We start from the raw sequence: 115,343 nt of genomic DNA on the forward strand, positions 1-115,343 counted from the left end.
GGATTACAAAATCGGACACTATGAATAGAGAATTAAACAAATTTATATATATATTTATACATTCGTATAGATTTTTATAGAATTTTGGCAACTGGTTTAAGACTCATTGAAGATATATATGGTAATATATTGGAAACATATAAATAAATATAAGTTATAGTTATATTAAATATGCTGACTAGAAAACTAGAGGTTGTATCTTAATTAAGATTCAGCCTTTTTATTTTTGTAAAATAAACTAATTAACTTCAAAGTATAATAAATTAGCCGTTTATATGGTGATTTGTTTAATAGAAAATATGATATAATTCTAATGTACTTTAAGTACACAACTATATAACATGGAGTTAACAAAGCTATGAATAAAAATTATTTTACCAATGCAGTTGCCATTGCTAAAGATATATGTATAAAGAAACTGAAAGAAGGAGACATTGCAGTAGATGCTACTATGGGAAATGGAAATGATACTGTATTTTTAGCGGAAATTGTGGGACAATCAGGAAAGGTATATGCTTTTGATATACAACAAGATGCTGTTAAAAATACACAAAAAAAGATAGCTTACAAAAATCTTTTTAAATATGTAAAGCTTATAAATGACGGACATGAAAATATGGACAATTATATAAGTGAAAAAGTGAAGCTTGTTATTTTTAACCTTGGATATTTACCCAAAGGAGAACATTCCATTACAACTAAGGCAGATACTACACTTGCAGCACTTAAAAAGGCGTTGAATTTAATTGATGAAAATGGGGTGGTAATTTTGGTAGTATATTATGGCCATGAGCAGGGGAAATTTGAAAAAATGTCTTTGGAAAGGTATGTAAAAACATTAGACCAAAAGAAATATAATGTGGTTAAAATGAATTTTATCAATCAAATTAATAGCCCACCTATGCTTATTATAATTGAGAAAAGGTAGAGGGATTTTCAGCAGCAAGGAGATGCTCGTAAAGAAATCCTTGCTATTTTAAGTTTTTAATGGTTATGGTGCAACTGAAAGGAATGAACATTATTGTGAATAAATATGATAAAAAAATATTTATAGTAGATGATGAAGTAAAGATTACAGAGGTTATAAAATCCTATCTTGAAAATAGTGGATATTTTGTATATGTGGCATATAATGGTGTAGATGCCATGAATCTATTTAATAAGATAAATCCTGATCTTATAATTTTAGATTTGGTGCTTCCTGATATTTGTGGAGAAGATATTTGTGAAATGTTAAGAAAAAGATCAAAAGTTCCTATTATAATGCTTACGGGAAAAACAGATGAAGAAGATATACTTAATGGACTTGATATAGGGGCAGATGATTACATGACAAAACCCTTTAGTCCAAGGCAACTTGTAGCTCGGGTGAAAGCTTTGCTTAGAAGAACTGAGGATGAACTTGGAGAAAAGAATTCTTTATTTTCACTTAATGATAATGATTTAATAATTAATGATTTAAATTATGAAGTTAAAAAAGCAGGTAATATAGTTAACCTTACACCTATTGAATACAATATATTAATAACTATGGTCAGATATCCTGGGAAAATTTTTACCAGGGAAGAGTTAATCATTGTTGCATTGGGACAGAATTTTAAAGGTTATGATAGGACTATTGATTCTCATATAAAAAATTTAAGATACAAAATAGAAGATAATCCTAAAGAACCAGAATATATTTTAACTATGAGGGGCATAGGTTATAAATTTGGAAGTGTTTAGGGGGCATTTTATATGAGAGATAGTTTAAGAAGTAGATTGACCCTATCCTATATACTTATTTCTCTTGTATGTATATTGACTATAAGCATTCTCACAAATGTGTTTCTTGAAAAACAATTCAGAGAATACACTATTCGTAACCAGGAACGTAAAAATGAAGAAATAGCTGACTTGATAGGCAAGCAATATGGTGATAATGGAGTGTGGAATTATACTGCCATCGAGAATATAGGAGTTAATGTTATTGAACAGGGAATGATTATAAAAGTAATAGATAATTATGGCAGGGTAGTATGGGATGCAGCTGTCCATAATAATGGGCTGTGTAAGCAGATGCTAGATAACATGGTTAACAAAATGAGCAGACATTATAATAATTGGGATGGAAAATACCGGGTTAAGGAATATTCAATTTATCATAATAAAAATAAAATAGGAAATGTAGTAGTAGGTTATTATGGTCCATTTTACTATAATGATAATGATTTTGCTTTTATTCATGCACTAAATAAGCTCCTTATAGGTACGGGTGTATTTTCTCTATTTTTTGCACTAATATTAGGGGGATTTATGGCTAAATGGCTGAGCAATCCTATTACAAGAGTCATTAGAACCGCAGAAAATATTTCTAAAGGTTATTTTAAAAATAGAGTTAAGGAAAAATCTAAGACAAAAGAAATTAAATTATTGATTTCCACAATTAATAATTTAGCTGAAACTCTAGAAAGGCAGGAATTATTGAGAAAAAGGATGTCAGCTGATGTTGCACATGAACTGAGAACTCCCCTTGCAACCATTCAGAGTTATATAGAAGCAATGATAGATGGCATATGGAAGCCAGATAGGGAAAGATTAATGAGCTGTCATGAAGAAATAATGCGGATAACTAGATTGGTTGGAGATCTAGAAAAATTGGCAAAGTATGAAAGTGAAAACCATAGATTAAATAAAACTGAATATGATATCTATGAACAGATACAAGGTATAATATATAATTTCGAGACTAATTTTAAAAATAAAGGTGTAGAACTGCATTTTTATGGAAAAAGTGAAAATATAGTTGCCGAAAGAGATAAAATAAGTCAGGTTATAATAAATTTGATATCCAATGCATTAAAGTATACTCCAAAGCATGGGTTGGTAGAAATAAGAGTTGGAAGAAGAGAAGACATGGTAAAAATAAGTGTAAAAGATACTGGAATTGGAATTTCTCCAGAGGATTTACCCTTTGTTTTTGAAAGATTTTATCGTGCAGATAAATCCAGAAATAAATTAACAGGCGGTTCTGGAATAGGATTAACAATAGCTAAAACTATTGTAGATTTACATAAAGGGAGAATAACAGTACAGAATAATCTTGATAAGGGCACAGAATTTATAGTTTTATTACCTAAGGAATCTTCTAATAAATAGGCAGCTAGCAAATATGTTTGTATGCAGTTAAAAAAATATTAACAATTTCTCCATGAAATCTCCATAGTATTTTTATAAAATATAAATTTTATATTGACAAACGTATTAAATTGTATTAATATAGTAAGAAAATAATAATGCTAGTATATTACTTGAGCTAACTAGAAAGCTAGAGGCTAACAGTTCCTTTTAATTAAAGGGAGTTGTTAGCCTTTTTTAGTTAGTTTTAGTTGATGATTTTAAGGAGGTAAAGTTGTGAATAAGAGAAGAGTATTATCCATAGTACTTGCATTTGCATTGGCAATAGCAACTCTAAGTACTAATATAAGTTTATCCACTGCTAGAGCAGCATCTGGAGCTGGAGAAGTAACGAGAACAAGTGGCTCTGACAGGTACCAGACAGCATCTCAAGTTGCTGTGACGAATTGGACAACCTCAGATAATGTAGTATTGGTGTCAGGTGAAGGTTATGCAGATGCAATAAGTGCTTCTGTACTGGCTAAAAAATTGGATGCACCTATACTTTTAACTACTCCAAAAGTTTTAAATTCATACACGAAAACAGCACTGGATACATTAAAACCAAAGAATGTATATGTTATTGGAGGTAATGCCTCTGTTTCTAAAGAAGTTAGAGATTTTTTAAAAAATTCCTATAATATTATTGAGCTTGGCGGTGCTAATAGATATGAAACCAATGTGGCTGTAGCAAAAAAACTTGTGGAACTGGGAGTAGATCCATCTAATGCAATTTTGGCCAGCGCAGAAGGATTTTCAGATGCTTTGACAGTTGCTTCAATTGCAGCTGTAAAAGAACAAATATTATTACTTGGTACTAATGATTTAAATTATATAAAATCTGTTAAAGATTTTATAGATGGGCATAAATCAAGTATTACCGTGGTAGGAACTGATTTTGTCATTAATGATAATACTTATAAAGCAGTTAATGGAGTAAAAAGAATAAGTGGAGGTACAGACAGATTTGATACAAATCTTAAAGTTCTAGATGCTTTTAAGGGCGATATAAAAACATCTAAATTTTATGTAGCAAATGCAAGTGGCAATGGCTATGCAGATGCTCTAGTTGCCTCAGTGCTAGCAGGTAAAAATGAGGCACCGTTGGTGTTGTTAGGTAGTGAAACATCTAAATCTACTGCCAATGCCATTGAGTATATAAAGACAAATTTAACTGATTCATCAAGAGTTGAAGTTTTAGGTGGAGCTGGTGTTATTCCAGAAAACATTGTTACTAAAATAAAGGGTTACATATCATCAGCTGGTAATGAAACCAATTCGGGGACTTCAACTACCGTACAGACTTTTACAGGGTATATTCAAGATCAGGATTGTTTTATTAGCTATGCTCCAAATTATGGTGATGATACAAAAACGTGTTTATCAATGAAGCCCTGTGTAGCAAGTGGATATGGAATAACAGCCCTTGAAAGTGATGGCAGTTATAAATTCTACTATTTTGATGGGGATTTTGCAACTTTTCCTGATAGAAAAACCTTTGATGGTACTGGTTCACAGCTATCTGCATGGAATTTAATACAAAATACTATAAAGAAAAATAATATAACTATAACCGTGAAGGGTAAGTTGAATGGAGAAATAAAAACTGCCTCAGATGGTAATACTTATCCGGTAATTACAGTAACATCCTTAGCTGAAAATTAGTTTCTGATTCAAAATCTGGGTATTAAGAAAATACAGGTTGAATATCTTTTCTTAATACCTTTTTTAAAAATAGAATATGAGGGGGAAAATAATGGACAATCATCTACTACTTTTTTTAAAAAATCTTTTTTATTTAAAGTATCTTCCGAAACTTGGAAATAATGCCAGCTTTAGTTTGATTTTTTTATTTGGAATACTAACTTCAATCCACTGCATTGGTATGTGCGGAGGAATTGTTCTTACACAATGTATAAATAAATATGAAGTTAAAGCAGTTGATAAAAAACTTAATAAAAGTACATTTTTCCCTATTGCAATCTATAATATGGGCAGAGTAATATCCTATACTATCATTGGAGGTGTAGTTGGCGGGATTGGACAGGTTTTGACTCTATCAGGGACTTTTAAAGGTATTATTCCAATTATTGGTGGAATGTTTATGATTATTATGGCTATAAATCTTCTTGGCATATTTCCTGTGCTAAGATATTTAAATATTTCAATGCCCAAATTTGTTGTAAATAGAATTGTGGGAAAAAACAGTAGTACAAGCCCTTTGATTGTAGGATTATTAACGGGTTTAATGCCCTGTGGACCTTTGCAGATGATACAACTTTATGCTCTCAGCACCAGAAGTGCCATCTATGGAGCAGTTTCTGCCTTTATATTTACATTAGGTACTATTCCAGGTATATTTGCATTTGGTACATTTAGTGCAATAATCAATAAGAAGTTTTCAAGATATATTTTAAAGTTCAGTGCTGCTTTAGTAATTATTCTTGGTATTGTAATGATTGGGAGAGGTCTTGCACTCACAGGTGTTGTATTTCCATCATTTGTAGATTCTAACAATAAGACAGGTGACTATGAAGTCTCTGTTGTCCATGGAAATATACAGACAGTGACTACGAGCATTGGACAGGATTATTTTCCGCCAATTCAAGTTGCAAAAGGAATTAAAGTTAGATGGACTATAAAGGTTGATAAGTCGGTCTATTCTGATTGTAATAATGCAATACAAATACCTGTTTATAATATAGAAAAGAAATTTGTTGTAGGAAACAATATAGTAGAATTTATGCCAGATAAAGAAGGAGAGTTTGTTTATACTTGCTGGATGGGCATGATTAAAAGCAAAATCAAAGTAGTATCAAATGAAACATTAACACAAGCAGCTAATTCTAATAGTTCAACTAGTTCAACAAAACAAGTGACTAATTTTAGTACTCAAGTTTCAAGAAGTACATCACAAAAGGAGAATTCAGCGGTATCATCAAGTAAAAATGAAAACAATATTTCAATGTCAAATACTGTTAGTGACGTTGAAAATTCAGATAATAAACCTCAATCCATACTTGAATGGCTTAGAGATAAATTAACACCAGGAGGTAATGAAAGTACTAAAAGACAGCAAAAAACTCAAACTTGGATTGGATGGATTTTTGATAGGGATTGTATTGGCATTAATCCTGTAAAACATACAAAAGCATGCAATATTATGGGATCTTGTTACGCCAGTGGTCTTGGAATTATTCCATATGTTGAAGGCAAGTCTTTTGATACCTATAAGGCAATGAAAGATTTTGTAGTTTTTGATGGTGAAAGTAAAATAGTAGCAAAATCATTTATAGAAAGTTTACCGGAAAATTGGAGGACGAATATAACTATTAAAGTAACTGGATATCCTGTAAATAATATACCTACAAATAAGGATGAGACTAACGTACCTGAACAGGATTCATCCAAAGTAGATCATTACTTAGGCGGTATTCATATTACATCTATAGAGGCATATTACATTGAGGGAATATCAACAAATAAGCTGCCGTCACCAAATATAATTTTTCCTAAAAAATAATTATTGTAGATAGCAATATTAAAATATGTATACCTTAAAATAAAATAGCGTAAAGGAGGGGATAAGGTGATAGAAGTAATAAATCTCACCAAAAACTATGGAAATATAAAAGCTGTAAACAATTTGAATTTTGAAGTTAAAAAAGGAGAGATAGTAGGTTTTTTGGGACCAAATGGTGCAGGCAAATCTACTACAATGAATATAATAACAGGGTATATGTCTTCAACAGGGGGAACTGCTAAAGTATGTGGTTTTGACATTTTAGAAGAACCTATAGAGGTAAAAAAACGTATAGGATATCTGCCAGAACAAACACCTCTCTATACAAACATGACTGTAATAGAATTTTTAAATTTCATAAGTGATTTAAAATTAGTTGAAAAGAAGCAAAAAAAGAAGCATTTAGAGGAAATTATAAAAAAAGTTAATCTGATACAGGTGAAAGATAGGTTAATTGGGAATCTTTCCAATGGATATAAGCATAGAGTGGGTTTGGCACAAGCACTTATAGGAGATCCAGAGATACTTATTTTGGACGAACCCACAACGGGGCTTGATCCAGCACAAATAATAGAAATAAGAAAACTTATAGTAGATTTGGGAAAAGAACATACAGTTATATTGAGTTCACATATTCTTCCAGAAGTAAGTGCTGTATGTCAGAAAGTGATTATAATAAATAAAGGAGAGATTGTTGCAGTAGATACCCTTGATAACTTGTCAAAAAGATTTATCAACTATTCAAAGTTTCATATTACAATGGTTGGAGATAAAAAACTTATAGAAGAAAAACTTTCAGGTATTGATGATATAAAATCAATACAGGTAGATAAGGAAAAAGAAGATAATGTTATAAGTTATATTATTGAAACAAGTAAAGATAAGGATGTGAGGAAAACTCTTTTTTATGTCATGGCTAATGCAGGGTTACCTATACTTGAATCCAAATCATTAGATACTTCCTTAGAGGATATATTTGTTCAACTTGTAACAGACGAAAAGGAGGTAAAATAAAATGAAGGCAATTTTAAAAAATGAGATTAAATATAATTTTAATTCCCCTATGTATTATATTGTAATTGGATTGTTTATATTAGTAACTTCCATATATTATTTTATTGGAAATGTTTATAATCAATCTGTGGATTTAAGCAGTTTGCTTGGGACTATGAGTATTATTTTATTATTTATAGTACCTATTCTTACAGCTAAAACTATAGCTGAGGATAAAAGAAATGGTATGGAAATACTGTTAATTACTTCTCCTACTAAATTATCACATATTATTTTAGTAAAATTTTTTTCTGTTTTATTTGTATTTTTTACAATTGTTTGGATTTCATTTATTTATCCCATAATATTATTTATTTTTTCTGATTTATCAATTACTACAGTTGTTGGACAGTATTTAGGCTTTATTCTTCTTGGGATAGCCATGATAGCTTTTGGAATATTCATTTCTTCGCTGACGGAAAGTGTGGTGACAGCATCTGCTATAAGTTTTATAGGGCTTTTAATTATGATGCTTATAGAGCCTATAAGTAATTCTTTTGGTGGCAGTATATCTAAAGTGTTGAACTGGTTTTCAATATTTTCAAGATATGATGATATAACTAAAGGAATTTTTTCACTAAATACTGTTATTTACTATTTAAGTTTTGCCGCTGTATTTATATTCTTAACTATTAGGATAATAGAAAAAAGGCGGTGGCACAACAATGTAAAATATAGTTTTAATTCTTTAACGCTTGTTATATTAGTAATAGTAATTGCTATAATTGTAAATCTTCTGGCAGGGCAAAACCCTATAAAATTTGACTTATCCTCAAATAGACTATACTCCATAGGTGATACTACTCAGGCTATTATTGGAAGATTAAATAAAAATGTAGTAATATATGGACTTTTTGATGATGGAAAAATTAATAGTGATTATAAGAGAGTGGATGAGTTACTGAGTAAATACGAAAATAAATCTAAAAATCATATAACTGTAAAATATGTGGATCCTGATAAAAATACAAGAATAATTAAACAGCTTGATCCTGATGGAAATCTTGAATTAAAAAAAAATGATTTTGTTGTAATTAGCGGTAATAGGCTTAAAAAGCTGTCTTATGAGGATCTCTTTCAAATTAAAGTAGATCAGTCTTTTTCACAATACGCTGCAGCTTCCCAGGCAGAACAGGGTTTTACAGGTGCAATTAAGTATGTAACTTCTGATATAACTAATGTTGTTTATTTTGCTGAAGATAATGGCGAAGATAACTTACAGAGTAGCTATAAAACTTTTAAAAGCAGTTTGGAAAAAAATAATTTTGTTATTAAGTCTGTAAATCTTAATGCAGTAAAGGAAATACCCAAGGATACAAGTGTTTTAGTGTTTTTATCTCCAGAAAGAGATTTAACAATAGGTGAAAAAGATAAAGTGAGTAAATTCCTTAATAATGGAGGAAAAGCAGTATTTTTATTTAACTCTATTAGTTCTGATCCTGCCTTTACTCAATTTGATGCAATCATTAAAGAATATAATTTATCACTAAATTATGATAGGGTGAAAGAAAATGATGAAACAAAACATTTACCAGATGATCCTTATTCTTTAATACTTGATGTGGGAAGTAATGAAACAATACCCCTTGAACTTTCAGGAATGCTTATGGATAACGCCAGGAGTATAAATATTTTAAAAAATGAAAAAAAAGAAATCAAAGCTGCTTCACTAATAAAGACAAGCAATACTTCCATTGGAGAACAAATGGATAAAACTAAGGGTAAGGATAATGAAGGACCATTAAATTTGGCAGTGGCTGCTGAAAGTAAGGCTACATTAAAACCTTCACAGATAATTGTTTTAGGAAGTTCCGTATTTCTTAATGAAAGTACTAAGCAGAAATATTTTTCCTATTTTAGCACTGGAAATTATTTTTTCATAAGTGCATTAAATTGGACACAGGATAAAAGTAGTGATGTGATTATAGGTGCAAAATCATTAAACAGCGGAAAAATTTCTATTAGTCAGTTTAGTGCAAATATAATAGGTTTTTTTGTTATAGGTGTGATACCTGTAAGTATATTAGGGTATGGTTTGGCTGTCTGGTTAAAAAGGAGGAACCTATGAAGTTTTATAAAAATGTAATTATACTGGGTATAATAGTTGTACTACTTTCAGCTGCTTATTTTATAACTGAAAGAAAAAATGCACAAAGTGCCATAGAAACAAGTACAGCTAATAAAATAAAAATCTTAAACTTGAAGCTAGATGATATTTCTAAAATTGAAATAAATAATAAAAGGGAAAAATTATTATTTGAAAAAAAACAGGGCAAATGGGTGTTAGTAGAACCAGCAGACATAAAATATGACCAAGCGGTTGCTAATGGTCTGCCATTAAGTATATTCTATATTACAGCTAATAAGTTAATAGCTGAAAAAAGTACTGATTTTACCCAGTATGGGTTAGATAATCCTGCAATAATATCTATTAGTACACCGGGTGGTAAAAATAGTACATTAGAAATAGGAAATCTAACTTCCTCTAAAGACAGTTATTATGCAAAATTGAATGAGAGCAGCAGTATTTATACTATTGATAAAAATAAAGTTGAGTCCATTTTACTTACACAAAATGCAGTAAAGGATAAAAATGTATTATCCCTTAGTCGGGAACTCCGTCCTAGAATGTTAGCAGAAGATATTACTAGGGTAACTTTGAAAAAAATAGTACACTAGTTTTTTCAGCTAAAAAAATACTGACGGTGACAATTGGTCAATTATTGCACCAGTTGAAGAAAAGGCAGATAAAAATAAAATAGCACCGGTACTAGATGCTGTATCTAAAGTTCTTGCTCTAGAATTTATAGATGATAATCCTGCAAATTTTGATAAGTATGGTTTAAAAAATCCTCTTTATAGTTTAGAGTTTGAAAATTCAAAAGGTATAAAAAAATTATATATAGGAAATGAAAAAGAGGGTAGTGAATATTATGCTAGAGTTGAGGGATCAAATGATGTTTTTTCTTTAAGTGAAGAAGGATTTACTTTTCTTGATGAACCATTAAAAGAATTTGTTGAGGAACAAAAATAGTTTATCCCAATGCCGCAATTAGCAAACACCTATCCAGGATTGAAAATAGTAAATTGTGAATCGTGAACTGTGAATTGAATATACAGGAGGAGTGAAAATGAAAAATAAGAAATATTTATACATATTTTTAATATTATTTTTGATAGCATTAAGTATAGGGTGTTTTAAAGTTGAAAATAAAAAAACTAGCAGTAATACTGACAAGCAAAAAACTGCTGTAGTAAAAAACGACAAGTCAAATACTAAAAATACCAGTAGTACCAAAAGTACGGCAAGTGATGAAGGCAATTCATCTAAAACATCAAATATAAAAGATAGTACTATTGATAATTCAAATAATGAGTCATCGGAAAGCAATTTAAAAACTGGACAATCAAAATCAGAAGCTTCTAATACTGTGCCAGCACAGGTACAAACACCAGCACCAGCACAAACTACAACAGTTACTTTAACAGGCTTTATTCAAGATGAAGATTGTTTTGTTCAGTATGTGGATTCAGACACTGGCAAAGCAAAGCAAAATCCGGGTAATGATACAAAAGATTGTTTGTTAATGCAGGCTTGTGCAAACAGCGGATATGGAATAACAGTACTTCAAAGTGATGGAACTTATAAGTTCTATTATTTTGATGGAAAATTTGCAACTGGAAAGGGAGAAAGTTTTATATCAGGGACTGGTACCCAGGCGTTAGCATGGGAACTAATTAATAAGACAAATAAACAAGATCATATTGCTGTTACTGTTACAGGAACTTTAAATGGAGACACAAGAACAAATACAAACGCTGCTTTTCCAGCTAATGCAGATGGGAAATATTATCCGATTATAACTGTGTCACAATTGTACGAGAATTAAAGTACCTGAAAATCAAGTAATTCTAAAGTTCAGATGGAGAAAGAATTTCTTATGAGCAAACTCCACCTGAAGCTCTGAATCACTTGATTATCTGTTGAACTTCATTTTATTAATATTAAATTCACCACTTATTTCATCTTGTTCATATTCTATATGTGATATTTCCAGGTTATTATTGGATATCTTATAATTTGAGGAAACGCATCCTGAGTTATTGTATATATTTCTAAATTGCTTTAATTGTTTATTAGACTTTAAATTCATCTTATATTCTCCTCCAGGCTTGATTGACAATATTTACATTTGAATATCCGTTAATGTTATTCTCTCCCATGTTGTGAATTGCTCCATCAAAGATGTATCCATAACTCATGCCAGCTGTTTCAATAATTCCTGAACATACAGAAAAATTACCTAAGGAATCCACTACTTCTTCAGGAGAGAATGGGATATTGAAAGAAAAATCTTTTTCATAGGTTTCATAAAGATTCCATATTTTTTTCTCTAATTCATCTGAACAGTTTTTTATAGGAAGTTTAATTATATTTTTGGCTTCCCGCCTTGTTATCATGTAGCTGTGTGATTGAAGTTTTTCTGTTAAAATATTTACAATTTCATTTATCTTATATTCATCCTGATAATTCATATGCATAAGCAGCAATTCTTTTGCAACAGTCCTTATTAACGCATGACTTCTGAATATACTTCCTACAGCCAAAGGATGAATATGTTCTGTTAAATTGGTAAAAACTTTAATTAAAGTTTCATCGGTCTTAAGACCTATAACATCTTTAGCAATAGAAAAGAAAGAATATACATCCTCTACATTAATGGGAAGCTTCATATTATTACCATCTTCAGGATTAAAAACGCTGGTTATGTTAGGGTCTACAGGACTGAGTTCTCCCATTTTAGTCATGATTATTTCAGAAGCTCCAAGGCATATTAAGGTACCTGCACTATAGGCTTTATAAGGTATTAACACCGAAAATTTACTGCAATATTCGTATATAAGTTCAACCAGACGGAGAGATGTTAGTACGTCTCCTCCTTTAGTAAAAATGAATAGATCTATTTTATCTGTTTTTCCTGTATGTTCAAGTAGTTTATGAAAAACTGGAATAATATCAGGAGCCACTCTTATGTTGACATTTTGCCTATCCCCACAGAAATAGCATATTACTTTGGAATTACGTTCTTCTGATATATCTTCAATTAATTTATATCTGGTTTCATTCATTATTAATCACATCCCAAAATTGAAAATTAGAATTTAGTTAAGATTATTGTTTGAAATTCCCCTTATATATATTCAAAGTAATAAATTTTTATTTTTAAATGTTTTTTATGATTTCCGAATAATTTTTCCTTTAATATACAATAATAAGTACTGTAAAAAATAAAAATTTAGGAGGTACATTATTATGCAAATTAATACTAATAATTTAGAACAACAAGGAGCCAATATACAACAGTTAAGATTTGTCCCAATATCTTCCAATGTTTCGTGCATGGGTACTACTGTTAACTATGGAATTGGTACACATTCAGGAGTGGCAATGAATGCTTTTTCCAATAATTCTCAACCTATGACTAGCTGGACTGTTAGTCCACAGGTGGGATATATTAATGCTTCTCAAATGACTAATACTACACCTTGCATTTCAGCATCTCAATTTGGTCAAATGGGAAGTGGAACTTTTAATGGTATAACTTATAATACTCAAATTCCTATGGGAAGAAGTCTTATGATCCAGCCTACTGTAGATATTTCAGAAACATCCAGTGATATTATGGTGTCTGCTTATGTATCGAATTCTGCAATAAATGATTTGAAACTTAATGTTACTGATGATTCATTAACGATATCTGGTACTTTATTAAATGGTTCTAATCAATTTGTATTAAATAGAACAATTCCGCTTTCAACAAGTGTAAGGGCAGAGGCTGTGGAAGCTACGCTGCAAAGTGGAGTTGTTGAAATTAGATTGCCAAAAACAGAAAAATTTAATAGATCAGCTCATACTTTAAGTAAAGATACAGGCAGTGTAATGATAAGTAAATAATATCATTATTATTATAATTAAATCACTTTTATATTAAATAAAAGGGTACCCTTGAACTGTTGACAAATATATTTTGTCAACAGTTTTTTATATAAATATAAATAGTTAGAGTTTTATATGATGTTTGAGTAAATATTTTTTGCAGATTAGGGGGAATATATTTATTGTATAGATTGAGGTGGTGTAAATGGATAATAAGGAATATAACATAAATCACAATGTTGAAAATATAAAGAATCTATTGGGAGAACAAAGTGAAGTAATAGTAAGGAACTTGCTTATAGGAAAAAATAATTGTATAGAAGCTGCAATTATTTATTTAAATGGTCTTATAAATAAAGATGTGATAGATAGAGATATATTAAATCCATTAATGTTACATGTTAAAGAGGATTTTACAGGGAAAAAGGATATAGAAGACTACATACGAAAGAGATATATCGCTGCTAGTGATTCTTGTATTGAAAAAGATATAAATAATGTTATAAACAGTATTAAAAGAGGAAAAACTGTGTTGATAATTGAAAATTGTTGTAACTTTATTGTGATAAATACTACAGGTGGAAATTATAGAACCATATCTGAACCGGAAAATGACCTTTCTTTAAGAGGGCCAAGAGAAGGTTTTGTAGAGAATTTAGAAACCAATATAAGTATATTACGGCGGAGAATAAAAGATAGAAATTTAATAATGGAAAAGTTTACATTAGGAAGAAGATCTCAAACAGATTTGGTAATTATGTATATAGATGACGTAGCAGATAAGGAGTTCCTTAAGAGGATGAAAGATAAAATAAATAAGATAGATATAGACTTCATCCCAGCAAATAGTGTTATGGAACAATGTATAGAAGAACATCCTTATAGTGTTTTACCTCAAACCGGCGGCTCTGAAAGACCTGATGTAATAGAAGCAGGTTTAATGGAAGGTAAAATAGCTTTTTTGCTAGAGGGCACACCTTATGTTACAACTTATCCTTCCATATTTGTAGAATTTTTTCAAACTGCAGAAGATTATTATGGCAGGACATTACAAGCATGGTTTATCAGATTTGTAAGACTTATAGCTGTATTTATAGTGATATCTCTTCCTGGAATATACATAACATTCATTAAATTTAATCCAGAACTTATTCCTGTTGAATATATTAAGTCTCTTATAGAATCAAGACAGGGTATAGTGTTGACTCCTTTTATGTCTTTGCTGGTTATGCAGTTAACTATAGAATTTTTAAGGGAGGGTGGACTTAGGATGCCGCGAAAAATAGGGCAGACAATTAGTGTAGTAGGAGGTATTATAATTGGCGATGCTGCAATTCAGTCAAAAGTTATAAGTTCACCTACCTTGCTTGTGGCAGGAATTACTATAATAGCTTCTTTTGTAATATCTAATTATCAAATGTCTATTGGCATAAGAATTTTAACTTATCCCATGCTTATATTGGCAAATTGGCTTGGAGTGCTTGGTATAGTTATAGGATGGTTTTCCATATTGGCTTATCTCTGTTGCTTGGAGAATTTTGGAGTACCATATATGGCATTTTACAAAAGTGACATGAAAGATATATTTATAAGGACACCTATATGGAAGATGAATAGAAGACCCAGAGCCATCCCCAACAACGATTCTACTAGACAAGGCAATTTTGGAAATAAGAAAAATGTATAAGGGCAAAGATACATTTTTAACCCCCAGCCAATTTACATTTACATTAAAATCAGCTATGGTAGGTATTGAAATAATGTATATACCTAACAGTATTATAAAATTTGCAAAACAAGATAGCTGGATTAGCTGTATATTAGGAGCGGTATATCCTTTATATATATTGTTCATAGCAAACTATTTATGTAAAAAATCTTATAAGGAGGATATATTGATATTAAGCAAAAAATGCTTTGGAAATATTTTTGGCAGTATTTTGAACTTTATTTTTATATCTTACTTTTTATTCATGCTTACATCAGAATTTTCAGGATATATTCAGGTGTTTGAAATATATGCCACTGGATTTTTAAAAAACTATCAGATGTTATTTACTACTTTGATTCCTGTAACCTATATTGTTTATAATGGCATAAAACCTTTAGGCAGATTAAATGAAGTAGGGTTCTATTTAACTATAATTTTACTTGTTATTCCCATAGGGATTTTAGCTTATGGAACTTTTTTGAATTTAATGCCTGTATTTGATAATAGTATAAGTAATATATTAAAAGGTTCTATACACACGGTTTTCCCTTTTTCAGGTATGGAAGTTATACTTCTTATTTATCCTTTTTTGAAAGATAACAAAAATTTATTAAAATGTGGTTTAGAAGCAGTTGCTATTGTAACATTTATTTATACATGGACAGTTTTTGCAACTATTTACTATTTAGGTATTGAAATTTCTCCCAAATATTTATGGCCTGTTTTAACATTGGCTGATAGTGTACATATTCCCATTGTAAATAGCTTTAGATTTGTATTTATAGCCCTGTGGTCTTTAGTGCAGTTTAAATGCATGGCTACTTATTATTTTTCAGTTTCTTATAGCTTGAATCAATCTATAAAAAAGATATCCCCTCAGACATTTACATTGTTATTATATCCTTTAATAATTATTATAACTAGTTTATATGGAAATCCTACAACAAGGAGAATTTATACAGATAGAATAATCAATGTATATGCAGTATTTAATATGATATATATTTCTACAATAGCAATTTTAATTCATTTTAAAAAGGATAAAGTAGTAAGAAAAGCTTAAGTGTAGAATTGTAAAAACTCCCGATGTACATTTATTTGCATTCGGGAGTTCTGATATTATCAAATTATTTAATTCCTGCTAAATTTTTATGATCTATTACTTGAGGCGGCTGTTCAAATAACTTCTTACTTATCATGATATCCAAAATGTCTTTAGGATATTTTATAAGTTCTTCTGTGAATTTAATGTAAATATTTTTTTAAAATCAAATTATGTTATTAAAATGCCTACATAGCAATTTTAAAAATATTAAATACATCTTCTACAGTTGCCTGTCTTGGATTTGTAAAAATAGCTATATCTTTTACTGCATTATTTGAAAGAAATCGTAAATCCTGTTCTTTTACCCCTATATCTTTTAAACTTATAGGAATACCTAGCTCTCTAGATAAAGTTTGAATTTTATTTTTAATCTTACAGAGAGCTTCATCTTGATTTGATGCATCTTCTCCCATAGTACTGCACAGCTTAAGAATTCTTTTATCAGGTATGGATGGAGAATTAAATTCAATCACGTAGGGTAAAAGCACTGTATTACAAACTCCATGAATTTGTTGATAAAAACCATCTATTTGATGAGTCATTGCATGAACAAGACCTAAACCTGCATTATTAAATGCGAGTCCTGCCATTATATTGGCATACATCATCTGTTCTCTGGCTTCTAAATCATTTCCATTATCACAAGCTCTTTTTATATAGGTAAATACTAGTTTTAGAGCACCTAGGGCTAAAGCATCTGTAGCAGGGAAGGCTTCGGTGGAAACGAATGATTCTATAGCATGGGTAGCTGCATCCATCCCTGAACTAACAGTTACATCAGGAGGCATAGATGGCATAAAAATAGGATCATTTACAGATATTATAGGTGTCATTTTGGGATCACCTATATCTATCTTTAACTTTCTGCTTTCATCCGTTAAAATTACAAAATTTGATATTTCTGATGCAGAGCCAGAAGTGGTATTAATTGTTATAAGCGGTAAACAAGGTTTTGTCATTTTTTTATAGCCTTCATAATCTGTTATTGATCCTCCGTTGGTTGCAATTATTGCTATACCTTTTGCACAATCATGACAAGTACCACCACCTATGGATATAATAAAATGGTAACCTCTCTTTAATGGATTTAAACCTTTTTTAAAATATGTTAGACCATCTTCTACAAATGAAATTGTAGAATTAGGATGTAATATACCATCAAATATGTCATAAGAAATAAATAAACTTTTCAATATTTTTTCAATCATTTCAACGTAACCAAGACTTATTATGTTTTTATCTGTAACGATTAAAGCCTTACTTAATTTGTGGGGCATTAAATAGTTTGGTAAATTTTTTAGTGCACCAGTACCTATAAGATTGATTGATGGACATAAAAAATTATGAGTATTTTCCAAGATTTATCCCTCCCATACTCAAGTATATTTAAGCGGATAGACAATTATAGTTAAATATCTTAAAATATAAGATGAATTCTATCCTAAGGTTGAAATTGGTTAATACTCCAGTTTCTTGAAAGTGGGGATAAGCATTGCTTACGTCCCTGGATAAGTTCTTTCCCTAAAGGATAACGTATTCTAAGTGCTAAAGGCACTAAGAATACTGTTAATAAGGTTCATATGGAGAAAAGTGTTTTTATGAATAAGATCCACCTGAACCTCTAAATCACTTGGTAAATTAAATATGTATGTAGTATTTACTATAGCTAATATAATTATTCCCGGAGGATGACGTAAATAAATATTTAAGTGTAAAGTGTATGTGGTATACTATGTTTAAAAAGTATTTTAATATATTTGTAGGGGGATATAATTATAAAATTGATATATCAATACTATAAATTCAATGGGAATGAAAGGAAATAAATATGAGTAAAATATTAGTATTGGCCGAAAAACCATCTGTAGGAAGAGATTTGGCAAAAGTACTTCATTGTAACAAAAAAAATGGAGGGTATATAGAAGGCGATAGATATGTTGTAACCTGGGCATTAGGTCACCTGGTAACTTTAGCAGATCCTGAAGTTTATGATAAAAGATATAAGAGCTGGGTATTAGAAGATCTGCCAATGCTTCCTGATAAATTAAAACTTGTAGTTATAAAACAAAGTGGCAAGCAGTTTAATATAGTGAAATCTCAGATGAATAGAAAAGATATAGGAGAGATAATAATTGCTACAGATTCAGGGAGAGAAGGAGAGTTGGTAGCCAGGTGGATAATAGAAAAGGCTAGAGTAAAAAAAACAATTAAAAGATTGTGGATATCTTCTCAAACAGATAAAGCCATAAAAGAGGGATTTGCAAATTTAAAAAATTCTTCAAAATATGATAATCTTTATAAAGCCGCTAGATGTAGAGCAGAAGCGGATTGGGTAGTGGGATTGAATATTACACGTGCCCTAACTTGCAAATATAATGCACAACTTACTGCAGGTAGAGTTCAATCGGCTACTCTAGCTATGATAGTTAATCGTGAAGAAGAAATAAAAAATTTTAGACCTAGAGATTATTTTGTGATCAATGCAAAGACAAAGAAATTTACATTGATGTGGAAGGATAAAAATAATAACAGTAATATTTATGAAGAAGATAAGGTGAATAAAATTTTATTCCTTACTAAAGGAAAATCAGCCAATATAATTGATGTTAGAGAAAGCTATAAAAAACAGTATGCTCCTGCACTTTATGATTTGACAGAATTACAAAGAGATGCCAATAGAATTTTTGGATATTCCGCTAAGCATACACTTTCTATAATGCAGAGATTATATGAAAATTACAAAATTTTAACTTATCCTAGAACAGATTCCAGATATATTTCCACAGATATAGTAGCCACATTACCAGAACGCTTAAAAGCAATTTCTGTGGGCAATTATAAAATGTATGCAAATGAGTTATTAAAAATTAAGATAAATGGACATAAAGGATTTGTAGATAATAGCAAGGTAAGTGATCACCATGCTATAATTCCTACGGAAGAAGTAGTAAAATTGTCACTTTTAAGCAGTGAAGAAAAAAATATTTATGATTTGGTAGTAAAAAGATTTCTGGCTGTTATGTTACCTCCTTTTGAATATGTGCAAACTAGTATAATTGCTGACATTAATGGAGAAAAGTTTATAGCAAGAGGTAAAGTTATAAAGTCAAAGGGCTGGAAAAAAGTATATGATATTGGAAGCCAGGTAATGGAAGATGATGAAAGTGAAAACCAAATGTTACCTGAACTAAAAAAAGGGGATATTATAGACATAATATCAATTGAATCCAGTAAATTAAAAACTAAGCCACCAGCAAGATTTAATGAAGGAACTTTGTTGTCAGCTATGGAAAAACCACAGAAATATATATCTATAGACAAATTACATGCAAAAACTCTTGGTGAAACAGGAGGTATAGGAACGGTAGCTACAAGGGCAGATATTATAGAAAAACTTTTTAATATGTTCTATATAGAGAAAGATGGTAAAGATATAATTCCAACTTCAAAAGGAAAACAACTTATAGAATTAGTACCGAAAGATCTTAAATCTCCTCTTTTAACAGCACAATGGGAAATGGAGCTGGAACTTATTAGCAAAGGTAAAGAAGATCCTGAAGTCTTTATAAAGAAGATGAGGGAATATGCCGGAACATTAGTGGAAGATGTTAAGAAAAGCAGTAATAAATTTAAACATGATAATATTACAGGAAAAAAATGTCCTCTTTGTGGAAAGTATATGCTCGAAGTTAAAAGTAAACAGGGAAGGATGTTAGTATGTCAGGATAGAGAATGTGGGCACAGAGAAAATTTAGCCAGATTAACCAATGTCAGATGTCCTGAGTGTCATAAAAAACTTGAACTTAAAGGAGAGGGAGAAGGACGAATCTATGTATGCTCACACTGCAGCTTTAGAGAAAAATTTTCTTCATTTAACAAAAGATTTAAAGAAAATGAAGGTAAGTTGAATAAAAAAGATGTGTCAAGATATATGAAAAAAATGAAGCAAGAGAACAAAACTAATATAAATTCATCATTAGCTGAAGCACTAGCTGATATAAAATTTAAATCAAATGATTCTTAGGTTCAGGTTAAATTTTTAAAAATTATAAGCAAGAGGTGAGGTGTTAACTATGAAAAATTTTGTTTTTAAAAATGCTACAGAAATTATTTTTGGTAAGAATTCTGAAAGATTTGTAGGCAGTAAGGTTAAAGAATATGCAGATAAAGTATTGTTCTGCTATGGAGGGGGAAGTATAAAGAAATCTGGACTTTATGATAGAGTAGTTAAGTCATTAAAAGAAAATGGAATAGAGTTTATAGAACTTTCAGGCATTAAACCTAATCCCAGGTTACAACCTGTTAGAGAAGGAATAAAATTATGCAGGGAAAATGATATAAAATTTGTGTTATCTGTGGGAGGAGGAAGTACGGCAGATACTGCAAAAGCCATTGCAGTAGGGGTACCTTATGATGGGGATGTATGGGATTTTTATTTAGGAAAAGCAAAGGTTAAAGAAGCTCTGACCATAGGAGTGATAATAACACTTCCTGCTACAGGAACAGAATCCAGTAATAGTTCTGTTATTATGAAGGAAGAAGGATGGTTTAAAAAAGGAATCAATACAGAGTATATTAGACCAACCTTTTCAATTATGAATCCAGAACTTACTTTTACACTACCTGCCTATCAAACTGCTTGTGGTGCTGCTGATATTATGGCACACATAATGGAGAGATATTTTACTAATGTAAAGAATGTAGATCTTACGGATAGACTTTGTGAAGCTGCAATGAAAACTATTATAAACAATATTGAAATAGTGCTTAAAGATCCTGAAAATTATGATGCCAGGGCAGAAATTATGTGGACCGGTACCATAGCCCATAATGATATATTGAGTACTGGAAGAATAGGAGATTGGGCTTCTCACAAAATTGAACATGAATTAAGTGGACAAAATGATATTGCCCATGGAGCAGGGCTTGCCATTGTATTTCCAGCATGGATGGAATATGTGTATAAACATGATATTAACAGATTTATTCAGTTTGCTGTAAGAGTATGGAATGTAGAATTATCTTACACTTCTTGTGAAGATATAGCATTAGAAGGTATAAGGAGGGTAAGGGAATTTTTTAAAAAACTTGGATTGCCTATAACATTAAAAGAAGGAAATATAGACGAGGGTAAAATTGAAGAAATGGCAGATAAATGTACAGATAATGGAAGGCAAACAGTTGGACAGTTCGTAAAATTAAATAAGGAGGATATTATAAATATACTAAATTTAGCCAAATAGTATATAGTAAAAATATAAAAGCACAAAAACTAAATATAAATTTCTTTAGTTTTTGTGCCTCATAGTTAATTATACTTTACTATAACTGCTTACCTTGAATTTATAAGGTGATAAATGTTCATTTTTAAAAAATACTTTACTAAAATAAGCAGCATCTACATAGCCTACTTCTAAAGCTATTTGTGTTATGGATTTATCCGTATTGATTAATAACTTTTTTGCTTTTTCAAGTCTCAATTTTGTAATATACTGGGTAAATGTAATACCCATTTTTTGTTTGAAATATCTACTTAAATATTGTGGGTTCAAATGAACATAATTAGCTACTGAATTAAGATTTATCTTGCGGTTAAAATTACTATCTATATATTTTAAAATAATTTTTATAGTATCTTCATATATATTTTTAGAGTTTATGTCAGTCATTTTTAAGTTATCATGTTTTTCTGTAGTTTCTATAGATTGTATAACCTTGTTTAGAGCAGTTTTTAAATCATTAGTTCTCACAGGTTTTACCATATAGTTAACCACGCCATATTTTATGGCTTCCTGGGCATAATCAAATTTTTCATACGCCGTTAAAATAATGGTTTTTACATTGGGTAAAAATTGTATTATTTCCCTTTGAGCTTCCAGACCATTTTTCTCTGGCATCTTTATATCCATGAGAATTATATCTGGCTTGTAGATTTTTGCATTAAGTACCACCTCATGTCCATTTTTGCAATCTTTCTTTATATCAATATTATAAAAATCTCTTTGTAAGATTATTCTTAAAGCTTTTCTCTCTAAAGGTTCATCATCTGCTATAAGAAGTTTATACATAGTTAATTTTCCTCCTTAACTAGTTAAAGTATGGTACGAATATTTGGAATTTACTATATTCTGCAATTATCTAAGGTGCCATAATTCTAGGAAGACGTATGTCTACTTTTGTACCCGAGTTAGGTTTACTTTTTATTCTTAGACCATAGTTATTTCCAAAGTAATTACACAGTCTATCATTAGTATTTTTTATACCTATTCCAAATTGTTCTGGTATATTATCTGAATTATTAAGTAAATTTAATATGCTCGGATTAATTCCCTTGCCGTTATCAGATACTTCAATTATAATATCTTCTGAAGGGGTTAAACTGCCTTTAATAGAAACTTCTCCCCCCTCTAGTTTCTCTTCTAAACCATGTATTAATGCATTTTCTACTATGGGTTGAATAGTCATAGAGGGAATTCTACACTCAAGAATTTTTTCATCCATTTCAATATGATATTTAATTCTATCGCTGTATCTTAAAGCTTGAATATACAAATATCTTTCTATATATTCCATTTCAGTTTTTAGTTTAGGAAATTCTTCAGAATTTCGCAGACTATATCTTAAAAGATCGGAAAGAGTATATATCAGATCTTCTGTTTTAGGAGCATTTTCTATTAATGCTATTCTAGCTATTGTATTTAAAGTGTTAAATAAAAAGTGAGGATTAGTTTGGGCTTGTATAGTTTTTAGTTTCATTTTTTTAGCTTGTTGTTCCAGCTTTATTTTTTCTTCACTTTCTTTTAATAGTTTCTTCTGAGTTATTTTATGCATTCCAATTTCGGCTATATAGCTTGCCAGAAAATTATAAAACTCCACGCAGTTATGAAGGTAATCGCTTTCAACTAGTTGAATGGAATCAGTTGCTTCTTCTAATTTTTTTATAGGTATTTTATAATCCTCAGATAATTTTTTTAAATTTATGGAATCCTTTGTCTGTTGATCCTTTATTAACACTTGTCCACCTAAAACTGCACCTAAATAATAGTCATCTACAATAATAGGGGTTGCCGAATCCATAAGACCAGTATGGCATGTATATACTTTAGGATTTTTATCTTTCATAGCTAAGAACCCAGCTTGAGAATGACATAATTTACAATTTTTATTCCCTTCTGGAAAAGAACCCATAAGAGAACAAAAAGGAGTAAAATTGGTTTCTTTACAGACAGGAATACCATTAGTATCTACTATAATTGTAGGAAATTTGACTAACTTTGTCAATTTATTCTGTATTTCCTGTATATTTTCTACATCAATAATATCTTTTAAATCAATGCTTTGTAATGAACTCATCTTATGCTTTTTCCCTCCTACATTTTTAGTGTTGTATATATTCCAAAATTTTAGTATAATTAATTTGTCATAAATTAATAATTTGGTTTGATATTTACTTTTTTATATCAAAAAAATACAATAATTATATATATATATAATACAAAAGTCAGTCGAATTTGTCAAAAATTTTTTATGGATTTAGTAATAAAATTTAGACAAAATAAAAAATAAAACTAATAAAAAAATAAAAATTATGGAGGTACTATTTTATGGGACAGGAAGCATTAGGAATGATCGAAACAAAAGGACTAGTGGGAGCTATTGAAGCTGCTGACTCAATGGTAAAGGCAGCAAATGTTGCACTTATCGGATATGAGAAGATAGGTTCAGGACTTGTAACCGTTATGGTAAGAGGAGACGTAGGAGCAGTAAAGGCTGCAACAGATGCAGGAGCTGCTTCAGCTAAAAGAGTAGGAGAAGTTATATCAGTACATGTTATTCCAAGACCTCATACAGATGTAGAAAAAATATTGCCTAACATTGGCTAATTAAAGCTTTAATGAGGGGAGTTATTTATGGATAATGAGTTAATAGAAAAGGTTTTAGGTGAAGTTAGAAAAAGTTTAGATTTGAAAAATCTTGACCAGGAAAAGTTAAATAAGGTCGTAGAATCAAGTGCTGAAAAGTTGGCAGATTCAAAAAAAGAAGAAGTTAAAAAAGAAGCTGAACCAGATGTAAAAGTACCAGAAGGAAGTAAACAAACAGCAGTAGAACAAAAGGCGGAGAATGTAAAAAAAGTTCCGTCGATGACAGAGTTTGTAGGAACAGCTTCAGGGGATACAGTAGGTCTGGTTATAGCTAATGTAGACAGCCTGTTGCATAAGCATCTAGGCTTAGATAATACATGCCGTTCAATAGGCATAATAAGTGCCAGAGTAGGGGCACCTGCCCAAATGATGGCTGCAGATGACGCAGTTAAAGGTACAAATACAGAAGTGGCAACTATTGAACTGCCAAGAGATACAAAAGGCGGAGCAGGACATGGTGTATTTATTGTTTTGAAAGCGGTAGATGTATCTGATGCTAGAAGGGCAGTGGAAATTGCACTTAAACAAACAGATAAATATTTGGGCAATGTTTATCTTTGCGATGCCGGTCATCTGGAAGTTCAATATACTGCAAGGGCAAGTTTAATATTTGAAAAGGCTTTTGGAGCTCCATCAGGGCAGGCCTTTGGTATCATGCATGCAGCTCCTGCAGGGGTTGGAATGGTAATAGCAGATACGGCTTTAAAAACAGCAGATGTAGAACTAATTACTTATGGCAGTCCTACTAATGGCGTACTGTCATATACAAATGAAATTCTTATCACTATAAGTGGAGATTCAGGTGCTGTCTTGCAATCTTTAACTGCTGCTAGAAAAGCTGGATTATCCATTTTAAGATCAATGGGACAAGATCCTGTTTCTATGTCTAAACCTACTTTTTAAAAATGACATGAAATTATAGATGAAATATCTTTAGCATAGTGAATTACCAGTGCATGTAAAAGATGTTTTGTGTATTCTTTTTGAAGAGGGTTTATTTTAAAGGCACTTGGGATTATTAGTTATTTCAAGACCACTTACAGACATGGAATCAACAATTGGCCCTGGGAAAGTTGCAAATAAAGAGATATAAAACAGGAGAAGACAGTAGATAAGGTAAAAGTAACTATAGCTGAAGAAATAGATGATTCTGAAGGAATTGAAGTTAACGACCTAGAAAAAATATTTTGTTAATTTGAAAAACTCCCCAGATTTTCTAAAATAGTAATTTGAATAAAATTATTAAAACAAAACAGAAAAATACAGTTGCAACTTGAACACAATTGATTTAATATTAATTATGTTGTATTTAATAGTGAAGTCCATATAAAGGATTACACCAGAATATTTTTAATCCGAACTAAATTTAAAATAGGTATTTGGAAAGGGAGAATGAAATATGGAGATAATGGATAAGGACTTACAGTCAATACAGGAAGTAAGAACTCTTATAGCAAAAGCAAAGAAAGCTCAGGCAGAATTCAAGAATTTTTCTCAGGAAGCTATAGACAAAGTAATAACAAATATAGCTAAAGCTACAGAAGCACAGGCTGTAAAACTTGCAAAAATGGCATATGAAGATACAGGATATGGAAAATGGGAAGATAAAGTAATAAAGAATAAGTTTTCAAGTATAGTAGTTTATAATTATATTAAAGACATGAAAACGGTTGGAATTTTAAAAGAAGATAAAGAAAAGAAATTAATAGATATAGCAGTTCCACTTGGAGTTATAGCAGGACTTATACCTTCAACTAACCCAACTTCAACAGCTATATTTAAGTCATTAATAGCATTAAAGGCAGGAAATGCAATAGTATTCTCACCACATCCAACAGCAGTAAGAAGTATCAGTGAAACTATAAAGATAATGCAGAAAGCAGCAGTAGAAGCAGGAGCACCAGATGGATTAATAGGATGTATGTCAATATTAACAGTAGAAGGTACTGCTGAATTAATGAAGAATAAGGATACTGCACTTATCCTTGCAACAGGTGGAGAAGGAATGGTAAGAGCAGCTTACAGTTCAGGAACACCAGCAATAGGAGTTGGACCAGGAAACGGACCATGCTTTATTGAAAGATCAGCAGATATCCCAACAGCAGTAAAGAAAGTAATAGGCAGTGATACATTTGACAATGGAGTAATATGTGCTTCAGAACAGTCAATAATAGTAGAGACAGTAAGCAAGGCACAGGTAATTGAAGAATTCAAGAAACAAAAGGGATATTTCTTAAATGCAGAAGAATCAGAAAAGATAGGCAAGATCTTATTAAGAGCTAATGGAACACCAAACCCAGCAATAGTAGGAAAAGATGTTCAAGCTTTAGCAAAATTAGCAGGAATAAGCATACCAAGTGATGCAGTAATATTACTTTCAGAGCAGACAGATGTAAGTCCAAAGAACCCTTATGCAAAAGAAAAGTTGGCTCCAGTACTTGCATTCTATACAGTAGAAGACTGGCATGAAGCATGTGAAAAATCCTTAGCACTTCTTCATAACCAGGGAAGTGGACATACATTATTAATTCACTCAACTAATGAAGAAATCATAAGAGAATTTGCATTGAAGAAACCAGTATCAAGAATACTTGTAAATGCACCGGGATCACTTGGAGGAATAGGTGGAGCTACAAATCTAGTACCATCACTTACATTAGGCTGTGGAGCAGTAGGTGGAAGTGCAACTTCAGACAACGTAGGACCAGAAAACTTATTCAATATAAGAAGAGTAGCTTATGGAACTACAACAGTAGAGGAAATAAGGGCAACATTTGGAGTATCAGCAGCAGCTTCATCAAGTGCACCAGCAGAACCAGAGGACAACGAAGATGTACAGGCTATAGTAAAAGCTATAATGGCTAAATTAAATCTTTAATATATAAGAATATATTAATATGTTATAGATAAAAAAGTACTCGCATTGCACGGCTGAATAGAAAAAGTAAATAAAAATATAACTGAATAATTAGGAAAGAAGGGTTTTTATGAGTACATTTAGCATTAAACCTACTGTATGCTTTGATGAAGGTTCAGTAGAATACCTTAATAATATGAAGGAACAAAACGAGGGGCTTATCATATGTTGTGATTCAGGTTCCATAGATTACCTTAATAATTTAGCTGGAAAAAAAGCTCTTATAGTAACAGATCCTTTTATGGTTAAATCAGGAGCTGTAAATAAGATAACAGACATATTCAAGAGAATAAATGTAGACTATGAAATATTTGCAGAAATAGTGCCAGATCCACCAGTTGACATAGTTGCAGATGGAGTAGGCCGTATGATGGCTTTGAGACCAGATGCATTAATTGCACTAGGCGGAGGTTCTTCAATTGATGCAACAAAGAGTATAATGGCATTTTGTTTGAAGATATTAAAGAACAAAGGAGATGCCTCAGGATATAAGAAACCATTGTTCATAGCAGTACCAACTACAAGTGGTACAGGATCAGAAGTTACATCTTTCTCAATAATCACAACAGGAAAGAAAAAAGTAGCTTTAATTGACCAGGCCTTAATACCGGATGTAGCAATATTGGATGCAGATTTTGTTAAGACAGTACCTAGCAGGATAACAGCAGATACTGCAATAGATGTTATAACTCATGGAGTAGAAGCATATGTTTCAAATAATGCTTCAGATTTTAGTGATGCGCTTGCAGAAAAAGCTATAAAAATGGTATTCCAGTATTTATTAAAGGCATATGCAAATGGCGGAGACATGGAAGCAAGAGAAAAATTACACAATGCATCCTGTATGGCAGGTATGGCATTTACAAATGCAGGACTTGGAATCAACCACAGTATGGCCCATATATTAGGGGCAACTTTCCACATACCACATGGTAGAGCAAATGCAATAGTTATGCCTTATGTTATAAAATATAATGCAAACTTGGAAAGCGGAGTAGATACAAAAGCAGCTTTAAGATATAGAGAAGTAGCTGAATTCTTAGGATTACCTGCTTCTACAGCAAAAGAAGGAGTAACAAGTCTTATATGTGCAATAAATGTGCTTAAGAAAGAAACTAATACTCCTATGAATATAAGTGAAACTGGGGTAAGCAAGGAAGATTTCTTGGCTAAGATAGATTTTATGGGAGAAACTGCATTGGCAGACAGATGTACACCTACAAATCCAAGAGTTCCAACTAAAGAAGATTTAATTGCAGTATTTAAAGAAGCTTATGGACTATAGAATGTAATTTTTAATAATGAATGGGTATAAGGAGCATAGAACAGGAGAGGCTTGTATGGCTATATAGAGCGGAGAAATTTAAAAGGCATAAAAATTATAAGTTTTGAATATTTGAATATGAGTTATTAATTATTTGACTGCATGTTTAAACAGTCTTTGATAAAAGAGTAAAAAGAGCAATATGAATACACTTAAAAATATAAAAGTTTTAAATTAGAGTTATTGAAAATAATTATGTGGTATATTAGCCATCCTCCTGTTTTTATTACTAAACCTTATGTTTATTATACATACATTATGGGATAGTTATTGTATAATGAAACATCCTTTTATAGATAACTATGGTTATCAGATCTTTAAAAGGATGTTTTATGTAGGTGAGGTTTAGTATGTAATTTTATATAAATGACACAGTTAAAAGATGGCTAAAATTTAAATTGTTATTTTACACTAAATATTATTCGAAAGGGAGAATGAAAATGGAGATAATGGATAAGGACTTACAATCAATACAGGAAGTAAGAACTCTTATAGCAAAAGCAAAGAAAGCTCAGGCAGAATTCAAGAATTTTTCTCAGGAAGCTATAGACAAAGTAATAACAAATATAGCTAAAGCTACAGAAGCACAGGCTGTAAAACTTGCAAAAATGGCATATGAAGATACAGGATATGGAAAATGGGAAGATAAAGTAATAAAGAATAAGTTTTCAAGTATAGTAGTTTATAATTATATTAAAGACATGAAAACGGTTGGAATTTTAAAAGAAGATAAAGAAAAGAAATTAATAGATATAGCAGTTCCACTTGGAGTTATAGCAGGACTTATACCTTCAACTAACCCAACTTCAACAGCTATATTTAAGTCATTAATAGCATTAAAGGCAGGAAATGCAATAGTATTCTCACCACATCCAACAGCAGTAAGAAGTATCAGTGAAACTATAAAGATAATGCAGAAAGCAGCAGTAGAAGCAGGAGCACCAGATGGATTAATAGGATGTATGTCAATATTAACAGTAGAAGGTACTGCTGAATTAATGAAGAATAAGGATACTGCACTTATCCTTGCAACAGGTGGAGAAGGAATGGTAAGAGCAGCTTACAGTTCAGGAACACCAGCAATAGGAGTTGGACCAGGAAACGGACCATGCTTTATTGAAAGATCAGCAGATATCCCAACAGCAGTAAAGAAAGTAATAGGCAGTGATACATTTGACAATGGAGTAATATGTGCTTCAGAACAGTCAATAATAGTAGAGACAGTAAGCAAGGCACAGGTAATTGAAGAATTCAAGAAACAAAAGGGATATTTCTTAAATGCAGAAGAATCAGAAAAGATAGGCAAGATCTTACTAAGAGCTAATGGAACACCAAACCCAGCAATAGTAGGAAAAGATGTTCAAGCTTTAGCAAAATTAGCAGGAATAAGCATACCAAGTGATGCAGTAATATTACTTTCAGAGCAGACAGATGTAAGTCCAAAGAACCCTTATGCAAAAGAAAAGTTGGCTCCAGTACTTGCATTCTATACAGTAGAAGACTGGCATGAAGCATGTGAAAAATCCTTAGCACTTCTTCATAACCAGGGAAGTGGACATACATTATTAATTCACTCAACTAATGAAGAAATCATAAGAGAATTTGCATTGAAGAAACCAGTATCAAGAATACTTGTAAATGCACCGGGATCACTTGGAGGAATAGGTGGAGCTACAAATCTAGTACCATCACTTACATTAGGCTGTGGAGCAGTAGGTGGAAGTGCAACTTCAGACAACGTAGGACCAGAAAACTTATTCAATATAAGAAGAGTAGCTTATGGAACTACAACAGTAGAGGAAATAAGGGCAACATTTGGAGTATCAGCAGCAGCTTCATCAAGTGCACCAGCAGAACCAGAGGACAACGAAGATGTACAGGCTATAGTAAAAGCTATAATGGCTAAATTAAATCTTTAATATATAAGAATATATTAATATGTTATAGATAAAAAAGTACTCGCATTGCACGGCTGAATAGAAAAAGTAAATAAAAATATAACTGAATAATTAGGAAAGAAGGGTTTTTATGAGTACATTTAGCATTAAACCTACTGTATGCTTTGATGAAGGTTCAGTAGAATACCTTAATAATATGAAGGAACAAAACGAGGGGCTTATCATATGTTGTGATTCAGGTTCCATAGATTACCTTAATAATTTAGCTGGAAAAAAAGCTCTTATAGTAACAGATCCTTTTATGGTTAAATCAGGAGCTGTAAATAAGATAACAGACATATTCAAGAGAATAAATGTAGACTATGAAATATTTGCAGAAATAGTGCCAGATCCACCAGTTGACATAGTTGCAGATGGAGTAGGCCGTATGATGGCTTTGAGACCAGATGCATTAATTGCACTAGGCGGAGGTTCTTCAATTGATGCAACAAAGAGTATAATGGCATTTTGTTTGAAGATATTAAAGAACAAAGGAGATGCCTCAGGATATAAGAAACCATTGTTCATAGCAGTACCAACTACAAGTGGTACAGGATCAGAAGTTACATCTTTCTCAATAATCACAACAGGAAAGAAAAAAGTAGCTTTAATTGACCAGGCCTTAATACCGGATGTAGCAATATTGGATGCAGATTTTGTTAAGACAGTACCTAGCAGGATAACAGCAGATACTGCAATAGATGTTATAACTCATGGAGTAGAAGCATATGTTTCAAATAATGCTTCAGATTTTAGTGATGCGCTTGCAGAAAAAGCTATAAAAATGGTATTCCAGTATTTATTAAAGGCATATGCAAATGGCGGAGACATGGAAGCAAGAGAAAAATTACACAATGCATCCTGTATGGCAGGTATGGCATTTACAAATGCAGGACTTGGAATCAACCACAGTATGGCCCATATATTAGGGGCAACTTTCCACATACCACATGGTAGAGCAAATGCAATAGTTATGCCTTATGTTATAAAATATAATGCAAACTTGGAAAGCGGAGTAGATACAAAAGCAGCTTTAAGATATAGAGAAGTAGCTGAATTCTTAGGATTACCTGCTTCTACAGCAAAAGAAGGAGTAACAAGTCTTATATGTGCAATAAATGTGCTTAAGAAAGAAACTAATACTCCTATGAATATAAGTGAAACTGGGGTAAGCAAGGAAGATTTCTTGGCTAAGATAGATTTTATGGGAGAAACTGCATTGGCAGACAGATGTACACCTACAAATCCAAGAGTTCCAACTAAAGAAGATTTAATTGCAGTATTTAAAGAAGCTTATGGACTATAGAATGTAATTTTTAATAATGAATTTTACAATATACGAGATCTTTGTATAAATTATAATATATTTAATTAATAAAGCCGTGGTAGATTTGTTTTCAAATTTTTTATCACGGCTTTTGGTATTTATTCCAATATTATAGTTACTAACAGTTCAGTTTTTATGGAGTATGATGAATTCATAATAATTTTTTTAATTCATATTTTGTTATATGTGATAAAAGTGAAATAAAAAGACAGTAAAAAGAATATATCATATTATAGATATATTATATGATGTAAAACATTGCATATATTTTAATATACTGAATAATCTGATAAAAGATAATTTCACAATTACTCTTCCTATATAAAATGTATTCAGATATTATTTTATAAATTTTATAATTTTTATATATTTAAATGAATGTTTTATATTAAAATTTCAGTAAATAATTTCAATTAATTAATTTTATAGTAATTTAACGAATTAAATTATTGAATTAGTGTAAGGGTAAAAATATTAAAAAAGATGGCAAAAATTCTTGAAATCGTATTGAATTGTATGAAAAATGGTGGTATTATAATTAGGGTATTCATTATGTAAAAGTAATATTATTTTATATTTATTTTTAAGGAGGCAATAATGTATGAAAAACATTTTTAGGACGAAACCCATTGAAAGTCTTTTAGAAGAGGCCAGTGGAAAAGAGTCCTTGCAAAAAGTACTGGGTTCCTTTGAACTTACCATGTTAGGTATAGGTGCAATTATAGGTACAGGTATATTTGTATTAACTGGACTGGCAGCAGCTAATTATTCTGGCCCTGCACTTGTAATTTCCTTTATACTAGCAGGACTTGCTTGTGGTTTTGCAGCACTATGTTATGCAGAAGTTGCGGCTATGGTGCCTGTAGCAGGAAGTGCATATACCTATGGTTATGCTGCATTAGGAGAATTTTGGGCATGGATTATAGGCTGGGATTTAATTCTTGAATATGCTTTTGCTGTTGGTACAGTGGCAATTGGATGGAGCGGTTATTTTACTAATATTCTCTTGGACTTAGGTATAGAACTTCCAAAGGCTATTACAAAAGCGCCTTTTGAAGGCGGAATAATAAATTTACCTGCAGCTTTAATACTTGTAGTTATAACAGGTATACTGATAGTTGGAGTAAAGGAAAGTGCTACAGCCAATAATGTAATTGTTGGAATTAAATTGGCAGTAATAATTCTATTTATAATCTTAGGTGTAGGTCATGTAAATCCTGCAAATTGGCATCCATTTATGCCTTATGGCTGGAAAGGTGTTTTTTCAGGGGCATCTATAATATTCTTTGCTTATATAGGATTTGATGCCGTTTCCACAGCAGCAGAAGAAGTAAAAAATCCTCAAAAGGATTTACCAAGAGGCATTATAGCATCTCTAATTATTTGTACAGTATTATATATTGTAGTATCAGCGATTTTGACAGGTATGGTTCCATATTTGAAGTTTAAAGAAACAGCAGCTCCTGTAGCTTTTGCACTTCAGCAAGTGGGAATAACCTGGGGTTCTGCTTTGGTAGCAGTAGGTGCAATTTGTGGTTTGACTTCAGTTTTACTTGTTATGATGTTTGGACAAACTCGTGTAATGTTTGCGATGGCAAGAGATGGACTTCTTCCGAAGGTATTTGGTCACGTTGATTCAAAATTTCATACACCTTTAAGAAGTACATTACTTGTTGGAGCTGTAACTATTGTTATAGCTGGATTTACTCCAATTGCAGTGGTTTCAGAGCTTACTAATATAGGTACACTGGCAGCTTTTGTTATAGTATCTGCATCAGTTATAGTTTTGAGAAAGAGGGAACCAGACAGGCCTAGATCTTTTAAAGTGCCATTTTCACCTGTTACTCCTATTATTTCTATGGCAGCTTGTATCTTTTTAATAGTAAATCTTCAAGGGATAACTTTAATGAGATTTTTAGTATGGCTTATTTTGGGTCTAATACTTTACTTTGTGTATGGATATAAACATAGTACTGTTAATGAAGAATAAAAAGGTAACATTAATTTAATAACTAAACAGTATAATACTTAACATAATAATAAAAAATAGCTGGATAAAAAATTTTAGTGGTAAAATTAAAAAAAGTATTGACATTTGAAACATAAGGTATTATTATCGTCACATATACTAAATATTAATTAACTCTAAATAAATAGAAATTTCTATAATATGGTATTAAAATATAAAAACTATGATAGGGAAGAGTAAGTAGTAAAATATTTTAAAGAGAGTGGGAATAGGTGAAAGCCCACAAATTATATACTATTGAAAATCACCCTGGAGTTGTTAAACTGAACTTATAGTAAGTTTTGCCGGCAAAGCCGTTAATTAAGTTAAGTAAAAAAATTGGGTGGTACCGCGGACCAAACTTCTCGCCCCATACAGGGAGAAAGTTTGGTCTTTTTATATGCATATTTTTAGATTAAAAAAGTAAATAAATTTAACGTGAATATAAGATAAATAACGATGTAGGGGGAAATGGTAATGGAAAGCTTAAAAATTTATTATGATGAAGATAGTAATTTGGATTTATTGAGGGATAAAACAGTGGCAGTTTTAGGCTATGGAAGCCAAGGTCACGCTCACGCACAAAACCTAAAAGACAGTGGAATTAATGTGGTAGTTGGCTTATATAAAGGCAGCAAGTCCTGGAGAAGGGCAGAAGAAGATGGTTTTGAAGTGGTGGAAGCTGCAGGTGCTGTAAAAAAAGCAGATTTAGTTATGATACTGATTCCAGATGAAAAGCAAAAGGGTTTATATATTGACAGTGTTAAAGATAATTTGACAGAGGGAAAAGTACTTATGTTTGCCCATGGATTCAACATACATTTCAATCAGATAACCCCTCCAGAAAATGTGGATGTAATTATGGTTGCACCTAAAGGACCGGGACATATTGTAAGAAGAGAGTATACAGAAGGAAAGGGAGTTCCATGCCTGTATGCAGTATATCAGGACTATAGTGGAAAAGCTAAGGATTATGCACTGGCTTATGCCAAAGGAATTGGCGGCACAAGGGGAGGAGTACTTGAAACTACATTTAAAGATGAGACAGAAACAGATTTATTTGGAGAACAGGTAGTACTTTGTGGAGGAGTATCCGAGCTTATAAAAGCAGGATTTGAAACTCTGGTTGAAGCAGGATATGCACCTGAAAATGCATATTTTGAGTGCATGCATGAGATGAAATTAATTGTAGATTTAATGAATGAAGGCGGATTAAGCTATATGAGATACTCCATAAGTGATACTGCTGAATATGGAGATTACAGCATAGGCAAGAGAATAATAACAGAGGATACAAGAAAGGAAATGAAAAAGGTATTGGGAGAAATTCAAGACGGTACTTTTGCTAAGAACTGGATATTGGAAAACCAGACAGGAAGACCTTCATTTATTGCAAAGAGAAAAAAAGAACAGAACCATCCTATTGAAGTAGTGGGGAAAAAACTTAGATCTATGATGTCCTGGATAAATAGTAAATAATTATAGATTGGCAAAGATATATAAAGAGATATATAAATTAAAGGGGGATATTATTATGAAGATGAAAGGAGCTGAAGTACTATTAAAATGTATGATAGAACAAGGTGTGGATACCATATTTGGTTATCCAGGAGGAACCGTGATACCTATTTATGATGCATTATATAGTACAAAAGAAATAAAGCATATATTGACTGCCCATGAGCAAGGGGCTACTCATGCAGCAGATGGATATGCAAGATCAACGGGAAAGGTTGGGGTAGCAATTGTAACTTCTGGTCCAGGAACAACTAATACCATAACAGGAATTGCCACAGCTTATGCAGATTCTATTCCCATAGTGGTATTTACCGGACAGGTACCTTTAAATCTTTTAGGAAAAAATTCTTTTCAGGAAGTAAATACTAAAAGTATTACAGATTCTATAACTAAGAAAAATTATATTGTAGATAAACCAGAGAATTTACCAACTATAGTAAGAGAAGCTTTTAAGGTAGCAGCTAGTGGAAGACCAGGACCTGTAGTGGTAGATATACCTAAAGATATGCAGACAGCAGAAATTGATTATGAAGTACAGGAAAAGTTACCTTTAGAAGTCAATTTACAACAAAAATCCTATGAAAATGATTTAAATAAAGTGGCAGATATGATAAACAGTAGTGAGAGGCCTGTAGTATATTCTGGTGGAGGAACAATAATAGCTGGAGCACAAGAAGAGCTTATGGAGTTTATCCAAAAAATAGATTCACCTATTACCTGTTCTCTTATGGGAATAGGAGCTTTTCCAGGAGATAGTGAGTACTATATGGGTATGGTAGGTATGCACGGTACGCCATGTTCTAATCGTGCTGTAAGTAATTGTGATTTACTTATAGCTGTGGGAGCTCGTTTTAGTGATAGAGTTACAAGTAAAGTTTCATCTTTTGCACCAAAGGCAAAGATTATTCATATAGATATAGATCCAAAGGAATTCGGAAAGATTGTGAATGTGAATATGCCTGTAACTGGAGATATAAAAGATATACTTCAAAAGTTGAATAAAAAATTAGATAAATTGAATCATACTACATGGATGAACGAAATAAGACATTGGAAACAAAGTCAAAGAGATCCTTTTAAAGATAGGTGTGAATTAAGTCCTAAGTTTATAATGGAAACACTATATAGTCTTACCAAAGGAGATTGTATAGTGACCACAGAAGTAGGACAGCACCAGATGTGGGCTGCACAATACTTTACGTTCTTAAAACCTAGAACTTTTATATCATCCGGTGGACTTGGAACCATGGGATACGGACTTGGAGCTTCCATAGGCGCATTTATGGGTAATCCTAATAAGAAAGTAATAAATGTAGCAGGAGATGGAAGTTTTAAAATGAATTCCACTGAGCTGGTTACTATATCCAGGTACAGATTACCAATAGTTCAATTGCTTTTAAATAATCATGCTCTAGGTATGGTTCACCAGTGGCAGGATATGTTTTATGATAGAAGATTTTCACAGACAGAATTTGGTCCAGAAGTAGACTTTATGAAGCTGGGGGCGGCTTATGGAATAAAGACGTTTAAGATACAATCTAACAGTGAAGTAGAGGAATGTCTGAAAGAAGCTTTAAGTTTAAATGAACCTGTTATTATAGAATGTGTCATTGATACTAAGGTAAAGGTACATCCTATGGTTCCACCAGGTGCAGCCATATCAGAATTTATAGAATAAAAACGCAAGGCTAAATTAAGAAAATATTTTTGAGGAAATTTGTATAGTGTAATGCTATGCTGATTTCCTTTTTATTTTGGTTATTTTTAAACTACTCTATTGTTGTATTTTCAATTGGAATATTTTAAAGAATTAGTTATAATTAATTAAAAGAGATTAAGTGCTAGGAAGTGATTGGATGAAAGTTCAAGAATCAGCAGAAAATTATTTGGAAACTATATTGGTGTTAAGTAAACGAAATGATACTGTGAGGTCAATTGATATTGTAAGAGAATTAGGCTTTTCAAAGCCCAGCATAAGTGTGGCTATGAAAAATTTGAGGCAGAATAATTACATAGTTATGGATGATGAAGGATATATTGAACTCACTTCAGAAGGATTTGAAATAGCTGCTAAAATGTATGAACGTCATACTATTATTTCGAAGTTGTTAGTTAAACTAGGAGTGGATGAAAAAAAAGCGGTAGAGGATGCATGTAGGATTGAACATGTAATCAGTGAGGAAAGTTTCGAAGCTATAAAAAAAGCAGCAGGTAAGATGAACAGGTGATTTTCAGTGGGGACTGGCAGGAGACCATAAGGCTCAGTACCTGTCCTAACCCTTTTCCCAAAGATGGTAATTTCCCTTATGCGATTTTACATAAATTTTAACATTTATCGTCAATAAAAAATTTAAAGACTATTTGGATTAAAAAAAGTCTAAACAGAGTAGTAATAAAAAATAATTTTTTATATAATGGTATTAGTTAGTCATATCTAACTAATACCATTATTGTATTTAATGTGCCCAAATATCAAATTCCTTTTAGGCTCACTCTAATATATGTTTTTCTCAATATTTTAAGAAAACATTTAACCATTAAATCAAGATTTGGTAAGTTATGAAGGTAAATGATAATGAGTAACATTCGATATGCATTTTCATTCAAAAACAAGTATGGTTTTGAATGAAAATTTCATATTGACAAATTGTATTCAAATAAAATATTAAGGGGGAATCTATTTGAGATTAAGAAAAATCTTAGGATTAATAGTGGGTGTGGTAATGTTATTTTCAACCACTGTTCTTGCAGAATCTTCATATTCTTTGAACCAGAAAAGAATTTTTGGAAAAGATAGATATGAGACTTCATCACTTATAAGCAAAAATGGCTGGGAAAGTGCTTCTAGTGTAGTAATATGCAATGGGAAAAATTTTCCAGATGCACTTTGCGCTGCACCTCTTGCAAAAAAGTATAATGCACCAATTTTACTTACCAGTAAATCAGGTTTAAGTGAAAGTATAAAGGAAGAATTATCAAGGCTAAATCCTGACAAAGTGACAGTCATAGGCGGAAGTGGAGTTATATCAGACAAGGTAATATCTGAAATAAAAGCTGCAGCACCTAAGGCCAGTGATATAACAAGACTGGGGGGAGCTACAAGATACGACACTTCAGAAATGATTGCCGATAAAGTTGGAAAAAGTTCTTCAATAGTGTTGGTTTCAGGAAAGGCCCCATCAGATGCACTCTCCATAAGTTATATAGCCGCCAACAAGGGCATGCCTATTTTATTAGCAGATAGAAAGGAAGATGTATCAGAGTATTCAAAAAATAACAGTGTAGAAAAGGCCTATATAATAGGGGGAGAATCCTTGGTATCAAAAGACATAGAAAGCATATTTAAAAATACCGAAAGAATATACGGGAAGGACAGATATGAAAGCAACCAAAAAATACTTGATAAATTTAAAGATGATATAAATTTTGGCAGTATATATCTGGCATCTGCCCAGTATAACGGAGTGGATCAATTTGCAGATGCATTATCCGTTTCAGCTCTGGCATCTAAAGATTGTAATCCTATAATATTAGTAAGCGGTACTATGAATAAGGATACAGTTAGTATAATAAAATCCAAAGTTGATAAAAGCAGCAAAGTAATAGCAATAGGTGGGACTCAACTTGTATCTGAAAATATAGTAACTACTTTGGTTAATGTAAACTCCTCTAATGATAATGATAATCAAGGGAATTCAGGAAGTTCTGGCGGTGGTGGAGGTGGAGGCTCTTCTAGCAGTAATCCATTTGCAGGAGGAAATGGTACTGTATCTTCTCCATATAAAATTGCCACTGCAGCACAGCTCAATAAAGTGCGAAGTTATTTAAACAAAAACTTTATTCTTACAGCAGATATTGATTTATCCAGCTATGCAAATTGGGAACCTATTGGTACTTTCAAACCTCTATCTGACAAAGAAGAGGATGCAGAAACACCAGATCCTGCTGTGGCCTTTAGTGGTACCTTTGACGGTAGAGGACATACTATTTCCAATTTAAAAGTAAATCGTTCTGAAAGTTTTGCATCGGGTTTGTTTGGATGCACTGTTGGAACTGGGGAAAAACCAAGTTCTATTTGTAATTTGAAGGTGCAAAATGCAGATGTGACTGGATTCTATTTGGTCGGCGGCGTAATTGGTCTTCAATATAAGGGCTGCACTGTAGAAAATATAACTCTGACTGGCAATAATAAAATTCAAGGTTCACAGGGTGTGGGCGGTATTGTAGGCACCAGTTTTGAGTGTATAAAGGGTTGTAATGCTATAGCAGATATCATAGTTTTAGGTAGTGATGGTGGTTGGGCAGGAGTTCTAGTTGGTGGAATGGAAGGCAGTTCTCTAATTGACTGTACGTCAACAGGGGGTTCAGTTACTGCAGAAGGTGATAATTGTAATGCTTTAGGTGGATTATCTGGAGGAATATATGCGGGAGTCCAAATTACAAATTGTCATGTTAATAATGTAATTATTACATCTTCAGGTCAAAATGATCGTCTTGTTGGTGGACTTATTGGCTTCACAGGAACTTATGGTCAGGATACACCTACTATGATAATAAACTGTTCAGCCAGCACTACTATCAGCACATCAGATAATACAACTTGCGTCGGAGGGCTAGTAGGAGGTAGTAAAGAGAGTGACACTCAGGCAATTCCTTCTTCTTTTGCCATTAAAAATTGTACAACTGCAGGTACCATTGTTGGTGGTTCTGAGTCAGTGGGAAGCATCACAGGATATGCCTATAATTCTACAGTGGAAAACTGCACAAGTACCATGACCGTTAATGGAAATGCAAATGTACCACAGATTGGGAAGTCAGAAACAACAGAACCTTCATTATTTGCAGGGGGAAGTGGTACAGAAGCTGATCCATATCAAATTGCTACTGCTAGTCAGCTAAATAATGTAAGAAAATATTTAGACAAGCATTATATACTAACAGCAGATATAGATTTATCAAGTTATGAAAATTGGGAATCTATTGGTACATTTAATTCACAGGCTGAGGATGATTCAGGATATTTTGCAAATGCATTTACTGGCAGCTTTGATGGAGACAATCATATTATTTCTAATTTGACTACCAATAGAAAAGATTCTGTAGGAGTAGGTTTAATAGGCGTTTCCACAAGTTCTTCTGTAGTAAAAAATCTTAAAATGGAAAATGTAAAAGCTGAAGGTACAATGGCAGTTGGTGCTGTGGTGGGTTATAACCAAGGTACAGTTGAAAACCTTATATTATCTGGAGACAATAACATAAGCGGTTATAACTGCATTGGTGGTATTTTAGGCGGCAATGAAGGCGGAGCCATTAAAAATTGTACTTCTGCTGCAACAATAAATATATTAGGTGACAATGTATTTGAAAATGGCAGATATATTTTACCTGACAATGCAGAATGCGGTGGTATCATCGTAGGAGGATCTTTTGGAGGAACAATTGATGGTTGCTCGGCTGAAGGTACAGTAAACTCAAAAGGAAGTAATGCCATGGGTCTTGGTGGTGTAGGTGGCTGCCTTGAAAATATGGAAAGTATTATAAATTGTAATGCAAAGGTGACTATCAATGCTGGAGAATCAGCTCATGGTGTAGGTGGACTTTGCGGATTTTCCGGAACATTTGATAAAGAAAATCCAGCTAAAATTTCTAATTGCAAAGTTACTGTAGCTATAAATGGCAAAGATGCTACACATACTGGTGGACTTGTTGGTACAGGCTTGTACATGAACAAGTACAATATGGAGAGTGTATTTATAATTTCTGGTTGTGAAGTTAATGCCACTATCAATGATACTGTTACTCCAGGAACAGTGGCTGGACGGGCTGAGGGAAGTATTATTGAAAGTTGTATAGCAAATGTAACTATAGATGGTGTATCTGATGGGCCGGAAATTGGAATTACAGATAGGCTTTTTGAAAGTGCAGAATAGAGCTAGCATTTTATATGAAAAATATAAATCTAAGATACTTCTTTAATAACAACAAAAAACGCTTTCTTAGCGGTGAATAATGATTTTTTAAACAACGGCTTTGAAATAAACATTAAAGCCGTTGTATTGTTTGGTATAGACTAATTGTATTCAAAAAAATAAACAAAATCTCCATTAATTTGATAAAGGTTCTTTATGTCTATTTATGAAAATGTACTTAAATTTTGTATAGAAAACTAAGTAGTGTTTACTTAAAGGAAGAAACAGTGTCTGGAGTTTATTTATATGATGGAGAATTAAAGAAGAAGGTATTTGTTTGCATTTCTGAACTGGATAAAAATTATAGGGTAGGGTTGTTATATTTTGATAGTAATAGGGGGTGAGAATATGAATACTATTTTAAGAAATAAATTAGATGATTTTTATGTAGACGATAATGCATATATTTTAATAGAAATATTGGATTACTCATCTTTAATGGATGATAGAGGGAGGATGTTTCATGTAATTCAAGATGGAAATAAGCAGTTGGAAATATATGCACAAAGAGTTCATAAAGGGAAAAATGATGGAATTGATAATTGGAAGTTTTATTATAGAATATATAATAATGGTAAAGTCTTAAAGGAGTTTGAAACAAGTATGATTTGGGAAAGATCAGAATTGAGAGATATATCAGAAGAATTAAAAGAGGTGGGGTTAATTTCTAAAAAGATACAGAGAAACATGATAATTTCTTATAAAAAGGAGTAATGGAAGAGAAAGGAGTAAGGTGGATTGAGACAAAACTCTAATTTAATGAAATTATATAATACTATTTTATCTTTAAATAGGGAACATGTGAAAGTGAGTTTTCCTGCTGAAATAGGAAAAGGTTTAGTATTACAATGGAGAATAAAGCAAGGTATTACAATTACTGATTGGAAAATGAATTATAATAGAGAAACATTAGTAAGAGAAAATTCTAGTCTCTATTTTGTCAATTTATGTTTTTGTGTAAAGGGAGAAATGTGTTGGGAACGTGAAAAGGATAGAAATGAAATAGAAGAAGGGGATATGTATTTATATCGGAGTAAAGGAGAATTAGAAGTTGGATATTATGAGAAAGAAAAAAACTATGAATTTATAAGTATAAAAATACCTGAATCCATTTTTATGGAAATTATAATGCAATATTTAGATGAAAGAGAATTTAAAAACGTGATTTATCACATAAATAAAGGTTTGAAATTTTCTGCAAATCACCATATAAATAGAATTTTATATTCTCTAAGAGAAATTCCTAAAAACAAAGGATTAGCAAGCATGTATTTAGAGGGTAAGCTTTATGAATTAATAGCAGTTTATTTATCCAATATAATAGAAAAGAATAGGGAATGTTATTATTCCATTAAGTTAACTTCAGAAGACGTTGATGCTATAAATAAAGCAAAAAATATTATAGACAATAATTTAACCAATTTACCTACTGTAAATGAATTGACAAAACTGGTTAATATTAATACATCTAAGTTGTCCCAAGGATTTCGAATGATATTTGGTGTACCAGTATATACTTATGGAATAAACCAAAGACTAGAATATGCTGCTTATTTATTAGACACAACGAATAAAAATATTGGAGAAATAGCCACTTTATTGGGGTATACCAATATGAGTCATTTTTCTTACGCCTTTAAAAAACAGTTTGGGCTACTTCCTAAAGAGTATAGAAAAAAATAAAATGAAAATTGATAAAATAAAAATGAAAATTGGTAGAAAAAGATTTTTATAGGGTTTATCATTTATACTGTAAAAGTTAGACAAAACTAACTAAACGGGTTAAGAATTTAAAAAGCATATTTTTTAATAGGTAAAAATATTTGGAGGTGAAATGAATGTTTGATAAGGTTTTTCAGTATGCAGGACCTCATAAAAAAGGAATGATTCAGGCAACGATTCTTGTTTTATTCAGTGTTATATCCGGTGTGTTTCCTTTCTTTATGGCATATCAGATTATTGCTCCTCTTGTTAGTGGAGAAAAGCTGAGTGTTTTTTATGTAAGTGTTCGGGTGTTTATGATTTTAATACTTTTAATTTTACAAGCGCTATTTTATGGATGGGGACTATCTATATCACATAAAGCGGCTTATGGAACACTATACCGTTTAAGAGTTTTACTGCAGGAAAAGTTGGAAAGCTTACCTTTGGGTGTAATTCAAGAAAAAGGAACTGAGCTTCTGAAAAAACTGTTTGTAGATGATGTAGACGGTTTGGAGATTTTGTTAGCCCATACATTACCGGAGGGAATTGCAAATCTTATGGTTCCTGTTGTGATTTATATTATGATGTTCATTGTGGATTGGAAATTAGCCTTTCTGTCTTTGGCATCTGTACCTTTCAGTGTTATTGCTATGAAGACTATGTATTCTATTGGAATGAAAAAAATGGGATCCTATTATCAAGCTGGTCAAATTATGAATAATACCATTATTGAGTACATTAATGGTATGGAAGTTATTAAAGTCTTTAATAAAGCAGGACAATCCTATGAACGCTTTGAAAGAGATGTAAAAAACTATAGGAATTTGACTTTGGGTTGGTATAAGGCTTGTTGGCCGTGGATGGCTATTTATAATAGTCTTCTGCCTTGTACTATTATTTTAACATTACCATTAGGCTCATGGCTTGTGTTAAGAGGTCATTCTATATTGCCTGATTTAATCTTAATTTTATGTTTATCTTTAAGTATAGGAATTCCGCTTTTGAGGGCATTAGGATTTTTACCAACAATGCCTCAGATAAATTACAAAATTATGGCGATAGAAGGGGTTTTGGAGAGTGAACCTTTAAAACATACAGGTAATGAATTTATTGGTAAAGATTATACCATTGAATATAAGAATGTAACCTTTGGATATGATGAAAAAGATGTTATTTCCAATATATCTTTTATTATTCATCCCAATAATACTGTTGCATTGGTTGGTAAATCCGGTTCCGGGAAAAGTACCTTAGCAAAACTGGTGCTAGTATAAAAATGTAGACACAAAAATTCGAACAATATAGAATAAAAGAAAAGGAGTGTCTATAAAGATGTCAAATAAATCCAAAAGATATACAGAAGATTTTAAAAATACAGTAGTAGAACTTTATAAATCAGGTAAATCTTTAAGTGAGTTAAACAGCGAATATGGCGCATCTAAATCAACAATAAAATCATGGGTTAAAAAATCAACACCTATACAGATAGATAATAACAAAACTATTACGACAGCTGATTATCAGGTATTGATGAAAAAAATGGCCAGGTTGGAGGAAGAAAATGAGATATTAAAAAAAGCTATGGCCATATTTGCAAAGAAAAATTAAATGTATTATACAAGTTTATTAAAGATAACAAAAATAATTATAGTATTAAGTTAATGTGTGAGGTTTTTAATGTACCAAGAAGTTCTTTTTATAAAAATTCCAGGTGCAGCCAGAGTACACGAAGTATTCAAAATGAACAGATTAAATCCTCTATTCTAGATATTTATAGAGATAGTAAGGAACGTTATGGTGCAATAAAAATAAATCATAAGCTTAGGCAGCTCAATATACTACTTGTAGCTTGTCTAACTTCAAGCTCAATCTTTGAATTTTCGATATTCCGAAGGAGACATACTGGTCATTTTCTTAAATGCGGCTGCAAATTTGCTTTGATTTTCATATCCAACCTTTCCTGATATCACCGCAATGCTGTCATATGAGTTTTGCAGCATAAATGCGGCGGTTTTGATTCTGTAATGGTGCATATAATTTCGGATTGTTGTTCCATAAATGCCTTTGAAGCAACTTTTCAATGTGGTTACGCCAATTCCATATTTTTTTGATATTTCTTCAATTGTAATGCGTTTATTCATATGTGTAATTAAATGGTCTCTTATTTGTCTTGTAATGGTTACTTGTTTTCTTGAATAATAGGGTCTTTCTTGATTTTGTTCTGAAATATTGTTACTGCTCAAAAAAAGTAATAGTTCAATCACTTTTATTTGATGATATGTGCGGCAGAGTTCTTCCTTTACTGGATAAGGTTGTGAAAAAATATGTTTTATTTCATTTCTGGCCCTCAGGATAAAGCAGTGATCCTGTACACATAGTTTTTTCATAAGTTTATATAAATCAATAGAATCTGGCAATTTCATTTTTTTGATGGATATCACTGCCTCATCTAAATAAATGATAATAGATATACCCTTAAAATATCCTAATGGGAAACTAGATGAAATCTTCTTACATGAAAAATTACTAATAGATAAATCACCCTTATTTAAATATATATAATCATTTTTTTAAACTCGCATTCATATCTGCCCTCTAGGCAATGATTGATTTCTATAATATTTGTATTTGTTATATTATTATTTGGGTTTATATTTAGTTGGAACAAATTATATGTCAATTGAATTCCTGGAAGTACTTCATACTTTATAAGTTTTCCTGTACCGCTCTGATTTTCGATATAGTATTCTGTACAATAGCGGTGCTGTTTTATAGCTTTTAAATCTGAACCAAATATATTCTGCCACTTTATTGTTTGCATTAGTTTTTCTCCTTTCTATTGATATAGTATCTCATTGTAAGTCTATATCTTACAGTGTTAGCTAATTCTAACGTTGGAATAAAATATAGAAAAGAAAAAGTAAGTATATGAGTACAATTTTACTCCTTATAGATAATTTAACCATTATAATTTATTATGCTTTAATTGATATTGATTATCAATATCTTTGCGGTTTGACTATAGAAAAATCTATAGCAGCAAAATAGTAACTTTAAGATTTATCTTGATTATTCAAGCAGTTCTTTTACATCCTTATAAATTAATATATTCGATATACCTGCATAGTATCTTATTATTCCATCAATCACAGTTATTGGAGGGGTGAATCCCTTATGGATAATATTATTTACTTCAGTTCCTTCTTTATCTGATAAATTTATTTTATCAAGTTCTATAAAATTTAATATTATATTTTGTGATACGTCACTATTATTAAGGAAATCTCTTAAATCATTATAGAGTTCCTCTGTTTCTATAAGTGTTACATTTGATTCAGATGAAATAGAATTTTTACAGTTGTTTCTGCAGTTTGTACAGCTGCTGCATTTTGTTTTATTTTGGCAGCTATTAGAAGTGGAATCATGACTGCTATTGCAGCAGCTTTTTAAAGATAGCACAGCATTCTTATTTCCATTCTCTAATAATAACAATTATATTATCATAAAGAGATAATTTTATGCAATTCAAAATGTGTTATATTGACAAAAAGTATATTTAAAAATAAAATTAGTATAATAATTATTAGTTGTTTAAAGATGATTTGTACAGGAGATGTAATCAATGAATAGAGAAATTTATATGGACTATGCAGCTACAACTTTTGTAAAACCAGAAGTTATAGAAGAGATGAAATTATATTTTCATGAGTATTTTGGTAATCCTTCTTCCGTCTATCATATATCGAGAAGTACAAAAATGGCCATAACAAGGGATAGAGAAAAGATAGCATCAGCTATAAATGCAAATAGAGATGAAATATTTTTTACAAGTGGAGGATCAGAATCAGATAATTGGGCCATAAAAGGAGTAGCTTTTGCAAATAAGGAAAAAGGAAAGCATATAATAACTACAGGCATTGAACATCCTGCGGTAATAAACACCTGCAAATATATGGAAAAACAAGGCTTTAAAGTTACTTATCTTCCTGTGGATGAATTTGGAACAGTAGATATAAAAAAACTTGAAGAAGCTATAAGAGAAGATACATTACTTGTATCTATAATGTTTGCAAATAATGAAATAGGAACTATACAGCCTATAAAAGAAATAGGAAATGTGTGCAAAAAAAGAGGGGTTTTACTACATACAGATGCAGTTCAAGCAGTAGGTAATGTTCCCATTGACGTTAAGGATATGAATATAGATCTTTTGTCTATGTCATCTCATAAATTTTATGGACCTAAAGGTATAGGTGCTCTCTATATAAAAAAAGGAGTAAAAATAGATAGTTTTGTTCATGGAGGTTCCCAAGAAAGAGGTAGACGAGCTGGAACGGAGAATATTGCAGGTATAGTTGGTATGGGAAAAGCACTTGAAATCGCAGTTGAAAATATGGATAGGGAAAATGAAAGACTAAGTTACATTAGGGATAAAATGATAGAAAAACTTTTAAAAATACCTCATACCAGATTAAATGGACATAAAAGCAATAGACTTCCAGGCAACATAAATATTTCTTTTGATTTTGCGGAGGGAGAAATTCTGGTTATGGCTTTAGATAATAAAGGGATATACGTATCTGCAGGAAGTGCGTGTTCTGCAGGAGCCATGGAACCATCCTATGTGCTGAAGTCCATAGGGCTTTCCGACAGTAGGGCAAAATCCTCTATTAGACTTAGCTTGGGAGCTAATACTACAGAGGAAGATAGTAGCTATGTTACGGGTATTATAAAAGATACAGTGTTTAAATTAAGAGAAAATAATGCAAAATGGGATTCTAAAAAATTTTAGATTAGAATAGGTGATAAAATGGCAAAAAAAGTAGTAGTAGGTATGAGTGGTGGAGTAGACAGTTCCGTTGCAGCGCATCTTTTGAAAGAACAAGGATATGAAGTTATTGGAGTAACAATGCAAGTTTGGCAGGAAGATGACTACTATAAGGGTATGGAAGGGGGATGCTGTTCTTTAAGTACTGTAGAAGATGCCAGGATGGTAGCATATCATCTTAATATACCTCATTATGTTATGAATTTTAAAGATGTATTTAAAAGGAATGTAATAGACTATTTTATACAGGAATATATGGAAGGAAGGACACCCAATCCATGTATAGCTTGTAATAAATATATAAAATTTGATGAACTTTTAAAGAGAGCCATGGATTTAGGTGCAGATTATGTGGCTACAGGACATTATGCCACTGTAGAAAAAATCAAAGACAGATATACGCTGAAGAAATCAAAAGATTATAATAAGGATCAAACTTATGCTCTTTACAATCTTACTCAGTTTCAGCTGGCGCATACTTTAATGCCTTGTGGAATATATAAAAAAGAAGAAATAAGAGAAATAGCAAGAAAAATAGGACTTAATGTCTATTCTAAAAGAGATAGCGAAGAAATATGTTTCATTCCAGATAATGATCATGGAGCTTATATAAGGAGAATCATGAAAGACAAAGTAAAAGAAGGAAATTTTATAGATAAACAGGGGAATGTACTGGGAAAACATAAGGGGATAGTTTACTATACATTGGGTCAGAGAAAAGGACTGGGCTTATCCTTTGGCGTGCCTATGTATGTTATAGATATAAAGCCTCATACCAATGAAGTTGTACTTGGCAGCGAAGAAGATATATTTAAAACGGATTTGGTGGCAAAAGATGTGAATTTTCTTCCCTTTGAGAATTTGACCTCACCAATGAAGGTAAAAGCTAAAATAAGATATTCCTCAAAGCCTGCAGAGGCAGTAGTAAGTTCCATAGACAAAGAAAAAGTAAAAGTAAAATTTACTGACAAACAAAGGGCAATTACAAAAGGGCAGTCTGTAGTATTCTACAAAGATAACATTTTAATTGGTGGAGGAATTATTGACAGTTAATATTATAAGTGCTAGAATTAAAAGAAATAAATTTTTTGAAGGTTTATTAACATATTGACATAAAATGAGATGTGTAGTAGACTATGAAAATAACATTAAAAACTAAGACAGGGATCAAGTAAATGTGACTAACATTTTAAAGAGAGTGGTTGAAGCTGGAAATCCATAAATGTTACATGTTGAAACTCCCCCTGGAGTTGTAAGCTGAACTTATAGTAGGCTGTGCCGGTAGAAGCCGTTATAAAGTATGAGTAAGAAATTTGGGTGGTACCGCGGTAGACTTTCGCCCCAGGCAGAAGGTCTATTTTTTTATGCTATTTTTAAGAAATAAACAATATAGGAGGAAATAATAATGGAAAGCTTAAAAATTTATTATGATGAAGATGGTAATCTGGATTTATTGAGGGATAAAACAGTGGCAGTTTTAGGCTATGGAAGCCAGGGTCACGCTCACGCACAAAACCTAAAAGACAGTGGAATTAATGTGGTAGTTGGCTTATATAAAGGCAGCAAGTCCTGGAGAAGGGCAGAAGAAGATGGTTTTGAAGTGGTGGAAGCTGCAGATGCTGTAAAAAAAGCAGATTTAGTTATGATACTGATTCCAGATGAAAAGCAAAAGGGTCTATATATTGACAGTGTTAAAGATAATTTGACAGAGGGAAAAGTACTTATGTTTGCCCATGGATTCAACATACATTTCAATCAGATAACCCCTCCAGAAAATGTGGATGTAATTATGGTTGCACCTAAAGGACCGGGACATATTGTAAGAAGAGAGTATACAGAAGGAAAGGGAGTTCCATGCCTTTATGCAGTATACCAGGATTACAGTGGAAAAGCCAAGGATTATGCACTGGCTTATGCCAAGGGGATAGGAGGTACAAGAGGAGGAGTTCTTGAAACCACGTTTAAAGATGAAACAGAAACAGATTTATTTGGAGAACAGGTAGTACTTTGTGGAGGAGTATCAGAACTTATAAAAGCAGGGTTTGAAACTCTGGTTGAAGCAGGATATGCACCTGAAAATGCATATTTTGAGTGCATGCATGAGATGAAATTAATTGTAGATTTAATGAATGAAGGCGGATTAAGCTATATGAGATACTCCATAAGTGATACTGCAGAATATGGAGATTACAGCATAGGCAAGAGAATAATAACAGAGGATACAAGAAAAGAAATGAAAAAGGTATTGGGAGAAATACAAGACGGTACTTTTGCCAAGAACTGGATATTGGAAAACCAGACAGGAAGACCTTCATTTATTGCAAAGAGGAAAAAAGAACAGAATCATCCTATTGAAGTAGTGGGGAAAAAACTTAGATCTATGATGTCCTGGATAAATAGTAAATAATTATAGAATTAAAATATTAAATTTGGAGGTTTTGGCAATGCCAAAGCCTCCAAATTTTTGTTCTAAACTTCTGATTTGTATAAAAATAAATGAGGATAAATATGGTATAATAATATACAGATTATAATTAAATTTTAGTATTAGTTAAAAATTAAGGGTGTCAAATGATTAATAATGTTAACACTATTTATATATATTAAGAAGGAGGCGAGCTTATGTTAGCTTATGATAAAACAAACAGGGGAATTGATGATGGTATATTGTTAAAAAAAGTAAATATCACAGGTAACTTATGTGCAGGATATGGCGAAGTATTTGTAAATCAAATTTATGAAAATTGCAGTAATGAAGATATAGAAGGGGTATATATTTTTCCTATTCCAGTTACAGCAGTAATATCTGGATTTGAAGCAGAAATAGGTGGAAGAACTTTAAAAGCAATAGTGGAAGAAAAAGATAAGGCCCTGCAAGTTTATGAAAATGCAAGAATTCGAGGAGATAGTATCTTTTCACTGGAGGAATTCAGCCCTCATTTTTTCAAAATAAGCATAGGCAAAATAATTTCCGGCGAGACTGTCAAAATAAAGCTTTCCTATATAGATGAATTAGACTATAAAGATAGTACTTTTAAGCTTACAATACCTGCAATTTCAGAACCTAAGATAATAAAGAGCAAATCCAAAATTGAAGAATTAAAGAGTAATTTAGTTAATAGATTTGGAATAAGAAAGGTTAAGGATGAAGATTTTGAATTTAAGGTAAATATAATAGTAGAATCTTTAAGCAGAGTTGATTTTAGATGTCCTTACCATAAAATAAAAGTGGAAAGGGAAGGAGATACAGTAGCTAAAATAACTTTAGAAGAGGATTATTATTTAATAGATAAAGAATTTACATTGTTTATAAAAGAAAGAGAAACTCTTGAAGCAGATGGAATGATATATGAATATAAAGAAAATGACAAGCAAAAAGGAATAGTATATATAAGGATGATTCCAAAGCTTGATCCTTATGAGGAAGAAATTAAGGAAAATTATATATTTTTAATTGACATTTCAGATACCATGAAAGGCGAAAAGTTAGAACAGGCAAAAAATGCACTTCAGCTTTGTATAAGAAATTTATCTAAAGGAGATACTTTCGATATAGTAGCTATGGGAGTAAATTTAATAGATTTTTCAAAAGATGGAATGATAGAGTTTAATCAGGATTCTTTAAGAAAGGCTTCCAAATGGATAGATAATTTGAATATTGAAGAAGATGCAGATATATTTGGAGCAATAAGATATAGTCTGGAAAAAGAAGGGGATAAAAATACAATTCTCTTATTTACTGATGATTTAGTAGATGATGAAGAAAATATACTTGCCTATGTTAGAGAGAATATAGGAAACAATAGAATATTTACTTTTGGAATAGATTCATCTGCCAATAACTATTTTTTAAATAAATTAGCTCACGAAAGTTGTGGAAAAGCAGAGTTTATAGATATAGGTGAGAGAATTGAAGATATAGTCTTAAGACAATTTAATAGAATACAAAATCCTCAGGTTCATAATATAGAAATTGACTGGGGTGAACTCAAGGTAAAAAATTCTTACCCTAGAACTATAGAATATATGTATGATAGAGAACCTTTTTCAATATTTGCAAATGTACTGGGAGAAGTAGGAGGACAGATAATATTAAAGGGAAATGTAGGTGAAAAGGAATATATACAAAAGGTAGATATAGATAATTTTAATACAGAAGAAAATGCTAATCTATTAAAAAAAATATGGGCTAAAAAAAGAATAAAATCACTGGAAATAAATATGAGAGCTGAAAGAGGCATAATAAGGGAAAATATGAGAAAGAAAATAATAGAACTTTCAAAGGACAATAAACTTATAAGTCGTGAAACAACATTCATATTAATGGAGCTCAGGGAGGAGCCGGTACTTGGAATTCAGCTTAGAGATATAATTCCTATAAAAGTAAAGGAAAATACTTTAAATCATAAAATGGATGAAGATGAAGAAACGGGATTTTTGTATAGAAGTTTTATATATGAAGATGATCTAGAAATAAATCTTAGTGATAATAAGTATTTGGATAAAAAATATCCCAGAGAAAAACTTCTTAGGATAATTGCTAAAAATCAATTTGCAGATGGAGCTTTTGTGGATTATGAAGACAGTAGTATAGAGGATAAGATAGAAACTACAGCTATGGTTATGCTTGCTTTTATTATAGGAAAAGAGAATATAGATATATACACAAATCAATTGAATAAAGCAGTAAATTTCATATGCCAAAGTTATGATAAAGTAGAATTTAACGTAAGATGTGATATTTTAAAATTATCAATTTTAGTATTAAATAAGATAAAGAAAAAGAAATTATTAAAAGATAAGTATATTCCAAAAGTTGACTCTACAATAGAAGAGCTATGTGAGAAACTTCACAGTAGGGAAGAAACTAGGCATATACTTAAAAGTCTAATGAGTAACTCTTTTAATAAAAATGTGGCTTCGTTATTTACATTAAGTGAGGATAAGAAATATATACAAGAAAATATAACTATAATTGAGGAGAGAAATTCTATATTTGACATGTCAAAATTAGCTGTTTTGAAAGGATTAAAAAGTTAAAGCTCTGCTGGCATAAAGTTCAGTATGCCAGCTAATGGTTTAAATATTACTGTGGATAAAGCTGGTTATTTTATCAATAGGAATATCCACAAAGGTGCTTATGTCATCATTTTTGCAATTTTGTTCTGAATTACAGTTGTCAAAAGGTAAAATATCATTATAAGAATTTAAGTCATCGTTACAGTTATTTTCTGGTTCATAAACTGGAGTTTCACCTATCTTAATTACAAGTCTTATAAAACAATGATTTACCCCTATTAATATTCCTGTAAAGTTACATCTACAAGAATCTCCGCCAGATGTATATATGGTTGTCTTTTTTCCGGTATGTTTTTTTAAATTATCTATAAAGCTCATGGAACCAATGTTATTACAATCTGTAGAGGTTTGAGCACAGCATGAAGGGATGGTTTCAACAATGGAAGAGTCGTTATAGTTATTAATAGGTAAATTTTCTGGTGAATCCTGTTCATTGCAGATACCGAAACTGTCAGCACACTCTAATTTATTTTCATCCAACTCATTTATACAGGCTGTATTTTCCCATAGTGTATTATCTGTCTTACGATTTGCGTTTATGTCTATATAATTAGAATCTATAGGTGATTTTTCATTAGAAATAAAATAGTTTTTATCTTTATGATTTGAACGGTGTCTTCTAGAATGTCTTCTATGATGATGTCTGCTCAATGTATTCAACTCCTTTCTATGAAAATAATGAAAAACTGGTGTGATTTATATTTAAGCACTACCTTATTGATGATGGTGCCAGTTGTTTAAATAAAATTTAGATAGAATTATGAATAAAGGACGTTATAGCACATATAGGAATATCAATTATACATCCAGAATTATTTATATTGTTCTTATCGAAATTTTCGGTCATGTTTGAATAAGAATCCCGAGAGGTGAAAGGAGGCATACAGTTGTTTCCTGGTAAACAATCAGGGGCAGCACCTGCTCTAGTTATCAATCTTATATAACCATTATTTGAATATAATAAAATTCCTGTAAAAGATCCGTATTTCCCTCCGCCAGTGGTACATATAGTTATAGTTTTGCCTATAAATTTTGCTAAATGATTTTCAAGGCTGCATGTGCTAGTCAATTTGTTCCTCCCCTTTTTAATTAAATGTAAATTACAGTACTTTACTCCTAATCTATAATATGAATCAAAATTAATTTGTGACATCAATTTAAGTTTTTAAGTAGAAAGCAAAAGACGTAGATTTTTAGAATCTACGTCTCTTACTTTCTAAGTTAAAATTTATTTTAAAATTTTAACTTTATCACCATCATTTAAAAAGGTTTGACCTTCTGGTACTATATTATCCCCTGCACGTATTTTTGAAGATATTATCTGGGTAATTTTATCATTTGAAAGTCCTGTATTTACAGATACTTTCTTTATTTTATTGTTTTCCACCTTGTATAGATAGGAAACTCCATTTTCTACTTTTACGGCCTGGTTGGCTACAGTAAGTATATTATCCTGGGTTTCATCAGGTAAGGATATTTTAACAAACATACCTGGCTTTAATTCCCCTTCTGGATTAGATATCTTTATTTTAATCAAATATTCTTTAGTTGTACTGTCTGCATCAGGATTTATAGTTTCTATAGAACCGGTTATTTCTTTATTGGATAGAGAAGGAATAACTACAGGTATAGATTGATTTACTTTAATTTTTGAAAGCATGTTTCCCGGTACAGTTGCTTCAACTATAAGTGAACTTAAATCTATTATAGTTATAGATGCTGTTGCAGTAGGAGAAATTTCTCCTTCATGTATGTTTACAGCAGATACAATACCAGAAATAGGAGCTTTAATTATGGTATCATTAATTTGGGACTGTATTGAATCCACAGCGGCTTCAGCCTGGGTTACCTGAGCTTGGGCTACATCTACAGATTCAGGGCCAATTTTCTGTTGAATTAAGCTTAGATTTTGTTGTGCAGAAGATAGAGCTACAGATGCACTGTCAAGTTTAGTTTTAGCCGTATCCAATTCCTGCTTTGATGCAGCACCGGAAGAGTATAATGATTCTGTTCTATTATAACTGCTTTGGGCATCATCATAGGATATTTTAGCACTATCTACTGCCTGCTGGGCTTGTACAACCTGTTGTTCTACTCCTGAACTCTTTGTTTTATTTAAATTAGCTTTGGCAGAGTCTATACTTGCCTGCTGTTGTTTCAACTGGGCCTGCAGAGAGTCTGAATCAAGAGTAAATAATGTTTCTCCACTTTTTACTGTACTGCCCACTTTTACATTTAAAGTCTTAACTTTTCCAGGCGATTTAGGAGATACTGAAACTTCCTCCTTAGCAGTTAATTTTCCCGAATAATTTACATCTGTAGATAAAGAAGAAAGTTCTACTTTAATTACTTTTACATTTTTGATGGAATTTGTAGTTTCTGTACTTTTATTTTTTATTATATTATGTACTATACTAAAGATGATTAAAACTGCCAGTGCAATTAATACTATTTTACCTATATTATTTTTCAACTTTAAAACAATACTTTTCATAACATTCCTCATGATCACACCTCCTGAATTTCTGGATGTTTCTTTATTTTTCTAAGCACATAATTTTTTAAGTCATCCAACAATGTATAGACTATAGGTAATATTATAGGAGTAAGAATAGTAGAAGCTATCATTCCACCTATAACTACAAGAGCCATGCTGGATTTTATTTCACTGCCTTCTCCTAGAGATAGGGCAGAAGGAAGCATACCTACAATCATAGTTGCAGAGGTCATTATAATAGGTCTCAGTCTTCTTTCTCCAGATTCAATGAGAGCTTCTTTTAAATTTTTTCCCCGTTTTATAAGGGTATTTGTGTAGTCAATTAAAAGTGTACCATTTTTAGAAGCTAATCCATCCAGCATTATGAAGCCTATAAGAGACATCATATTTAAAGTTTTACCAGTAATTGCAAGTATCCCTATGGCTCCTATTAGAGCACAAGGAAGAGATATCATTCTGATAAATGGTGTTAAGAAGGATTCATATAGTACAACTAATATCATATAAATAAGTACTAAGGAAATAATTAATACTTGTATTAGAGAAGTAAAATTAGTTGACATACTCTCCTGATTTCCACCAAATTTAATTTGGTAGCCTTCTGGGACAGATAATGGCTCTAATTTTTTAGTTAAATCTTTACTTACAGCACCAAGGGGCCTTCCCTGAATATTTGCAGAAACAGTAGCGACATCCTGTCTATCCTGTCTTGATATAGATTTAGGACTGTCGGATCTTACTATTTTTGCAACTTCACTTATAGGAACAGATTGACCTGAACTGCTGAGTACTTTTATAGAGCCTATATCTGAAGCGGTTTTTACATATTCATCATTAAATTTTATTGTTATATCATAGTCGTCTCCATTTGTGGTATATACTCCTCCAGATGAACCTTGAATTGCGGTTCTCAGTACTGAAGATAAGTCTGATATGGATACACCATATTGTGATGCAGCTAATCTGTCTATCTGTACTTTTAATTCACTTTCACTTACCTTGGTAGAATTATCTACATCTGTAATACCTGAAACTGTTTTTATTGTTTCTTCTACTTTATTGGATATTTCATTTATGGTATCGGAATCGTTACCTAATATTTGAATTGATATAGGTTTACTGCTGCTACTGGTGCTTATATCAGATTCAGCTACAGAAAAATCTGTTCCTGCTAAAGAAGCATTTCCCCAGTTGCGGACTTTTTTGGCTACTTCAGACTGAGATAATTTTCTCTCATCTTTAGGGTAAAGTTCTACATATATACTTGCAGTGTTAGAAGTATTAGAACTTATACTGTTACCGCTGGATCCTACCATGGCATAATAAGTTTTTATTTCTTTGACTCCGTGTAGATAGTTCTCTACCTGTTTAACACTTTTATCCATCTGATTCAAGGTTGCTCCTGAATCAAAAGTCATATTTATATTAAAGGAGCTTTGGTCCGTAGAAGGAATAAGTTCTGTTCCTATGGCACCTGCCGGTATTAATAGAATAGTACCTATTAATACAGCTATACTAATAATTAACACTCTTTTTCTATGGTCTAGCGACCATATGAGAGCTTTCTTATATACTACTGTCACATTATCTAGAGATTTTGAAAGAGAACTAAACATTTTATATAATTTTGTATTTTTAATTCTAGTAAATCTACCAGAAGTTTTTTTAGGTTTATTATCAGATCCTTTAAATACTCTGGATGCCAGCATAGGCGTAATGGTAAAAGAAACAAATAGAGAAAATAATGCTGCAAAAGCTATAGTCAATCCAAATTCTTTAAAGAATTGTCCTGCCATACCTGATATGAATGCAACTGGAGCAAATACCACCACATCACAGAGTGTTATAGCAATGGCTGCCAGCCCTATTTCATTACGTCCATCTATGGCGGCCTGGTGTGGATGTTTTTTCATGGACAGATGCTGTTTTATATTATCAAGTACAACAATTGAATCATCTACAAGTATTCCTATGCAAAGGGATAAACCCATTAAAGACATCATGTTTAGTGTAAATCCCATAACATACATCATAAAAAAAGTGGCAATGAGGGAAGTAGGTATGGCTACAAGCACTATTAATGAAGATTTCCAGCTTCTTAAAAATATAAATAAAACCAGAGCAGTGGTTATTATACCTTCTACCAGAGTACGTTTTATTTCAGAAAGAGATGAAGTTATAAATTTAGTACTATCATAGGCAGTTACCAAGGTCATTCCCTTTGGCAGCTGTTTTTTGATTTTTTCAAGTTCTGCGTTTATATTATCTACAGTTTCAACTACATTTGCATCACTTTGTTTCTGTACATTTATTCCTATGGTATCTTTACCGTTTATTCTTACGTATTGATTTTCATCAGGATATTCTAAATTTATGTCAGCTATATCTGATAGACGAACAGTACCACCAATTGAAGTAGGTATTAATAAATTTTTTATTTCATCTATATTTTCCAGTTGACCCATAATCCTTACAGTTTCATTTAGGTTTTCTTGTTTTATCTGACCTGCAGGAAAGCTTACATTATCTGATTGTAATTTGGAAATCAATATACTTGTATTTATTCCATAGAATTCTATAGCTGCTTTATCCAGTTTTATCATAAGCTGTTTTTCTTGAGTTCCAAGGAGAGATACATTTCCCACGCCTTCAACTTTTTTAAGGGAATCAGTTATATTATTGGATTCATTATATAATTCGTCGTGAGATACATCTCCAGATACAGATAACATTAGAACAGGCATGGCATTTGTGTCTATTTTAAATAGAACAGGCTTGTCTGCGTTTTTAGGAAGTGTAGCTTGCGCAGTATCTACAGCTTTTTGTACATCTAAAAAAGCTGTGTTCATATTTACATCGCTTTTAAACATTATGATGGTTTGTCCATATCCTTCATTTGCTGTAGATTGTAAGGTGTCAATACCGCTTATACCAGCTACGGAATCTTCAATAGGTTTTACTATATCTTTTTTTATGTCTTCAGCACTGGCACCAGAATATGTAGTGGATATAGAGATTACAGGTATATTCATAGATGGCATAAGATCTGCCCCTAATTTACTATAACCAAATACCCCAAGACCCAACAAGAACAATAGTAACATGGTTATTGCTGCTGGCTTTCGTACAGATAGTTCAGTTAAGTTCATTTTTTACCCTCCTTAGTCATAGATATAATAGTTTTATTTTTATAATTTTTAAGAGCATAATTTAATTTTGAAAAACCGTAAACTATGTTTTTCAAATCATCCTTGTCCAAAATAGAAACTGCTTCTTCTAAGAAATCATATTTTATCTTATTCAATCTTTTTACATAATTAATTCCCTCCGGGGTAAGAGACAGTATAACAATTCTTCTATTATAATCTGGCCGATATCTGTACACCAATCCTTTATCTACAAACTTATTACTTAAATTTGTAACAGCGGCAGGAGTTATTCCAAGCTCTTTTGCCAGTTCGCTTACTTTATACTGACCATGTTCCTCAAGTTGGTGCAAAAAAAATAATTGAGCAATAGGAAGCTTTTCTTCGTATTTAAAATTACTTAAAATATATTTAATAAGTAAAAAAAAATCATCGAAATTTTTTTTTATATCTTCAATAATAAGTAAATTACTTTTTTCCAAGTCTATTTCAATACCTCCCTTGCTAGTTAGTACATGAATGAAATATTTAATAATTAAATATTTTATAAATATATAATTCACAGATTAAATTATATATTTATACGGATAAAATTTCAAGAATTAGTAACAAATTTTATATAATATTTACATATCTTAAATTTATCTTAAATTATAGACTAAAAAGCCTAGCCTGAATTGAAGCTAAGCTTTTACTAATATTTTTGTATATAAGAAGTCCAAAGATTTCTATAATATTTAAAATCACTGTCACCTGTTATAATATTAAGTGTATCTAGCAAGGTTAAATGAATTCCATAGTAGTCAAAGTTAATTGTAGGAGATGTACCTGGTTTGGTTAAATATCCTAAGTCATAAGATACGAAGCCTCCCATATCATAATAGGGGAGTATATATTTTAATGTGAGTAGGCCTTTTTTAAAATATGTAGATGCTCTATCAGTATATTCCTTATTATTAGGAATATTTGACCAATCATATAATCCTATTAAAGTAAACATATGTCCATTTAAAGTGTATGAAGGGGGATTTGTCACGTACAATTGAAAAAATATATAATCTGCCATTTGATTTCCCAAAGAGCTTAAATTATCCATTGGACCTCCCTGAGAGGTTCTTGTAGTTAAAAAACTAAGAGCTAAATTTCCTGCAGAAATATATTTTTTATTTCCTGTAAGGTAGTAGGCTCTAGAAAATACACTAAGGGCCTGTCCTTGAGCCATTGCAGATATCCAACCAGGTTGTAATTCATTATCGTCTAGATAATGTTTATAATTAAAATCATATCTAATAGCACCTGTGCTGTCCATATTTTCTATAAGCCAGTCTGCAGCATTTAAAAATTCTTGCTTCATATATAGATTTTCTTTGTTTGCTTTTTTAGAATTTAGATATATATTGTAATAAGATAGAGCATATTGATCTATAGTAACAGGATTATAATGATAACTTCCACTGTAATTTACCATAGGTATTCCCTTTACGTCAAATTTTATTATGTTATCGTCGGTATAACTTGCAACATTTTCTATAGATAAGTAGTTGTCAAAGGTATTATAATATCCTATACTTTGATATTCATATCCGGAATTCATATAATATTTTTGATATTGTTCAATTAAATTAAAGTTCTCTGGTTGATTTAATACAGTTTTAATAGAAATATCTTTTTGCTGTGCAATTAAATATAGTATATTTGCTTTGTCCTTTATATATTCAGATACTCCCTCAGTGTTTATTATGGCAGTGTAGCCTCTACAGGCATCTGTGTAGTTTCCCTTTAAATTAGTTCCTTTACTCCAATTCAGTATCAATTCTGCTTTTTCATTCAAACCATTTATAAATCTTTCATCATCTGGATAAATGCTGTAGGCTTTTGAAAGTAAGTCTAGTGCAGCATAAGGCTCTGAATAGGGTATATTACTTATTGAGTTGTAATAATCATCTGCAGTTTGTGAAGCCTGTACGGTGCTAGTCCACATAAAAATGATTAGAAATAAACAGTCTATATAAGATGTTTTTTTAAACAATTTATTTAACCTCCCAACTTAGATAGAAAGTACTAAAATCATTAAGCATTAGTTAGTACTCATATAGTGCTAAGTATAATACAATAATTTAAGTTTAACAATCCATTATTTTACTGTATATAGGGTGTGGTATTTAAATATTATATAAAATATAACAGCATTTTGAATTAAGCTTGAAAAAAATTACCTCCATTTTTAGGAGGTAAAATAATTAATTAAGTATATATACATTTACAGATCTTATTCCCCAGCTTTGCGCCTCGGCATCCGAGGTTACAAAAACATCTATTCTGTTACCTTTAATGGCTCCACCTATATCTTCTGCAATAGCATAGCCGTATCCTTCTACATAAACTCTAGAGCCTAAAGGAATAACTCTAGGATCTACAGCTATAGTGCTATATCCATTTGGATTTCTTTTAGTTGGGGCACCGGATGCTGTAATACCATCATCGCAATATGCTGTTGCACTTACATTTAACACCTGGGAAAATGAAACGGGCATTCCACCACGAGAGAGGGTTTGTCTATCTAAATCACTGATGTTATAGGCCAGAGAAGTCTGGGTATATAGGGTTTTGGATTCTTCCAATTGTTGTTCCTTTAACTGTTGTTCTTTTTCAGTAGTTTTAGCTAACAGTTCTTTTTGTTCTTTTATATTATCATTTAATTTAGACAGTGTAATTTCATTATTTGCTTTTAAAGTTTGTAATTTACTATTTTCATAATATAATGTCTGTTTTTCATTTTCTATAGTTCGTTCATTTTGTTTAAGTCTGGCAATAATTTTATTGTCAAATTGTATTACTTTAGTGATGGTATCCATTCTAGAAATAAAATCACTTAAACTTTCTGAAGATAAAATTACTTCAAGGTATGCATCAGTGCCATTTATGTACATAGCCTTTATTCTACTTTTAAATAAATCATCTTGAATTTTGGAATTGTTTTTTGCTTCTTCTAATTTAGCTTGAGTATTTTTTATATCTTCAGCAATTTTATTCATAGCGTCTTTATTGTTTGAAATGTCATTAATCACTTTATCGATTTGTGTGTTTAAATCATCTATTTTTGATTGTAATTGATTTTTGTCATTTTGAGTTTGAGTTAATTCCTCAGATGTGGAATTTGATGCAGCATTAATATTACCACAGGGTATTACCATTAATGTCAGCGTCATAATAACACATAGGGTTTTTTTATTCAATGTTATTCCTCCTTAAAATGATTATTAAGCCTTAAGGGCTTACTAATGTTTTCTATTATAACATCAATATGTATAAAAACTCAAGTTTTCAAAAAATTGAACACCTATAGCATATATTATTTGTGTGCTGTAATCATACATCTATTTTTAAATCGATACCTATAACACCTGTTATAATATTGCTTGAATCTACAATAGGTATAGATACAGTAACGCAAGGGTTTGCAGTAATAGCAGATATATATACATCCGAAATATATTCTTTTCCCTTTATACTTTCTTCAAACCATTTACGTACATTGGCATTTGCTATTCCATTTGGTGGATTTGAATAAATAAATTTGCCTTTATTATCATTTGTCCAAATTGCTTCTATGTAAGAGTGCTTGTTCAAGAATTCACATAGCAATTTTTTATGGATGTTTTCATCTGGGGAAGAGAGTCTATACTCAGATAATAAATCTCTTTTTATTAAAGTAATTATTTCACTACATCTTATCTTTACTTTATCTGTATTTAATTTAGTTATGTCTTTTTCAATTTTTTCACAAAAAGAACCTAAAGATGAAGAGGTATCAATCAAAAATTTTTGCATTTCTTTTAATTCCTTTATACTTTCATTTTGAGTTTTAACAGAACCATACATATTTTTTACATTTGAACTTATTACTTCAAAGCTTTCCTGTACTTCATTACATTTAGAATTCATATTTTTTATAGATTCATATTCTTTGTCTGTAATATCGATTATATCATTTACAGAATTTACAATAGCTGCCACTGACTCTTTTATTTCATTTAAAATATTTTCTATATTTTGTGAGTAGGTAACACTTCTCTCAACATTTTTTTCATTGGGAATAGAAGTTTCTATAACAATTTCAATTTGTTTTTCAATTTTTTCAATGAGTTTTGATATTTCCAAAACGGAATTTCTGCTGTTTTCTGCAAGATTTGATATTTCCTTTGCAACTACACTGAATCCTTTGCCATATTCACCTGCACGTGCAGCTTCAATAGAAGCATTTAAAGATAACATATGGGTCTGGGATGCTATATCATTAACTGTATTTAATATGGAAGATATCTCAACTGAAATTTGTTTTAATTCTTTAATATTCTTCATTGTTTTATCTGTAGATGACTTTATTTCCTGGATTGAACTGACTATGCCCAGAATATCTTTTAAGCCCTTCATAATAATTTGTTGGGATTCATCAGAAGTTATAGAAATATTTTTAGAAGTATCTTTTATGTTTTCAGATAAAGAGGATATTTCTCTTATAATATTAAGGGTATCATTTACCTTATAATAGCTTAGGTTATTTGTTTCTGACAGAGTATTAGCTTCCTTATAGAGTAATTCTGCAGATGAGGAGGTATACTCAATTGTTGAAGACAAATTATGTGATACAGAATAAATTTTAGTAAACAATACCTGAAATTTAAAGTTGGTTTTAAGTAATTTTTTTCTGAGAGAATCAATTAAAGTTAAATAGGGCGATTTGTCTTTTTCATCTATTGTGAAATAATAATTGTCATTTAATAAGTTATTTAAAAATTTCTGAATTAATACTTTATCTTTATTATGTCTATGTAAAAATACTACAAAGGATAGAAAGGTACCCAATATTAATCCAATAAAAAAATAAATCAATAAACTCTCCCCTTTTTTATTAAAGTTTTTAAATATTATGATATTGCTAAATTTTAGAATAATTATATCACAATTTTATGGAGGAAACAATATATGGTAAATCAATGAGTTTATTAAGATAAAAGTATTGTTACTAAAATTTAAATAGATTTGGTATAATTAAATTAGAAAATATAGTTAAAAGATGGCAGAGGAGGGCTTATGGTATATAATCTGGAAAAAATAATTGACCATATAAGAAAAAAAGACGAGGAAGAAGAAATGGGGATGACTAATATACAAGAAGCAGAAAATCTTATAAAAATGGGAATGGATTTATTGACGGTTATAAGGATAACAGGACTTGAATGGGAAGAAATCAATAGTATAAAAAAATATATGAATTAATAAATTGAACTTTTAATGAATATTTCCGAGGTAAAATATATGTTAACTTTATGTATGATAGTAAAAAATGAAGAAAATACCCTGAAGAATTGTCTTATTGGGGCAGCTTCTTTTGTAGATGAAATAATTATAGTAGATACCGGGTCTAAAGATAATACAAAAGATATAGCTTTAGAATTTACAGATAAAATCTATGATTTTAAATGGTGTAATGATTTTTCAAAAGCCAGAAATTATTCTATAGAAAAGGCATCCAATGACTGGGTGCTTATACTTGATGCAGATGAATTTATTGTGGATTTTTCAAGCAGAAGTGTACAGGAATTCATAGAAGAGCCCTCAAATAGAAATAAAGTGGGCAGGCTCAAGAGAGTAAACTTTATGGAAGATTCTTATGGAAACAATAAATATACAGAAAGAATAAATAGACTTTTCAATAAAAACTATTTTAATTATGAAGGTATAATTCATGAACAGATTGTGGCTTTGAATGGAAAACCTTATGAAACGGAAATGGTAGATATAACAGCAGAACATGTAGGCTATACCAGGGAAGCATTAAATAAGACAGGAAAAATTAAAAGAAACATAGATTTATTAAAAATGGCGGTGAAAGATAACTTAGAAGATCCATATCTTTATTTTCAACTGGGTAAATCTTATTATATGTTAAAAAATTATAAAAATGCAGTGATGTATTTTGAAAAGGCATTATCTTTTTCACTGGATTTTAGTCTGGAGTATGTGGAAGATTTAGTTGAAACTTATGGATATGCTTTGATTAACAGTGGAAAGTACCAAAAGGCACTTATACTTGAAAATTGTGTTGAAGTTTACTCAAATTTTGCTGATTTTCATTTTCTCATGGGATTAATATATATGAATAATGCCAGGTTTACCCAGGCTGTAGAGAGCTTTTTAAAATGTACTGAATTTTCTTATGCCAAGGTAGAAGGGGTAAACACCTATATTTCCTATTATAATATAGGCGTTATATATGATGTACTGGGATTTAGAGAAAATGCTCTGGGATATTATAGAAAATGCGGCAATTATGAGCCTGCAGTAAAAAGGCTTAAGGCACAACTGAATTAGAACATAGCTGTAAAGTATGCCAGTATGTTCTACGATAATTAAATAATGTAAGTATTTGAGTATTTAATTTATGTCTTAATTTTAATAAGGTATTAAATTTTCGGATTCCTTAAATTAACAATCCTATGTGGCTGAATCCCCATAGGATTTAAGTTTTAATGCGTGGATTAAATATTAATAAAAAATTTTGGAGGAAAACATTGATTAGGAAAAGAAAACAAATACTAACTTTAATATTAGCCTCTGTAATCAGTTCTACTTTGTGTTATAAAGTAAATGCTGCCTATCCTACCCGAAAGAGGCTGGCAGGGGAAGATAGATATATAACTTCTCTAAAGGTGGCACAGGATGGATGGGATTCGTCCTATTATGCTGTTTTAGCCTGCGGTGAAGATTATCCAGATGCCCTAAGTTCTGTACCACTGGCAAAAAAATACGATGCACCAATACTTTTAACCCACAGAACCTATATAGATTCTTCTATAGTTGAGGAGCTTAAAAGTCTTAAAGTGGGAAAAGTATTTATAATAGGGGGAACAGCTTCTATAAGTGATACCATTTTAAATCAGTTAAATTCTCTTGGTATACAAACAGAGAGAATAGGAGGGGTGGACAGATATGATACTTCCGTGAAAATTGCCCAAAAATTTGGAAAAGTAGACACACTTACAGTAGCTTCGGGAGAGGATTATGCAGATGCCATATCCATAGGTTCTGCAGCTGGGGCAATGGGAGTTCCGGTGCTTCTGGTACCTAAAAATATTATGCCAGAGGGCACTAAAAGTTACATACAAGAATTAAATACTGTAATAAATTCAGATTACAGTAATAAACAAAAAGGGCAGACCACAAACAGCAGCAATGAAGGGGAATTCAGGAATATAAAAGTTTTTGTGGTAGGTGACAACAGCGTAGTAAGTGATAATGTAGCAAGAGAATTTGAAAACACCTTTAAAGATGATGTCACTAATGAACAATTTGGATATGTGGAGAGAATAACAGGTAGCGATAAATATGAGAGAAATATAAATGTAATAGCCAGATTTCTTGAAAAATCTACTGGTGATCCTGTAGAATATGATGATAATGATGATGACTATACTAATACAAATTATTCAACTGAAGATGATTTATTCAGTTTAAACAACATATTTGTAGCATCAGGAGAGGGCTTTGCAGATGCACTGTCGGGAGCAGCAGAAGCAGCTAAAAATAGAGCACCTGTCATACTTTCAGGTGCCTCAAATTCAAGCCTTATAAAAGATCTTATTTTAACTAAAATACCTAATTATAATAATGACAGTATTAACCCTGAATATATTACAATTTTAGGGGGAGAGGGAGTACTGCCAGACTCCAGGATAAGGGATATATTTGGATATATAATCGGGGATAAAAATGCAAGTACGGGAGATTCATCTATCACTACTTTTCAGGATTCCAAACTGGAAAAACTTATAAGGGATAAGGTTGGAAAACCTACTGGAACTCTCTCTTATTCGGATTTAAAGGGTATTACATCTTTAAATTTAAGCAATGAAGGTATAACAGATATAAGTGGACTTGAAAATTGTGTGAATTTAAAGAGTCTGGATTTAAGTTATAACCAGATAGAAAAGGTGAATCCTCTTTTGAAGCTGTATGACATTAAGGATCTTAATTTAAGCCATAATAAAATATCAGATGTTTCATATTTGTCTAACCTTACAAGTTTGGAGCAATTGAATTTAAGTGATAATAATATAAGTGATCTCAGTCATTCAAGAGAAAATACCAAAGATGATGATGATTCGGATTATGATAAAACAAGTGACAGTGTGTTTAAAAATATGACCCATCTGGCATTTTTGGATTTAAGCAATTCAAATGTGAAGTATATTTCTAGAAATTCTATAAACAGTTCCGATTTGGATGAATTGGAGTATTTGATAAGGCTTACCTCTTTGAACTTAAAAGGGACAAGTGTAGGTAGTCTTACTAATTTAAAAGAGCTTGAAACCCTGACCACCTTGAATTTAAGTGATACAAGTGTAAGTAATCTGGATCCTCTAAAGGAATTAACGGATTTAACTTATCTGGATCTAAGTGATAATGGCAGAATAGATGGAGATGATTTAAAACCGCTGCAATATTTAACCAAGTTAAAATATCTAAATTTAAGTAATAATAGAATTGATGATTTAACCTATTTAAAAGGACTGAAAAATTTAAATACATTATATTTAGAAGATAATCCAATACAGGACTATACTCCAATACTTTTTTATGAGAAGTCTCTTTATTACAGAGATTTTGATATAAGTTCCATAAGTGGAGATGTCACATATTCCAAAGATTCCACTATAGATGGGTTAATAAAAAGTCAGATAAGTGATTTTGAAGATGTTTATGAATATGGTGACTATGATAAACTTAGGTTCAGAGTACTCTATCGTCCTTATGATACAGGAGCCTATAGTGATACACTTAAAGGTCTTAAACAGGAGATGGACTGGCTCCAGCAGGAAATAGCTTCAGGAGGAATGTCTTCTTTGGAGCTTAAAAATGTAAATGATGATTTAACCAGTGTTGAAAATGAAATATCAGATGTTAGTAAAAAGGATGTTATGAATTCAGAAGTAGCGAATTTGGAAAATCAGCTTTCTTCATGTTACGATGCAAAAGACATGGAAAAAGTAATCAATAAAATTAATTATAAATATGCAGATTACAGGTATGACTATTATAGGACTTTGATAGATAGATGTACAGATGATATACAAAATATAAAAGCTCAAATTCAATTAATTGGACTTCAAGGCTCTGGTTACAGCGGCACTAACACCATTGACAGTCTCCAGAATATGCTGGAGGAAAAACAAAAAAATAAAGATTTTGCAGAAGAAAAGATAAATATGTATGATAGATACAGAAATTTTTTCAATGCTGTAAATTCAGTGTTGGAACAAAATTAAAGGAAGGAGGAACCTACATAATTTATGTATAATTTAAAACCCAAACACGTACTTAAAAGTAAAAAGATGGCTTTATTTGTCACATCTCTGGCAATTTCAGGTGCTCTAGGAACTGTAAAAGTATATGCAGCACCAGAAGTTGAGAGGTACAGCGGCATAAATAGATATGAAACAGCAGCCAAGGTCTGTGATGCGGGATGGGATACTGCGGATTATGCTGTAATAGTAAATGGAGAAAATTATCCTGATGCCCTTGCAGCAGCTCCCCTTGCAGCAAAATATGATGCACCTATACTTTTGACCGGGGCAGATACTTTAAATGCCTATACATCCTCTGAAATAAGCAGGTTAAATGTAAAAAATGTTTTTATAGTGGGAGGAAAAGGCGTAGTATCCCAAAGTATAGAGGATTCACTAAAGTCAAGAGATATAAAAGTTACAAGACTTTCAGGGGATGACAGATATGAAACAGCCCTGGCAGTGGCTAAAAAGGTGGGTAAATCCAAGGAAGTAGTCCTTGTAAATGGAAATGATTTTAGAGACGGCATGACCATAGCTTCCATAGCTGCCTTAAAAGAAATGCCTATAATATTGACACAGGGCACATATATGCCAGCGGATGTTAAAAAATATTTAAACAATACCTCTAAAATGGATCAGGTATATGTAGTGGGAGATTCAAATACCATAAGTGATGGGGCTATAAGCAGTCTTTCCAATGTGAAGAGAATAGGTACGGGCAATGCCTACAATAAAAATGTAAGTGTCATAGAAGCCTTTGCAGGGGAAATAGATACAAGCACTCTTTACATAGCCTCTGCTAAGGATTTTCCTGATTCTCTGGGAGCATCAGCACTGGCATACAAAATCTCATCACCGGTATTGTTTGTGGATAGTCCCATGGATCAGGCTACTGCAACTTTTCTAAAAAATCATATAGTTAATAAATTAAAAGTACTGGGAGGTTCAGGGGCCATAAGTTATGATTTAGAAACTATTGCTAGAAATTTGCCTCTGGAGGTAGGAAGCACAAATAATTTTACAGATACCATATGGCAGGATGAAGAATATACTCCAAGATCCACTGTAGTGGTAATTGCAACAGATGGAAGTAGAAAGGAAGTTCCTGTGGAGTGGAATTTAACCAATATAAACACCACAAAACCTGGAATTTATACTTTTACGGGAACTTTAAGCGGTAGTGACAAGACTGTATATACTACCCTTACAGTAAAACCCCTTCCCTATAAAATTGATAACTTAACTGAAACTGCAAGTAGTAAAGCAAGTTATAAACTGCCAACTACTGTTCCTGCCCAGATGACAGATGGTACTACAGATGAAGTGGCTGTAAACTGGGATTATGGAACGCAATCTGGAAACAAGCCGGGAGTCTATATATTTAATGGCACAGTGGACAAGTACAGTAAAAAGGTTAAACTTACTTTGACAATTACTGCAGGTTCTACAAAAACCATAAAGAGTATTGCAAATATAAAGGTAACTAGAGCTAAAAAGTCTGATTATACTCGCCCAACTACAGTAAAAGCTATAATGAGTGACGGCTCTACTGAAAGCGTGGCTGTGACCTGGGGAAATGAAACCAAGTATGGTACTGGAGTATATACCTATGAAGGAACTGTAAGTGGATACAGCAAAAAAGTGAAACTTATGCTTATAGTTACAGGAGAAGGAGGAACTGATCCAAATGATCCAAACTATCCAGATAATCCTGATAACCCGGATGATTCAAAAGATTTAGGAGAATTGGATGCTATAATGCAGGACGAGTCTTATCCAACTACAGTAGAATATCCTGAAGGAACAAAAAATTATGTGGCAGTTACTTGGACAGAGGCCGTTAGTATTGATTCTAATTTTGAGGATAGTAGTGAATATATAGATGACTGTAGGATTGCCAAGTTTACTTTAAAGGGTACTTTAAAGGATGGCACAGAGGTAAAAGCCACCATAGGAATTATACCGAGAATTGTTACACTTAATGTAGATGGCGGCACAAGCAATGTACCAGCTATAGTCATAAATGTTGACAGAAGTGATTATCCAAGTGGAGTGTTTAATATGAGTGATTTATCAGAAAGGATAAATGTAGTTATAAAGAAACCGGATGGTACTAGAGAGGCAAAGAAGGTACATGTTCTCCTATGGAATCCACCAGTTATAGATATAAGTGATTCAAATACTTATTATGTTACGGCAACTATAAAATATTATAGTTCACCGGTAACAGTTACAATTAGAGTCACCGATTAACTATTATTGGATTAGGATAGTGTAATGTTGAATTTAGCATATAATTTGTCATATTGGTTATTATAAGTTTTTCTAGGGATTAGGTGGAGATAAGTATTTATCATAAGTAAACTCCATCTAAACCTCTAAATCACTTGATAAAAGAGATATTTTGTTAATTTTCTTTAATATATACATGGAGGTGGGAAAATGAATAAGATAAAAATGTTGGTAATTACCTCAGCTGTTATACTTGGAACAAGTTGTACCGTTAAAGCTGTATTACCAGCAAATTCTATCGTAGTTGGAAGTAATGTTTATAATTTGACATATTTAACTACACATTCAGGTGTTATGCAGACAGTAAATGATGAGATAATGAATAATTTAGGTTCTATATATTACGTAGGTTCAGATGGAAATGCAATGGATATATTTACTGGCTCTACGGTAAGTGACAGCCAAATAGCCGCTAAATCAGGAAATACGCTGACTTATACCACTCAATATGGAACAACACAGAAAATACTTGCAGATGCCAGTGGAGAGTTTCAAACTCCAACAGATCAAAATTCTACTATGTATGCCATAGCTAATATAAATTATAAACAGCTTTCAGCAGGGTTTTATGTATTTAATTTTAAAATAAGTCAACTTACAGGGGTAAGTAATGCGGCATATTTTAGGGCAGCAAATAGCGGATTGGTATCTTTAACAGATACGGCAACCTATGTAGGTGCACTTTCTTCAGGAGATCAAATTCATATATATGCCAGTGATGGAATTACTGAACTGGCCTTTGGCACAATAGGGTTAAATACAAGCAGTGGCACAACAGGACAGCAGAATCTTAATATTACACTTACTTCCACAGTAGCAACAGATCCGGCAGACGAGTCAATTAAAGGCAATACTGCTGTAAATATAGTTAATACAGGAATTGCGGCAGTAGATGAAAACAATCAGTGGATTTATTACAGCAATACAGCGGATAAGAATAAGCTTTACAGGCAGAGTGTAACAGGCGCAGATAATTATGTTATAAGTGATGACAATGTAAAGTACATTAATGTAGTTGGAGACTGGGTATATTATAGTAATTATGATGATAATGGGGCAATTTACAAGGTGAGAACAGATGGTACCCAGAGGCAAAAATTAAATGATAATATGGCATCTTATATTAATGTAATCGGCAGTAAAATTTACTATATAAATAATTCTGACAGGGCGAGGATATATGTTCTTGATTCACAGGGAGAGAGACAGCTTATTGGGGATTCGGCATCTGCATTAAGTGTTACAGGAAATTTCTTATTTTATATAAATCAATCAGATTGAAATAAATTGTATAGTTATGATATATCAAATGCTACAAAGTATAAAATAAGTGATGTAAAGACTAAATTTATAAATGCTACATCAGATTATCTTATATTTTATACCGGATTAGATGGAGTTTTGTATAAATCCACCAATTCTGCGGGACAAACTGCCATTCCAATGTCTGTGGTTACAAATATAGCTCAGAAGGCTTCAAGTACCGGTATCAGTTACAAATCCACCAGTGATATACTAACTATATTGTGTGCTTTAGATGATGATAATATTTATTACACAAGTAATGCAGATAAAGGTAAAATATACAGATTAGATCAAACTGGCAATGGATATAAGCTGGTGGATGATTCTGCAGATTATATGAATATAATAAACAGCATTCTTTATTATATAAAAAATGGGAAAGCATATACTGCATCTTTAACTGGCAGCAGCAGTCAGAAGGGGACAGCTGTGACAAAGCCGAAGCTTACCGTGAAAGTATCTTCTATAGAGCCACTACCTTCATTTACAACATCAGATATAAATACTTTTAGTTTTCCAGATAGAGTTTCCTGTATAATGAGTGACGGAAATATACAAGAAGTTGTAGTTAATTGGGATAAAACTATACCAAGTCCTAAAAAAGGAGTGTATACTTTTAAAGGAACTTTATTGGGATATGGAAACAAGGTTAATATATCTGTGGTGCTGGATTCTGGTACTATAGATGTTACAAATAATAATGTTGTAGTTACAAATAATGTAGGAAGTACTGATACAGTAGCTGTATTTAACTTAACTCCGGGAGATATTATTGGCGTATATAATGATTATACAGCTACAAAGGCACTGAAATCAGCAACTGCTGATGCCAATGGCAATGTTAATATTACTGGATTGAATTTAGATGCTAGCGGTGGATACTTATATTTAACTATAACTAAAAGTGGAAAAGCTGAAGGACAAAAGATTACAGTACCTTATGGTCCGGAAGCTCCAACAAACTTTACAATAGATGCACAGAATGGTAAAATTACTGGACTAAAATCAGGGTACAAGTATAAAGTTTATCTAGATAGCAAAGATAGTAGTGGAAAACTGCCTAGCATAAGTTCAGCCAATCTTTTGAATAGTACACCACTTTCTGTAGATTCCAGCGGAACTATAAGTATAGATTTAAAAACACCGATAGGAAATTCTACAAGTCTGATGCTGAGACTTGTTGCCGTTAGCGATACTACATCGGCTTCCAGCAATCCATCAGCTGCAGTAGAAGTAGGAAAACAAGTTGTTCCAGATTATGTATCCACAGATTTGAATCTTGGAAGAATTACAGGAACTACTAATTCCATGCAGTATAGTTATGATGGCAGTACGGGGTGGACTGACTGTACCAATGGAACTACTCCTATTTCCATGACCAGATCATTACAGGTATTTGTTAAAGTGAAGGCTAATGGACCTTATTTGGAGAGTGAGTCTAAACAGCTGCCACTATTCCCGGCACCTGTGGTAACAGGAACTACAGATGGAAGTACCTATGCTACAGCACCTACCATAGGCTGGCCTGTGGATGATACAAGTACGAGTACAACTTATAGTATAAAACTAGAAAAAGGAACAACTGGCTCTGATGGTAGCATAACCTATTCAACTAATGGTGTGACACAACCGACAGCTACTGTAGTAGGCAGTGTTAATACTTATAATCTGGCAAATTCTATATCTTCATCATCAGTAATAGGGGATAACTACAGATTAACAGTAACAGCAACTAGAAATTCTGGAGGACAAACAGGATATGCTGAAACAATTATAAACTTTGTAGTTAGCTCTGCTAAACCAGCACCAGTTAATATAACCTTTACTGAAACTCCAGGAACTAAAATATGGAATGACAGCAATAGTGATGGTATAGTAGATTCAGGAGAAATAGTAGATGTTACATCTTCAGATCCATTAACTTATTATCAGGCAACACCATCCTGGAATGATGTGGCTGGAACTTACAGTACAGCTACTATTAAAATGACACACACTGCATCAGGCAATGAGGGAGCTGTAAAATACCAGGCTCTAATATCACCGGTACCAGCTGAAGTAGCTTTTGTTAAGGGAACTACCATAACTCAAAATGGACAATATACACTTAAAATCATAACTACCAACAGAGAAAACGGAGCAATTACTGAAACTACTAAAAATTTTAGAGTTCAAAATATTGATAGGGCACTTTCTCCAACGGTAGAGAATGTAACTGAAGGAGGCGTTTATACAAGCCTTACAAATGGAATAAGTATAGTGGATAAGACAAATTGTATAACTACGTCTACTATAATGAGAGATGGATATATAACAGGATATACTCCAGGTACTGTATTAACAGTTAATGGAAATTATGTATTGATTCTGAATACAACCAATAATATAAATGGAGCTACCACTGAAAAGAGGATTACATTTACAATAAATAGTGGAGCTACAGCGCCAACAGGAGTTGAGTTCTCATTTGATACTAATGCTCTTACTAACGTTACTACAGATGAAGAGTACAGCTTAAATGGAGGAGGGTCATGGACTCCAGTAACGTCATCAGGTGATCAAATACTTACATCGTCTGAAATAAATATATTAAATAATGATCCTAACAATAAAATTTTAATCAGATATAGGGCTAATAGAAGTACACCAGCTTCGGCTCCTCAAATTATTACTTTAACTAAACCAAATGCACCAAGTGGAGTTACATTCTCCTTTGATGGAACGGATGCAGGTAAATTGAAGAATGCAACAACTCACATGGAGTATTCCTTAAATGGAGGAACTAGTTGGACAGCTATTACTGGTGATAGTCCAAGTTTATCATTAGAAGTATCCAGTATTACAGCTTCTAATGATATAAGAGTACGTATAAAAGCAGCGGGCACTAGTAAAGCATCAGATCCACAGATTATTGATATTATTCAGGCTGCACCGCCAAGTGTAACATCCTCTATAGGTACCAGTGGAGATGTAACAATAAATGGTGCAACATCGTCAATGCAATACAGCAGAGATGGAGGAGGTACGTGGATAGATGCTTCATCATCAATATCCATTTCTTCTATGTCAGCAGGTGATACTATTCAGATAAGAAATAAAGCATCAGGTACTGCAATGGCAGGAAGTCCTACTGTTATAACTGTACAGGCATCACCAGCGGCTGTTATAGACTATTCAGCAGAGCAGATAACAGGCGTTACCAGTGCCATGGAATGGTCAGAGGATGGAACTATATGGACACCTGTCAGCGGAACTTCAATTAACTTAAGAAATATTATATCAGCACATGGTTCATCTAGTAAAGTTATATATGTAAGAAATAAAGCAACTTCCACAACATTAGGATTGAGTAAAACTGTAACTGTTGATGCAAGACCTGAGACACCAACAAGTATAGATGTTTCAGCAAGTTCAAGCCCAGAAAAAACATCAATAAATGCCGCTACCACTTTAGAATATAGAATAGTAGACAGTGTCGGTACTGTAAAACAGGATTGGACAGAGGGAACGGGAAGTTCAGAAGAGAGCACAGTAACAGTAATTGAAGGCGATAAAGTTCAAGTAAGAGTTAAAGCAATTAGTGGAAGTTCTTTTGCAAGTGATTACTATGAGCATTCATTGACAGCGGCACAGATAGGGAGCTAATGCATCACAACGGGTGAGGAATAAGATCATTATAAGTATAAAAAGGGGAGGGGATACCTTCCTCCTTGATTAATACTCAAAAGGGGGAGGAAAAATTGAATAAAGTTATAAAAAAAGCTGCTTTTATTTTGATATGTGCAGTGATTTACTCTATTTCCTGCGGTGTATTCAGTGTTTCGGCAGCAGAAGATGTTAATGATATGGGAACTAGGGTTATAAGCAATGTGAATAAAATATGGACGGTAAAATTTAAATCACCAGTAGACATTGATTCTTTAAATAATAGTGTCAGTATAAGAGATGTTACTGGTGGAGCCGATGTTGACATAAGTATTTCTGCAGGAGAGGATGAAAATTCTGCAAGTATCAATCCGCCTTCCGGGGGATATAAATTATCACATAACTATACGCTCACTATAGATAAAAGTGCTAAATCTAAAAGTGGACAGAGTTTGCCAAAATCCGTTATATTGAGTTTTAATGTAGCTTCTAAGGATAATAACGGATATACTGCTTCAGCCAACATAACAGTTTCTCCAGTTCTTCCTATATTTAAGCAAATAAATGTGTCTACTGATTTACCTTCTGCTGCCAAATATAAGATAGAAGGTAATAATAACTTATTTGATGTTGGAAGTAATATGGTTTTATTTGCATCACAAGACACAGTAAAAGTTTATCTATATGATAATAAACAAAATCTGTTGGGTACTTCTACACTGGATGTAAGTGCCACTAAAAATAATATCAGCATGAATATAACTTTGGCAGATTAAATGTTATAACAAGCGAAAAAAGAAAAACTATTGTAAATAGAGCAAAAAAGACATATAAATGGCAAGGCATCTTAACTTGTCATTTATATGTTTTTATATGGCTAATAATCTGGAAATATGCTATAATAATCCTGTCTTATTTGATATACTGCTAATTAGTGAAGCAAATAGAAATACTTCAATCAAGTGATTCTTGGGCTCAGGTGGAGTTTGCTTATAAGGTCTACCTTTCTCTCCAGCTGAACCTTATTAACAGTATTCTTAGTGTCTTTAGCACTTAGAATACGTTATCCTTTAGGGGAAGAACTTATCCAGGGGCGTAGCAGTGCTTATCCCCCACTTTGAAGAAGATGGGGGTGTTAGCAATGGTAGCCTTCGGATAAAAATAATCAGGTATCAAAATTATTGATTTTTAAAAGAAGTATAGAATGTTTTGTAAATATAGATATTAAATACAGGAAGGAGAATGCAATTATGAAAAAAGTGAAAATAGCGTTAATGGGACTTGGAAATGTGGGAACCGGGGTTTGGATGATCTTAAATTCCAATAAAAAAGAGATAATGAAAAGATCCGGCTATGACGTGGAAGTGGCAAAAATTCTTGTGAGAAATAAAGATAAAAAAAGAGATGTAGAAGTTCCAGAGGAAATTGTAACTACAGATTTTAATGATATATTAGAAGATGATTCAATTAAAATTGTAATTGAAGTTATGGGTGGAATAGAACCTGCCAAAGAATACATGTTAAAGTGCATGGATAAAAATAAACATATAGTAACTGCAAATAAAATGCTTATTGCAACTGAGGGAGATGAGCTTTTTGAAAAAGCCCATGATAAAGGGGTGGTATTTAATTATGAGGCCAGTGTGGCAGGAGGTATTCCTATAATAAAGGGAATAGAAGAGAGTTTGACTGCCAATAAAATAGAAGAATTTTATGGAATAGTAAATGGCACTACAAACTATATTTTAAGTAAAATGCAGCTGGAAAAGTTGGATTTTGATGTGGCTTTAAAACAGGCCCAGGATATGGGATATGCTGAAGCTGATCCTACTTCGGATATTGAAGGATTTGATGCCCAGTATAAACTTGCAATACTTTCATCCTTAGCTTTTGGAACAAAGGTGGATGTAAATAATGTATATAGAGAAGGTATTACAAAAATTGAATCCATAGACATGAAATATGCTAAAAAATTTGATATGGTAATCAAACTGCTCGCCATTGCAAAAGAGAGTAATGGAAAACTTGAACTTAAAGTGCAGCCTACAATGATTCCGAAGGAACATCCTCTTGCAAATGTGCATGATTCTTTTAATGCCATATTTATAAAGGGAAATGCAGTGGGAAATCTGATGTTTTATGGAAGGGGAGCAGGAAGTCTTCCAACAGGCAGTGCTGTGGTAAGTGATATTGTTGCCATATTGAGAAGCAATGTAGATGTGGCAAATTACAGCCATATAGCACAGAATGACTTGTGGCACAGGGAAATACAAAATATTAGTAAAAGCCAAAGTAAATTCTATATAAGAATCACTGTAATAGATCAGTCGGGAGTGCTTGGAGAAATAACAACAATTTTAGGGAAATACAATGTAAGTCTCCGTTCTGTAATACAAAAAGGTGAAGAAAATTCCAAAGGTGAGGTAACAATAGTATTATTTACCCACAAGACCAGTGAAGCAGATGCCAATAGTGCAGTTGAGAAGCTTATAGATTTAAAATCAGTAATTACAATAGATAATGTTATAAGAATAGAAGACTTTAAAAGTTAATGGTTTAGAATTAATAGTTAAGAGTTAAGGATGATTTTCTTCAGTGAAACTTCATAAAATCCAACACGTCCCATTAAAGTTATGCTTTAATGGGATGTGTTCCTTAAAAGTTTTTCACAACAAAGTTGAGAAAAACTTTCCTTTATTCTTAACTCTTAATTTTTAACTTCTCTGTAACATAATTTTCAAATATTTTCCCCTGTTTTTTATCCATACCACTGATATTATTTAATTTATAAGGTATTTTTAACTGGTCATATTTATTTATCCCCAGTGTATGATATGGAAGAATTTCAAAATTATCTATTTTATCTAAACATATATAACTGCGGATTATATCTATTAATTTGTCCATAGCCTTATAGCTATCTGTAATTCCAGGTACCATTACATGCCTTAACCACAATTGGCAATTTGAACTATTGAAAGCCTGTAAAAAGTTATAAAATTCTTCTATGGAGCTACCAGTTAAATTTTTATATCCCTCTTTATCTGTATGCTTTATATCGAGAATTACAAGGTCTGTATATTTTAAAATTTCTTCATAGTTTCCCTTTCCAAAACCTGAAGTATCTAAAGCTGTATTTATATTATTTTTTCTGCATAATTTTAAAAATTCAAGTAGGAATTCAGGCTGCATAAGTGGTTCTCCTCCAGAGCAGGTAACTCCTCCACCGGATTTTTCAAAATATACCTTAAATTTTAATACTTTTTTTATAAGTTCGCTGGCCATTATCTCCATACCCTCATCCATAATCCAGGTATCTGGATTATGGCAGAAGGCACATCTTAATCTGCACCCTTGAAAAAACACAACTACTCTTATTCCGGGACCGTCCACAAGCCCCATAGTTTCTATGGAATGAATTTTTCCCATAAAATCACCTTTAAACTCTTTGGTGGAAGGTTCTTTTGATTACTTCTTCCTGCTGCTGCCTTGTAAGTTTTATAAAATGAACTGCATATCCTGAAACACGTATAGTCAAAGTTGGATATTTTTCAGGATTTTCCACAGCATCTAACAGAGTTTCACGATGCATTACATTTACATTTAAATGGTGTGCTCCTTTTGAGAAATACCCGTCTAAAATGGAAACCAGGTTATTTGTTCTTGTATTTAAATCTTTTCCAAGGGCATCCGGTACAATGGAAAAGGTATTTGAAATGCCATCTTGACATACGGAGCGGTAAGGTATTTTAGCTACTGAATTTAAAGATGCCAGAGCACCTTCCCTATCTCTTCCATGCATTGGGTTAGCACCTGGTGCAAAAGGTTCTCCTGACTTTCTTCCATCTGGTGTAGCCCCGGTTTTTTTGCCATACATTACATTTGAAGTTATGGTAAGTACGGAAAGAGTATGCTCTGCATTTCTATAAGTTTCAGTTTTTCTAAGTTCCTTTATAAATTTATTTACAATTTCAACAGCTATATCATCTACTCTGTCGTCATCATTACCGTACTTTGGAAAATCTCCTTCTATTTTAAAATCCACTGTTATACCCTGTTCATTTCTAATTGGTTTAACTTTTGCATATTTTATAGCACTTAGTGAATCTGTCGCCACTGAAAGACCTGCTATGCCGCAAGCTAGGAATCTGTGGACCTTAGTATCGTGAAGGGCCATAAGTCCTGCTTCATAGGCATATTTATCGTGCATATAGTGAATTGTGTTAAGGGCATTTACATATAATTTTGCTACATATTCAAGCACTTTGAAATAATTTTTCTTAACTTTTTCATAATTGAGAACTTTATCTTCCATTTTTTCTATATGCGGTACTATTTTTTCAAAGGTTTTTTCGTCCGAGCCACTGTTAATAGCATATAAAAGGGATTTTGCAATATTGCATCTGGCACCGAAAAATTGCATTTCTTTTCCTACAGCCATGGCAGATACACAACAAGCTATGGCATAGTCATCTCCATATACAGGTCTCATAATGTCATCATTTTCATATTGCAGTGCATCTGTTTCAATAGACATTCTACTGCAGTATTTTTTAAAGGGTTCCGGCAAGTTTTGAGACCATAGTATTGTTATATTTGGTTCAGGGGCAGGTCCTAAGTTTGTAAGGGTATTTAAGAATCTATAGGAGTTTTTAGTAACCAGTGTTCTTCCATCTATGGACATACCACCTATGCATTCAGTTACCCAGTTAGGATCTCCTGCAAATAGTTCATTATAGTCTGGAGTCCTTAAATGTCTTTCCAGCCTGAGTTTTATTACAAATTGATCTATAAGTTCCTGGGCCTCCTGTTCAGTTATAATACCTTTCTTAAGATCTCTTTCAATATAGATATCCAAAAATGTGGAAACTCTTCCAAGAGACATTGCTGCACCGTTATTTTCTTTTATACCTGCAAGGTAACCAAAATAAGTAAATTGTACAGCTTCTTTTGTATTTTTAGCCGGATTTGAAATATCTATTCCATAACTTTCTGCCATATTTTTAATTTCATTGAGAGCTTTTATCTGTTCCGCCACTTCTTCTCTCTGTCTTAGTATATCCTCCAGCATATTAGGACTTTTAAGGGTTTTTAAATCTTTTTTCTTCTCTTCAATTAAATAATCTATTCCATAAAGTGCCACCCTTCTAAAGTCACCAATTATTCTTCCTCTTCCATAGGCGTCTGGAAGTCCTGTTATAAGACCTACATGCCTTGCAGCTCTTATTTCTTCTGTATATGCATCAAATACACCTTCATTGTGGGTTTTTCTGTATTTTGTAAATATGTTGTCCATATTCTCATCAATTTTGTATCCATAATCAGTAAGGGCATCTTTGGCCATTTTTATTCCACCAAAAGGGTTCACTATTCTTTTAAGTGGTGCATCTGTCTGCAGTCCTACAATAACTTCATTTTCTCTGTCTATATAGCCAGGTCTAAAATTATCGATTCCAGATACAGTATGTGTATCTACATCTAAAACTCCACCTTTTTTAATTTCTTCTAAAATAAGTTCTTCAGATTTTTTCCATACTTTTTTAGTTTTTTCTGTAGGGGAGGTTAAAAAACTTTCATCTCCCGTATAAGAAGTGTAGTTTTTTTGTATAAAATTTCTTACGTCAATATTTTCTGTCCAATTTCCATAATTAAAATTTTCCCATTCTTTTTTCATAAAAGCCCCTCTTTTCAATAATATTTTTATAATTTGCACAAGCTTAAATATTTGGATTAAAGTTTATTCTAGTTTTATATTAATCAAAAAGACCGCCTGGACTTTTTGATTGCCCAGGCGGTCGGCTTTTAAAAATCGTACTCCCCTGTGGTTAAACCCACTGCCGCCGGTTATACGATTCGCTTAAACTCAATTCTATTACTTCATTAAAATATCATATTTATAACGTCCTGTCAACGTAAATTTTATGTCTATTTATTACTTTCCCAATTTTTTAGAACCATGATTTCTGCAGTGAATCCATCCTGCATATTCAGGATTATTTTCATCTATACTTAAGGCTTCTTTTTCAGCTAAATATTTTTTTGCATTATTTCCGTATATTTTTCTATCCTTACCAATTGGACAAACTTTTATGCATACTCCACAGGGATAACAGTATGCACTTTTAAGTTTAGCATGATATTCTGCACACTTTTTTTTATCCATATCAGCAATAAGATTTTCTGTAGTTTTTAAGGAAGAGGTAGGGCAGCATTTTTTACACATTTCGCATTTGATACAAAGATCTTTGCTAATGACTGGGTCAGGTGGAATCACAGCACTAGTTAAAACAGAAACCAATCTTACTCTTGGCCCAAATTCTTTTGTTATCAAGGTATGATTATATCCAATAGTACCAAGTCCAACATATTTACCGGCTAATACCTGCGAAAAAGCTGCTTCCGGTTTTTTAACAAGAACAGAAATATCTCCATAACAATCTCTAGGAAAGTAAAATGCATTATATCCTAGTGTATTTAAATAATTAGAAATTTTATAGGCAGTATCATCCAAAATTCTATTTGATGTATTATATAATTCTGAATAAACAACTGAGGGGGTTGTTTCAAGCATTGGTAAATATATTTGAATTTCAAATACAATAACCGTGTTTACTTCCGGCCATATATTTTGGGGATAATATTCTGGAGCAGTTTCTTTATATTTTTCCCACCTTTCTACAGGGGAGAATCCAATAATATTCATACCTAATTCCTTTGCCCTGTTTGTAATGTCAAATTTTAGTTCATAACTTTTATCTGAGAATTTTACCATATCATTCACCTCGTAAATTGGGATTTTATAATGAACTGTGTTTAGTAAACTAAACGTATATCTATTTTTTAACTATGTTATCTATGAATCAAACTCTTTCCAAAAAATTAATTTAGATTCCAGAAAGGATAAAATAAAATTTAATACAATTCCTAGTATAGATAGTAATACTATTGCACCGTACATCTGAGAGGTATTAAATGTTTCTTGAGAATTATTAACTAAGAAACCTAGTCCTGATTGAGCTCCTATCATTTCGGCTGCCACTAGAACCATAACGGCGTAGGCACTTGCAAGTTTAATGCCTGTTAAAATAGAAGGAATTGAACCAGGCAATACAACCTTTATAAAAACCATAAGCCTTCCAGCGCCCATAGTCAGCACAGATTTTGTATACAGTGGGTTAACACCTTTTACTCCACTAATAGTATTTATTAATATTGGCCATAGGCTGGCCCAAAATATAATTGCTACTTTGGATACTTCACCAATGCCAAAAAATAAGATGAAAACAGGGAAAAGTGCTAATGCGGATATTTGCCTGAAGAGTTGCAAAAAAGAATCCAGTAGAGATTCTATAATTTTACATCTGCCAATAAACAAACCAAGGGGGACTGCAAATACAATGGCCAGAATCAATCCACTCATAATTCTTTTTAGACTTATTAATAAGTGTACCTTAAGTTTTCCAGTTTCTGCTAATAACAAAATGGAGTTCATTACTGAGGTTGGAGTACTTGTATAGGTTTTTTTCAGTACTCCAATTTCAGGTAAAATCTGCCATAAGATCAAGAATAGTATTATTAGTAGATTTGAAAAAATAAAAGAATAAATTTTTGAAATAATTAATTTAGGCAATTTCATAATTATCACATCTCTGATTATTTTTAGCGTCAGAACCTGTATTCACCTGGTCGCTAATTTCAGACCATATTTCTTTTCGTAATCTTTGAAATTCACTATCATCATGGCTTCGTGGATAAGGAAGATTAACATTTAGTGTTTTTACTATTCTACCGGGATTTGATCCCATTATAATAATTTCATTAGATAAATATATAGCCTCATCCACACTATGGGTTACAAAGATAATGGTTTTTTTAGTCTTTTCCCATATGCCTAGTAACTCCTGCTGTAAAATTTCTCTGGTTTGTGCATCTAATGCTGAAAATGGTTCGTCCATTAAAAGTACCTTGGGATCATAGGCAAGGCCTCTTGCTATAGCCACTCTTTGTCTCATACCTCCTGATAATTGACCAGGATAATATTTTTCATATTTAGAAAGTCCTACTAAATGTATAAACTTTTTTGCCAACTCTTTTCTCTTTTTTTTAGGTACTTTATTTATTTCAAGGCCAAGTTCTACATTTTGCAATACAGTTCTCCATGGAAGAAGTGCATATCCTTGAAATACCATACCTCTGTCACTTCCGGGCCCCTTTACTTCATTTGAATCAACTAAAACATTTCCTTTAGTAGGATTCACTAATCCCCCTATAATATTAAGTAATATGGACTTCCCGCATCCACTGGGTCCAACTATACATACAAATTGCCCTTCTTCGATATCAAGATTTATATCTTCCAATACTTTAATATTAATTTTTTTATTATTAGGGTGTTTATAAAATTGTTCAATATTTTTTACCGATATTTTATTCAAAATTTCCATCTCCTTATAACAAACTAACTAATGAGTTCTTATTTATAGGCAGCTATTTTTGATTAAGTGTAAGCATAGTAAACATTAACGTGATATTTACTATGCTTACGGAAGGATATAATAATTTTTTATTCAATATTTTATTGTTACATATTTATCCGAAGGCTACCATTGCTAACACCCCCATCTTATTCAAGTGGGGGATAAGCACTGCTATGCCCCTGGATAAGTTCTTCCCCTAAAGGATAACGTATTCTAAGTGCTAAAGACACTAAGAATACTGTTAATAAGGTTCAGATGGAGAAAAGTAATCCTTATAGGCAAACTCCACCTGAACCTAAGAATCACTTGATTATTGGGATTTACTGTAGGGATTAAATTCATTTGTATATAAGTCGTTAACCTTAACTTTATCTGATTTTAATTTGCCATTTTTCTCTAAATAATCCACCCACCATTTTACTGACTTTTGTGGAATGATTTGGTGTTCATAATAATTCCATGCTTCAACATCATCCACCTTAATTCCCAATTTATTAGCTATAATTTGTTTCCCTTCACTTTCATGATTTTTGGACCAATCTGCTGCTTTAGCTACTGCAGTTACGAATCCTTTTACTGCCTGGGGGTTCTTTTTAATAAAACCTTCGTTTGTAAAATATGGACACATACCACTTATACCATCCTCTAAAGCATAATCATTAACTAATTCTTTTAAATTCGGATTTTTAAGAGCTTTTTTAGTATATGGAGCATGTACAATTGCAATATCTACTAAATGTTGCTCTACAGCTTGTTCTTGTTGAGAATCCGGTAACACAACGAAGTTTACATTATTAGGATCAATATTTTCCTTTCTTAAAAATTCTCTTGTAACAAATTCTGAACATGCTCCAAATGAGTTTATTGCAACTTTTTTGCCAGCAATATCTTTAATACTATTTATGCCACTATCTTTTCTAACTATATATCTCATATGAGGATAATTAGCTAATGATTGAGTTCCTGCTGCAACTATTTTAAGATTTGAACCTTGAGCATTAGCCATTGCAACTAAAGGAGTATGTCTTAATCCAAAGTCAATACTTCCTGATGCAACTGATGGAACAATTTGAGCTGCTGGTATTTCTCCCACATATTTAATTTTTATTCCCTGTTCTTTAAAATATCCCTTTGAATCAGCAATATACACTGCATCATACCATTGAGTATTGGGATATTTTATTATGATTTCTTTTGAATTTGATGTATTTTTGCTGTTAGTGTTATTTGACTTAGAACATCCAACTGTCCCTAAAGATAATATTGCCGTTAAGACTAAAATTAATAAATTTTTCATGTTCAATTTTCCTCCCATTATTAAATAACATTAGCATAATTTAATATGGGCATAGCGCTATACTCCATTATGTAAATTTTTACTTGAATTGATTAGTCATAATATTTATGAGTATTTTTAATAAAAATTCACGTAAAAATAAATTTAGTCTCCAGTATTTCTGGTGAACTGAAATGTATTAATATATTTATTTTGTAAAATAAAAAACTTTCTTGTAAAAACGAGATACAAGAAAGTAGATTTTCTCAATTCTCATCTTTCAGGTAATTACCTGTAGGAATTAGCACCTTTAAATAAAATTTAGGTTGCCGGACATCATAGGGCCAGTCCCTCCGTCTCTCTAGATAAGAAATATATTTAATTAGCATTATGATATCAAATAAAATATACTTTGTCAATGAGAAGATGAAAAAGCAGAATGCACACTAAGAAAAAATAAGAACCTAGTAGGATCCACGGTCAGGCTTTAAATGTGGACAGTTATTATAAATAATTTAGTTTCCAATTTGTATATCTATATATAATGAAAGGCTGCCGGTAGATGTAAATAATAGTATTATACATGGACATCTATTATCTGTAATCATGACAGATAATGATCTTATCTGCCGCTTCTGACCAGTTTGTATTTTCTAAATTAATATTACCTTCACTTATAGTTTTATTGAGATCCAGTAAGAATTCTGCCATAAAATTAAATGTACTTCCCTCATTTTCTTTACTTTCAAACCATATATTTCTATTTATAATTTTTACCAGTTCTTTTGATATTAAAAGTCCAAGGCCTGTAGTAGAATGATATTTACTGTGAGGTGGCTGATGGCAAATAAATTTTTTGAAAATTTGATTTTTAACTTCCTCTTTAATGCCCATACCTGTATTTTCTATGGAAAATTCTAAAATTACTTTTTCATTGTTTCCATTATAAACTTCCATAAAACTTATTGAAATTGTATTATTTTTATGGTAAGATTAAACAAATTAAGGGAAACGATGAAATACGCACTTTAATTCGGGCATCCTTGTGTGTATTAGAGTTAGTGATGCAACCGGCCCTGTGTTCATAAATAGCATTTATGAATACGGGGTCTTGTTTTTTAAAAATGGAGAGTGGGTTATGGATATTTATTATGGTATTGTTGTTTTAATTTTTGGGGCTATAGTGGGAAGCTTTTTAAATGTTTGTATATGTAGAATACCTAAAGGTGAGTCCATTGCATATCCACCTTCACATTGTATGAATTGTAATAAAAAAATTAAGGTGTATGACCTAATTCCTATAATAAGTTATGTAGTTTTAAGGGGAAGATGTAGATATTGTGGTAAAAAAATATCTTTCAGATATCCTGTCTTGGAATTTATAACAGCAATATTTTATCTATGTGTTTATATTAAATTTGGTATAAGTATAGAATTTGTAAAATACATAGTATTTATAAGTATTATGATCGTGATAGGAATGATAGATTCTGATACTAAAGATGTTTATTTTAAAACTACAGGAACAGGTATAGCTGCTGGCATAGTATTTTTAGGAATATATTTTTATAGGGGAATGCCTATAAAAACCTACATTTATGGAGGAATATTGGCAGGAGTTTTTTTATCTTTAATTATCCTTATAACTAAAGGTGGCATGGGTTGGGGAGATGTGGAAATTTCAGTGGTATGTGGCCTATTTTTGGGGTTTAAATATACAATAGTTATGTTGTTTATGGCTTTTATTATAGGGGCGGCTGCAGGAGTAATTCTCATCTTGCTGAGAAAGAAGTCTAGAAAGGATTATATTCCCTTTGGACCATTTATGGTTATAGCTTCTGCAATTACAATATTTCTTGGAGAAGGTATTATAAAATGGTACTTATTTAGTTGCTTATAAATGGAAAAATTATTTTTGAGAAGATGTGTTAGTTTAAGGGGTGATGTGATAAAGTTGAATCCAGTGATTCTTAATAATTTAGACAATTTTCTGCTTATTTTTTAATTTTAATTAAGGGGGATAAAGATATTATGGAAGTGATAAAAAAGAAGAGGGGTTTTACACTGATTGAGCTTATGATAGTTCTTGCTATTGTAGCTATACTGGCTGTGGTTTTAGTACCTAAATCCCAGATATTTAAAAATAATTCTAAAAATGCAGGGGTTACAACTAATGTCAATACTGTAAGGGCATATCTGGAAACTAAGGCTAGTAACGTAGGAGGCAATACTACCTATTTAAATAAGGCAGAGTTATTAAACGAATTTAAAGGAGCTTTTGTCACAGGCAATACATCAAATCAGTTATTCAATCCATTTACTAATAAGAATGGTACAGGGAATGCATATGAAGTTATTGATAAGACAAATACTAGTCTTACCGATAATAGTAATGAAAAAACTGTAAAAAGTCATGCAGGACTATCCAATCCTAGCGCTGTCAAAAAAGGAGAAGTTATAGTGGTGGTATATAAAAATGGGTACGGCGTAGTAGGAGCTGATAGTGGCGGAAGTGCCACCCAGGCATTTATAGTTCAATAATTTTAAGGGAGAACATGTTTTGTCGTGTTCTCCCTTGGTATAATAAAACTATTAACGAATATAAGGAGTAGATTTATGTCAAAGATAAAAAAACGTCTGGGAGAAATTCTGGTAGATGCAGGAGTTATAACAGAAAAAATGCTACAAAAAGCCCTTATTTTACAGAAAAGCACAGGCGAAAAGCTTGGTAAAATACTTGTAGACAAGGGTTTTATTACCAATGAACAGATAGTAGATGCTATAAAGCAGCAACTTGGAATACCTCTGGTGAATTTGGATAATATCAATGTAAGGCAGGATATTATAGATATTATACCGGCAGGTATTGCAAAAAAATATGAAGCTATTCCCATAGATATTATGAATGGTTCTCTACTTGTAGCCATGAGTGATCCCCTAAATTATTTTGCTATTGAAGATATAAAGATGGCCACGGGATATAATATTAAAACAGCCATAACTTTAAAAAGCAGTATTCTGGACAACATTGAAAAATATTATGGAAAAAGTAAAGCCCAGGAAGCGGCACAAAATTATAAGAAAAACTTTTTGCCTCAAAAGACTGTAGTGAAAAAAGAAATAATAGACGAAGCGGCTGCTCCAATTATAAAATTTTTGAATACCATAATTGAAAATGCAGTTCTATATAATGCTTCGGATATCCACATAGAACCATATGAAAAGAAAATGAGAGTTAGGTTTAGGGTAGATGGTGCCCTGCGGGAAATTATGAGGACGGATATAGATATGCTTTATCCTGTAATAAGTAGAATAAAGATAATGGCTGGCCTTAACATAGCGGAAAATAGAATGCCACAGGATGGAAAAATTAATTTTAAAGTGAAGGAAAGAGATATAGCCATCAGAATTTCTGTAGTTCCTACGATTTTAGGAGAAAAAATTGTAATGAGATTGTTAGATAAAAGCAATTTTTCCATAGAACTTGAAAAAATTGGTGTAGAAAAAAGTGAATTGACAAAAATAATGAAGATGATATCAAATCCTTATGGTATAATACTGGTATCAGGACCTACTGGAAGTGGCAAAACCACAACTTTATATTCTATGTTAAATGTATTAAATGATGTGACCAAAAATATAATAACCATAGAAGACCCTGTAGAATACAATTTGAAAGGCATAAACCAGATGCAGGTAAATACTAAAATAGGATTTGATTTTTCACATGGTTTGAGAAGTATATTAAGACAAGATCCTGACATAATACTTGTAGGTGAAATAAGGGACAATGAAACTGCAGAAATATCTATAAGGGCTGCACTGACAGGGCATATGGTATTATCAACTATTCACACAAATAATTCAGTGGGAACTATAGGCAGATTACTGGATATGGATATAAAGTCTTTTCTCATATCTTCTACACTGTCAGGGGTAGTGGCACAAAGGCTTGTAAGAAAAATATGTCCAAACTGTGGTGAAGAATATACCAGTGGTGAAAGAGAGATGAGATTATTAGGAGTTGATAGTCCTGTTAAACTGAAAAAGGGCAAAGGGTGCAGTCTGTGTAACGATACCGGCTATAAGGGAAGGATAGGTATATTTGAGGTACTTGAAGTAGATAAGAATGTAAAAAATCTTATAGATATGAATTCTAATGAAAGTGAAATTAATAAAATGGCTCTTGAAAAGGGTATGAATACTCTAAGAAAATCATGTATAAATAAAGTTTTAAATGGAACCACTACCATAGATGAAATGTTAAAGGTCACTTATGGAGAACTTGTTTAGCTTTTAATACCAGATTGCTTTGACGTATTATTTTTAAATACATTGTGGAAATGGTTAGGAATAATATTATGAAAAAATTTGTATGTAAATTTTGGAATGATGAATTTGAAATAATAAAAGAAGAAATAGAAGAGGAAAATGCCAATGCAGTAATTGACATTTTAAAAAATAGAGGTTTAAAAATAATATATGTAAAAGAAAAATTTACTTTGTCTTCATTTGAATTTTTTAATAAAAAGTTTAATGAGGAAATTTTGGCTAATTTTTGCGGAGAGACTGCCATGATTTTGAATTCTGGAGTAAATCTTTTATCAGGACTTGAGATAATGGGAAAACAGACTAAAAAACAAGATATGAAAAGAGTAATTTCAAGAATAATTGAAGGTATAAAAAAAGGAAATACTTTAGCTGAATCTATGAAATCCTGCGAAAAGTTCCCTAAACTACTGATTGATATGGTTATGATTGGAGAAATCAGCGGAAATGTTGATACCATCTCTTATAACTATAGTTGTACTGGGTATTATGAATTTTTTAAATAACAATTATTTATATATAAGTGCAAGTATAATTATTTTAATAATTGTTTTTAAATATATAAGTACTATTCCAAAAGTGGCATACTTTTTGGGCAAAATTGTTTTAAAAATTCCAGTTTTAGGTGATGTGAAAAAAGATTTAATTACTTCCAGGTTTACTAGAAGTATGGGTATATTTTTAAAATCTGCAGTTCCTATTATAACCATAATGGAAAATATAAAGTTTATAGTAGACAATCAGTTTATAATGCAAAAAATAGAAAATGTGGAAGATCAGCTTATGAGCGGCATAAAATTTGCAGATTCCATTGAAAATGAAAAAATATTTGAACCTCTTGTGACACAGATGATAAAAGTAGGGGAAGAAACAGGAAGGCTTGATGAAATGATGTTTAAATTAGCTGATATATATGATGAAAAAGTACAGGTGGGTATTAACAGATTTATGTCCCTGGTTGAACCTGTTTTAACTTTAATTATAGGTATAGTTGTAGGATTGGCTATACTTGGTATGGCATTACCTATAATGAAGATTACACAGGAAATGAAATAAAATGGAGGTAACTAGATGTTTTCCAAAATTTTGTTTAGTTTCAAAGAAAATTATGCTGATGTAGCTGTTATATCAAAGAGGATAAACAAAATAAAGATAAAAAAGGTGGCAAAAATAGAACAAAACAGTGAAAATATCTCTGGAGGAGAGCCTTATGCTGATGAATATAATTTAAATAAAATTAAAAACATTAGAGAAAAATTTAAAATTAGAAATAAGACTGTAGGTATAATTTTAAATTGGGATAATATTGTTACAAGAGTTATAGATGTACCACTGATGAATAAAAAAGATTTAAAAAACTTTATAGAAAATAATATAGAAGAATATTTTGCAGTTAGTATGAATGAGTACTGCAGTGATTATGAAGTTGTGTATATAGATAAAGAACATAAAAAAGGCAAAATGTCTATCATGTTAACAGTTGTGCCCCGGATAAAATTAAAAAAAATAATGGAGTTTGTAAAATATTGCGGACTGATTCCAGGGTCTATAGGAATATATCCCGACTATATATCAAATTTATTTTTAGATACAGATATCAGCACAGCAGTTATAGATGTAAATAGCAGAAAATCTACTTTAACTATACTAGACAAGGGAAAAATATTTCTTTACTCTCATATTTCCAGTGAAAATTATCAAAAAATGAAGAGAATTTCAGTGATATATTAGAGAATGTAGAATATTTCTTCAATTTTTATTCTGCAAGGCATTTTGGAAGTAAGATTGAAAAGATATATATTATAGGAGAATTCTATAATAATGCTAATTTATACAATTTTATTAAGGAACAAACTTCCATAGAACCTATAATGGGGATGAATGCTAAAATGTCAAAAATGATTAAAAATAGCCCTGTGGATGTAAATATGTATGGTGATATACTAGGGTATTTTATACCAGTGAAAAGTGTGTATAACAAAAAGATAGATTTTATTGATAAATTATATAGAAAAAATAAGAAAAAAATATCTGACAATGGGTTTATTGTAATAGAAATGATAATATGTGCTGTAATAACATTGATTATAGCAGTAGGAGCATTTATATACAATAAAGTGAATTTGTCAAAGTATGATACATCGGGTATAGATTCACAAATAGCTGCACTGAGTAATATACAAAGGGATTTAGACAGTGTGGAACAGCAGAGAAAAGAGTATGAAGAGAAGTCCAATAATATGCAGAAAATATATAATGATGAATTTAATTATATGATAATACTTGATACTTTAAGACAAGGATTGCCTCAAAATATTACAATAAAAAGCATTACTTTGGATAAGGATAATGTAAATGTTGTATTTGATGTAAATAATAGTACAATAGACGGCGCTAGAGTGATTGTAGCTGTAAACAAAATGAACATATTCGAACCTGTTGAACTGTCTCAAATAAATCTTAATAACAATGTAGGGGAAATTACACTTAATCTAAAGATATTAGATTCATATAAAGGTGTGAACACAAGTGGAGAAAAATAAAAGAGATTTAATGGTTTTAATAGCAATATTGTTTATAGGGGTTAACTATGCCAGTTATACTTATTTTATAAAGACCCAGTTAAATAGTGCAGAACAGGCTAAAAATAAGTATATTAATCAAAAACAGGAATTAAGTAATATCAAATCAAAAAAGCAATCTATTTATATCAAACAAAAAGAAGTAGATGAACTCAAACAGAATACAGCAGATTTTGATAATATAGTTCCCGTTAAAGTAGACACCCCGAAGCTTATATATGATTTCTATAATGGATGCCAGGCATCTGGAGTTACGGGGCAGAGTATTTCCTTTCAATTATTAAATAGCAGCAGCAGTGGAACTTCTGGAGAGACTTCTGAGGAATCCGATGATAATACAAATAATGAGACAAACACCAATGAGGATAATTCCAAAGGAAAGTTCTATACCCTTACCATAGATTTAAAAATAACAGGAAATAAAGCAAATGTGGAAAATTTTATAAAAGGACTAAGCAATATTACTGACAGAAAGATTAATGTTAAAAGCATAACCATATCTTCATTAGAAATTTCAAATGATGAATCAGATGGGCAAAATCAGTCTTCTCAAAATAATATTCCAGATAATGTAATAGGTAATAATTCACAGGAGGATAAAGATAACACCAAAACAGAGACTGATAATAGTCAAATATCCAATCAAATTTCTGCAAAAATCATTTTTTATGAATACATACAGGATAAAAAAGATGGCAAGGATGATTCAGCAGGGGATTATGCATTTTATGATAGTGAGAAAGAAGGATTTAATAGTATTTCCGATATGTTTAAGTAAATTGTAGAATATGATAATATGAGAGGGTGAATGTGTGAACAGGAAAAATGGCTTTACATTAATAGAGATTATGATAGTTATATCAATTATAGCTATACTTTCCATGATTTTAGTGCCAAAGGTGGGGGCAGTAAGGCTTCAATCAAAAAATAAAAGTGTATCTACTAATGTATTGCTTATTAGAACCTATCTTGAAAATAGAGCTGGAAAAGATGGTATATATATAAATAAAAATAAAAATCATCTGGAGGAAGCTCTCACCAATGTTATAAAGGACAAAATTGGACCTGAAATGGTCTCTAATTTTTTTGGCAGCAATGCATTGATAAATCCTTTTAACAATAAAAGTTCTATTATATATTCTCAGGGAAATGTAATTAACCATACATCTTCTACCACTTCCTCGGTTTTGATATACTATTATACAGATAGTTTACCTTTAAATAATAATAGTGTTATTAACAGTACTATTTTGCCTAAGGGAACAGATTTTACAGGAAATGCAGTTGTAGTTGTTTATAGTACTGGCTATATTTTATATGGGTTAGATTATAGTGGAAAAATTATTGATACTCCATACATTATTAAATTTCCCCCTGTATCTTTAAGCAGTGGAGAAGGCTCTGGAGATGAAAATGATTCAGATGATGACACTGGAGAAAGTAATTCAGGAAATACTGCAGCAGATTTTTTTGAGGCAAACTGCTTTAATGTGTTTGGAGACAGCGTCAGTCATATTAATTTGGGAAATGGAGATACCAGTATGAATATTACAGATTCTACATACCTACAGGGACAGCAAATTATTTTTAAACAAAATACCAATATCAATGGAGATTTTAATGTATTAGGTACCGGAACATCAAATAGTGTCAACACTGGAGAAGGAAATAATAATACAGTAAAAGTTACGGGTAAAACCAATTTTCAAGGATATAATATAGAGTTTAATAGTAATTTACAAACATATAGCAATGTATCTATTTTAGGTATTAATAATGTTATTTTTGATAATTCCAATATTAATTCACAATTTAATAATGGATGTATTCAAATACAGAGTGGAAAGGATATTAATTTTAATAATGGCATCAATGTTTCAAGCAGCAGTTTTTCTGCAGTGGCAGGAGAAAGTGTCAATTTTAATAATGTAAATGGAAATTTAAATTTGGACAACAATAGTTCAGCATATGTGCAGGCTTCTAAAAATATATTGTTTGATTATAATGTAAATAGGAATATAGCAGCTGCAGAGGCACAGGCTCCAATTACAATGATTGCAGGAAATGATTTTAATTTTGAAAACAATAGTGCAGATGTAAATATTAAGGGTAAAACGTATTTAAAAGCGGGGAATATTCTCAATATTTTGAGGAATGTAACCTTGGGAGATACTTATATATGGGCAAATACTTTTAATTATGGAGGTTCAAATATAAATACACTAGGTCTAAATACTCATGTGAATAATTTTTCTCATGAGAATTGGGCAAACTTAAATCCGAATTATGTAGAGGTGGCAGCCAGGTCACCTGAACTGCCTGAGGCAGCAGCACCTGCTGCACCCGTTAGTGAGATAACAACTACTAAGCAAATGAAAAGTATAAAAAATAATGTCTATAGTTCCAGCTATGATACTACTACTTACCCAGGTATAGCCTTTCGTATAATCAGAGGATCGGATACTGAGTCGTTAAAGAAATCCTTAAATGATTCAAATATTGATTCAGATGTCTATAAAGTATTAATTATAGAGGGAAATTGTACTATTGATGGTACTATTAATAATTGGAGCAATAGAAATTTAGTGTTTAACAATTTTATAATTTATTGTACTGGTAAGATGACTGTAGAAAACAATATTAATAGTATAACCTTTAATAATTCTGCCATAATTACTAAAAATGCTGATATAAAGGTGGATTTTACTATGACACAGCTAAACAGCAATCAGTATAATGGGAGCATTAAAAGTAAAATTAATAATATATGTGAGGAATATTTCAATTAATATTGTTCACAAGGCTGTTATGGCAGCAGCTCAAAAAGTTTTAAATTGAAATGAATGTCTTTTTAAAGGTAGGAAATTGAAATGAAAAATACAGGTTTTACTTATGTAGAAATTATGGTGGCAATTACTATATTTTTATTAATGTCTGCTTTAGTGGTGCGGCTTAATATTACATCCAATAAAAATATAAATATGCAGGTTAAGAGACAAAATTTAATGCTGGAAGCTCAAAAATGTCTTGAAGAATATAAAAATAATCCAGAGAACTATCATAATAATTCAGAAGACCATGTTACTTTAACTGAGAGTACTGAAAATCATCTTTCCAAAATTACAATAACTGATAATTCTAGTGGAGAGATAATATTAATATCACATTTCTTTAAATAATAAGGTAAAGGATGATACTATGAAGAAAAAAGGATTTACCTTAATTGAATTAATGATAGCCCTGAGTATTTTTGTTATATTTTCTATATATCTTTACAAAACTTTTTTTTCTCAGATAAAACAGTCATTTAATTTTAACAATAACATAGATGTCCAGTATAATGTAAATAAGGCTTTAAATATGCTTACAGATGAGATAAGAAGTTATAATTGTACTAATGATACTAAAATTTTCAAATCTTCAGATAGCAATAATAGTTTTTTTGTTAACTGTGGAAATGGGGATAGTGAAGAAGGCAATATTGATACAAGTAACAGCAGGGATACAATTGACTTGCTCTCAAATTCACCTGAGTCTGGCTCTCCACCCCCCTCTGATATACAATATAATAGGAAAAGTAAAACTTTATATTTAAAAAATGATAACCAAAATAAATGTTTTAATATAGATTCTGTGTTTTTTTTATATGAAAATGGGCTAATTACAGTTACAGTTTCTGCTTCAAGGGGAGATGTACACATTGAAAGATCCACAGCTATCAATTTAAAAAATTAAAATATTTTTATTGTATAATGGGGGTAATAAAACATTATGAAGAAAAAGGGTTCTGCTATTTTAATAGTTGTAATTATTATTATGGTGGTCTTTATATTAGCTGCATACATGGTAGATATCAGTATTAAAAGTAATAGAGTAGCTTCTGATACCTTAAATAGAACCAGAGAATACTATAGTGCGGAAACTGGTATATATGACAGTATAAAAGAGATTAATGAAAAGATTGACAATAAAGAACCAGCTGAAGATAGTAATATGGATGGTGAGATTTCAGGTACAATAGAGTATAAGGATGTAGTAGAAGATTATAAAGCTGAATTTAAACTTAAAGAAAAGTCTGATGATTTAAAAAAATATACCTTTAAAATTAGAGCTTCAGGAAACTATAATTCCCAAGGATGTGGTGTAGTTTCAGAGATCACTCTTTATTATGATATTGACAATGACAACAATAAGTGTAAGTATTTATATTATACTATAAATAATTGGAAGGTTTATAAGGCCATGGATATATAGTATATGAGGTTCTAATTTTTAAAGGTTCAGTTTTGATTGCAAAGTAAGGCTGCTTTTTACTCTTGATTGCGGCAAGAGCATACTGAACCATCATAGGTTTCAGGTAAGCACCGGCTTTTGCAATGCGGACTGATTTCTTTTTGTCAGCAGATTCATTGTTGGCAGGAGAAAGTCCACATCAGGAGCAGAGCTGTTTTGCATCATCAAAAACAGTCATATCGACTCCGATTTCGGCAAGAATTATCGTGGCACTGAGTTCTGTGACACCGGGAATAGAGGATATGTATTCCACGAACGCATAATAAGGTCTGATATGGACATACAGTTCCACTTCTGTCTGAGTAATCATGTCATTAAGATACTCCAGATGACCACGGACAAGTTCCAACTTTTTTGCTTGATCGGATTCAAGGCTGTAACCTTTAATGGTTTCAACAATATTATCTGATTTAGCAACGGCTTTTTTCTTAATTAGCTTACGAACCGCTTTATCATCAATCGTATCAGCACTTTCCGGTGGATTCCATACAGACATGATAACAGTCATTTTCAGTTAACCAGTCGTGAAACTTTTGGATATCCGAGTTGATGGTAGAAAAAGATTTCTGATGGTACTCAGATATTCCGTTTTTGTCGGTTGTAACGATGGTTGCAACGATAACATTTTTGTGGATATCAAGTCCACAACAGATGGGGTAAGCAAGTCTCATCATAAGTATCACCACCTCAATAAAAAAGAATAGCAACATTGACTGTCATCCTGCGACGAAATAAACATGGTTCATTACCAATAATAAGAGTCCGGGCTCAAAGTCCCACTTGTTTGTACTTGAAAGGATGACGGCACATATATATGCGGGGTCGAAAAGAATTCGCCACTCACCTCCTCGTGCTCTATAGTGTATTGCTATTCCATGATAAGATTATAAAACAAAAAAAGGTGAGACACAACAAGCTTTTTCATGTCTTGTTTGTGCCTGGGCGAAGCGAAAGGAATGATTAGATATATGAGATATGAAGGTATTGTGTACAGACCACCTAGTGAAGCTTATAGCTTGATAATTCAGGTTAGTGTGGGATGTGCCCATAACAAATGTACTTTTTGTAACATGTATAAAAGTAAAAAATTCAGAATAAAAAGCTTAGAAGAGATATATGGAGATTTATATGAAGCAAGACAAATGTATGGACATGTAGAACGTATATTTCTGGCAGATGGAGATTCACTTGTACTGCCAATGAAAAAATTAACACAGATATTGATTAAGATAAAAGAACTATTTCCAAAATGCAGGAGGGTCTCTGCTTATGCTACACCTAGAGACATTTTAATAAAATCTCCTGAAGAACTTAAAGAATTAAAGGAGTTGGGTATAGGTATATTTTATATGGGAATAGAAAGTGGAAGTGATTTAATATTAAAAGATATACAAAAAGGAGTTACTTCTTCGGAAATAATAGAGGCAGGCCAGAAGATTAAAAAAAGCGGTATCAAGCTTTCAGTAACGTTCATTTCAGGTATAGGAGGAAAGGACAAATGGCAGGAAAATGCCAGGGAATCTGCTAGGGTTATAACTGCCATTAATCCTGATTATGTAGGACTTTTAACTCTTATGGTAGAACATGGAACTAAAATGTATGATGATATCAATAATGGAGAGTTTAAACTTTTAAGTCCTGAGGAAATTATGCTTGAAACCAGAGAGTTGGTTAAAAATATCCATACTAGCAATTGTATTTTTAGAAGCAATCATGCATCAAATTATGTGGCTTTAAGTGGAACTTTATCTGAAGACAGAGAAAGGCTTATTGCTCTCATTGATGATGTTTTAAGCGGAAAATATGGATATAAGCCTGAAAAATTCAGAAGATTATAAGAAGAATATAATTTTATAAAAATAATAAAAAGAGTCTAGGGTGCACTTTAAGGGGCAGGGCTCTTATTTTTTACCCTAAATTATAAAATATAGCACAATTGTTTTAGAGGCGAAGAATCAGGATAATTATGTTGTGGTAATAATAAAAGATGATGGAGCAGGATTCAATAAGGAAAATATAACAGAATTCAGCGGGCGAGGAGTGGGAATGGATGTAATAATGAAAAATATTAAAGATATTGGAGGAATAGTAACAGTTCAAAGTAAATATAATGAATGAACTCTTACAATCATAAAAATACCTAGTACTCTTGCTATTATAAATGGCATAAATATGAGAGTGGGGAATTGTTATTATACCATATCTGTTATTGTTATAACTGAGTTCTTTAGGCCTAAAGCCACTGATCTTTTTCACATTAAAAAAGAATGAGATGTAATGGCAAGAGGTTAGTGCTATCCTATAATTCGCATACATAATCTATACAGAATTGAAACTAGTATTAAGAAGTTAACAGATGGGATAATTGTCATGGTAAGGAATTATGTAAAAAAAATCAAAAATGTAAAAGGCATATCTGACTGTACAGTATTTGGAGATGGAAGTATTAGTTTAATACTTAATATAGAAGAGCTGGTAACCATAATTGATGGGCATAGTAAAACGAAAAACTGTTGTTAATCAAGTGATTCTAAGGTTCAAATGGATTTTGCTCACAGGAAATGTTTTCTTCATCTGAACTTATGAGAAAACAGGTTAAGAAGTTTAAAGTGAAATAAATTTAAACAATAATACTTCTTTAGAGAAGAACTTTAAATATATGTGGGTCATAATACTTTAGAGATGTTATGACCCTAAAAAGAAACATATTTTTTATTCTGGAACAACTATGACTAATGTATTGGCATTTTTTAAAACCTTGTTAGTTACAGAACCAATTATTCTAGCAAGTCCTTTTTTGTTAGACTTAGTCATAATTATTATATCATAATTATCTAATTTTGATTTTAGTAATATTTTGTCGGGAGCAGAACCAAAATCACTATACTTTTCGACTTCATAACCTTCAAGTTTTTTCTCGGCTTTGTCCAATATTTCATCCATGTCTTTTTGGGCTTGTTCTATAGTAGAATTTGTTATAGCCATGTCATTTGCCATAACGATCTCTCTAATAGTCATAAGAGTTATTTTCACCTTATCTGCTTTGAATAATTTTTTTAGCCAGTCAATAGAGTGCATACTTCGATCAGTTCCATCTAAGGGCACTAAAATTTTTTTCTTTGTCATGTAATACACATCCTTTTCAATAATATGTTGTATAAGAATTTTTATATATTATATTTTCTGTGATATAAATATATTTTCTAAATAAGATTTTATAATGAAATTTATTCTGGAATAATGGCAACTAAGGTATTTGCATTTTTTATAATTTTACTGGTTACAGAGCCAATCATTCTGTCCAAAGCTGTTTTTGTAGATCTTGTCATAACTATCATATCAAATTTATCCTGTTCTGCTTTTTTCAAAATTTTATCATCGGCATATCCAAAGGTAAAGTATTTTTCCACTTCATAACCCTCAAGTTCTTTTTCTGCCTTGTCTAAAACTTTATGGCTTATTTGTTCAGCCTTGTACATTTTATCCTTTATCATGGTATCTCTTGCCATAAACATTTCTACAACATTCATGAGAGTTACTTGTATTTCATCTTTTTCAAATAATTTTTTTACCCAATCAAGAGAGTGCATACTTCGATCAGTGCCGTCTACTGGTATTAAAATTTTTCTTTTTGCCATGTAAAACACATCCTTTTCAATTATTTATTTTAAGTTTATAGCAATTGGCGCCCTATGTCTATTATAACGTTTTCTAAATAAAAGTATAATCCTTTGAATTTTATAATACAAGTAATTGTTTTTATATTTTTCGGAAAATACCCCAGTGTGAATAATGATTTAGTCATATTTAGGGGCTTATTTTATTAAATAGTTTTAAACCTAGGGCAATCAATCCTGAGGTTATCATAGGACCTACAGGAACACCGCCTAAAAAAGCAGCAGCAATTACTGCGCCCAAAATTAAAGCAGGCATAATTTCACTGTGACCTTGAATAGTCAAGTAGTTCATACCAAGTCCACTTAAGTAAGTTGTAAAAAGGGAAACTAACAGGGCAAATATCCCAAGCCATGAGGTGAAGACATTTCTAATGCTTATATAGCCTACTTTTCCGTCGGCAATAGGTATTAAAATAGATGCTATAAGTATTACTAATCCTAAGAATAATCCATTTTCTTGTAAGTAGGGAAATATAAATTTATCTGCATTCAAAAGCTTTAAAATTAAAAGAAAACAGGTGGCTAATGCCACAGAGTTAGCTTTTCCAAGGACAGAAGCAGTTAATATTATTATTAATATAATAGTGGATTCCAATTTGGTTCATCTCCTTAATTAATAAGTATAACTGTTAGTAAACAGTTATATTTGAGAAAATATATGATTTAAAATGTTTAAATATGATGATAACTAATATAGTTAATTTTAATTTTTTATGAAGAATAATAATATATTTTTTACGTATAATTTAATAAAAAAGAAATTATTTAATAGAATTATTGAAATATAAGTTATGGTGAAGGTATAAAATGATTCAGAGGTTCAGATGGAGCTTGCCTATGAGGAATGCTTTTTCTATTTGAACCTTAGAAGAACTTATAAAATGCACGCAGTAGTGCTTATCTTCCAGGTAGTACTAGATAATTACCGCCTTTCAATAAATAACTAGTATTTACAATAAAGCAGGAAATTTGCTGTGATTTATAGTATTATAGTATTAAAGGTAGTCATAATTATACCTTTAATTATATTATAAGGAGGAATTTATATGGATGATAGAGATGATAGAATTGTAGATTTTAATGATCTTAAAAACAAAGCCAGAGAAAAAGATGTGGAGAAATTTGAAGATTATGTATATGGACTTAGTTATGATATGTCTCAAGGAAAATTAACCATGGGAGATTTTTCTCAAAAAATTCAAAAGTATATGGAAAAAAATAACATATCTCATGAAAAGCTGTTTAACATCCAAAAAGAACTTATGAAAAGATATGGATTTAACATAGAAGACATAGAAAAACAAATGAAGAGTATGGGAATTGACATATCATCTTTAGAAAAAGGAAATGATTATGAAACCATTAGAAAGACTTTAAGTTTCCAGGAAAAATATAAAAAAGACATAGGAAATGTACTAATGACTACATATACTATAAATAATTCTGTGAATAATTTATCCATATTTATGAGTGAAGAAAAAGTAATTTTAGAAAGCACTGAAAAGATAAATCTACAGGATCCTGAATTAAATGAATTTTTATGTTCTTATAAAAAAATACTAAAGGATAAAAAACTTGTGATTTACTTATGTGAAAATATGGGTGTATTTGAATATTAAATTATAAAATATAAATTATTTTTGTGTACATATAATAAAAAGTAAAGATTTATATACTTAATAATTTTAAAAAAAGAGATAAGAAATATAAAAATAGTTCCTCCCTAAATAAAAATTTTATGAAATTATTATTTTAATTTAAGATAAATTTTCAAAATACGATAAAAAATATAGAATTATTTATGGCATATTTTACCCTATTATATGCAATAATTCAAAAGCCAACAGGGAAGTGGCTTAACATCTATAACAGGGAGGTAGAATTATGAAAATTCAAGATTCCAGCATTCAAATGTCTAGTCAACATAGTTTGATAAAAGCTTATCAAAAAGTAGAGAATTTAAATGCATGGGAAGATTCTGGGAGCAGCATGCCATCACAATTGAAAGAATTTGCCGAAGATTTGGTAAAAGGAGATAAATTAGAACTATCAGGTGAAGCACAGGGTTTTATGGAAAAGAAGAAGGAACTTTTAAAAGGGATAGAAGAATATACAGGAAAAGTTTTGGCAGTTAGCAAAGTAGCTAATAGTATAGATTATGTAGTAACTACAGAGGATGATTTAAAGCTTAAAATTTTAGAAGATTTTCTAAGGTCAATTTTTAATAGGAAAATTAGGTTTAAATCTCCTAGAGAATTGAATATTCAAATATCAGAAATTATTAAACCAAATTCACCTGGTAATTTTCAGAATTTAAACATAAATTCTAATACAGGTTCCCAGTTAGGCTGGGGTTTTCAGTATAATTTTAATGAATCCTACTTGGAAAGGGAAAAAACATCCTTTAAATCTTCTGGGTTAATTCATACTGCAGATGGAAAAGAAATCAGTTTTGATATAGAGCTTAATATGAATAGAACTTTTTATACAGAAACTAATTTGTCTGTTCAAGCAGGGGATAGACCAATTGATCCTCTGGTAGTTAATTTTGATGGAGAGGCTACAGAACTTACTTCTACAAAATTTAGTTTTGATTTAGATTCAGATGGAAAAGAAGATCAAATTTCTTCCTTGAAAGAAGGTAGTGGATTTCTGGCTTTAGATTTAAATGAAGATGGAATTATAAATGACGGAGGGGAATTATTTGGTCCTAATTCAGGAGACGGATTTGAAGATTTAGCAAGGTATGATGGTGATCATAATAATTGGATTGATGAAAACGATGATGTCTTTGATAAATTGAGAATATGGACTAAGGATGAAGATGGAAATGATAAGCTTTTTGCTCTGGGAGAAAAAGGTATAGGAGCAATTTATTTAGGGAATATAGGTACGCGATTTTCTATGAGAGATATGGAAAATAAAAGTTTGGCAGAAGTAAAAAATTCTGGAATTTTTGTAAAGGAAAATGGTACAGTGGGTACTGTTCAGCAAGTTGATTTTATAGTATAATTGAAGAAAAATAAAATTATATTACAGGTAGTTTTATTAATGATTTAATTGGCTGGAAAAATTAGAAGCTAAATTTTATTCTTATATTTGTGAGAGTAAAATTTAGCTCTTTTATTGTATAGAAAATAAGTTTATTCTATTACAGCTGAGATAATATATTTTTTAATCAGTGTCTATCTATCACGAGGATTAGGGATAAATTCTGAAACCCATGTCCTTGAAATAATTTGTTTATTGTCCCAAATGCCGTGATTTAAATATAAAAATCTAAATGGACTTAATAACGCTATCGGATTAAATCTATGGGGTTCAGCTTGGGTTCAGTGTTATTACTATTATTGCTGCAATACTTTTTTGATGGGATCTATAACTTATAATATGGTTGTAAAAAGCAGAGCTGGAAGGGTGGTATATTTTTTAATTTACATACTACATATTAGGATATTTTTAACATACAAAATATCCTAATATATCAATGAGAGAAACCGTAAATAAAATTAATACTATAATGTGTATATATGTTAGAAAGGTAGGTACTGTTAAATCAGTATCTATTTCTATTTTGTTTACAAATAGTTAATTATTATGCCATTAAGTTGTAACAAATACTACTTATAATTATAAATGTCTTTAGTAACCAAACCCTAGTATTAAATAAATAGTTTGTAGTTAATATCCCAAATGTAAATTTAAAATAGTGTCTGTGGTTGCAGGGCACTTTAAACTTAAATGCAACTGCCAGAAGTTCGTATATTAAATTAGTCTCCTTTAAAATTAATGTTGTTAAAAGTAAGTACCTGTTGTTTAGGGTGCTTATTTTTGTTTTAGAAAAGCTTAGTTAATGGAATATTGTGGATAATGTGAATAAACTGTGGATAAGTTGTTGGTAAGTTAAGGATTGTCTTCGAATGACTTGGTCTCATAGGCAAACTCCGCTTGAATGTAAGAATTACTCGATAGGTGTGTTTTTGAAAGGCAGCTTTGAGTGCATTGAATTTCTGCCAGAGGATATCGGTCTGTCAGTTTTTGCAAATTCATGAGATCATTTAAAAATTTTAATTAACATTTCTCAAACATTTTTTAAGCAACTTGCAAACGATTCATTAGTAAGGTAGGTACCATCCAATATATATAAATTTATCTTCAGTTAATTTTATGACGTTAATATAACAGCATCTGGAGATAATATAAAAATTTTAAATTCAAGGAAAGAGAGGAAATTAATATGAAAGATACAATTTATTTACTGACTGGTGCAGCTGGATTTTTAGGTAACAATATTTCTCATAAACTGATCTCTAAAGGTAAAAAAGTACGAGTGTTGGTATTGAACGGCGATCCCGCGATTAGATATGTACCGAAAGAGGCGGAGGTTGTTTTGGGTGATCTTACAGATCTGAATTCGTTGGAATCTTTCTTTACTGTATCTGAGAGCAACGAGATGATTGTTATTCACTGTGCTAGTCTCGTGACAACATCTCCGCGGCCTAGTCAAAAAGTGTATGATGTCAATGTGACGGGAACTAAAAATATTGTGGATTTATGTGTTGCCAGGCATGTGAAAAAATTGGTATATGTAAGTTCCACTGGGGCAATTCTTGAAGCACCACAGGGTCAGATCATCCGAGAACCTGAACAATTTTTCCCAGATCAAGTAGTTGGCTATTATGCGAAAACAAAAGCAATTGCAACGCAATATGTTTTAGAAGCGGTTGACAATAAAGGTTTGGATGCTCCAATTATCTATCCTTCTGGAATAGCAGGACCGAACGATAGTGCCTTTGGGCCATTCGCAAGTTTTATGATTCGTTATTGTCAGGGACAAATGCCTGTAGGTGTCGAAGGAACTTTCAATGCTGTTGATGTCCGTGATCTTGCGGATGGTGTAATCGCCTGCACAGAGAAAGGACGGAAAGGTGAGGGATACATTATGAGTAATGAGATGGTATCTATGAGGAAGATGTTTGCTCTCATCAGCGAAGCTAGCGGTGCAAAGTGTATTGAGACAATTCTCACGCCGGAACAGATGAAGGCAATGTCACAAAAGAGTTTTGTCGAATCTGAAGGTGAGGTAAATCTAGAGGCTCTGAAATTTGAAATATATAACTTAACACGTAATAATAATTTTTCTCCTGATAAAGCTCAAAAAGAACTTGATTTCCGCACAAGACCATTTCAAGAAACCATCGTTGATACTGTGGCATGGCTGCGAAGCGAAGGAAAAATCTAACCATAGAATCACATATATAGAATGTGAGTACTTGGATTCTCCCTGCCCTATAATAAATTATAAAATTCATTATTCCCCGAAAATTGAGCTGTTTATGATAGGCTCGATTTTCGGGGATATTTTTTATTTTTGTTAGTTTTTATAAATAACATTTTTAACAGCTGATAACGTCATATTAAGTAGAAGTTATGTAAAATATGTTTGACACTGTTGAATTATATTGGAGATGATATTTTAATTGAAGAATTATATTAAGGAATGTAGAGAAAAAAAAAAGATTATCACAATTCGATTTGGAAGAATTATGTAATATAAGCAGGCAAACTATAAATGCAATTGAAAATGACAAATATAATCCTAGTTTACAATTGGCTTTTGACATTGCCGAAAATTTAGGAGTTAGGATTGATAAATTATTTATTAATAAAGGAGTTGAAAAAAATAGGTCTTAGAAAAATTACTGGATGTACGTTTGAAATTGCCACACTGGTTATAGTTGGCTTTACAATTTACAAAAGTATATCTGGTCAAGAAGTTGGATTTATCGATATTTCCTCAATTGGCATTGCAATGTCGGGTTTTTTTCTGCTATATTTTATTTGTCTAAGTTGACAGAATTAAGGGTAGAGAATACATCAATATCAGTTATACCTGAACAGATAAAATCTTAAAAATCTATCAAGATTGGATTTTAGCAACAATAAAATACTAAATCTACCGGAGGAAGTTTGTAATTTAAACAATTTATGGGTGTTATTCGTGCCATTTAATCAAATATAGAACATTCCTGATAATATTAGCAGGCTAACCAATCTGTGGTATTTTGGAATTCATAACAATAAAATTAATCAGTTGCCTGAAAGTATTACAAATTTAGTGGACTTAAAATACATTTCATTATTCAATAATGATTTTAAGGATATAGAATATGAAATTACTAAATTTAAGAACATGAAATCTATAAGAGTTGATACGATTTTTTAGGGATTTTTATAGGTTGGGGAACTATAATTATGTTCTGTAGTAAGTAGTTAGGAGTCGAACTAAAATCTTTTGGTCGTCTATCAATCCAAATTACTATGAAAGGTGATAAAGAGATGAATTATAAGATTAATAACTAAATGGCTAAAATTAGATATATTAAATACAAATAGCTTAAATGTAGAAGAGGGGAATTTTATGTGTGCTGTAGTAAAAAAAATAATATCCAGAAAAGAATTAACTACAGAAAAAATAATATGCAAAAATGCTACTTTACCAAGTGAAGAATATGTACTTTTAAAGGGTGTGGTGTATAGTCCACAGAGAAGGCCACTGCCACATGCAGCTATTGATATAGTTCAAATCGACAGTAATGTAACACCACAAGTTAAAAAAAACATAGGAGTAACTTTTACATTAGAGGATGGTTCCTATGGTGTACCACTTTTATGGAAAAAAGGTTATGCCTATGAATTAACTGCATATTCTCCAGCATAAGAACTGTAACTAATTTCACAGGTTATATATATTATATAATGGAGTAAATAATACTCAAAATGTAGATTAAAAGGGGAGAATGCTATGGCTAATTATAGACCAAAAGCAGTTACCGTTGCGGCATCTCTTGCAGATTCAGGAACATCATATACTAAAGATATTAGCACAAGTACCTGGGGCATGTTTTTATTAAGAGGAACGGCCTTAAGTCCTACTGGAGCTGCTATGCAAAGTGGTGCTGTCCAAGTTTGGGAGAGTACTGCTCCAACAACTGAAGAAGCACAACACACTACCTTTACAGATGCAGTAGGAAGATATGGCGTAACTTGTAAGGCTAATGTTGCCCTAGTAATTAAGTTCTTTGGAGTTTAATAATTAGATCTTTAGTAACATTATCAAATTATACAATATAATTTAAAATACAACTGTCCCAAAATAACTTTAAAGTTTATTTTGGGACAGCTTTTCTATTATATGAAGGTATCGGTAACAAACAATACAGTTTTTAATATTATAAAATTAAAGGAAAAAATATTCTAAAGAGATAATATAGGGAGATAATATGCAAAAGATTGAAACGTTGGATGGTTATCATGTTATTATGTAAAAAAGGGAAAAAAATATTATTATTTAGCAGATAAAAATAATTATAAAAAAGATATTAATGATTTATTGAAAACTATAGATGATATTAAGTTTGATTCGTTAATTATTATTTTTGGTGTTGATACAGGTGAATATTTAAATGCTTTATATAATGTCTTGTGTGAAAAAAACAGAATATTAATTTTTGAACCAAATAAGGAAATTTTTGATAAAAGCCAGAATAATATAGATAATGATAATGTAAGATTAGTTTTTTATGATGAAAATTCTGTGAGATCCAAATTGTATAGTGTGATAAATAATACAAATTTTAATAATCTATATGTTCATGCCTTCGGAAATTATTCCCGTGTATATAGAGAAGAATATGAAATATTTATGGAAAATTTGGATTGTGTTTATTATACGGCATGCTCTTCTATAAGTATTGCAAACAGATTTAGTCAAATATTTATTAAAAATTTAATAGGTAATCTAAAATCATTAAAAAGTGCAACGCCGGTTAATTCATATGAAAATATAAATAGAGGTATTCCCGCAATAATAGTATCCGCAGGGCCCTCTTTGGATAAAAATTTAGCAGATATGGTTAAATATAAAAGTAAATTAGATAAATATTTTATAATAGCAGGAAATAGAACACTTAGGGCAATGCTTAAAAATGGGATAAGACCGGATATGGTGGTATCAATAGATCCTGTAAATGACAATTATGATATGATGAAGGACTGTTTAGAGGAAGATATACCGCTGGTATTTTATGAATACAGTAATAGATATTTAATAAGAGATTATAAAGGTGAAAAAATATATTTGTCAACATTATTGTCAAAGACAATACCCAAGCTATGTGGACTTAAAGGAGTGTATTTAGGAGGTTCGGTAGCTCATACCTGTGTAGATATTGCAAACATTATGGGATGTTCCCCCTTGATATTGGCAGGACAAGATTTTGCTTTTACCTATGGCAAGCATCATTCGGAGTCAGCTGTTTTTGATAGTGATAAAAAAAATAACTATAATACTGATTTAAATGTAAGGGATGTATTTGGTAACAAAATAAAGACCAATGTAACACTTAATCACTTTAGAGCAAAAATAGAAGAGTATATAAAATTTCATAGTGAAGTTAACAATGTAGAATTTATCAATGTATCTTACGGGGCGGAAATTAAAGGTGCACCTCACAGGGAATTATGTGAGGTATTTAAAATATATAATGTGGATAGTAGAAAAAAAAATTATATTATAGATAGAACAATTGAAATAGATGCAGAAGGTATAGCTTATGATATATTGAATTATGTGAAAAGATGTACAGCTGCGGCAGAAGAGGGAGAAGAGTTATGTAAAGATTTATTGTCCAGTGAATCTGATAAATCTTTAATGGATATGGATGAAGATGATGAAGAACTTAAAAAGTTTATATATGTTATGGGAATAGTAAATGGGTTTGAATCATCACCAGAAAGACTTTATCTAGGCGGATATTTTAATAAATTTTTATTTGATATAAAAGAAGAAACTTTTAATATGTATGCTAAAGATTATGATTCTTTGACTTCAAACTTAAGATATCAAAGTAAATGTTTTTTAGCTTATTTTCATAAAATGAGAGATTTTCTGAAAGAAGTTGAGTCTTTAATATTAGAGACACTGGAGGAGTTTTATTAAGATATTTCTAATGGTTAATTTACAATAATATATATTAATGGAGGAGTATAATGGAAAAAGTAATAAATGGGAAAGTTTACAAACAAGTAAAAATAAGTAAGATGGTGATTAATGGCAAGGAGAAAAAAGGCTCAATAATATCATCGGAGGATACTACTGCAGGTAAGGATACAACAGTGACTATATTTACAGAAGATATGGATGAAAAGAATAATGAACAATAGTGGAGATACTATAGAGTTATGTGGAAAAACATCCGTGCTAATAAATACTAGCAATTTAAACCACTGCAGTAAATATAATTTAAATATAATTTTAAAATGTCATAAAAGAGTTATTGTTAAAGGTACCGTATATAATTCAAATAAAATACCAAGTATTGGTGCTGCAATAGAAGTAATTCAAGTTAATTGTGACAGTAATGTTAAAAAAATAATAGGTTATGCATACACTAATAATAGAGGAGAATATTTATTTTGTCTGGAAGTTTTACCGGATATATTTTATGAAATGAATATATATTCTCCTTTAAATATGTAGTGAGTAGTGAATGGGAGGGTGAAATTTTGAAATCTTATGCGGAAATTATTATAACTCCACAGGAACTACGTTTATATGAAATATTAAATAAAAGAATTGTAATAGGAAAAAGTGAGGATATATTAATAGAGGGAAAAGTCTTGGATTCAAATTATAATCCAGTAGAGGGAGCAGTTATTGGCATTAAAAGTATAAATTACAATTATAGACCTCCTAAAGAAACAGAAATTGGATATGCAATTACCAATAATTCTGGAGCATATGCCATAAATATTGAAAAAATTCATAATATTAACTATGAGTTGTATGTATATGAACCAATAATTGAACCCTGTTCAGAATCAAGTGATTCTTAGGTTCAGGTGGAGTCTGCCATAAAGAAATACTTATCTCCAACTGAACCTTATTAACAGTATTCTTAGTGTCTTTAGCACTTAGAATACGTTATCCTTTAGGGGAAGAACTTATCCAGACGCGTAGCAGTGCTTATCTCCCACCTTGAAGAGGGCGGGAGTGTTAGCAATGGTAGCGCTCGGGTAAACAACAAGTTAAATGGAAGGAATGCTGAAATGAAAAATTGTAATAGGGTATTGATAAAAGGAAAAGTATGTTATAGAAATGGAAATCCAGTTAAAGATGCAATAGTGCTATTGGAAGCATTCCTTCCACATACAGATTATAGAAAGTTTTGTGGATATACACTTACAAATTGTAATGGAGAGTTTTGCTGCTTAATTTACAATAAAAGATATTATTATAAATTAAAAGTTTTTAACAATGAATGTAGTGCCCCAGGCAATGTAAATTGCAGTATACACTTAGAATAACATATCAAGTAATATTATAGGAGGCAATTCATGAATAAGGTTCTGGTAACAGGAGCGGATGGGTTTATAGGCAGCCACCTGGTAGAAAAACTTTTAAATTCAGGATATGGTGTTAAGGCTTTTGTATATTATAATTCATTCAATTCATGGGGATGGTTAGATACATTACCAAAACATGTGCTAAAGGAAATAGAAATATTTAGTGGTGATATAAGAGATCCAAGTGGAGTAAGGGAAGCTGTGAAAAATATAGATGATGTGTATCATCTTGCAGCACTAATAGCCATTCCCTTTAGTTATTACTCACCGGATTCTTATGTGGATACCAATATAAAAGGTACACTGAATGTACTTCAAGCAGCTAAAGAATTAAATACAAAGAGAATTATCATAACTTCCACTTCAGAGGTTTATGGCAGTGCTAAATTTGTGCCAATAACCGAAGATCATCCCTGCCAGGCACAATCACCATATTCAGCTACCAAGATATCAGCAGATAAATTAGCAGAATCTTTCTATAGAAGCTTTTCTTTACCTATAACAATAGTAAGACCTTTTAATACCTATGGCCCCAGACAATCAGCAAGAGCTATAATACCCACAATAATAACTCAATTGTTGTCACAAAAAGGGGAAATAAGATTGGGCTCACTAAGTCCAACAAGAGATTTTAATTATGTAAAAGATACCGCAGATGGTTTTGTTGAAATTGCTAAAAGTGATAAAACAGTAGGAGAGGTAATAAATATAGCCTCCCAAAAAGAAATATCTATAAAGAATCTTGCAGCAGAACTTATAAAACAGTTAAATCCGAAAGTTAAAATTGTATGTGAGACAGAAAGAATCAGACCTGAAAAAAGTGAGGTAAATAGATTGTTAGGATCAAATGAAAAGATTAAAAGGTTAACAGCATGGGTTCCAAAATTCACCTTTGAAGAAGGTATAAAAGAAACCATTGAGTGGTTTAAGGTAGAGAAGAATTTAGAAAAATATAAAACGGATATATATAATATTTAATTGGATTAGAAAAGTTTTTTATTATGTTTTAAATTAAGTAATTAGGAGGAAAGTTTATGGAAAAAATAATATTAATCGGTGCAGGGGGCCACTGTAGAAGTATTATTGATTCTATAAATGGATTAAATAATTTTCAGATTATAGGAATTGTTGATAAAAAACATAGGAATCATAGCAGATTAGATATAGACAGAGTGTGGTGTGATGAAGATCTTGATTCACTATATAAATCCGGCATAAAAAATGCATTTATTGGAATTGGTTCTACTGCATATCCTGAAATTAGAATAAAATTTTATAATTTATTAAAAAGTATAGGATATAATTTTCCCATCATAATTGATAAAACAGCTATAGTGTCATGTAGCGCAAAAATTGAAGAGGGTGTATTTATAGGAAAAGGAGCAATTGTCAATGCTAATGCCTTAATAAAAAAGCAGTGCATTATAAATTCCGGTGCTATAGTAGAGCATGATTGTAAAATAAATGAATTTGTTCATTTAGCACCTGGAGCAACATTAAGTGGTGGAGTTTCAATTGGACAAGGAACACATGTGGGAACTAATGCTACAATTATTCAAAATATTAATGTGGGAAAGAATGTACTTATAGGGGCGGGTTCTGTTATTGTTAAAAATGTTAAAGATGGAATTAAGGTTTATGGCAATCCAGGTCGGGAGGTGGAATGTTATGAGTAATATTTTTATAATTGCCGAAGCTGGAGTTAACCACAATGGAGATTTAAATACAGCAAAAAAAATGGTTGATAAAGCAGTAATTGCAGGAGTAGATGCAGTAAAATTTCAAACCTTTAAGGCATCTAATCTAGTAACAAACTATGCAAAACAAGCTAACTATCAGATTAATCATTTAGGTGAAAAAACTTCTCAATTACAAATGTTGGAAAAGTTAGAGTTGAGTTATAGAGAATATATAGAATTAAAGAATTATTGTGATATGAAAAAAATAATGTTTTTATCATCCCCATTTGATTTAGATAGTATTGATTTTTTAAATAGTATTGGAATGTCAATTTTTAAAATACCCTCTAGTGAAATAGACAATGTTCCATACTTGATAAAGATAGCAAAATTAAAAAAGAAAGTTATACTATCAACGGGTATGAGTAATTTATCAGATATAGAATTTTCATTAAACATCTTAAAAGAAAATGGCACAAAAGATGTTGTTGTACTTCACTGTAATACCAATTACCCGACTAAAATGGAAGAAGTAAACTTATTGGCTATGAAAACCATAGAAAATGCATTCAAAGTGCCAGTTGGATATTCAGATCATACAGAGGGAATAGAGGTAGCTATAGCGGCGGCAGCATTAGGTGCCAAAGTTATAGAAAAACATTTTACATTAGATAAAAATATGGATGGTCCGGATCATAAGGCCAGTTTGGAACCTTTTGAACTTAACAACATGGTTAAAGCAGTAAGGAATATAGAAAGGGCTCTTGGAGATGGGATAAAAGTTCAAACCCCTTCAGAAAAAATAAATAGAGCGGTGGCAAGGAAAAGTTTGGTGGCTAAAGTTTTCATAAAATCTAAAGAAACATTTACTGAAGAAAATGTATGCGTAAAAAGGCCTGGGACAGGTATATCACCTAGAAATTGGAGTTATGTTATTGGAAAAAAGGCAAAAAGGAATTTTAAAAAAGATGAGCTTATAGATTTATAAGGTAGGGAAATTTAGTGGAATTTAAATTTATAGATAAAAATGAATATTTAAAAAGAATATCAGAATTCCAAAAGTTATTTAGGAGTTGTTTCAATAGAGAAATATCTGAAGAATTCTTGACATGGAGATATATAGATAATCCTATGGGAGATATGCTGGTTAACGCTGTACTTGAAAATAACAAGATAATAGCAAATTATTCTGTATCACCTTGTAAAATTTGTATTAATGGGAATATAGAAAAGGCCGCATTATCTATGACTACAATGACTCATCCCAATTTTAGAGGAAGAGGATTATTCCCCAAATTAGCTAAGGGATTATATGAAAGAATGGAGGAGATTGGTTATAAAGCAGTAATTGGATTTCCTAATAATAATTCTCACTTCATCTTTGTAAATAAATTGAATTGGAAGGACATATATGAAATTCCCACTATGAAATTAAGTTTGTTAAACATAAGTAATTTAAACAATTATAAAAATTTTAATATCATTAACGATAAAAAATTTTTACTGGATTATTCTAGGCTTATTGATAACAATAATAACAAAATAAAAATATATAAGGAGCTGGATTATTTAAAATGGAGATTTAGGGATAATCCAATTAATAAATATGATAATTATGTAGTAGTTCAAGGACAAACCGTAGTTTCATCAATGATTACTAAGGAGTTTAATAATTATGAAATTGATGTAGTAGAAATCAATTCATTAGATGATTGTTATACAAAAGAAATATTAGAATGGATTATTGAAAAAGGGAAAAATGATAATTTTAAATATATCAATATGTGGTGTCAGTTGAATGATAATGTACATGAAATAGCTGAAAGGATTGGATTTATCAACTGTGAACCCATTTCTTATTTTGGAGTTAAGGATTTTAAAGAGGAATCCACTGATTTAAACATTTACAATAATTGGAATATACAGATGGGAGATTCGGATGTGTATTAAGAAAATTTTAGCCTTTACTGGAATTAGGTCAGATTATGATCTTATGAGTCTTTTATATAAAAAATTAAATAAAGCAAATGATTTTGAAATTAAGCTTGTAGTATCAGGTGCGCATTTATCAGAAACCTATGGATATACATTAAATAATATAGTGGAAGATGGGATACCGGTAATAGCCCAAATTGAAAATCTTATTGATTCCAATTCCAGGGCTTCTAGAATTAAATCACTGTCTATATTATTACAGGATTGTATTCATACAGTAGCAGCATATAAACCAGATGTTATTTTATATGCCGGAGATAGGGAAGAAGTGGTTGTTGGAGGATTAATAGGCACATATCTTAGAATTCCAACCATACATTTTTTTGGAGGAGATCATGCTTTGGATGGGAATATTGACAATCCAGTGAGGCATGCAGTATCTAAATTGTCATCTCTTCATTTTGTCAGTAACGAAGAATCAAAACAAAGATTAATAAAAATTGGAGAAAATAAAAATAGAATATTTAATGTTGGAAGTCCAGCCTTGGATAAATTTATTTCTACTGAGTATATAAGCAAAAAAGAAGTTGTTTATATCTTAGGTAAACCTCGTTGGAACAATTATGCAGTTATGATATTTCACCCCCTGGCAGGTGAAGAAGATAGAGCAGGTAAGTATTTTGAAGAAATTTTAGTTGCTTTGGAAAAAAAGTCTGTAAATGCATTTGTAAGCTACCCAAATGTAGATAGCGGAAACAAGAAGATTATAGAAGTAATAAAAAAATACTATAATAAAGAAAATTTTAAGTTTTATAAAAATATCCCTAGAACTTTATTTATAAATTTATTAAGGAATAGTATGTTTATGATTGGAAATTCCAGTGCTGGATTATATGAGGCACCAATATTAAAATTAGGTGCAGTTAATGTTGGAAATAGGCAAAAAGGAAGATTATGTGCAGAAAATGTGGTTTTTGTTTATCAAGGAGTGAGTAATATAGTAAAAGGGATAGAAACAGTTTTAGCTGAAGAATTTAAACTTTTATTGGATAAAGTACAATCACCCTATGGCAGCGGAGATTCAGTTGAGAAGATTATAAGCTTAATGAGAAGCTTAGATTTAAAATCTTATGTAGTTAAATGGGAGGATCCATTGTTTGGAGGTTGATAATGAGTAATATATTGATTATAGCACCACATGCGGATGATGAAACCTTTGGTTGTGGGGGAAGCATATTAAAGTATGTAAAAGAGGGTCACAGGGTTTATTGGGTTATAGTAACTTCAATGACAGAGGAACTAGGGTTTTCTAAAGAAAGAATAAATAGTAGAGAATTAGAAATCGAAAAAGTAGCTAATGAATATAAATTTGCAAAGGTATTTAGATTAGGATTTCCTACTACAGAATTAGATAAAATACCTTTTAAGGATTTA

The 115,343-nt window shown here is 31.5% G+C and carries 100 protein-coding genes, 2 pseudogenes, 3 riboswitches and 2 other annotated features (1 of these 107 only partly in view); of the genes and pseudogenes, 74 read left to right on the plus strand and 28 right to left on the minus strand.

From position 1 onward, the window contains the following. Positions 1-358 precede the first annotated feature (358 nt). The 10 genes from AB3K27_RS05795 (at position 359) to AB3K27_RS05840 (ending at position 11,622) form a co-directional block, all read left to right on the plus strand. Positions 359-928, plus strand: coding sequence for a class I SAM-dependent methyltransferase (locus tag AB3K27_RS05795; RefSeq protein WP_368490292.1), 570 nt, complete (start codon positions 359-361; stop codon positions 926-928). Between the two features lie 83 nt (positions 929-1,011). Then, the gene (locus AB3K27_RS05800; RefSeq protein WP_368490293.1) at positions 1,012-1,725 is read left to right on the plus strand and encodes a response regulator; all 714 of its coding nucleotides are present in this window, start codon (positions 1,012-1,014) and stop codon (positions 1,723-1,725) included. A gap of 12 nt (positions 1,726-1,737) precedes the next feature. Then, entirely contained in the window at positions 1,738-3,138 is a 1,401-nt protein-coding gene (locus tag AB3K27_RS05805) for an ATP-binding protein (protein WP_368490294.1), read from the plus strand. A 255-nt stretch (positions 3,139-3,393) separates the two neighbouring features. Next, positions 3,394-4,821 (plus strand): cell wall-binding repeat-containing protein, encoded by a 1,428-nt coding sequence (locus tag AB3K27_RS05810; protein WP_368490295.1) that lies wholly within the window; start codon positions 3,394-3,396, stop codon positions 4,819-4,821. A gap of 91 nt (positions 4,822-4,912) precedes the next feature. Next, positions 4,913-6,679 carry a sulfite exporter TauE/SafE family protein gene (locus tag AB3K27_RS05815; protein ID WP_368490296.1) on the plus strand — a complete coding sequence of 589 codons (1,767 nt, stop codon included), beginning with the start codon at positions 4,913-4,915 and terminating at the stop codon, positions 6,677-6,679. Positions 6,680-6,745: 66 nt separating this feature from the next. Beyond that, positions 6,746-7,693 carry an ABC transporter ATP-binding protein gene (locus AB3K27_RS05820; RefSeq protein ID WP_368490297.1) on the plus strand — a complete coding sequence of 316 codons (948 nt, stop codon included), beginning with the start codon at positions 6,746-6,748 and terminating at the stop codon, positions 7,691-7,693. Position 7,694: 1 nt separating this feature from the next. After that, positions 7,695-9,800, plus strand: a complete 2,106-nt coding sequence (locus tag AB3K27_RS05825; RefSeq protein ID WP_368490298.1) for a Gldg family protein — start codon at positions 7,695-7,697, stop codon at positions 9,798-9,800. After that, entirely contained in the window at positions 9,797-10,411 is a 615-nt protein-coding gene (locus tag AB3K27_RS05830; RefSeq protein WP_368490299.1) for a DUF4340 domain-containing protein, read from the plus strand. The genes AB3K27_RS05825 and AB3K27_RS05830 overlap by 4 nt, the downstream gene beginning before the upstream one ends. Before the next feature lie 43 nt (positions 10,412-10,454). Beyond that, complete coding sequence (locus tag AB3K27_RS05835; protein WP_368491185.1) at positions 10,455-10,766, plus strand: DUF4340 domain-containing protein; 312 nt, start codon at positions 10,455-10,457, stop codon at positions 10,764-10,766. Between the two features lie 97 nt (positions 10,767-10,863). Further along, complete coding sequence (locus AB3K27_RS05840) at positions 10,864-11,622, plus strand: hypothetical protein (RefSeq protein ID WP_368490300.1); 759 nt, start codon at positions 10,864-10,866, stop codon at positions 11,620-11,622. An 87-nt stretch (positions 11,623-11,709) separates the two neighbouring features. Here AB3K27_RS05840 and AB3K27_RS05845 read toward each other — a convergent pair whose 3' ends face one another. Together AB3K27_RS05845 and AB3K27_RS05850 are read right to left on the minus strand one after the other, a co-directional pair. Beyond that, positions 11,710-11,886, minus strand: a complete 177-nt coding sequence (locus tag AB3K27_RS05845) for a hypothetical protein (protein ID WP_368490301.1) — start codon at positions 11,884-11,886, stop codon at positions 11,710-11,712. A gap of 1 nt (position 11,887) precedes the next feature. Continuing rightward, complete coding sequence (locus AB3K27_RS05850) at positions 11,888-12,862, minus strand: hypothetical protein (protein ID WP_368490302.1); 975 nt, start codon at positions 12,860-12,862, stop codon at positions 11,888-11,890. 184 nt (positions 12,863-13,046) lie between these two features. Between AB3K27_RS05850 and AB3K27_RS05855 the strand changes: the two genes are divergently transcribed. From AB3K27_RS05855 to AB3K27_RS05865, 3 genes are all read left to right on the plus strand, one after another. Further along, positions 13,047-13,688, plus strand: a complete 642-nt coding sequence (locus tag AB3K27_RS05855) for an Hsp20/alpha crystallin family protein (RefSeq protein WP_368490303.1) — start codon at positions 13,047-13,049, stop codon at positions 13,686-13,688. A gap of 187 nt (positions 13,689-13,875) precedes the next feature. Continuing rightward, a complete protein-coding gene (locus AB3K27_RS05860; RefSeq protein ID WP_368490304.1) occupies positions 13,876-15,357 on the plus strand; it encodes a spore germination protein in 1,482 nt (493 codons plus the stop codon). Beyond that, positions 15,350-16,444, plus strand: coding sequence for a GerAB/ArcD/ProY family transporter (locus tag AB3K27_RS05865; RefSeq protein WP_368490305.1), 1,095 nt, complete (start codon positions 15,350-15,352; stop codon positions 16,442-16,444). Before AB3K27_RS05860 ends, AB3K27_RS05865 begins: the two co-directional genes overlap by 8 nt. A 64-nt stretch (positions 16,445-16,508) precedes the next feature. On the opposite strand, the gene AB3K27_RS05870 is transcribed toward AB3K27_RS05865, so the two are convergent. Both AB3K27_RS05870 and AB3K27_RS05875 read right to left on the minus strand, forming a co-directional pair. Continuing rightward, a complete protein-coding gene (locus tag AB3K27_RS05870) occupies positions 16,509-16,637 on the minus strand; it encodes a DUF3231 family protein (RefSeq protein ID WP_368491186.1) in 129 nt (42 codons plus the stop codon). A gap of 34 nt (positions 16,638-16,671) precedes the next feature. Then, positions 16,672-17,844 carry an iron-containing alcohol dehydrogenase gene (locus AB3K27_RS05875; protein WP_368490307.1) on the minus strand — a complete coding sequence of 391 codons (1,173 nt, stop codon included), beginning with the start codon at positions 17,842-17,844 and terminating at the stop codon, positions 16,672-16,674. 470 nt (positions 17,845-18,314) lie between these two features. On the opposite strand from AB3K27_RS05875, the gene AB3K27_RS05880 reads away from it, so the two are divergent. Together AB3K27_RS05880 and AB3K27_RS05885 are read left to right on the plus strand one after the other, a co-directional pair. Continuing rightward, complete coding sequence (locus tag AB3K27_RS05880; RefSeq protein WP_368490308.1) at positions 18,315-20,510, plus strand: DNA topoisomerase III; 2,196 nt, start codon at positions 18,315-18,317, stop codon at positions 20,508-20,510. Positions 20,511-20,559: 49 nt separating this feature from the next. Then, positions 20,560-21,729: an iron-containing alcohol dehydrogenase gene (locus tag AB3K27_RS05885; RefSeq protein ID WP_368490309.1), complete on the plus strand. Its 1,170-nt coding sequence runs from the start codon at positions 20,560-20,562 to the stop codon at positions 21,727-21,729. A gap of 69 nt (positions 21,730-21,798) precedes the next feature. Here the strand turns inward: AB3K27_RS05885 and AB3K27_RS05890 are convergent, their stop codons facing one another. Beyond that, positions 21,799-22,554 carry a helix-turn-helix domain-containing protein gene (locus AB3K27_RS05890; RefSeq protein WP_368490310.1) on the minus strand — a complete coding sequence of 252 codons (756 nt, stop codon included), beginning with the start codon at positions 22,552-22,554 and terminating at the stop codon, positions 21,799-21,801. Positions 22,555-22,624: 70 nt separating this feature from the next. Further along, complete coding sequence (locus tag AB3K27_RS05895) at positions 22,625-23,839, minus strand: PocR ligand-binding domain-containing protein (protein WP_368490311.1); 1,215 nt, start codon at positions 23,837-23,839, stop codon at positions 22,625-22,627. Positions 23,840-24,090: 251 nt separating this feature from the next. On the opposite strand from AB3K27_RS05895, the gene pduA reads away from it, so the two are divergent. From pduA to AB3K27_RS05970, 15 genes and pseudogenes are all read left to right on the plus strand, one after another. Next, entirely contained in the window at positions 24,091-24,369 is a 279-nt protein-coding gene (gene pduA / locus AB3K27_RS05900; protein WP_012101449.1) for a propanediol utilization microcompartment protein PduA, read from the plus strand. Between the two features lie 27 nt (positions 24,370-24,396). After that, complete coding sequence (pduB, locus tag AB3K27_RS05905) at positions 24,397-25,311, plus strand: propanediol utilization microcompartment protein PduB (RefSeq protein ID WP_368490312.1); 915 nt, start codon at positions 24,397-24,399, stop codon at positions 25,309-25,311. Between the two features lie 496 nt (positions 25,312-25,807). Continuing rightward, entirely contained in the window at positions 25,808-27,286 is a 1,479-nt protein-coding gene (locus AB3K27_RS05910; RefSeq protein WP_368490314.1) for an acetaldehyde dehydrogenase (acetylating), read from the plus strand. Positions 27,287-27,395: 109 nt separating this feature from the next. Continuing rightward, positions 27,396-28,610: a 1-propanol dehydrogenase PduQ gene (locus AB3K27_RS05915; protein WP_368490315.1), complete on the plus strand. Its 1,215-nt coding sequence runs from the start codon at positions 27,396-27,398 to the stop codon at positions 28,608-28,610. 479 nt (positions 28,611-29,089) lie between these two features. Beyond that, positions 29,090-30,568 carry an acetaldehyde dehydrogenase (acetylating) gene (locus AB3K27_RS05920; RefSeq protein WP_368490314.1) on the plus strand — a complete coding sequence of 493 codons (1,479 nt, stop codon included), beginning with the start codon at positions 29,090-29,092 and terminating at the stop codon, positions 30,566-30,568. A 109-nt stretch (positions 30,569-30,677) separates the two neighbouring features. After that, positions 30,678-31,892: a 1-propanol dehydrogenase PduQ gene (locus tag AB3K27_RS05925; RefSeq protein WP_368490315.1), complete on the plus strand. Its 1,215-nt coding sequence runs from the start codon at positions 30,678-30,680 to the stop codon at positions 31,890-31,892. Between the two features lie 622 nt (positions 31,893-32,514). Next, complete coding sequence (locus tag AB3K27_RS05930) at positions 32,515-33,903, plus strand: amino acid permease (RefSeq protein ID WP_368490317.1); 1,389 nt, start codon at positions 32,515-32,517, stop codon at positions 33,901-33,903. Positions 33,904-34,096: 193 nt separating this feature from the next. Continuing rightward, positions 34,097-34,297: a binding site (T-box leader), on the plus strand. 101 nt (positions 34,298-34,398) lie between these two features. Next, positions 34,399-35,400, plus strand: coding sequence for a ketol-acid reductoisomerase (gene ilvC, locus AB3K27_RS05935; RefSeq protein WP_368490318.1), 1,002 nt, complete (start codon positions 34,399-34,401; stop codon positions 35,398-35,400). A gap of 55 nt (positions 35,401-35,455) precedes the next feature. Next, complete coding sequence (gene ilvB / locus AB3K27_RS05940; RefSeq protein ID WP_368490319.1) at positions 35,456-37,117, plus strand: biosynthetic-type acetolactate synthase large subunit; 1,662 nt, start codon at positions 35,456-35,458, stop codon at positions 37,115-37,117. Between the two features lie 178 nt (positions 37,118-37,295). Beyond that, entirely contained in the window at positions 37,296-37,667 is a 372-nt protein-coding gene (locus AB3K27_RS05945; RefSeq protein WP_368490320.1) for a metal-dependent transcriptional regulator, read from the plus strand. 453 nt (positions 37,668-38,120) lie between these two features. Beyond that, positions 38,121-41,369, plus strand: a complete 3,249-nt coding sequence (locus AB3K27_RS05950) for a cell wall-binding repeat-containing protein (protein WP_368490321.1) — start codon at positions 38,121-38,123, stop codon at positions 41,367-41,369. Positions 41,370-41,756: 387 nt separating this feature from the next. Next, positions 41,757-42,122 carry a hypothetical protein gene (locus tag AB3K27_RS05955; protein ID WP_368490322.1) on the plus strand — a complete coding sequence of 122 codons (366 nt, stop codon included), beginning with the start codon at positions 41,757-41,759 and terminating at the stop codon, positions 42,120-42,122. 45 nt (positions 42,123-42,167) lie between these two features. Next, positions 42,168-43,091, plus strand: a complete 924-nt coding sequence (locus tag AB3K27_RS05960) for a helix-turn-helix domain-containing protein (protein ID WP_368490323.1) — start codon at positions 42,168-42,170, stop codon at positions 43,089-43,091. 155 nt (positions 43,092-43,246) lie between these two features. Further along, a pseudogene (locus tag AB3K27_RS05965) lies at positions 43,247-44,380 on the plus strand (ABC transporter transmembrane domain-containing protein); the annotation flags it as partial. A gap of 64 nt (positions 44,381-44,444) precedes the next feature. Next, the gene (locus AB3K27_RS05970; protein WP_368490324.1) at positions 44,445-44,720 is read left to right on the plus strand and encodes a transposase; all 276 of its coding nucleotides are present in this window, start codon (positions 44,445-44,447) and stop codon (positions 44,718-44,720) included. Positions 44,721-44,977: 257 nt separating this feature from the next. Here the strand turns inward: AB3K27_RS05970 and AB3K27_RS05975 are convergent, their stop codons facing one another. From AB3K27_RS05975 to AB3K27_RS05985, 3 genes are all read right to left on the minus strand, one after another. Continuing rightward, positions 44,978-45,535, minus strand: coding sequence for a helix-turn-helix domain-containing protein (locus AB3K27_RS05975; protein WP_368490326.1), 558 nt, complete (start codon positions 45,533-45,535; stop codon positions 44,978-44,980). 125 nt (positions 45,536-45,660) lie between these two features. Beyond that, on the minus strand, positions 45,661-45,933 hold the full coding sequence (locus tag AB3K27_RS05980; RefSeq protein WP_368490327.1) for a hypothetical protein: 273 nt from the start codon (positions 45,931-45,933) through the stop codon (positions 45,661-45,663). A 248-nt stretch (positions 45,934-46,181) separates the two neighbouring features. Further along, on the minus strand, positions 46,182-46,604 hold the full coding sequence (locus tag AB3K27_RS05985) for a hypothetical protein (RefSeq protein ID WP_368490328.1): 423 nt from the start codon (positions 46,602-46,604) through the stop codon (positions 46,182-46,184). A gap of 130 nt (positions 46,605-46,734) precedes the next feature. On the opposite strand from AB3K27_RS05985, the gene nifS reads away from it, so the two are divergent. The 4 genes from nifS (at position 46,735) to AB3K27_RS06005 (ending at position 52,980) form a co-directional block, all read left to right on the plus strand. Further along, entirely contained in the window at positions 46,735-47,904 is a 1,170-nt protein-coding gene (gene nifS, locus AB3K27_RS05990; protein WP_368490329.1) for a cysteine desulfurase NifS, read from the plus strand. An 18-nt stretch (positions 47,905-47,922) separates the two neighbouring features. After that, complete coding sequence (gene mnmA, locus AB3K27_RS05995; RefSeq protein WP_368490330.1) at positions 47,923-48,993, plus strand: tRNA 2-thiouridine(34) synthase MnmA; 1,071 nt, start codon at positions 47,923-47,925, stop codon at positions 48,991-48,993. A 95-nt stretch (positions 48,994-49,088) separates the two neighbouring features. Then, positions 49,089-49,287: a binding site (T-box leader), on the plus strand. A gap of 58 nt (positions 49,288-49,345) precedes the next feature. Further along, positions 49,346-50,347 carry a ketol-acid reductoisomerase gene (gene ilvC, locus AB3K27_RS06000; RefSeq protein WP_368490331.1) on the plus strand — a complete coding sequence of 334 codons (1,002 nt, stop codon included), beginning with the start codon at positions 49,346-49,348 and terminating at the stop codon, positions 50,345-50,347. A 215-nt stretch (positions 50,348-50,562) separates the two neighbouring features. Continuing rightward, on the plus strand, positions 50,563-52,980 hold the full coding sequence (locus AB3K27_RS06005; RefSeq protein ID WP_368490332.1) for a VIT and VWA domain-containing protein: 2,418 nt from the start codon (positions 50,563-50,565) through the stop codon (positions 52,978-52,980). Between the two features lie 39 nt (positions 52,981-53,019). Here AB3K27_RS06005 and AB3K27_RS06010 read toward each other — a convergent pair whose 3' ends face one another. From AB3K27_RS06010 to AB3K27_RS06045, 8 genes are all read right to left on the minus strand, one after another. Further along, complete coding sequence (locus AB3K27_RS06010) at positions 53,020-53,670, minus strand: hypothetical protein (protein WP_368490333.1); 651 nt, start codon at positions 53,668-53,670, stop codon at positions 53,020-53,022. Between the two features lie 97 nt (positions 53,671-53,767). Then, complete coding sequence (locus AB3K27_RS06015) at positions 53,768-54,088, minus strand: hypothetical protein (protein ID WP_368490334.1); 321 nt, start codon at positions 54,086-54,088, stop codon at positions 53,768-53,770. Positions 54,089-54,247: 159 nt separating this feature from the next. Further along, on the minus strand, positions 54,248-55,525 hold the full coding sequence (locus AB3K27_RS06020) for an efflux RND transporter periplasmic adaptor subunit (RefSeq protein WP_368490335.1): 1,278 nt from the start codon (positions 55,523-55,525) through the stop codon (positions 54,248-54,250). Between the two features lie 2 nt (positions 55,526-55,527). Then, on the minus strand, positions 55,528-58,665 hold the full coding sequence (locus tag AB3K27_RS06025; protein ID WP_368490336.1) for an efflux RND transporter permease subunit: 3,138 nt from the start codon (positions 58,663-58,665) through the stop codon (positions 55,528-55,530). Beyond that, positions 58,662-59,144, minus strand: a complete 483-nt coding sequence (locus AB3K27_RS06030; protein WP_368490337.1) for a MarR family winged helix-turn-helix transcriptional regulator — start codon at positions 59,142-59,144, stop codon at positions 58,662-58,664. The genes AB3K27_RS06025 and AB3K27_RS06030 overlap by 4 nt, the downstream gene beginning before the upstream one ends. A gap of 212 nt (positions 59,145-59,356) precedes the next feature. Then, positions 59,357-60,691, minus strand: coding sequence for a D-glucuronyl C5-epimerase family protein (locus AB3K27_RS06035; protein ID WP_368490338.1), 1,335 nt, complete (start codon positions 60,689-60,691; stop codon positions 59,357-59,359). Between the two features lie 211 nt (positions 60,692-60,902). Beyond that, entirely contained in the window at positions 60,903-61,898 is a 996-nt protein-coding gene (locus tag AB3K27_RS06040) for a 3D domain-containing protein (RefSeq protein ID WP_368490339.1), read from the minus strand. A gap of 133 nt (positions 61,899-62,031) precedes the next feature. Further along, a complete protein-coding gene (locus tag AB3K27_RS06045) occupies positions 62,032-63,555 on the minus strand; it encodes a methyl-accepting chemotaxis protein (RefSeq protein WP_368490340.1) in 1,524 nt (507 codons plus the stop codon). 201 nt (positions 63,556-63,756) lie between these two features. Here AB3K27_RS06045 and AB3K27_RS06050 point away from each other — a divergent pair, with 201 nt between their 5' ends. The 8 genes from AB3K27_RS06050 to AB3K27_RS06085 all read left to right on the plus strand — a co-directional run bounded on the left by AB3K27_RS06050 (position 63,757) and on the right by AB3K27_RS06085 (position 77,806). After that, entirely contained in the window at positions 63,757-63,942 is a 186-nt protein-coding gene (locus AB3K27_RS06050; protein WP_368490341.1) for a hypothetical protein, read from the plus strand. A 39-nt stretch (positions 63,943-63,981) separates the two neighbouring features. Next, entirely contained in the window at positions 63,982-65,037 is a 1,056-nt protein-coding gene (locus AB3K27_RS06055) for a glycosyltransferase (RefSeq protein ID WP_368490342.1), read from the plus strand. A 200-nt stretch (positions 65,038-65,237) separates the two neighbouring features. Then, positions 65,238-67,991 (plus strand): cell wall-binding repeat-containing protein, encoded by a 2,754-nt coding sequence (locus AB3K27_RS06060; RefSeq protein WP_368490343.1) that lies wholly within the window; start codon positions 65,238-65,240, stop codon positions 67,989-67,991. Between the two features lie 24 nt (positions 67,992-68,015). Then, positions 68,016-70,265 carry an Ig-like domain-containing protein gene (locus AB3K27_RS06065; RefSeq protein ID WP_368490344.1) on the plus strand — a complete coding sequence of 750 codons (2,250 nt, stop codon included), beginning with the start codon at positions 68,016-68,018 and terminating at the stop codon, positions 70,263-70,265. 189 nt (positions 70,266-70,454) lie between these two features. Continuing rightward, positions 70,455-71,585, plus strand: coding sequence for a DUF5050 domain-containing protein (locus AB3K27_RS06070; protein WP_368490345.1), 1,131 nt, complete (start codon positions 70,455-70,457; stop codon positions 71,583-71,585). Between the two features lie 6 nt (positions 71,586-71,591). After that, entirely contained in the window at positions 71,592-75,254 is a 3,663-nt protein-coding gene (locus AB3K27_RS06075; RefSeq protein ID WP_368490346.1) for an Ig-like domain-containing protein, read from the plus strand. Between the two features lie 95 nt (positions 75,255-75,349). Beyond that, positions 75,350-76,030, plus strand: coding sequence for an Ig-like domain-containing protein (locus AB3K27_RS06080; protein WP_368490347.1), 681 nt, complete (start codon positions 75,350-75,352; stop codon positions 76,028-76,030). Positions 76,031-76,504: 474 nt separating this feature from the next. Further along, on the plus strand, positions 76,505-77,806 hold the full coding sequence (locus tag AB3K27_RS06085) for a homoserine dehydrogenase (RefSeq protein ID WP_368490348.1): 1,302 nt from the start codon (positions 76,505-76,507) through the stop codon (positions 77,804-77,806). 148 nt (positions 77,807-77,954) lie between these two features. Here the strand turns inward: AB3K27_RS06085 and pflA are convergent, their stop codons facing one another. The 7 genes from pflA to AB3K27_RS06120 all read right to left on the minus strand — a co-directional run bounded on the left by pflA (position 77,955) and on the right by AB3K27_RS06120 (position 85,964). Then, positions 77,955-78,683 (minus strand): pyruvate formate-lyase-activating protein, encoded by a 729-nt coding sequence (pflA, locus tag AB3K27_RS06090; protein ID WP_368490349.1) that lies wholly within the window; start codon positions 78,681-78,683, stop codon positions 77,955-77,957. 10 nt (positions 78,684-78,693) lie between these two features. Then, on the minus strand, positions 78,694-80,928 hold the full coding sequence (gene pflB / locus AB3K27_RS06095; RefSeq protein WP_368490351.1) for a formate C-acetyltransferase: 2,235 nt from the start codon (positions 80,926-80,928) through the stop codon (positions 78,694-78,696). A gap of 104 nt (positions 80,929-81,032) precedes the next feature. Then, a riboswitch (ZMP/ZTP riboswitch) is annotated at positions 81,033-81,112 on the minus strand. Positions 81,113-81,186: 74 nt separating this feature from the next. Next, positions 81,187-82,026, minus strand: coding sequence for an epoxyqueuosine reductase (locus AB3K27_RS06100; RefSeq protein ID WP_368490352.1), 840 nt, complete (start codon positions 82,024-82,026; stop codon positions 81,187-81,189). A gap of 81 nt (positions 82,027-82,107) precedes the next feature. Next, entirely contained in the window at positions 82,108-82,890 is a 783-nt protein-coding gene (locus tag AB3K27_RS06105; protein ID WP_368490353.1) for an ABC transporter permease, read from the minus strand. Then, positions 82,877-83,689, minus strand: a complete 813-nt coding sequence (locus AB3K27_RS06110; RefSeq protein WP_368490354.1) for an ABC transporter ATP-binding protein — start codon at positions 83,687-83,689, stop codon at positions 82,877-82,879. The genes AB3K27_RS06105 and AB3K27_RS06110 overlap by 14 nt, the downstream gene beginning before the upstream one ends. A gap of 352 nt (positions 83,690-84,041) precedes the next feature. Next, the gene (locus AB3K27_RS06115) at positions 84,042-85,028 is read right to left on the minus strand and encodes an ABC transporter substrate-binding protein (protein WP_368490355.1); all 987 of its coding nucleotides are present in this window, start codon (positions 85,026-85,028) and stop codon (positions 84,042-84,044) included. A 249-nt stretch (positions 85,029-85,277) separates the two neighbouring features. Further along, a riboswitch (SAM riboswitch) is annotated at positions 85,278-85,379 on the minus strand. Between the two features lie 222 nt (positions 85,380-85,601). Next, positions 85,602-85,964: an ATP-binding protein gene (locus tag AB3K27_RS06120; RefSeq protein ID WP_368490356.1), complete on the minus strand. Its 363-nt coding sequence runs from the start codon at positions 85,962-85,964 to the stop codon at positions 85,602-85,604. Between the two features lie 41 nt (positions 85,965-86,005). Then, a riboswitch (cyclic di-GMP riboswitch) is annotated at positions 86,006-86,092 on the plus strand. A 53-nt stretch (positions 86,093-86,145) separates the two neighbouring features. On the opposite strand from AB3K27_RS06120, the gene AB3K27_RS06125 reads away from it, so the two are divergent. From AB3K27_RS06125 to AB3K27_RS06180, 12 genes are all read left to right on the plus strand, one after another. Next, entirely contained in the window at positions 86,146-86,907 is a 762-nt protein-coding gene (locus tag AB3K27_RS06125) for an A24 family peptidase (protein WP_368490357.1), read from the plus strand. 131 nt (positions 86,908-87,038) lie between these two features. Beyond that, positions 87,039-87,548, plus strand: coding sequence for a type II secretion system protein (locus tag AB3K27_RS06130; RefSeq protein ID WP_368490358.1), 510 nt, complete (start codon positions 87,039-87,041; stop codon positions 87,546-87,548). A 75-nt stretch (positions 87,549-87,623) separates the two neighbouring features. Then, a complete protein-coding gene (locus AB3K27_RS06135) occupies positions 87,624-89,300 on the plus strand; it encodes a GspE/PulE family protein (protein WP_368490359.1) in 1,677 nt (558 codons plus the stop codon). Between the two features lie 68 nt (positions 89,301-89,368). Next, entirely contained in the window at positions 89,369-89,842 is a 474-nt protein-coding gene (locus tag AB3K27_RS06140; protein WP_368490360.1) for a type II secretion system F family protein, read from the plus strand. Then, complete coding sequence (locus AB3K27_RS06145; RefSeq protein WP_368490361.1) at positions 89,784-90,392, plus strand: type II secretion system F family protein; 609 nt, start codon at positions 89,784-89,786, stop codon at positions 90,390-90,392. Before AB3K27_RS06140 ends, AB3K27_RS06145 begins: the two co-directional genes overlap by 59 nt. Before the next feature lie 15 nt (positions 90,393-90,407). Further along, positions 90,408-91,067, plus strand: a complete 660-nt coding sequence (locus AB3K27_RS06150; RefSeq protein ID WP_368490362.1) for a hypothetical protein — start codon at positions 90,408-90,410, stop codon at positions 91,065-91,067. A 158-nt stretch (positions 91,068-91,225) separates the two neighbouring features. Beyond that, positions 91,226-91,879 (plus strand): hypothetical protein, encoded by a 654-nt coding sequence (locus tag AB3K27_RS06155; protein WP_368490363.1) that lies wholly within the window; start codon positions 91,226-91,228, stop codon positions 91,877-91,879. Beyond that, positions 91,866-92,696, plus strand: a complete 831-nt coding sequence (locus tag AB3K27_RS06160; protein ID WP_368490364.1) for a hypothetical protein — start codon at positions 91,866-91,868, stop codon at positions 92,694-92,696. The genes AB3K27_RS06155 and AB3K27_RS06160 overlap by 14 nt, the downstream gene beginning before the upstream one ends. 34 nt (positions 92,697-92,730) lie before the next feature. After that, the gene (locus AB3K27_RS06165) at positions 92,731-94,707 is read left to right on the plus strand and encodes a prepilin-type N-terminal cleavage/methylation domain-containing protein (RefSeq protein WP_368490365.1); all 1,977 of its coding nucleotides are present in this window, start codon (positions 92,731-92,733) and stop codon (positions 94,705-94,707) included. Between the two features lie 81 nt (positions 94,708-94,788). Further along, on the plus strand, positions 94,789-95,097 hold the full coding sequence (locus AB3K27_RS06170; RefSeq protein WP_368490366.1) for a type II secretion system protein: 309 nt from the start codon (positions 94,789-94,791) through the stop codon (positions 95,095-95,097). A 19-nt stretch (positions 95,098-95,116) separates the two neighbouring features. Continuing rightward, complete coding sequence (locus tag AB3K27_RS06175) at positions 95,117-95,653, plus strand: PilW family protein (RefSeq protein WP_368490367.1); 537 nt, start codon at positions 95,117-95,119, stop codon at positions 95,651-95,653. A 36-nt stretch (positions 95,654-95,689) separates the two neighbouring features. Next, positions 95,690-96,172 carry a hypothetical protein gene (locus tag AB3K27_RS06180; RefSeq protein WP_368490368.1) on the plus strand — a complete coding sequence of 161 codons (483 nt, stop codon included), beginning with the start codon at positions 95,690-95,692 and terminating at the stop codon, positions 96,170-96,172. Here AB3K27_RS06180 and AB3K27_RS06185 read toward each other — a convergent pair. Next, positions 96,132-96,719: pseudogene (locus AB3K27_RS06185) on the minus strand (transposase). The gene AB3K27_RS06180 and the pseudogene AB3K27_RS06185 sit on opposite strands and share 41 nt — an antisense overlap. A 460-nt stretch (positions 96,720-97,179) precedes the next feature. Between AB3K27_RS06185 and AB3K27_RS06190 the strand changes: the two are divergent. From AB3K27_RS06190 to AB3K27_RS06200, 3 genes are all read left to right on the plus strand, one after another. Further along, the gene (locus tag AB3K27_RS06190; RefSeq protein ID WP_368491187.1) at positions 97,180-98,049 is read left to right on the plus strand and encodes a radical SAM protein; all 870 of its coding nucleotides are present in this window, start codon (positions 97,180-97,182) and stop codon (positions 98,047-98,049) included. A 97-nt stretch (positions 98,050-98,146) separates the two neighbouring features. Next, on the plus strand, positions 98,147-98,329 hold the full coding sequence (locus tag AB3K27_RS06195; RefSeq protein WP_368491188.1) for a hypothetical protein: 183 nt from the start codon (positions 98,147-98,149) through the stop codon (positions 98,327-98,329). Positions 98,330-98,581: 252 nt separating this feature from the next. After that, positions 98,582-98,731, plus strand: a complete 150-nt coding sequence (locus AB3K27_RS06200; protein ID WP_368490369.1) for a hypothetical protein — start codon at positions 98,582-98,584, stop codon at positions 98,729-98,731. A 192-nt stretch (positions 98,732-98,923) separates the two neighbouring features. On the opposite strand, the gene AB3K27_RS06205 is transcribed toward AB3K27_RS06200, so the two are convergent. The 3 genes from AB3K27_RS06205 to AB3K27_RS06215 form a co-directional block, all read right to left on the minus strand. Next, on the minus strand, positions 98,924-99,337 hold the full coding sequence (locus AB3K27_RS06205; RefSeq protein ID WP_368490370.1) for a universal stress protein: 414 nt from the start codon (positions 99,335-99,337) through the stop codon (positions 98,924-98,926). A gap of 101 nt (positions 99,338-99,438) precedes the next feature. After that, positions 99,439-99,849: a universal stress protein gene (locus AB3K27_RS06210; RefSeq protein WP_368490371.1), complete on the minus strand. Its 411-nt coding sequence runs from the start codon at positions 99,847-99,849 to the stop codon at positions 99,439-99,441. 169 nt (positions 99,850-100,018) lie between these two features. Continuing rightward, on the minus strand, positions 100,019-100,483 hold the full coding sequence (locus AB3K27_RS06215; protein WP_368490372.1) for a DUF441 domain-containing protein: 465 nt from the start codon (positions 100,481-100,483) through the stop codon (positions 100,019-100,021). A gap of 451 nt (positions 100,484-100,934) precedes the next feature. Here AB3K27_RS06215 and AB3K27_RS06220 point away from each other — a divergent pair, with 451 nt between their 5' ends. From AB3K27_RS06220 to AB3K27_RS06300, 17 genes are all read left to right on the plus strand, one after another. Continuing rightward, positions 100,935-101,507 (plus strand): DUF3867 domain-containing protein, encoded by a 573-nt coding sequence (locus AB3K27_RS06220; RefSeq protein ID WP_368490373.1) that lies wholly within the window; start codon positions 100,935-100,937, stop codon positions 101,505-101,507. A gap of 265 nt (positions 101,508-101,772) precedes the next feature. Beyond that, positions 101,773-102,900: a hypothetical protein gene (locus AB3K27_RS06225; RefSeq protein ID WP_368490374.1), complete on the plus strand. Its 1,128-nt coding sequence runs from the start codon at positions 101,773-101,775 to the stop codon at positions 102,898-102,900. A 1,225-nt stretch (positions 102,901-104,125) separates the two neighbouring features. Next, positions 104,126-105,130 (plus strand): NAD-dependent epimerase/dehydratase family protein, encoded by a 1,005-nt coding sequence (locus tag AB3K27_RS06230; RefSeq protein ID WP_368490375.1) that lies wholly within the window; start codon positions 104,126-104,128, stop codon positions 105,128-105,130. A 248-nt stretch (positions 105,131-105,378) separates the two neighbouring features. Continuing rightward, positions 105,379-105,582 carry a helix-turn-helix transcriptional regulator gene (locus tag AB3K27_RS06235; RefSeq protein ID WP_368491189.1) on the plus strand — a complete coding sequence of 68 codons (204 nt, stop codon included), beginning with the start codon at positions 105,379-105,381 and terminating at the stop codon, positions 105,580-105,582. Positions 105,583-106,309: 727 nt separating this feature from the next. Next, positions 106,310-106,609 carry a hypothetical protein gene (locus AB3K27_RS06240; protein WP_368490376.1) on the plus strand — a complete coding sequence of 100 codons (300 nt, stop codon included), beginning with the start codon at positions 106,310-106,312 and terminating at the stop codon, positions 106,607-106,609. Between the two features lie 84 nt (positions 106,610-106,693). Then, complete coding sequence (locus AB3K27_RS06245) at positions 106,694-106,981, plus strand: hypothetical protein (RefSeq protein WP_012102826.1); 288 nt, start codon at positions 106,694-106,696, stop codon at positions 106,979-106,981. A 300-nt stretch (positions 106,982-107,281) separates the two neighbouring features. Beyond that, positions 107,282-108,889 (plus strand): motility associated factor glycosyltransferase family protein, encoded by a 1,608-nt coding sequence (locus AB3K27_RS06250; protein WP_368490377.1) that lies wholly within the window; start codon positions 107,282-107,284, stop codon positions 108,887-108,889. Between the two features lie 50 nt (positions 108,890-108,939). Further along, positions 108,940-109,113 carry a hypothetical protein gene (locus AB3K27_RS06255; RefSeq protein ID WP_368490378.1) on the plus strand — a complete coding sequence of 58 codons (174 nt, stop codon included), beginning with the start codon at positions 108,940-108,942 and terminating at the stop codon, positions 109,111-109,113. Continuing rightward, positions 109,103-109,429, plus strand: a complete 327-nt coding sequence (locus AB3K27_RS06260; protein WP_368490379.1) for a hypothetical protein — start codon at positions 109,103-109,105, stop codon at positions 109,427-109,429. The genes AB3K27_RS06255 and AB3K27_RS06260 overlap by 11 nt, the downstream gene beginning before the upstream one ends. Before the next feature lie 26 nt (positions 109,430-109,455). After that, positions 109,456-109,785, plus strand: coding sequence for a hypothetical protein (locus tag AB3K27_RS06265; protein WP_368490380.1), 330 nt, complete (start codon positions 109,456-109,458; stop codon positions 109,783-109,785). 213 nt (positions 109,786-109,998) lie between these two features. Continuing rightward, complete coding sequence (locus AB3K27_RS06270) at positions 109,999-110,256, plus strand: hypothetical protein (protein ID WP_368490381.1); 258 nt, start codon at positions 109,999-110,001, stop codon at positions 110,254-110,256. A gap of 30 nt (positions 110,257-110,286) precedes the next feature. Next, positions 110,287-111,273 (plus strand): NAD-dependent 4,6-dehydratase LegB, encoded by a 987-nt coding sequence (locus AB3K27_RS06275; RefSeq protein WP_368490382.1) that lies wholly within the window; start codon positions 110,287-110,289, stop codon positions 111,271-111,273. A 56-nt stretch (positions 111,274-111,329) separates the two neighbouring features. Continuing rightward, on the plus strand, positions 111,330-111,971 hold the full coding sequence (locus tag AB3K27_RS06280; protein WP_368490383.1) for an acetyltransferase: 642 nt from the start codon (positions 111,330-111,332) through the stop codon (positions 111,969-111,971). Beyond that, a complete protein-coding gene (gene neuB / locus AB3K27_RS06285; protein WP_368490384.1) occupies positions 111,964-112,962 on the plus strand; it encodes an N-acetylneuraminate synthase in 999 nt (332 codons plus the stop codon). The genes AB3K27_RS06280 and neuB overlap by 8 nt, the downstream gene beginning before the upstream one ends. A 14-nt stretch (positions 112,963-112,976) precedes the next feature. Beyond that, positions 112,977-113,924 (plus strand): GNAT family N-acetyltransferase, encoded by a 948-nt coding sequence (locus AB3K27_RS06290; RefSeq protein WP_368490385.1) that lies wholly within the window; start codon positions 112,977-112,979, stop codon positions 113,922-113,924. Further along, positions 113,914-115,077, plus strand: a complete 1,164-nt coding sequence (neuC, locus tag AB3K27_RS06295; RefSeq protein ID WP_368490386.1) for a UDP-N-acetylglucosamine 2-epimerase — start codon at positions 113,914-113,916, stop codon at positions 115,075-115,077. Before AB3K27_RS06290 ends, neuC begins: the two co-directional genes overlap by 11 nt. A gap of 2 nt (positions 115,078-115,079) precedes the next feature. Further along, a protein-coding gene (locus AB3K27_RS06300) for a PIG-L deacetylase family protein (protein WP_368490388.1) crosses the window boundary here: on the plus strand, positions 115,080-115,343 show its beginning. 408 nt of this gene lie beyond the right edge of the window; 264 of the gene's 672 nt are visible here — the first part of the coding sequence; it begins with the start codon at positions 115,080-115,082; its stop codon lies off the right edge, out of view.

The sequence above is a fragment of the Clostridium sp. BJN0013 genome, assembly GCF_040939125.1.
In the GTDB taxonomy this organism is placed as follows: Bacteria; Bacillota; Clostridia; order Clostridiales; family Clostridiaceae; genus Clostridium_B.

Coding starts and splice junctions, on each gene's coding strand:
- AB3K27_RS06260 (WP_368490379.1), top strand. CDS start 109,103: ATGAACAATAGTGGAGATACTATAGAGTTATGTGGAAAAACATCCGTG.
- AB3K27_RS06155 (WP_368490363.1), top strand. CDS start 91,226: ATGTCAAAAATGATTAAAAATAGCCCTGTGGATGTAAATATGTATGGT.
- AB3K27_RS05795 (WP_368490292.1), top strand. CDS start 359: ATGAATAAAAATTATTTTACCAATGCAGTTGCCATTGCTAAAGATATA.
- AB3K27_RS05865 (WP_368490305.1), top strand. CDS start 15,350: ATGTATAAGGGCAAAGATACATTTTTAACCCCCAGCCAATTTACATTT.
- AB3K27_RS06120 (WP_368490356.1), bottom strand. CDS start 85,964: ATGGAAGTTTATAATGGAAACAATGAAAAAGTAATTTTAGAATTTTCC.
- AB3K27_RS06070 (WP_368490345.1), top strand. CDS start 70,455: ATGAATAAGATAAAAATGTTGGTAATTACCTCAGCTGTTATACTTGGA.
- AB3K27_RS06190 (WP_368491187.1), top strand. CDS start 97,180: ATGAGATATGAAGGTATTGTGTACAGACCACCTAGTGAAGCTTATAGC.
- AB3K27_RS06135 (WP_368490359.1), top strand. CDS start 87,624: ATGTCAAAGATAAAAAAACGTCTGGGAGAAATTCTGGTAGATGCAGGA.
- pduB (WP_368490312.1), top strand. CDS start 24,397: ATGGATAATGAGTTAATAGAAAAGGTTTTAGGTGAAGTTAGAAAAAGT.
- AB3K27_RS06205 (WP_368490370.1), bottom strand. CDS start 99,337: ATGACAAAGAAAAAAATTTTAGTGCCCTTAGATGGAACTGATCGAAGT.
- AB3K27_RS05845 (WP_368490301.1), bottom strand. CDS start 11,886: ATGAATTTAAAGTCTAATAAACAATTAAAGCAATTTAGAAATATATAC.
- AB3K27_RS06275 (WP_368490382.1), top strand. CDS start 110,287: ATGAATAAGGTTCTGGTAACAGGAGCGGATGGGTTTATAGGCAGCCAC.
- ilvC (WP_368490318.1), top strand. CDS start 34,399: ATGGAAAGCTTAAAAATTTATTATGATGAAGATAGTAATTTGGATTTA.
- pduA (WP_012101449.1), top strand. CDS start 24,091: ATGGGACAGGAAGCATTAGGAATGATCGAAACAAAAGGACTAGTGGGA.
- AB3K27_RS05975 (WP_368490326.1), bottom strand. CDS start 45,535: ATGAAATTGCCAGATTCTATTGATTTATATAAACTTATGAAAAAACTA.
- AB3K27_RS06270 (WP_368490381.1), top strand. CDS start 109,999: ATGAAAAATTGTAATAGGGTATTGATAAAAGGAAAAGTATGTTATAGA.
- AB3K27_RS05800 (WP_368490293.1), top strand. CDS start 1,012: ATGAACATTATTGTGAATAAATATGATAAAAAAATATTTATAGTAGAT.
- AB3K27_RS05885 (WP_368490309.1), top strand. CDS start 20,560: ATGAAAAATTTTGTTTTTAAAAATGCTACAGAAATTATTTTTGGTAAG.
- AB3K27_RS06005 (WP_368490332.1), top strand. CDS start 50,563: ATGTTAGCTTATGATAAAACAAACAGGGGAATTGATGATGGTATATTG.
- AB3K27_RS05960 (WP_368490323.1), top strand. CDS start 42,168: ATGAAATTATATAATACTATTTTATCTTTAAATAGGGAACATGTGAAA.
- neuC (WP_368490386.1), top strand. CDS start 113,914: ATGTGTATTAAGAAAATTTTAGCCTTTACTGGAATTAGGTCAGATTAT.
- AB3K27_RS05855 (WP_368490303.1), top strand. CDS start 13,047: ATGCAAATTAATACTAATAATTTAGAACAACAAGGAGCCAATATACAA.
- AB3K27_RS06230 (WP_368490375.1), top strand. CDS start 104,126: ATGAAAGATACAATTTATTTACTGACTGGTGCAGCTGGATTTTTAGGT.
- AB3K27_RS06145 (WP_368490361.1), top strand. CDS start 89,784: ATGTTGATACCATCTCTTATAACTATAGTTGTACTGGGTATTATGAAT.
- AB3K27_RS06170 (WP_368490366.1), top strand. CDS start 94,789: ATGAAAAATACAGGTTTTACTTATGTAGAAATTATGGTGGCAATTACT.
- AB3K27_RS06055 (WP_368490342.1), top strand. CDS start 63,982: ATGTTAACTTTATGTATGATAGTAAAAAATGAAGAAAATACCCTGAAG.
- AB3K27_RS06105 (WP_368490353.1), bottom strand. CDS start 82,890: ATGAAATTGCCTAAATTAATTATTTCAAAAATTTATTCTTTTATTTTT.
- pflB (WP_368490351.1), bottom strand. CDS start 80,928: ATGAAAAAAGAATGGGAAAATTTTAATTATGGAAATTGGACAGAAAAT.
- AB3K27_RS05840 (WP_368490300.1), top strand. CDS start 10,864: ATGAAAAATAAGAAATATTTATACATATTTTTAATATTATTTTTGATA.
- AB3K27_RS06125 (WP_368490357.1), top strand. CDS start 86,146: ATGGATATTTATTATGGTATTGTTGTTTTAATTTTTGGGGCTATAGTG.
- AB3K27_RS06200 (WP_368490369.1), top strand. CDS start 98,582: ATGGTAAGGAATTATGTAAAAAAAATCAAAAATGTAAAAGGCATATCT.
- AB3K27_RS05925 (WP_368490315.1), top strand. CDS start 30,678: ATGAGTACATTTAGCATTAAACCTACTGTATGCTTTGATGAAGGTTCA.
- pflA (WP_368490349.1), bottom strand. CDS start 78,683: ATGGGAAAAATTCATTCCATAGAAACTATGGGGCTTGTGGACGGTCCC.
- mnmA (WP_368490330.1), top strand. CDS start 47,923: ATGGCAAAAAAAGTAGTAGTAGGTATGAGTGGTGGAGTAGACAGTTCC.
- AB3K27_RS06150 (WP_368490362.1), top strand. CDS start 90,408: ATGTTTTCCAAAATTTTGTTTAGTTTCAAAGAAAATTATGCTGATGTA.
- AB3K27_RS06210 (WP_368490371.1), bottom strand. CDS start 99,849: ATGGCAAAAAGAAAAATTTTAATACCAGTAGACGGCACTGATCGAAGT.
- AB3K27_RS05945 (WP_368490320.1), top strand. CDS start 37,296: ATGAAAGTTCAAGAATCAGCAGAAAATTATTTGGAAACTATATTGGTG.
- AB3K27_RS05955 (WP_368490322.1), top strand. CDS start 41,757: ATGAATACTATTTTAAGAAATAAATTAGATGATTTTTATGTAGACGAT.
- AB3K27_RS05825 (WP_368490298.1), top strand. CDS start 7,695: ATGAAGGCAATTTTAAAAAATGAGATTAAATATAATTTTAATTCCCCT.
- AB3K27_RS06085 (WP_368490348.1), top strand. CDS start 76,505: ATGAAAAAAGTGAAAATAGCGTTAATGGGACTTGGAAATGTGGGAACC.
- AB3K27_RS05830 (WP_368490299.1), top strand. CDS start 9,797: ATGAAGTTTTATAAAAATGTAATTATACTGGGTATAATAGTTGTACTA.
- AB3K27_RS05880 (WP_368490308.1), top strand. CDS start 18,315: ATGAGTAAAATATTAGTATTGGCCGAAAAACCATCTGTAGGAAGAGAT.
- AB3K27_RS05915 (WP_368490315.1), top strand. CDS start 27,396: ATGAGTACATTTAGCATTAAACCTACTGTATGCTTTGATGAAGGTTCA.
- AB3K27_RS06180 (WP_368490368.1), top strand. CDS start 95,690: ATGAAGAAAAAGGGTTCTGCTATTTTAATAGTTGTAATTATTATTATG.
- AB3K27_RS06240 (WP_368490376.1), top strand. CDS start 106,310: ATGTGTGCTGTAGTAAAAAAAATAATATCCAGAAAAGAATTAACTACA.
- AB3K27_RS06255 (WP_368490378.1), top strand. CDS start 108,940: ATGGAAAAAGTAATAAATGGGAAAGTTTACAAACAAGTAAAAATAAGT.
- AB3K27_RS06115 (WP_368490355.1), bottom strand. CDS start 85,028: ATGAAAAATTTATTAATTTTAGTCTTAACGGCAATATTATCTTTAGGG.
- AB3K27_RS06280 (WP_368490383.1), top strand. CDS start 111,330: ATGGAAAAAATAATATTAATCGGTGCAGGGGGCCACTGTAGAAGTATT.
- AB3K27_RS06065 (WP_368490344.1), top strand. CDS start 68,016: ATGTATAATTTAAAACCCAAACACGTACTTAAAAGTAAAAAGATGGCT.
- AB3K27_RS06130 (WP_368490358.1), top strand. CDS start 87,039: ATGGAAGTGATAAAAAAGAAGAGGGGTTTTACACTGATTGAGCTTATG.
- AB3K27_RS06025 (WP_368490336.1), bottom strand. CDS start 58,665: ATGAACTTAACTGAACTATCTGTACGAAAGCCAGCAGCAATAACCATG.
- neuB (WP_368490384.1), top strand. CDS start 111,964: ATGAGTAATATTTTTATAATTGCCGAAGCTGGAGTTAACCACAATGGA.
- AB3K27_RS05805 (WP_368490294.1), top strand. CDS start 1,738: ATGAGAGATAGTTTAAGAAGTAGATTGACCCTATCCTATATACTTATT.
- ilvB (WP_368490319.1), top strand. CDS start 35,456: ATGAAGATGAAAGGAGCTGAAGTACTATTAAAATGTATGATAGAACAA.
- AB3K27_RS05970 (WP_368490324.1), top strand. CDS start 44,445: ATGTCAAATAAATCCAAAAGATATACAGAAGATTTTAAAAATACAGTA.
- AB3K27_RS06100 (WP_368490352.1), bottom strand. CDS start 82,026: ATGGTAAAATTCTCAGATAAAAGTTATGAACTAAAATTTGACATTACA.
- AB3K27_RS05910 (WP_368490314.1), top strand. CDS start 25,808: ATGGAGATAATGGATAAGGACTTACAGTCAATACAGGAAGTAAGAACT.
- AB3K27_RS05815 (WP_368490296.1), top strand. CDS start 4,913: ATGGACAATCATCTACTACTTTTTTTAAAAAATCTTTTTTATTTAAAG.
- nifS (WP_368490329.1), top strand. CDS start 46,735: ATGAATAGAGAAATTTATATGGACTATGCAGCTACAACTTTTGTAAAA.
- AB3K27_RS05930 (WP_368490317.1), top strand. CDS start 32,515: ATGAAAAACATTTTTAGGACGAAACCCATTGAAAGTCTTTTAGAAGAG.
- AB3K27_RS05860 (WP_368490304.1), top strand. CDS start 13,876: ATGGATAATAAGGAATATAACATAAATCACAATGTTGAAAATATAAAG.
- AB3K27_RS06245 (WP_012102826.1), top strand. CDS start 106,694: ATGGCTAATTATAGACCAAAAGCAGTTACCGTTGCGGCATCTCTTGCA.
- AB3K27_RS06020 (WP_368490335.1), bottom strand. CDS start 55,525: ATGAGGAATGTTATGAAAAGTATTGTTTTAAAGTTGAAAAATAATATA.
- AB3K27_RS05890 (WP_368490310.1), bottom strand. CDS start 22,554: ATGTATAAACTTCTTATAGCAGATGATGAACCTTTAGAGAGAAAAGCT.
- AB3K27_RS06225 (WP_368490374.1), top strand. CDS start 101,773: ATGAAAATTCAAGATTCCAGCATTCAAATGTCTAGTCAACATAGTTTG.
- AB3K27_RS05920 (WP_368490314.1), top strand. CDS start 29,090: ATGGAGATAATGGATAAGGACTTACAATCAATACAGGAAGTAAGAACT.
- AB3K27_RS06050 (WP_368490341.1), top strand. CDS start 63,757: ATGGTATATAATCTGGAAAAAATAATTGACCATATAAGAAAAAAAGAC.
- AB3K27_RS06220 (WP_368490373.1), top strand. CDS start 100,935: ATGGATGATAGAGATGATAGAATTGTAGATTTTAATGATCTTAAAAAC.
- ilvC (WP_368490331.1), top strand. CDS start 49,346: ATGGAAAGCTTAAAAATTTATTATGATGAAGATGGTAATCTGGATTTA.
- AB3K27_RS05980 (WP_368490327.1), bottom strand. CDS start 45,933: ATGCAAACAATAAAGTGGCAGAATATATTTGGTTCAGATTTAAAAGCT.
- AB3K27_RS05895 (WP_368490311.1), bottom strand. CDS start 23,839: ATGAGTTCATTACAAAGCATTGATTTAAAAGATATTATTGATGTAGAA.
- AB3K27_RS05850 (WP_368490302.1), bottom strand. CDS start 12,862: ATGAATGAAACCAGATATAAATTAATTGAAGATATATCAGAAGAACGT.
- AB3K27_RS06175 (WP_368490367.1), top strand. CDS start 95,117: ATGAAGAAAAAAGGATTTACCTTAATTGAATTAATGATAGCCCTGAGT.
- AB3K27_RS06140 (WP_368490360.1), top strand. CDS start 89,369: ATGAAAAAATTTGTATGTAAATTTTGGAATGATGAATTTGAAATAATA.